General features: G+C 48.0%; 99 protein-coding genes, 1 pseudogene and 1 riboswitch (2 of these 101 cut by a window edge). Of the genes and pseudogenes, 21 read left to right on the top strand and 79 right to left on the bottom strand.

Annotated features, from left to right (window positions below; all coding sequences use genetic code 11):
• From FE296_RS17995 to FE296_RS17795, 41 genes are all read right to left on the bottom strand, one after another.
• On the bottom strand, positions 1–2,452 hold the 5' portion of the coding sequence (locus tag FE296_RS17995; RefSeq protein ID WP_150365859.1) for an S-layer homology domain-containing protein. 1,442 nt of this gene lie to the left of the window's left edge; 2,452 of the gene's 3,894 nt are visible here — the first part of the coding sequence; the start codon lies at positions 2,450–2,452; the stop codon falls past the left edge of the window.
• A 165-nt stretch (positions 2,453–2,617) separates the two neighbouring features.
• Positions 2,618–3,745 carry a glycosyltransferase family 4 protein gene (locus FE296_RS17990; protein ID WP_036612523.1) on the bottom strand — a complete coding sequence of 376 codons (1,128 nt, stop codon included), beginning with the start codon at positions 3,743–3,745 and terminating at the stop codon, positions 2,618–2,620.
• A gap of 374 nt (positions 3,746–4,119) precedes the next feature.
• A complete protein-coding gene (locus tag FE296_RS17985; RefSeq protein WP_076319213.1) occupies positions 4,120–4,881 on the bottom strand; it encodes a WecB/TagA/CpsF family glycosyltransferase in 762 nt (253 codons plus the stop codon).
• A 7-nt stretch (positions 4,882–4,888) separates the two neighbouring features.
• Positions 4,889–6,061 carry a polysaccharide pyruvyl transferase CsaB gene (gene csaB / locus FE296_RS17980; RefSeq protein ID WP_150365858.1) on the bottom strand — a complete coding sequence of 391 codons (1,173 nt, stop codon included), beginning with the start codon at positions 6,059–6,061 and terminating at the stop codon, positions 4,889–4,891.
• Entirely contained in the window at positions 6,037–8,058 is a 2,022-nt protein-coding gene (locus FE296_RS17975; protein ID WP_150365857.1) for a DUF5693 family protein, read from the bottom strand. The genes csaB and FE296_RS17975 overlap by 25 nt, the downstream gene beginning before the upstream one ends.
• A 217-nt stretch (positions 8,059–8,275) precedes the next feature.
• Positions 8,276–9,997, bottom strand: coding sequence for a phospho-sugar mutase (locus FE296_RS17970; RefSeq protein ID WP_150365856.1), 1,722 nt, complete (start codon positions 9,995–9,997; stop codon positions 8,276–8,278).
• A gap of 113 nt (positions 9,998–10,110) precedes the next feature.
• Positions 10,111–10,542, bottom strand: coding sequence for a 3-hydroxyacyl-ACP dehydratase FabZ (gene fabZ / locus FE296_RS17965; protein WP_036613058.1), 432 nt, complete (start codon positions 10,540–10,542; stop codon positions 10,111–10,113).
• Positions 10,543–11,028: 486 nt separating this feature from the next.
• Positions 11,029–11,256, bottom strand: a complete 228-nt coding sequence (locus tag FE296_RS17960) for a DNA-directed RNA polymerase subunit beta (RefSeq protein WP_150365855.1) — start codon at positions 11,254–11,256, stop codon at positions 11,029–11,031.
• A 12-nt stretch (positions 11,257–11,268) separates the two neighbouring features.
• Positions 11,269–12,108 (bottom strand): flagellar hook-basal body protein, encoded by an 840-nt coding sequence (locus tag FE296_RS17955; protein WP_150365854.1) that lies wholly within the window; start codon positions 12,106–12,108, stop codon positions 11,269–11,271.
• 45 nt (positions 12,109–12,153) lie between these two features.
• Complete coding sequence (locus FE296_RS17950) at positions 12,154–13,038, bottom strand: flagellar hook-basal body protein (RefSeq protein WP_150365853.1); 885 nt, start codon at positions 13,036–13,038, stop codon at positions 12,154–12,156.
• Between the two features lie 102 nt (positions 13,039–13,140).
• Entirely contained in the window at positions 13,141–14,139 is a 999-nt protein-coding gene (gene mreB / locus FE296_RS17945; RefSeq protein WP_076209800.1) for a rod shape-determining protein, read from the bottom strand.
• A gap of 219 nt (positions 14,140–14,358) precedes the next feature.
• On the bottom strand, positions 14,359–14,646 hold the full coding sequence (gene spoIIID / locus FE296_RS17940) for a sporulation transcriptional regulator SpoIIID (RefSeq protein ID WP_024632710.1): 288 nt from the start codon (positions 14,644–14,646) through the stop codon (positions 14,359–14,361).
• Between the two features lie 170 nt (positions 14,647–14,816).
• On the bottom strand, positions 14,817–15,557 hold the full coding sequence (locus tag FE296_RS17935) for a M23 family metallopeptidase (RefSeq protein ID WP_100528404.1): 741 nt from the start codon (positions 15,555–15,557) through the stop codon (positions 14,817–14,819).
• A gap of 475 nt (positions 15,558–16,032) precedes the next feature.
• Positions 16,033–17,373 carry a stage II sporulation protein D gene (spoIID, locus tag FE296_RS17930; RefSeq protein ID WP_150365852.1) on the bottom strand — a complete coding sequence of 447 codons (1,341 nt, stop codon included), beginning with the start codon at positions 17,371–17,373 and terminating at the stop codon, positions 16,033–16,035.
• 467 nt (positions 17,374–17,840) lie between these two features.
• Positions 17,841–19,187 carry a UDP-N-acetylglucosamine 1-carboxyvinyltransferase gene (murA, locus tag FE296_RS17925; protein WP_082762960.1) on the bottom strand — a complete coding sequence of 449 codons (1,347 nt, stop codon included), beginning with the start codon at positions 19,185–19,187 and terminating at the stop codon, positions 17,841–17,843.
• A 521-nt stretch (positions 19,188–19,708) separates the two neighbouring features.
• A complete protein-coding gene (locus FE296_RS17920; protein WP_124116534.1) occupies positions 19,709–19,966 on the bottom strand; it encodes a DUF1146 family protein in 258 nt (85 codons plus the stop codon).
• A 603-nt stretch (positions 19,967–20,569) separates the two neighbouring features.
• Positions 20,570–20,974: a F0F1 ATP synthase subunit epsilon gene (locus tag FE296_RS17915; RefSeq protein WP_150365851.1), complete on the bottom strand. Its 405-nt coding sequence runs from the start codon at positions 20,972–20,974 to the stop codon at positions 20,570–20,572.
• A 62-nt stretch (positions 20,975–21,036) separates the two neighbouring features.
• The gene (atpD, locus tag FE296_RS17910; protein WP_047840699.1) at positions 21,037–22,440 is read right to left on the bottom strand and encodes a F0F1 ATP synthase subunit beta; all 1,404 of its coding nucleotides are present in this window, start codon (positions 22,438–22,440) and stop codon (positions 21,037–21,039) included.
• Between the two features lie 94 nt (positions 22,441–22,534).
• On the bottom strand, positions 22,535–23,407 hold the full coding sequence (gene atpG, locus FE296_RS17905) for an ATP synthase F1 subunit gamma (protein ID WP_036612560.1): 873 nt from the start codon (positions 23,405–23,407) through the stop codon (positions 22,535–22,537).
• Positions 23,408–23,616: 209 nt separating this feature from the next.
• Positions 23,617–25,131 (bottom strand): F0F1 ATP synthase subunit alpha, encoded by a 1,515-nt coding sequence (gene atpA / locus FE296_RS17900; RefSeq protein ID WP_047840700.1) that lies wholly within the window; start codon positions 25,129–25,131, stop codon positions 23,617–23,619.
• 16 nt (positions 25,132–25,147) lie between these two features.
• Positions 25,148–25,696 (bottom strand): F0F1 ATP synthase subunit delta, encoded by a 549-nt coding sequence (locus FE296_RS17895; protein WP_036612565.1) that lies wholly within the window; start codon positions 25,694–25,696, stop codon positions 25,148–25,150.
• Positions 25,693–26,181 carry a F0F1 ATP synthase subunit B gene (gene atpF, locus FE296_RS17890; protein WP_036612568.1) on the bottom strand — a complete coding sequence of 163 codons (489 nt, stop codon included), beginning with the start codon at positions 26,179–26,181 and terminating at the stop codon, positions 25,693–25,695. Before atpF ends, FE296_RS17895 begins: the two co-directional genes overlap by 4 nt.
• Positions 26,182–26,294: 113 nt before the next feature.
• Positions 26,295–26,519 carry a F0F1 ATP synthase subunit C gene (gene atpE, locus FE296_RS17885; RefSeq protein ID WP_150365850.1) on the bottom strand — a complete coding sequence of 75 codons (225 nt, stop codon included), beginning with the start codon at positions 26,517–26,519 and terminating at the stop codon, positions 26,295–26,297.
• Between the two features lie 78 nt (positions 26,520–26,597).
• Positions 26,598–27,416 carry a F0F1 ATP synthase subunit A gene (atpB, locus tag FE296_RS17880; RefSeq protein ID WP_150365849.1) on the bottom strand — a complete coding sequence of 273 codons (819 nt, stop codon included), beginning with the start codon at positions 27,414–27,416 and terminating at the stop codon, positions 26,598–26,600.
• Positions 27,417–27,462: 46 nt separating this feature from the next.
• Positions 27,463–27,840, bottom strand: coding sequence for an ATP synthase subunit I (locus tag FE296_RS17875; RefSeq protein WP_150365848.1), 378 nt, complete (start codon positions 27,838–27,840; stop codon positions 27,463–27,465).
• A complete protein-coding gene (locus FE296_RS17870; RefSeq protein ID WP_024632723.1) occupies positions 27,833–28,087 on the bottom strand; it encodes an AtpZ/AtpI family protein in 255 nt (84 codons plus the stop codon). Before FE296_RS17870 ends, FE296_RS17875 begins: the two co-directional genes overlap by 8 nt.
• A gap of 186 nt (positions 28,088–28,273) precedes the next feature.
• Complete coding sequence (gene wecB, locus FE296_RS17865; RefSeq protein WP_145324431.1) at positions 28,274–29,431, bottom strand: non-hydrolyzing UDP-N-acetylglucosamine 2-epimerase; 1,158 nt, start codon at positions 29,429–29,431, stop codon at positions 28,274–28,276.
• 56 nt (positions 29,432–29,487) lie between these two features.
• Positions 29,488–30,117, bottom strand: coding sequence for a uracil phosphoribosyltransferase (gene upp / locus FE296_RS17860; protein ID WP_017691929.1), 630 nt, complete (start codon positions 30,115–30,117; stop codon positions 29,488–29,490).
• 424 nt (positions 30,118–30,541) lie between these two features.
• A complete protein-coding gene (locus FE296_RS17855; RefSeq protein ID WP_165980299.1) occupies positions 30,542–31,789 on the bottom strand; it encodes a serine hydroxymethyltransferase in 1,248 nt (415 codons plus the stop codon).
• Positions 31,790–32,060: 271 nt separating this feature from the next.
• On the bottom strand, positions 32,061–32,654 hold the full coding sequence (locus tag FE296_RS17850; RefSeq protein ID WP_145324433.1) for a TIGR01440 family protein: 594 nt from the start codon (positions 32,652–32,654) through the stop codon (positions 32,061–32,063).
• Between the two features lie 140 nt (positions 32,655–32,794).
• Positions 32,795–32,876: riboswitch (ZMP/ZTP riboswitch) on the bottom strand.
• Between the two features lie 96 nt (positions 32,877–32,972).
• Positions 32,973–33,545 carry a low molecular weight protein arginine phosphatase gene (locus FE296_RS17845; protein WP_150365847.1) on the bottom strand — a complete coding sequence of 191 codons (573 nt, stop codon included), beginning with the start codon at positions 33,543–33,545 and terminating at the stop codon, positions 32,973–32,975.
• A 58-nt stretch (positions 33,546–33,603) separates the two neighbouring features.
• Entirely contained in the window at positions 33,604–34,164 is a 561-nt protein-coding gene (locus FE296_RS17840; protein ID WP_150365846.1) for a manganese efflux pump MntP, read from the bottom strand.
• Between the two features lie 203 nt (positions 34,165–34,367).
• Positions 34,368–35,567 carry an L-threonylcarbamoyladenylate synthase gene (locus FE296_RS17835; protein ID WP_411860587.1) on the bottom strand — a complete coding sequence of 400 codons (1,200 nt, stop codon included), beginning with the start codon at positions 35,565–35,567 and terminating at the stop codon, positions 34,368–34,370.
• A gap of 294 nt (positions 35,568–35,861) precedes the next feature.
• Entirely contained in the window at positions 35,862–36,521 is a 660-nt protein-coding gene (spoIIR, locus tag FE296_RS17830) for a stage II sporulation protein R (RefSeq protein WP_124116539.1), read from the bottom strand.
• Between the two features lie 256 nt (positions 36,522–36,777).
• A complete protein-coding gene (locus tag FE296_RS17825) occupies positions 36,778–37,998 on the bottom strand; it encodes an FtsW/RodA/SpoVE family cell cycle protein (RefSeq protein WP_150365844.1) in 1,221 nt (406 codons plus the stop codon).
• Positions 37,999–38,267: 269 nt separating this feature from the next.
• Entirely contained in the window at positions 38,268–39,488 is a 1,221-nt protein-coding gene (locus tag FE296_RS17820) for an FtsW/RodA/SpoVE family cell cycle protein (RefSeq protein WP_124116541.1), read from the bottom strand.
• An 85-nt stretch (positions 39,489–39,573) separates the two neighbouring features.
• On the bottom strand, positions 39,574–40,458 hold the full coding sequence (gene prmC / locus FE296_RS17815; protein ID WP_150365879.1) for a peptide chain release factor N(5)-glutamine methyltransferase: 885 nt from the start codon (positions 40,456–40,458) through the stop codon (positions 39,574–39,576).
• A gap of 24 nt (positions 40,459–40,482) precedes the next feature.
• A complete protein-coding gene (prfA, locus tag FE296_RS17810) occupies positions 40,483–41,550 on the bottom strand; it encodes a peptide chain release factor 1 (RefSeq protein ID WP_124116542.1) in 1,068 nt (355 codons plus the stop codon).
• Positions 41,551–42,022: 472 nt separating this feature from the next.
• Positions 42,023–42,622 carry an SUKH-4 family immunity protein gene (locus FE296_RS17805; RefSeq protein ID WP_150365843.1) on the bottom strand — a complete coding sequence of 200 codons (600 nt, stop codon included), beginning with the start codon at positions 42,620–42,622 and terminating at the stop codon, positions 42,023–42,025.
• 210 nt (positions 42,623–42,832) lie between these two features.
• A complete protein-coding gene (ychF, locus tag FE296_RS17800; RefSeq protein ID WP_124116543.1) occupies positions 42,833–43,933 on the bottom strand; it encodes a redox-regulated ATPase YchF in 1,101 nt (366 codons plus the stop codon).
• A gap of 193 nt (positions 43,934–44,126) precedes the next feature.
• Complete coding sequence (locus FE296_RS17795) at positions 44,127–44,597, bottom strand: GNAT family N-acetyltransferase (RefSeq protein WP_223868926.1); 471 nt, start codon at positions 44,595–44,597, stop codon at positions 44,127–44,129.
• Between the two features lie 214 nt (positions 44,598–44,811).
• Here FE296_RS17795 and FE296_RS17790 point away from each other — a divergent pair, with 214 nt between their 5' ends.
• Complete coding sequence (locus FE296_RS17790) at positions 44,812–45,261, top strand: hypothetical protein (RefSeq protein ID WP_150365842.1); 450 nt, start codon at positions 44,812–44,814, stop codon at positions 45,259–45,261.
• Between the two features lie 82 nt (positions 45,262–45,343).
• Here the strand turns inward: FE296_RS17790 and FE296_RS17785 are convergent, their stop codons facing one another.
• The 4 genes from FE296_RS17785 to FE296_RS17770 form a co-directional block, all read right to left on the bottom strand.
• On the bottom strand, positions 45,344–45,514 hold the full coding sequence (locus FE296_RS17785; RefSeq protein WP_101313549.1) for an aspartyl-phosphate phosphatase Spo0E family protein: 171 nt from the start codon (positions 45,512–45,514) through the stop codon (positions 45,344–45,346).
• A gap of 301 nt (positions 45,515–45,815) precedes the next feature.
• Positions 45,816–47,159 carry a transcriptional regulator gene (locus FE296_RS17780; protein WP_223868925.1) on the bottom strand — a complete coding sequence of 448 codons (1,344 nt, stop codon included), beginning with the start codon at positions 47,157–47,159 and terminating at the stop codon, positions 45,816–45,818.
• Positions 47,160–47,335: 176 nt separating this feature from the next.
• Complete coding sequence (locus tag FE296_RS17775) at positions 47,336–48,133, bottom strand: hypothetical protein (RefSeq protein ID WP_124116545.1); 798 nt, start codon at positions 48,131–48,133, stop codon at positions 47,336–47,338.
• Between the two features lie 88 nt (positions 48,134–48,221).
• Positions 48,222–48,869: a hypothetical protein gene (locus tag FE296_RS17770; protein ID WP_124116546.1), complete on the bottom strand. Its 648-nt coding sequence runs from the start codon at positions 48,867–48,869 to the stop codon at positions 48,222–48,224.
• 173 nt (positions 48,870–49,042) lie between these two features.
• On the opposite strand from FE296_RS17770, the gene FE296_RS17765 reads away from it, so the two are divergent.
• Positions 49,043–49,261, top strand: a complete 219-nt coding sequence (locus FE296_RS17765) for a helix-turn-helix domain-containing protein (RefSeq protein WP_223868924.1) — start codon at positions 49,043–49,045, stop codon at positions 49,259–49,261.
• Positions 49,262–49,492: 231 nt separating this feature from the next.
• Here the strand turns inward: FE296_RS17765 and FE296_RS34080 are convergent, their stop codons facing one another.
• From FE296_RS34080 to FE296_RS17720, 10 genes are all read right to left on the bottom strand, one after another.
• Complete coding sequence (locus FE296_RS34080; RefSeq protein ID WP_411860586.1) at positions 49,493–49,684, bottom strand: hypothetical protein; 192 nt, start codon at positions 49,682–49,684, stop codon at positions 49,493–49,495.
• Positions 49,685–49,878: 194 nt separating this feature from the next.
• Positions 49,879–50,946 (bottom strand): type 2 isopentenyl-diphosphate Delta-isomerase, encoded by a 1,068-nt coding sequence (gene fni, locus FE296_RS17760; RefSeq protein ID WP_124116548.1) that lies wholly within the window; start codon positions 50,944–50,946, stop codon positions 49,879–49,881.
• Positions 50,947–51,273: 327 nt separating this feature from the next.
• Positions 51,274–52,755, bottom strand: a complete 1,482-nt coding sequence (locus FE296_RS17755; protein WP_124116549.1) for a phytoene desaturase family protein — start codon at positions 52,753–52,755, stop codon at positions 51,274–51,276.
• Entirely contained in the window at positions 52,752–53,900 is a 1,149-nt protein-coding gene (locus FE296_RS17750; RefSeq protein WP_150365841.1) for a glycosyltransferase family 2 protein, read from the bottom strand. The genes FE296_RS17755 and FE296_RS17750 overlap by 4 nt, the downstream gene beginning before the upstream one ends.
• 1 nt (position 53,901) lies before the next feature.
• Entirely contained in the window at positions 53,902–54,663 is a 762-nt protein-coding gene (locus tag FE296_RS17745) for a lysophospholipid acyltransferase family protein (RefSeq protein WP_124116551.1), read from the bottom strand.
• Positions 54,632–55,399: a carotenoid biosynthesis protein gene (locus tag FE296_RS17740; RefSeq protein ID WP_150365840.1), complete on the bottom strand. Its 768-nt coding sequence runs from the start codon at positions 55,397–55,399 to the stop codon at positions 54,632–54,634. The genes FE296_RS17745 and FE296_RS17740 overlap by 32 nt, the downstream gene beginning before the upstream one ends.
• Entirely contained in the window at positions 55,399–56,271 is an 873-nt protein-coding gene (locus FE296_RS17735) for a phytoene/squalene synthase family protein (protein WP_150365839.1), read from the bottom strand. The genes FE296_RS17740 and FE296_RS17735 overlap by 1 nt, the downstream gene beginning before the upstream one ends.
• Positions 56,268–57,731, bottom strand: a complete 1,464-nt coding sequence (locus FE296_RS17730) for a phytoene desaturase family protein (protein ID WP_150365838.1) — start codon at positions 57,729–57,731, stop codon at positions 56,268–56,270. Before FE296_RS17730 ends, FE296_RS17735 begins: the two co-directional genes overlap by 4 nt.
• A complete protein-coding gene (locus FE296_RS17725) occupies positions 57,728–59,278 on the bottom strand; it encodes a phytoene desaturase family protein (protein ID WP_124116555.1) in 1,551 nt (516 codons plus the stop codon). Before FE296_RS17725 ends, FE296_RS17730 begins: the two co-directional genes overlap by 4 nt.
• 265 nt (positions 59,279–59,543) lie before the next feature.
• Positions 59,544–60,488, bottom strand: a complete 945-nt coding sequence (locus tag FE296_RS17720) for a MerR family transcriptional regulator (protein ID WP_124116556.1) — start codon at positions 60,486–60,488, stop codon at positions 59,544–59,546.
• Between the two features lie 267 nt (positions 60,489–60,755).
• On the opposite strand from FE296_RS17720, the gene FE296_RS17715 reads away from it, so the two are divergent.
• The 8 genes from FE296_RS17715 (at position 60,756) to FE296_RS17685 (ending at position 70,555) form a co-directional block, all read left to right on the top strand.
• Positions 60,756–62,231, top strand: a complete 1,476-nt coding sequence (locus tag FE296_RS17715; protein ID WP_124116557.1) for a phospholipase D family protein — start codon at positions 60,756–60,758, stop codon at positions 62,229–62,231.
• 126 nt (positions 62,232–62,357) lie between these two features.
• Positions 62,358–62,981, top strand: coding sequence for a TetR/AcrR family transcriptional regulator (locus tag FE296_RS17710; RefSeq protein WP_150365837.1), 624 nt, complete (start codon positions 62,358–62,360; stop codon positions 62,979–62,981).
• Positions 62,978–63,319 (top strand): DMT family transporter, encoded by a 342-nt coding sequence (locus FE296_RS17705; protein ID WP_017691902.1) that lies wholly within the window; start codon positions 62,978–62,980, stop codon positions 63,317–63,319. Before FE296_RS17710 ends, FE296_RS17705 begins: the two co-directional genes overlap by 4 nt.
• Positions 63,319–63,633, top strand: a complete 315-nt coding sequence (locus FE296_RS17700; RefSeq protein WP_017691901.1) for a DMT family transporter — start codon at positions 63,319–63,321, stop codon at positions 63,631–63,633. Before FE296_RS17705 ends, FE296_RS17700 begins: the two co-directional genes overlap by 1 nt.
• 342 nt (positions 63,634–63,975) lie before the next feature.
• Positions 63,976–64,107, top strand: a complete 132-nt coding sequence (locus FE296_RS33790) for a hypothetical protein (protein WP_256974927.1) — start codon at positions 63,976–63,978, stop codon at positions 64,105–64,107.
• A 230-nt stretch (positions 64,108–64,337) separates the two neighbouring features.
• Complete coding sequence (locus FE296_RS17695) at positions 64,338–65,267, top strand: TetR/AcrR family transcriptional regulator (RefSeq protein ID WP_190945319.1); 930 nt, start codon at positions 64,338–64,340, stop codon at positions 65,265–65,267.
• Positions 65,268–65,300: 33 nt separating this feature from the next.
• The gene (locus FE296_RS17690) at positions 65,301–68,537 is read left to right on the top strand and encodes an efflux RND transporter permease subunit (protein ID WP_150365835.1); all 3,237 of its coding nucleotides are present in this window, start codon (positions 65,301–65,303) and stop codon (positions 68,535–68,537) included.
• 314 nt (positions 68,538–68,851) lie between these two features.
• Positions 68,852–70,555: a PucR family transcriptional regulator gene (locus tag FE296_RS17685; protein ID WP_223868923.1), complete on the top strand. Its 1,704-nt coding sequence runs from the start codon at positions 68,852–68,854 to the stop codon at positions 70,553–70,555.
• A 16-nt stretch (positions 70,556–70,571) separates the two neighbouring features.
• On the opposite strand, the gene FE296_RS17680 is transcribed toward FE296_RS17685, so the two are convergent.
• The 11 genes and pseudogenes from FE296_RS17680 to FE296_RS17630 all read right to left on the bottom strand — a co-directional run bounded on the left by FE296_RS17680 (position 70,572) and on the right by FE296_RS17630 (position 82,863).
• The gene (locus FE296_RS17680) at positions 70,572–70,799 is read right to left on the bottom strand and encodes a hypothetical protein (RefSeq protein WP_062836929.1); all 228 of its coding nucleotides are present in this window, start codon (positions 70,797–70,799) and stop codon (positions 70,572–70,574) included.
• The gene (hydA, locus tag FE296_RS17675) at positions 70,799–72,244 is read right to left on the bottom strand and encodes a dihydropyrimidinase (RefSeq protein ID WP_150365833.1); all 1,446 of its coding nucleotides are present in this window, start codon (positions 72,242–72,244) and stop codon (positions 70,799–70,801) included. The genes FE296_RS17680 and hydA overlap by 1 nt, the downstream gene beginning before the upstream one ends.
• Positions 72,241–73,536, bottom strand: coding sequence for an NAD-dependent dihydropyrimidine dehydrogenase subunit PreA (gene preA, locus FE296_RS17670; RefSeq protein WP_150365832.1), 1,296 nt, complete (start codon positions 73,534–73,536; stop codon positions 72,241–72,243). Before preA ends, hydA begins: the two co-directional genes overlap by 4 nt.
• 312 nt (positions 73,537–73,848) lie before the next feature.
• Positions 73,849–75,216, bottom strand: a complete 1,368-nt coding sequence (locus tag FE296_RS17665; RefSeq protein ID WP_150365878.1) for an NAD(P)-dependent oxidoreductase — start codon at positions 75,214–75,216, stop codon at positions 73,849–73,851.
• A gap of 108 nt (positions 75,217–75,324) precedes the next feature.
• Positions 75,325–76,206 (bottom strand): nitrilase-related carbon-nitrogen hydrolase, encoded by an 882-nt coding sequence (locus tag FE296_RS17660; RefSeq protein ID WP_150365831.1) that lies wholly within the window; start codon positions 76,204–76,206, stop codon positions 75,325–75,327.
• 4 nt (positions 76,207–76,210) lie between these two features.
• Entirely contained in the window at positions 76,211–77,500 is a 1,290-nt protein-coding gene (locus FE296_RS17655) for a M20 family metallo-hydrolase (RefSeq protein WP_150365830.1), read from the bottom strand.
• Between the two features lie 36 nt (positions 77,501–77,536).
• Entirely contained in the window at positions 77,537–78,910 is a 1,374-nt protein-coding gene (locus FE296_RS17650) for an aspartate aminotransferase family protein (protein ID WP_150365829.1), read from the bottom strand.
• A gap of 245 nt (positions 78,911–79,155) precedes the next feature.
• Positions 79,156–80,232: an ABC transporter substrate-binding protein gene (locus tag FE296_RS17645; protein WP_150365828.1), complete on the bottom strand. Its 1,077-nt coding sequence runs from the start codon at positions 80,230–80,232 to the stop codon at positions 79,156–79,158.
• Between the two features lie 79 nt (positions 80,233–80,311).
• Positions 80,312–80,886: pseudogene (locus tag FE296_RS34075) on the bottom strand (ABC transporter permease).
• Positions 80,887–81,245: 359 nt separating this feature from the next.
• Positions 81,246–82,058, bottom strand: a complete 813-nt coding sequence (locus tag FE296_RS17635; protein WP_150365827.1) for an ABC transporter permease — start codon at positions 82,056–82,058, stop codon at positions 81,246–81,248.
• Positions 82,039–82,863 carry an ABC transporter ATP-binding protein gene (locus FE296_RS17630; RefSeq protein ID WP_150365826.1) on the bottom strand — a complete coding sequence of 275 codons (825 nt, stop codon included), beginning with the start codon at positions 82,861–82,863 and terminating at the stop codon, positions 82,039–82,041. Before FE296_RS17630 ends, FE296_RS17635 begins: the two co-directional genes overlap by 20 nt.
• Positions 82,864–83,312: 449 nt before the next feature.
• Here FE296_RS17630 and FE296_RS17625 point away from each other — a divergent pair, with 449 nt between their 5' ends.
• The 3 genes from FE296_RS17625 (at position 83,313) to FE296_RS33950 (ending at position 87,700) form a co-directional block, all read left to right on the top strand.
• Positions 83,313–85,535, top strand: coding sequence for a methyl-accepting chemotaxis protein (locus tag FE296_RS17625; protein ID WP_150365877.1), 2,223 nt, complete (start codon positions 83,313–83,315; stop codon positions 85,533–85,535).
• Between the two features lie 119 nt (positions 85,536–85,654).
• On the top strand, positions 85,655–86,656 hold the full coding sequence (gene moaA / locus FE296_RS17620) for a GTP 3',8-cyclase MoaA (protein WP_124116568.1): 1,002 nt from the start codon (positions 85,655–85,657) through the stop codon (positions 86,654–86,656).
• A 207-nt stretch (positions 86,657–86,863) separates the two neighbouring features.
• On the top strand, positions 86,864–87,700 hold the full coding sequence (locus FE296_RS33950) for a methyl-accepting chemotaxis protein (protein ID WP_124116569.1): 837 nt from the start codon (positions 86,864–86,866) through the stop codon (positions 87,698–87,700).
• A gap of 204 nt (positions 87,701–87,904) precedes the next feature.
• Here the strand turns inward: FE296_RS33950 and FE296_RS17610 are convergent, their stop codons facing one another.
• A complete protein-coding gene (locus FE296_RS17610) occupies positions 87,905–88,513 on the bottom strand; it encodes a LysE/ArgO family amino acid transporter (RefSeq protein ID WP_150365825.1) in 609 nt (202 codons plus the stop codon).
• Between the two features lie 323 nt (positions 88,514–88,836).
• Between FE296_RS17610 and FE296_RS17605 the strand changes: the two genes are divergently transcribed.
• Positions 88,837–90,330, top strand: coding sequence for an aminotransferase-like domain-containing protein (locus FE296_RS17605; RefSeq protein ID WP_150365824.1), 1,494 nt, complete (start codon positions 88,837–88,839; stop codon positions 90,328–90,330).
• A gap of 167 nt (positions 90,331–90,497) precedes the next feature.
• Here the strand turns inward: FE296_RS17605 and FE296_RS17600 are convergent, their stop codons facing one another.
• The 6 genes from FE296_RS17600 to FE296_RS17575 all read right to left on the bottom strand — a co-directional run bounded on the left by FE296_RS17600 (position 90,498) and on the right by FE296_RS17575 (position 98,819).
• Entirely contained in the window at positions 90,498–91,325 is an 828-nt protein-coding gene (locus FE296_RS17600; RefSeq protein WP_150365823.1) for a carbohydrate ABC transporter permease, read from the bottom strand.
• The gene (locus tag FE296_RS17595) at positions 91,322–92,206 is read right to left on the bottom strand and encodes a carbohydrate ABC transporter permease (protein ID WP_124116573.1); all 885 of its coding nucleotides are present in this window, start codon (positions 92,204–92,206) and stop codon (positions 91,322–91,324) included. The genes FE296_RS17600 and FE296_RS17595 overlap by 4 nt, the downstream gene beginning before the upstream one ends.
• A gap of 187 nt (positions 92,207–92,393) precedes the next feature.
• Positions 92,394–93,674, bottom strand: coding sequence for an ABC transporter substrate-binding protein (locus FE296_RS17590; protein WP_124116574.1), 1,281 nt, complete (start codon positions 93,672–93,674; stop codon positions 92,394–92,396).
• Between the two features lie 147 nt (positions 93,675–93,821).
• On the bottom strand, positions 93,822–94,931 hold the full coding sequence (locus FE296_RS17585) for a response regulator (protein ID WP_223868921.1): 1,110 nt from the start codon (positions 94,929–94,931) through the stop codon (positions 93,822–93,824).
• On the bottom strand, positions 94,928–96,718 hold the full coding sequence (locus FE296_RS17580; RefSeq protein ID WP_150365822.1) for a sensor histidine kinase: 1,791 nt from the start codon (positions 96,716–96,718) through the stop codon (positions 94,928–94,930). The genes FE296_RS17585 and FE296_RS17580 overlap by 4 nt, the downstream gene beginning before the upstream one ends.
• A gap of 97 nt (positions 96,719–96,815) precedes the next feature.
• A complete protein-coding gene (locus FE296_RS17575) occupies positions 96,816–98,819 on the bottom strand; it encodes a beta-galactosidase (RefSeq protein ID WP_150365821.1) in 2,004 nt (667 codons plus the stop codon).
• Positions 98,820–99,094: 275 nt separating this feature from the next.
• Between FE296_RS17575 and FE296_RS17570 the strand changes: the two genes are divergently transcribed.
• A complete protein-coding gene (locus FE296_RS17570) occupies positions 99,095–100,039 on the top strand; it encodes an AraC family transcriptional regulator (RefSeq protein WP_223868920.1) in 945 nt (314 codons plus the stop codon).
• Here the strand turns inward: FE296_RS17570 and mobA are convergent.
• Positions 100,009–100,638 carry a molybdenum cofactor guanylyltransferase gene (mobA, locus tag FE296_RS17565; RefSeq protein ID WP_190945317.1) on the bottom strand — a complete coding sequence of 210 codons (630 nt, stop codon included), beginning with the start codon at positions 100,636–100,638 and terminating at the stop codon, positions 100,009–100,011. The genes FE296_RS17570 and mobA overlap by 31 nt on opposite strands.
• Before the next feature lie 162 nt (positions 100,639–100,800).
• On the opposite strand from mobA, the gene FE296_RS17560 reads away from it, so the two are divergent.
• The gene (locus tag FE296_RS17560) at positions 100,801–101,994 is read left to right on the top strand and encodes an MFS transporter (RefSeq protein ID WP_124116579.1); all 1,194 of its coding nucleotides are present in this window, start codon (positions 100,801–100,803) and stop codon (positions 101,992–101,994) included.
• A 346-nt stretch (positions 101,995–102,340) separates the two neighbouring features.
• Here FE296_RS17560 and FE296_RS17555 read toward each other — a convergent pair whose 3' ends face one another.
• Entirely contained in the window at positions 102,341–104,074 is a 1,734-nt protein-coding gene (locus tag FE296_RS17555; RefSeq protein ID WP_167483734.1) for a glutamine--tRNA ligase/YqeY domain fusion protein, read from the bottom strand.
• Positions 104,075–104,267: 193 nt separating this feature from the next.
• On the opposite strand from FE296_RS17555, the gene FE296_RS17550 reads away from it, so the two are divergent.
• Positions 104,268–104,525, top strand: a complete 258-nt coding sequence (locus FE296_RS17550) for a DUF2164 domain-containing protein (protein WP_150365819.1) — start codon at positions 104,268–104,270, stop codon at positions 104,523–104,525.
• A 48-nt stretch (positions 104,526–104,573) separates the two neighbouring features.
• Positions 104,574–105,122 carry a GNAT family N-acetyltransferase gene (locus tag FE296_RS17545; protein WP_124116580.1) on the top strand — a complete coding sequence of 183 codons (549 nt, stop codon included), beginning with the start codon at positions 104,574–104,576 and terminating at the stop codon, positions 105,120–105,122.
• Positions 105,123–105,235: 113 nt separating this feature from the next.
• On the opposite strand, the gene FE296_RS17540 is transcribed toward FE296_RS17545, so the two are convergent.
• On the bottom strand, positions 105,236–106,024 hold the full coding sequence (locus FE296_RS17540) for an SDR family oxidoreductase (RefSeq protein ID WP_150365818.1): 789 nt from the start codon (positions 106,022–106,024) through the stop codon (positions 105,236–105,238).
• A 26-nt stretch (positions 106,025–106,050) separates the two neighbouring features.
• On the bottom strand, positions 106,051–106,551 hold the full coding sequence (locus FE296_RS17535; protein WP_150365817.1) for a GNAT family N-acetyltransferase: 501 nt from the start codon (positions 106,549–106,551) through the stop codon (positions 106,051–106,053).
• Between the two features lie 269 nt (positions 106,552–106,820).
• On the opposite strand from FE296_RS17535, the gene FE296_RS17530 reads away from it, so the two are divergent.
• The gene (locus FE296_RS17530; protein ID WP_190945315.1) at positions 106,821–108,017 is read left to right on the top strand and encodes a methyltransferase domain-containing protein; all 1,197 of its coding nucleotides are present in this window, start codon (positions 106,821–106,823) and stop codon (positions 108,015–108,017) included.
• A gap of 79 nt (positions 108,018–108,096) precedes the next feature.
• Here the strand turns inward: FE296_RS17530 and FE296_RS17525 are convergent, their stop codons facing one another.
• Together FE296_RS17525 and FE296_RS17520 are read right to left on the bottom strand one after the other, a co-directional pair.
• On the bottom strand, positions 108,097–111,489 hold the full coding sequence (locus tag FE296_RS17525; RefSeq protein WP_150365816.1) for a GH36-type glycosyl hydrolase domain-containing protein: 3,393 nt from the start codon (positions 111,487–111,489) through the stop codon (positions 108,097–108,099).
• Positions 111,490–111,650: 161 nt separating this feature from the next.
• Entirely contained in the window at positions 111,651–112,640 is a 990-nt protein-coding gene (locus FE296_RS17520; protein WP_124116584.1) for a LacI family DNA-binding transcriptional regulator, read from the bottom strand.
• 527 nt (positions 112,641–113,167) lie between these two features.
• Here FE296_RS17520 and FE296_RS17515 point away from each other — a divergent pair.
• Positions 113,168–114,814 (top strand): AraC family transcriptional regulator, encoded by a 1,647-nt coding sequence (locus FE296_RS17515; RefSeq protein WP_150365815.1) that lies wholly within the window; start codon positions 113,168–113,170, stop codon positions 114,812–114,814.
• 110 nt (positions 114,815–114,924) lie between these two features.
• Positions 114,925–115,343, top strand: the 5' end (the start) of a protein-coding gene (locus FE296_RS17510) for an ABC transporter substrate-binding protein (RefSeq protein WP_150365814.1). It continues 610 nt past the right edge of the window; only the first 419 of its 1,029 coding nucleotides appear in the window; the start codon lies at positions 114,925–114,927; its stop codon lies off the right edge, out of view.

Raw genomic sequence — 115,343 nt, 5'->3', positions numbered from 1 at the left:
CTTTATCAATAACAACCCCTGTTGCACCTTCTGCTTCGATGTCAAATTTCACAAAGTTCTTATTTACAACGATACGATCACCTGAAGTCGGTTTAGGCGATAAAATCCGGTATCCAGTTACTTCTTTAACAATTTCAAGTTTCTGACTGGTCTTCGCTCCCGTCCGATTGAAGAGGTCTAGTGTATAGATATACGTTCCTGGTGTATCCATTTTGAGATTACGCAAACGAATAACAAAGTCCTGTTGGCGACCTGCTCTGTCAACTGTAACAGTACCATTATCCAGTGCATACTGAGGATCAATCTTTGCATTGTCCCAAGTTGCCGTGTTTCCATCTGGAATGTCCTGATCGAATATCTTCTGAGTCCCCATGCTCAAACTCATCCGTGTCGCACCTGCTCCGCGAATGACAATATCAAAGTTCTTCAAGCTGGTGGTGATTTTATTATCAGCATACACGAACTCTGGTGACATATTGAACGCATCTTTGACCCACTGTGCATCCGGATCTAATGGATCAATAAATTCTGGACGACCTTTCGTAATCGCAGGTTGGAAGTTTCGAATGTTCGAAATATTATTATCATTAATATAGATTCGAAGTTCCTTAGATACCTCTTTAAGTTGTCCGTTCTCATCCTTAGTTGTTCCTGTCAGGACAATTCGGTTCTCACCAAAAAACAGCAAGCCATTCGGTTCTCCTATAGGAATGATCACGTTATTAATCGTTCCATCTGTCCCCAGGTCCAATTTGCGTGGGAAATCCGTATTTCCGCTACCCTCTGTAGAGTATGCTTTAGTACCGTTCGCAAAAATTTCAGCTACAAAGTATGGACTGCTCAACGTATCGAATCCAATGTATTGACCTTGAATTGGAACGCCTGTAGCATTGTCTTTCAAATCATGAGTCTGACCATCAGTAAGATTTTCTACAGAGATAAAGCTTTTTGAAGCGAAGGAAATCGTTGCATTCCGACCTGTGCTCGATCCGGAATACTTAAATTGAACAACTTGATTTCCCGTTTTAAACCCTTTAATCTCGTAAATATTTTTTGTAGTATCCGTTGCACTAAGCGAACCCCTATGGGTTATATCAATTGGACTTGTTCCTCTTGGCAGATAATCTGCTACTAGGGTGGTTGGGTCGCTTGGAGCTCTGCTAGTCTCAACTAAAATGAAGAAGTTGGATCCACTTACGCTGGCACCATCAAGTGGTATTCCATCTGGAACAGTACCAGACCCATTGTAGTCTCTAAGATACTTCAATCCTGTAATTACAACTGCATCTTGTACATATTCAAAATTCATACTTGTTGTAACTTTTTTGTCCCCATAGTCTACCGATAGACTATGATTCTGTAATCGGTCAGGAGCTCCGTTGAATGTGATTGGGTTAATATCAAAGGAAATTAGGACATAAGCCGGTGTGTTTTGTCCCACGCTAGGGATATGTTCCACATTTACATTACTTACACCCGTGTTCCCATTTCCATCGACATCAATGACCGGAACTTCAGTAACATCAGCTCCCGGAAGCAGTAACTGTGCTTTTACATTGGCACTAGCAGGAGTACCTCCATAAGTCGGTCTAGCTGATGAAAGCATACTTTGCGGCAAACCGTTTGTACCTTCAATCAAATCCAACTGAGTGAATGGTTTTGTCTCATCATAATATAACAAAGAATAATTAAATACTTTCTTATCTACGCCACTCTCAATCGTCATTCTCAGATCATTCTGACCTGGCTTCAGTGTGAGTACCGGGGAGAAGAACGTACCATCCTGTAACAGTGACGTAGGGAGTTCCGAGCCACCATTCAATGATATCGTTACTTTGGATGAGTTCTGCGCGACACCCTGAATTGTAACCTCGCCGGTGTTAACCACGACCTGAGATCCTTCATTCAAATTGAGGTTATCTGCTCCACCAAGGACTTGCAGTTTCTCAATGTATGGGACGGAATCGTATAAAATATAAAAACTCTCAGAGCGTTCACTTGGTCCTTGGGATCCTGTAAACGTAATTTTGTTCATCCCTGGGAATAGTGTAATGGTTGATCTAAAACGATTATCCGGACGATTAGGATCAACAGTTACTACACCTGGTGCAACGCGTGTACTATCTGGAGTCCATGTGTCCCCTTTAAGATTCATCAGTTGAACATTCACACCAAGTGTAGAACCCGTAACGTTAGTGAATGTTCCAGTTAAAACCTGCTCCTTACCTGTAACAACATAAGCAGATGTACGAGACAACACATCCGCATTGGCACTGTTTCCGCTCAACTTCAGTCCTACTGTATCTTTCAATTGAACATTCCCAGCATTATCAGGAGTAAAGTAACTTGTCTGTCCCGCCGCCGATGCAATTGGTGCATAGCCAGCAGGAATCAGAGTTACCACCAGCGCTATCAGCATTAGCCAAACAATTGGCTTTTTCATACGCAGCATTAAATATCATCTCTCCTCTTTTTAAGTCAGTTACCTTTATATATCGGCAAAAGGTTCCAATTATTTAGTAAAAATCTCAAAATAAACAAAAAACCTTATCCACAAGGAATAAGGTTGGGTCTGGAATAATATTCAAGAATAGCTATAACCATTACATTTATATATTTATGATTTCGAACGTGTCTCCGGATTCAACTTGACGCGCATGCGCATCAGGAAGTTAATAACCGGTCTTCTCGTTTTGCTAACAAGCCCGATGACTTCTGCTCCAACTTGGAGGAAGAACATCATGATACAGATGACCACAAATGTTACCCAGTTGGCTTCGAACATGGCAGCGGACGATTGGATAATCGCCAGAACTCCGAAGAACGCAGCAATTCCATAGATGATCAGTACCGTCTGACGGTGACTGAATCCAAGTTCACGCAAGCAGTGATGTAGGTGACCTTTATCCGGTGCGAAAATCGGTTTCCGTTGTACCGCACGACGAATAATCGCGAAGAAGGTATCCGAGAGCGGCACACCGATAATGATCAGCGGTGTAATAAAGGACACGATAGCAATTTGTTTGAATCCCAGCATGGACAGCATTGCCAGAGAGAAACCAAGGAATAGTGATCCGGTATCCCCCATGAAGATCTTGGCCGGGTGGAAGTTGAAGAACAGGAATCCGATAATACTACCCAGCAATACAAGACACATCAAGGCAATCATCATGTTACCCATCAGGAAGGACATCACGGCAATGGTACCAATTGCAATACCAGATACACCGGCTGCCAGACCATCCAGACCATCAATCAGGTTAATCGCATTGGTTACACCAACGATCCATAAGATCGTCAGCGGAATGGATACCCAAGCTTCGAGTGAAGAATAGGAATCCTGAAAAGGAATGTTAACGAAATCTACCCGGATATTAAATCCAAATACAACGACAGAAGCAGCAACGATCTGACCAAGCAACTTCACTTTGGCTGATAGTTCAAATCGATCATCGAGTGCTCCGATCAGCACAATAATTGTTCCACCAATCAGGAACGCGCTGACAAAACTCATATCCCGAGTTGTGAACCATGCCGATACAAACGGAAGCAATGCAGCAACTGTAATAATAAAGGCCAGGAATATCCCCAGACCACCAAGACGTGGCATGATCCGTGTGTGTACTTTACGTGCATTCGGCGTATCCATTGCGCCAATGCGGACCGCGAACTTTTTGACAAGTGGTGTCAGGGCAAGAGCCAGTCCCATTGACACGATAAATCCAATGATAAAGATCGCTACCATTTGAACATTCGACCCCCAATTATAATACCTGTACGAAATTATAAATCCCCTGATCTCTTTTTATATATAAAAAATATTGTTAGTCACTTTTGATGAAAAATGCCATTTGCACCAGAACGGAGAGGGCAGAAATAACCTGTAGAAGCGAAGCGTTCGCCTTTATCGCGGGATTTCAACCTTAGAAAGGTAGATAAAAGAAATCCAGAGATAACAGCGATCAAAAGGTTATTCTGACATCGAAGTGGCCATGTGCAACTAAAAGTTTCATGTGAGTGGCACACATGTAATCCGGAATGAATTATACGCTCATCACACCCGAAAAGCTATCCTCAATTTCTAGCATAAACAAGCAATTATCTCTTAATTACCTGTTTTTAACGGACTTTCGTCACGTTTTCTTTGTCACGCATCACCTTAACAGCGAATTTCGGAAGCGCCAGCATCCGGCCAGCCCGGCTTGGTTCACGCAACAAGCGATAGAACCACTCCAGTCTTAACTTTTGGAACAGCATAGGCGCACGTTTCGTTTTGCCCGAAATCACATCAAAGCTGCCGCCAACGCCCATGGTTACGGGAACCTGTAGTGCATCTTTGTGCTTATGAATCCACGGTTCTTGGGTGTCGGCCCCACGTGCTACAAACAACAGATCAGGTGCTGCTTCCCGAATGGAAGCGATGACCTGTTCATCCTCAGCCGGACCAAAATAACCGTCGCGATAACCCACAATTCGAATCGCCGGATATTGCTGTTGTAACCGAACTGCCGTTTCTTGAATCACCTCAGGAGTGGAACCAAGCAAATATACGCCCCATCGATAGTTTTCTCCAACACGCAGCAATTCATGTAAAAGCTCAAATCCCGGCACTCGCTCAGCTACAGGATCTCCACAATAGTTTGCAGCCCATACAACACCTGTTCCATCAGGAACAATCAATTCCGCAGCTTGCATGACTTCCATGATTGCGGGATTTTCCAATGCGGCCATAACCATAATGGGATTGGCTGTAATGACCTGATGTGGTGTCTGCTTGGAAAGCACAGCTTCCTGAAGAACCTTTACCGTTTCTTTCATCGTCAGTTTGGAAAAAGGAATGCCGTAGATCGAAACGGTAGGTATTGATCCGGTCTGACTCATCTTTATCTCATCCTTTGCGGCCTAAATAGTTAATAATCTGCTGTGCAGGTACTCTGGCTTCCTGCTTCAGTTGGGTGATACCTTCTTCATGTTCCTTCAGCCACTGTGAACGTTGATCCAGCAATCCAACGACAGTCTTGGCGAGTTTGTCGCCATCGAGTGAGCTCGTATCCCCTGCTGGTTCACTATTCAGACGAAGCAGGAATTGATCGATTTTCGGATCATACGAAATACCCACCGGAGGCACATATTGCGAAGCTGCATAGATCAGACTGTGCAGACGCATCCCGATGACGAGATCACAGTTGCTGACTTCCCCCAGCATAAGCTGAGGGTCGGTCAGGTCCTGTGTGATGCTAATCTCGCTGCCTTTGCTGGTCACATCACCGAGCATTTCCATAAGGAATCGTGATGCCTGTTCATCAACCGGCAAATGAAATGGCAGAAAACGCAAGTGCACCGCTCTTTTGGAGCACAGCTTTTTCAATCCTGCTGCAATAGCCGTAAGTTCCTTCCGGTCTGACTCCCAAAAACGTACTGATACGCCGATCACAGGAAGCTTGGTATGTCCTCCAGTTGAAGGTTCCACTCGACTAGCAGCATTTGCTGAGACAGCACCTGCGCCCCTCTCAACTTTTGTTTCAGGTAATGGCAAACCCATTACGGGGTCGGGTACAACATGGATCTGATTCCACTGTAACCCGAGCCCACGCAGGTAGTCTGCAGATTGTTCATCCCGTACGGATACATAGGTGCAGGCCTTAAAGACCGATTTGATCATCGGATTGAAAATTTTACGATTCACAGGGCCAATCCCCTGTGCATAGATAAACGTTGGTTTTTTCAGCCACTGGGCCAGCTTGATTACACCCAGATAATAAGGAATGGATTTCAGTCCAGTTGCATCCTGCAATAGACTTCCTCCGCCACTAATTAACCCGTCGCTCTCCTTAAGTGCTTCACGGACTTCCTTCAATTTCATACGATGCACGGAACGCACACCGTACATGGCGGTTGTCGACTCGGGATCACCCGAGAGAACAATAGGTTCAATCGTTATGTTCGATCTTTGGCTTTCCTCTTCCAGCGCTGTCAAAATCGACTTTAGCACCGCTTCGTCTCCGCTATTGCGGAATCCATAATACCCCGAGATGACTAACTTTTGAGAAGTGGTGACCATTTTTTCCAACATCCTTCCGCTACTTGCCACACACCCACAGCAATGATACCGAAGATTAAGCCAAGTCCCAATCCCATCACTCCACGAATGAGTGACAATACAGCCGGCGTATGGATATGCGCGAACGTATCCACCATGGACAACTGTCCAATCGCTGCAATAATGAGCACAAAGATGACTTTACGATATTTTAAAGCGGCGAACACGCCAACGATAAACAGCGGGTGTCCCAGCATAAATTCTTTGAATCTCGGACGTACACCGAACGTATCTTCCAACGTGGTACGAAGGAACATCTCGAATGGTGTTACTGAACCCGAGTTGCCTGTACGGCTCAAGTAATAGTACCCAACAACGGCAGCAACAAGCGCCAAAACAACCATTAACACATTAATTGGCATACGAAGCATTTCTTTGATTTTCTTGATAGAGAACGAACCCGAACCCCGGTAAAACACAATGTAGATCGCTACCAACGCCATAGGCGCAAAGTGCAACAGACTTACGCCGCGGAACTGGTTAATCACCAGACTGTACGTAATGCTGTTAAGCAACGCGATAACAAAAGGTACGGCCAGGAACGAAATAATTGACGTTCTTACATATAAAACTACAGTCTGTTTCAAGCGGCGACCTGCAGATGCGTCAGGTTGACGCTGTTGCTGATAGTTCACGGTACGAACAGCCAGCACCATCGCTATGGTCGGCGCCGCTATGGCCACAAGCAAGGCAATTCCTTGCTCCAGCAACGTTGGTTTCAAGAGGAATAATCCTGCACTGCCCACCAAAGCAACCACAAATGCGATCAAGGTCAGTAGTGGGATAAAATAAGAAACCATAAGTGCAATCATGGCAATTGCACCAACGAGAGCAACCAGTTTGGCATAACGTTGAATCGACGAATCCTTAACTGTGAATGCTTCAGCTTGTCCAAGTTCGAAGCCATGCTTCGCCATACGTTCTATCGCATGACCCGGCTCACCCAGGCTGTTGATCAGATTCTCAATTGGATCTGTAATCATGGCCTTGGCTGTATTGCGGCTTGGCGATGCATTCATATAGAGCATACGAATGTTGCGATCCTTAGTTGCGAGAACAAAACGGTCAGCGATCGTGTCTACGTCCAGATTGGCATCTCCATCACTAAGCGAGTACAGACGGGTAACGTTGTAATCCGTTTTATAAGCAAGGGTCTGGAACCCAGACTGCGGTTTCTTCAAGTTTTCAATGGCTGCAAGACCAATATTGTGCTTGTTCAGCAACTGTGCGAATTGGTCGAGACTTTTCATGTCTGCATTATCATTGTACCCTTTCACAGCATCACCATCAAACAAGATGCGCTTTACGCCATTCTCTTCGAAGAAGGTAAGCAAGCGTTCCATTGATTCCTGGCTGTATGGCACACTGTCCGAGATCCGCGGCAAAATGTAGAAACCTTTATCACGCAGCATCTTCACGGCAACCGGATCAGGCTGCAAAGGCTGCATGTTGGCATTCTCCGGAGGAGTCTGCAATATTAAGCCGCTACGACCTTCATATTCCCATGGCACTACCGGAATCTGCCGATCAGCGAACGTTTGTTCAATAATAGGGGTATACGTCTGTGCGTTTTCCTCCGATGTAAATAACACATACGTGTAATTTGCATTAGAAGGGATCACATCTTTGGTCAGGTTTGCAAGATCCTGGCCGTTATATACCATTAGTCGGCGTGTCTTTCTCAGCTCGTCCAATGTACTTTCGAACACAGCCATCGTAGTTACGCCTGCGTCTTTTAGACGAGTCAATTGTTCATTCATGAAATCTTGCGGATGTGCCTGATACGCGGAGATATCCAGCAGACCCCGATAGTTGAAAACAAGCTCCACCTTTTTGGCAGAAGATTCTGTCTGCACCCGATCACTGATTACAGGGATGGACGCAACCAGACCGATAATAACGACGAGCCACAACCACTTCCGAGAAGCGTTATTCCAATAAAGCCATTTTTGACGCACTACATGTACCTCCTCAAGTGTTGGAACCAAATGCACGTTCAGCTCAAGTAATTCGTTCATTTAACATTCATACAATAGGTTACAAACAGCTTGTGTCAACAAGCCCTCTTATATGCCAGATCCATCTGTACTATTATTTCAAAGAAAAACCCCTCCGCCAACCAACCTTACGGTGCGGAGAGGCCTTCTCATGTCCTAACTCTTTGTTGCATTCGTATTATTGTGCGTCTACACGCGACATTACGTTGGTCACCAGACGCTCGATCCGGCTTTCTGCATCTTCCAAACTCTCTCCACGAACGGCGAAGTATACTTTGATCTTCGGTTCTGTTCCTGAAGGACGCAAGCAGAACCATGAACCGTCTGCCAAAATGAACTTCAGTACGTTTTCCTTCGGAAGACCGTCCAGACCAAGGGAGTAGTCCAATACATCTTGTACAGCAATTCCCGCTACTTCTTGTGGCGGATTGGAACGCCAGTCCGTCATTTTGGCCTGAATCTGAGCTACGCCGTCTTTACCTTTCAGCGTACGGGACTCCAGCTTCTCCAGGAAATATCCGAATTGGTTGTACAGCTCTTGCAAGACATCATAGAGGGTCTTGCCTTGACTCTTATAATACGCTGCAGCTTCAGCAATCAGCATCGAGGCAAGAACAGCATCCTTGTCACGGGCATAGTTGCCTGACAGGTAGCCATAACTCTCTTCATATCCGAACAAGAAGGTATGACTGCCTGTTGCTTCGAACTGGTTCATTTTTTCACCAATATATTTAAACCCTGTCAGTGTGTTCATCACTTCTGCACCGTAATGTTCAGCAATGACAGCACCCATCTCACTTGTTACAATCGTTTTGACAACCGCACCATTGCTTGGCAGTGTTCCTGTCTCTTGCAGGCGACTGAGCAGGTAATGTACCATAATGGCACCAGACTGGTTACCAGACAAGACGAAATATTTGCCATCGTTGTCTTTCACGACAGCACCCATACGGTCTGCATCCGGATCTGTTCCGATCAGAATATCAGCACCAACAGATTCGCCCAACTTCATTGCTAGCGTAAACGCTTCGCGTTCTTCCGGGTTAGGGGATTTCACGGTAGAGAACTCAGTATCCGGCTGTTCCTGTTCAGCCACAATGTGCACTTGCTCGAATCCGATCTGCTCCAGTACGCGACGCACAGGGATGTTTCCTGTTCCGTGCAGCGGTGTGTAAACAATTTTGAAATCACGACCTATGCCAGATTGGATCAGTTCGCGACTCAAACTGCGGCTTGCCACGGTATCCACAAACGCCTGGTCTTGGTCTTCACCCAACCAGATCAGTAGCCCCTGAGCTTCTGCTTCTTCTTGCGTCAGCTTCTTCACGTCAGCAAGGGAAGGCACTTCCTGGATGTACTGAATGACTTTTTCCGCTTCAGCCGGTACCAATTGTCCGCCCTCATGATTGTAGACTTTGTATCCGTTGTATTCCGGTGGGTTATGGCTCGCTGTTACAACGATTCCGCCAGTAGCCTTCTGATTACGCACTGCAAATGACAACTCTGGAGTTGAACGCAGGGATGGGAACAGCTTGGCTACAATGCCGTTTCCAGCCAGTACAAGCGCAGCATCCAGTGTGAATTCAGGTGAGAAATGACGGGAATCATGAGCAATGACAACAGAAGGTTTACCTTCTTGGTCACCATGCTGCTCAAGCAAATAACGCGCAAATCCTTGCGTTGCCCGACCTACAGTGTAGCGGTTCATCCGGTTGCTTCCGGCACCAATGACTCCGCGCAATCCACCTGTACCAAACTCCAGGTTTCTGTAAAAACGTTCCTCCAGCTCTTTCGGCTGATCCTGCAAGTCACGAAGCTCCTGTTTCGTTGCTTCATCAATCGAAGCATCCTCCAACCATTGCTGCAACGTCTCTGCTGCTGCTGTGCTTAACTGTTCCATTCCGATAAACCCCTTCCGTCTATATAAATTCAGGTGTGCTGAGTTACTTCAGCATCTTGTATCATTCGGTCCGTCTACGTTCCTGCATGATGTAGATGCTCACGTATGTGTAATCAGCTTGGGTCAGACAGTGCAAACATAATCTCGCCTTCAGCGACCACTTTGTCGTTCACTCGGGCAGTTGCTTTACCTTTACCAATCGAACCCTTGAGACGTGTAATCTCCACTTCCAGAATCAACGTATCTCCGGGCACAACTTGTCCACGGAATCGGAAGTTGTCCAGTCCCGCCAAAAAGCCGATTTTGCCTTTGTTGCCTTCCAAATTCAGAATGGCTACCGCACCAACTTGAGCCAGTGCTTCTGTAATCAGTACACCCGGCATTACCGGATACTCTGGGAAATGACCAATGAAGAAAGGTTCGTTAATGGTTACGTTTTTCAGACCAACGGCACGTTTGCCATCCTCAATCTCTAGAATCTTGTCCACCAGCAGAAACGGGGGACGGTGCGGGATGATTTCTTGAATCTGTTTGATATCGAGCACAATGTAATCTCCTCTCGGGATGTTTATATGAGCGTTCTTCATCATGGATTGACTCTTAGCGCTACGGTGGTCGTTACGGTTACGGATCGTCCCTCTGATCGCTGTTGTCTCCGAATTTTTTTGATCAACCTCAGAGAGGTCAAAATTCGGTGACAAAGGCGAGCGCTTCGCTTCTTCTGAACGATTCCGTTCCCTCCACTTACTTCGGTGCTGCAAGGTCAACCCCCACATGACAAAGTCGAAGCTCATATAAAAGGTTTTTAATTTTAAAATTTTGTATGGAAAGCATATTTTCGGTTAACACTAGTTATATCCTTCATGACTGCAGTAGTGAAGGTTAAGATAAGGGGTCTCTCTTCGCGATGACGAATGTCTTTCGCAGGGGAGGCCTCTTTTGTGACGTCAAACGTCATCCATCATTATACTGTTTTCAACGTCAAAAAGAAAACTCCTGCCTGCGCAGGAGTTTTCGCTTAACTCGTTACATTATGGAGCGAATACCAGATTATATACATGTTCCCATGTACTCCATTGCCATACGGAACCGATATCCTGTTTGCCCAGTACCACATATCCAGCTACCATTCCGCCAGCAAGGGCAAGAACAAGCAGGGCCGGGACCAGGAACCATCTAGCGATGCGCCATCCACTCTTCTTCTTCTTCTTGACTTCCTTTTTCTCCGGCTTACTGTTCTGCTGCTGTGTTTCTGTCATCACATTCACCTTTTACGCTCTCATATTGTTGGCAAGACCCAACATGGAATCACTTGAAGTTAGCGCCTTTGCCGCCAGTTGATATGTCCGCTGTCCTTGCATAAGCAAAGACATCTCCTGTGCCATATCCACATTGGATTGCTCCAGATATCCTGGACGGATCAATGCAGCTGCTTGACGTGTAGCTGCATTCGCGCCAAATACATCATCCTCGGTTAATCCCGCATCCAGGCCAAAGAGGTTATCCGCATATTGTACCAGACCTTCAGGACGTTCAATGTCTACCACTTGCAGTTGTGCCCCAATGGTTGCGTTCGCCTCATTACCGCGTCGGATTAACAGGTTGCCATTTTCATCAAAAGCAACTTTGCTATTGTTCGGTGCCGTAATACGGTTTCCTAGACGATCCAGGGCAAAGTGACCTTCGCCGTTAACCATGACCATCATATCTGGTGAATTCGGAGTAGGCTTCGGTCTTGTATCGGGCACAAAATGAAATGCACCCTGACGTGTCCACATTTTTTCCCCATTCGCTTCAACCGCAAACATGGCATTTCCCTCAATGGCCAAATCGGTCGGAAGGCCAGTCTCGTTCAAGGTGCCTTGAGACATATCCTTCGTCACATCCGCCAAACGAGCACCAAACCCAAGATTATACCCCATTGGAGTGGAACGTCCGTCGAGTTTGTACTTGTCGTGTTGTTGTTGCACCCGTGTGAGCACATCCTCGAAAGCCGCTTGCTTACTCTTATAGCCTGCCGTATTCACGTTGGCAATATTATCGGCAATGACATCCAGACGTTGCTGTATGGCAGTCATGGAAACTTTGGCACTAATCATGGAATTATTCATCGGTGGTTTACCCTCCCGCTACGCGGTTATATTTAAACGTCGGCGTTATACACGCCCGACTTCATTGACGGCTTTATCCAGACTGCGGTCGTAGAATTGTACGACCTTCTGGTTTGCTTCATACGCACGGAATGCGGCGTTCATATCAACCGTTGCCTGTGAGGCATCGACATTAGAGCCTTCCAGGTAACCCTGACGGATCTGCACATTATCACCGGCAGCCATCATCCGTGACGTTGCCCCGTTTGCATCACTAAGACTGAAATTGCCATTACCTTGACGAACCAGTTGATTCGGCTGGTCAATGACACTAATGCCAAGAGTAACCCCTGTTGGTGCACCTGTTGCTGCATCCACGAGACGACCTTGCTCATCCACTTTAAATTGCTCTACGGAACCTGTCAACACTATAGGTTGTCCATTATTATCCAACACTTGTGAACCTGTTGAACTCAGCAATTGTCCGGTTCCTGTAATCTCGAAGTGACCATCGCGTGTATATCCGGTGTTACCTTCTGCATCCTGAACTGTAAAATACGCCTGAGGCTGGTAAGTCACCGTGCCGTCGGCCCGTACAAATTTGCCTGATGCGTCAAACGGGACAGGTTGTCCAGTCTGCGGATCATTTACCGTCATATTGGATGAAATGGAAAAATCATTTTTCTGCCCAGTCTCCATAATGGTCCCCTGCAAATTCATGGACAAACTCTCTTCCGCGAACACCCCCGTGTTCAGCTTGCCCAACCGCTTTGTCGGGAGATTTGCATCTCCGCCTACCAAGGTAATGAGCATTTCCGGGAAGGAACGGCTTACGCTGTTGACCTGTTTGTATCCCGTGGTGTTCATATTTACGATATTCTGTGTTGCTGTGTCATGGCGGCGTTGTTGCGTAATCATTCCCGCAGTAGCGGTGTACAGACCTCTTAACATGAATTAACCCCTCTCCTCAAGCGCTTGACCTGCATCACAGGTTGGCTGCTTGTCCGTTCTGCTTTCCGAGCATGGCGAACCTTTGCTATTTATATCGGCAGATTAAAACTTTTTCTTAACCACCTGATCCAAATTATTAAGCATAATGCCTGTCCCCTTCACGACACAGTGCATTGGATCTTCCGCAACCCATACCGGTACATGCAATTCATTGGACAAAAGCTCGTCCAGTCCGTTCAGCAATGCACCTCCGCCAGTCAATACAACACCACGGTCGATAATGTCCGCTGACAATTCAGGCGGTGTACGTTCCAATACCGATTTGGCTGCCACGATGATGGATTGCACGGAATCCCACAGTGCTTCCTGTACTTCTTTTCCCGATACCGTTACGGTAACTGGCAGACCGGATACCATATCGCGTCCGCGAATATCCATCTCCGTTTGGCCTCCATCCGGATGCACGGAACCAATCGCAATTTTGAGATCTTCAGCGGTCCTTTCACCGATCATGAGCTTGTACTTGGCTTTGATAAACTTGATAATGGCTTCGTCGAACTTGTCCCCTGCGACTTTAATAGAAGAGGCGGTGACCACGTCGCCCATAGAAAGGACTGCAACGTCAGTCGTACCGCCGCCGATATCCACGACCATATTGCCGCTCGGCTGAAAAATATCCATTCCCGCACCGATCGCTGCCGCTTTCGGCTCTTCTTCCAGAAACACTTCTTTGGCACCGCTGCGTTCTGCCGCCTCACGGATGGCCTTCTGCTCCACGGAAGTAATGTTCGTTGGTGCACAGATCAAAATTCGAGGGTGGCTGTACCAGCTTCTTGCACCCACACGATTAATGAAATGTCTGAGCATCGCTTCTGTAATCTCGAAGTCCGCAATTACGCCGTCACGCAGCGGTCTAATGGCAACAATGTTACCTGGAGTACGCCCCACCATACGACGCGCTTCTTCCCCAACAGCAAGGACACGCTTCGTATCTCTTTCAATGGTCACGACGGAAGGTTCATCGAGGACAACCCCACTTCCTTTCACGTGAATAAGCACGTTGGCCGTGCCAAGATCAATACCGATATCCTTGCTAAACATAAAAGAGCCCCCAAAGTGATATTATTTGGTCAGCGTATCCTGTGAAAAAGAGTCCCTTATCACGTCACCGCTCGTTCGACAAAGTGCAACATATATATGTAAAAATCGGGCTGATAAGATGTCATAATTCGATCCTGTACCAGCTTTTAACATATCATACTTCAGGGGAGGGATTCAATGCATGTGTGAGCTTTTTGGCCTACGTCTTTGTGAAGATGCTTACGATTTGGCGGAAGCCAACACCTCACGTTTCTTGCCACTCGTTTTTTTGTATTTAATTTTGGTCGCTTCACCGCCCCGCAAATGGCGGATCGACTTGTGATACTCCAAAATGTGTTTCACCTGGTCAGCAAGATCAGGGTTGATTTCCGGCAGACGCTCCGTCAGATCCTTATGCACAGTACTCTTTGACACGCCGAATTCTTTGGCTATGGTACGGACCGTATTCCTCGTCTCAACAATGCAGCGACCAATTTTGATGGTCCGTTCCTTGATGTAATCGTGCACGCTCCCGCCTCCCTACTGTGTGGATAGTTTGGTACATTATATGAGGAGCATGCCTATATATTCGCGGTTTAGAGGTGTGACAAGCTTCGAAGGTCCCATTATTTTCTGAAAAGCACAAAAAGAGCAGAGGTTCAACCCTCTGCCCATCATGTTGCTGCGGTAAAATTCATTTATTTTTCCGGAAGATATCCTTGCGGGTTAACCGGCTGTCCGTCTTCGTACACTTCAAAGTGAAGGTGGTTGCCAAGCGTTTTGCCCAATTCATTGACGCCAGCGGATGCAATCGCATCTCCCTGTTTTACTTCGTCGTCCTGTTTCACTTTGACGTCTGCCAAGCTTTGGTATACCGTCTTCAGGTTATCGCTGTGTGTGATTTCCACAACCTGACCTGTGAGCGGATTTTGCTCAACCCGGGTAACCTTACCGGCAAGCGCTGCTTTGACTTCAAACGTTTTATTATCCCCACGTGCCAGATCCACACCCGTGTTCGGGATGAATGTATCATTGTACTGCACCATTGCCGCTTCATGTTCCTCGGTTGAAGCTTCGCTATCATAGAAAGGCTTTACTACCGAAATTTCGGACGGTACCGCTACCGGCCATACAAAATTCTCCGACTTTGCAACAACTTCCACACTTTCTTCTTCTCCGCCTACTGCTGTTCCTTCTGTACCCGCCGATGCGCCTGTTTCTACTACCCCGCTAGCAGGGTCCGAGTTCAGCGTTTTGTCGCCTGTGCCCTGATAGACCCACACTAAGGTTAGTATAATGCCTGCTGCTGCGATGTAGGCTGCCGGGAAGACCCAGCGTTTGGACATTGCTCTTTTCCATGAAGAGGGCTGACTAGCCGGTACTCCTTGAGTTGTTTTAGGAGTTTCTTCTTGGATTGTTTTTTTGTTTTGTTCATTCATGTTAATCACCTCAGTAACAAGTGTTACCGGGTGCAACTCTTTTATACACGCGCGACTCTAATTATTTTCACGGAGGTTTCAGAGAATGCTATATATATTGGAGATGAGTGTTAGTTCGTGCACCGCTTCGGGGCCAGAAAACCTTTCGACCGCTGGTTACTACCAGATTTCTTCTATCACCTTCTTCAAAGGTGAAATCCGGTAGTAAAGGCGGACGCTTTGCTTCTACAGGTCTTTTCTGCCCCCTGCGCTCTGCATACGCTAGCACTCTCCGCATATATAGCCAAGTCTTAAAACCTCCGGAAAAGGCGGTTGGTAAAAAGCACGAATTGGCTTGATGACCAATCCTTCTCAGAAGTGAGTTTACTAGCAGAAAGCGAAATGATATAGGATGTGACTGGATACCGGCCGACTAAGGCTATCCTGACGTCCTCATGCGTCAAAGCATTTATCTATCCATCGGTGTTCATCTCGCCTACTTCGATGCAAGCATCTTGGATGCCTGTCCGAATGAGATGCCGGTATAGTAGTGTTTGAGAATCTGGGTGGCGGTGTGTCCCTCCTGCGCCATGCCGTTTGCTCCCCATTGGCTCATACCCACACCATGCCCATATCCGTACGTTGTAATCTGGACCTCATCTCCCACGGCCTTCCAACTGAACTGGCTGGACCTTAACCCAAGCAGCTTGCGAACCTCAGGACCATTGAACGTTTCACCTGCGATCTGCATTTCCTTAATTCGATGCCCTTTGGTTGTAGATAATACTTCCATCCACGATCCATCCTTCTGAGCAGTAACCGGAATGGCATCCAGATTCAATTTCTGCAGAATCTCGCTACGTTTCATCGTAACGGTCTGTTTGAAGCCCGGAGCCAGACTTTCATCCCATGGACTGTCCACACTTTGCAGATACGGCACAGCGTTGCCCCACACATCTTCTGCATTTTCCGTATATCCATTGCTTGTAGAGAAAAAGGAAGCTGTGATCGCTTTGCCTTGATATGTCATGACCGCATCTCGACTTTCGCGTACAGCCTGTTGCAGCTTTTCCCATTCCTTCGCCTTCCCCAGACGAGTCCATTCCGATTTCACCTGATCTGGCGGAATAAACACCTGGTGACTGACCGTATCCGTCACATCTGCCGCACCCGATGGAACACCGCTTGTATCACTCGCAGCGAGTCTTCGTACGATAAAAGTGCGCGCTGCGATCGCCTGAGCTTTTAACGCCTCCAGTCTGAATTCCGCCGGCATCTCTGCTGCCACTACCCCTGTAACATAGTCTTCCAATGGCAGATTCATCGTTGTCCCTGTTGCAGACAGGTATACGCGTACTTTGGGTTCAGGGTAGGTAACAGGGACTGCTGGCGTAGGAGCTGGGGGTCGTGTAATGTTGGCATCTGCTCGAACAGGGGTTGACTTAACCGATTCGCTCTCCCGCGGCCATACCAGAATTACCGGAATCAACAACGCCATTGCCAATAAGGCAGATACAGCGGCAGCAGGTTGCCATCGTGTCGAGTTGCGTCCCCATCGGGACTTTCGTCCAAATGTCCGCATTCGGCGACGCTTCACTCGGCGGAACTGGTCCAGCTCAATAACAGGTATATGAATATGCTCGGTTGTCTTCCGGTTCAGTTCATCTGTCGACACCCGTCCTGGATTGAATAATCTTGCAGGCTGTGATGGAACAGTCCTCAGGTTCGATGGGGCAGGCTTGTCTTTTTCCACTCCAGAAACGGTATTTCCCTCCGACTCTTGCATACCTGGACGAGGGACAAGGGGTACCTTTACCTGTACACGAGCTTCTTTCATTCGAATATAACCCTCCGTTAATGGCCGGTCATGTGCCGGTCGTGTTGTTCAAATCCATAGTTTAGGTTATGAGCTGGCTTGATCTGATAGAACCTGATTTAAGAGAAACGAGACCCTTTTCGTTCTGTTCAATTTCCTGTTTTCTTTTGCTATGTACATCTTAGAAACGTTGATCTGTCGCTGAATACCGGTGTTTAGCTGGACCCGACGCCCTATATAAAGTACGCTCTTTCATTTGGTTCAGGATGGATACAGAATACGATGTTATGCTATACAAGTTAGGACCAGCTATTAATAGAATCAGGTATCAAATATCTCGTTGTCTTCTGAAAAGTAAACACAAAAAAAGCCAAGCCAGATGGCTTAGCTTTATCATTTTTTTACAATATACGTTCCATCGCATTCATAATCCACACAACTGTGTGACTCATAATAGGGGGACCATATTTTTTCTATTCAATCCAGTGTTAAGCCAAAGTTGGTTGTACCTTAAACATCGGTACTTCTTTCTCCACTTTTTCACTAGGTGCTTTGGTTGCTTCCAGCTTAGGCTCATCAACCGAGATCCGATAGATGTCAGCGCCAAGTCCATTAAGCTTCTCAGCGAGATGTACATAGCCACGGTCGATGTGATGAACACCGCCCACTTCCGTTGTACCTTCAGCAACAAGACCTGCAATAATGAGTGCGGCACCCGCACGCAAATCGGTAGCTGTTACTTTGGCACCCTTCAGTTTGGCATTACCTGTGATGATGGACGAACGTCCTTCAACTTTGATCTCCGCATTCATCAATTGGAACTCATCCACATGCATGAATCGGTTTTCAAAAACAGTCTCTGTCACGACACTTGTTCCTTCAGATGCGAGCAAGAGTGCCATCATCTGGGATTGCATATCTGTCGGGAATCCTGGGTATGGTAATGTTTTCACATCCACAGCCTTAAGAGGACGATCTGCGATTACACGCACGCCATTCTCATCCGGTTGGATTGTTACACCCATTTCTTCAAGCTTCGCAATAACGGAGCCTAAATGATCAGAGATTGCACCTTCAATGTACACGTCACCACCAGAAATTGCAGCAGCAGCCATATACGTACCAGCTTCTACCCGATCCGGAATAACGGTGTGTGTAACACCTGTCAGTTTCTCCACACCTTCAATGCGGATCACTCCAGTACCAGCACCACGTACGATGGCACCCATTCCATTCAGGAAGTTGGCAAGATCCACAATTTCAGGTTCTTTCGCCGCGTTCTCCAGAACAGTTACACCTTCGGCTAATGTTGCAGCCATCATAATATTTTGAGTGGCACCTACGGAAGCCACATCCAGATAAATTTTCGCGCCACGCAACCGTCCTTGGCTACGAGCTTCGATATAACCTTGGCCCAAGCTGATCTCTGCGCCCATGGCTTCAAAACCTTTCAAATGCTGATCAATAGGCCGTGTACCGATGGCACATCCACCAGGAAGTGAGATTCTTGTATGACCCATTCGAGTCAACAAAGGCCCCATGACCAGGAAAGACGCCCGCATTTTACTTACCCATTCATACGGGGCTTCACAGGAAGTGAGTTTCTCCGCATTTACGGTAATCACTTCGTCCCGGTATGTAACTCCCGCTCCCAGCGATTCCAACACCTTGTTAATCGTCATCACATCGTCTAGAGGAGGCGCGTCAATAATAACGCTTTGTCCTTCTTCCCCTAAGAGAGAGGCAGCGATGATCGGAAGAACAGAATTTTTAGCGCCGCTAACTTTGACACTTCCGGTCAACCTTTTGCCACCGCGGACGATAAATTTGCTCATCATGGTTCCCTCCGCGCTTTTATTCCCTTTTCTTCATTCCGGAATACGTAAGCCCCACTATGCTAGAAAGGACTGTTGCTGTGTGTGGAATTTCGACATATTCTGGCATGTTGCCACAGATGTCTGTTCAGAAAAGAATTGGTTTTTATAATCCATATCAATGATACCATGTGCCGTGCTTCTTGCTATTCAGCATGTAAAATGAGTGTCTTACAAGCCAGCAGAGCATCAGAACAGACAGAGTGGGATGGTTATTAGCCGGCATGAACCGGATATCCCGTTTATAACTACAAAATAAGTGAACAATTGTGAATTCCCTAACTTACATCATAACATTGTTGAATTGTACGATACAAGCATTTTTACATAAAACATCTCAAATTCATCCAATTTCACGTCACATTTTTTTCTTAATTTCTTTACCGACAACTCATACTCTAATTGTTAACACAATTAATCGATGTTATTCGACAATGAGCTCCTTCAAGGGCCTAACAGATGATTAACCAACCATCTCAACATTAAAACAAATTACGCAACATTTGAGTCCATGACAAGTAGTCAATGACAAAGCCAGCAACGGCATGCCCCAGAATGATGGCGAGCAACAAATGTAACAGTCTTCCCTGAGCACCTCGTGGTTGTCTGATGATTAAATCCAGTTTGAGATTCTGCAAAGCCCACCAAGACAACGCAATACATAAAAGGGAGACGATGATTGAGACCAAGCCGTTGGTGCTTAGTGCTTGGTTCACCTGATTCGTCAGATCAGTATCCATATATTCATTACCTCCACATTTGTTGCAGCGATCAGCATATCATATGCCCAACACCCATAACTTGTTAGCATAGAATGTATTGAGGATAACATGCTGAGCGTACTGTCAGATTTACTCCTGCCATGCAGGAATCTCCTGATGCCCAAAGGGCGAGCAGCAACAATCCGGCTGTGCATGACTATGGAATCTACTACGCAGCTTCCTGCTTCTGCTGACTCTATGGAATATAGGCTCTTTCATCATACATTGTCAATTACATTGATTTCCACTTCTAAAATATTTTAATTTTAAAACGCCGGGATTTTGTGACTAAAACGACATAAAAGAGCGTTATTTCGATATCGATTCTGTCATTTCCTCGGAAATAATTTATAATCCTTCATGTAAAAAATGGTTCTCATAGTGGTAAATACGCCCACTACTTTAGTCCTACATCCTATTCAAATTCTCATAAACGGTGATTAATTTGCTTAAGAAACTTCTCTATAATGAAGAATCTTCTGGATGTTCAAACAAATAATTTTGCTATATTTGATAAAACAATTCTATCAAAAAAACTCAAAAAAGCCCGGCAGACTAGGCCGCCGGGCCTTTAAGAATCGTTTATTTGCCGAATACATTAATCCGGTTAACCGCTTTTTGCAGTGCGATCTCTGCACGTCGGTGATCAAAGTGGTCCTGGTTGCTTTGGCTTGCAAGCCGACGTTCTGCCCGCTCTTTCGCCGCACGCGCACGATCCACATCAATGTTTTCCGGGAATTCAGCACTCTCTGCGAGTACAACTACCTTATCTTTACGAACTTCGATAAACCCGCCACCGATAGCAACTTGTTTATTTTCTTTTCCGTTATGGATATGGATTGGTGCGATCTGCAAAGGTGTAACCATAGGAATATGACCTGGCAGAATGCCCAGTTCCCCTTCAATACCACGAGCCGTAATGCTATTCACCTGTTCTGAATATACCAAACGCTCGGGTGTTACGATTTCCAACAAAAAGGTGTTCAATTCCATCCCTCCTGAAATATCCGAAGGATAGCCCGCTTCATAAGGACAATCCTGGATTCAGACTAAACCAGTGTTTTGGCTTTCTCCACTGCCTCTTCAATTGTACCAACAAAGAGGAAAGCTGCTTCCGGAAGATCATCATACTTACCTTCGAGAATCTCTTTAAAGCTGCGCACCGTTTCTTTAACCGGAACGTATTTACCCGGAATACCGTTAAATGCTTCAGCAACGTGGAATGGCTGGGACAAGAAACGTTGGATTTTACGAGCACGGTATACAAGCGCTCTGTCTTCTTCACTCAACTCGTCCATACCCAGGATTGCAATGATATCTTGCAATTCATTGTAACGTGCCAAGATACGTTTAACGCCTTGAGCAACGCTGTAGTGTTCTTCACCTACAACTTCAGGGGACAAGATCCGGGAGCTGGAAGCCAGTGGATCTACCGCAGGGTAGATACCCATCTCGGAAATTTTACGCTCCAGGTTCGTCGTTGCATCCAAGTGGGCAAACGTCGTTGCAGGAGCCGGGTCAGTGTAGTCATCCGCAGGCACGTAGATGGCCTGAATGGATGTTACAGAACCTTTTTTCGTTGATGTGATACGCTCTTGCAGTTGACCCATTTCTGTTGCCAACGTAGGTTGGTAACCTACCGCGGAAGGCATACGTCCAAGCAAGGCAGATACTTCTGAACCCGCTTGGGTGAAACGGAAGATGTTATCGATAAAGAGCAACACGTCACGGCCTTCTTCATCACGGAAATATTCCGCCATTGTCAGACCTGTGAGGGCTACACGAAGACGTGCACCTGGAGGCTCGTTCATTTGTCCGAAGACCATTGCTGTTTTGTTGATAACGCCGGAATCACTCATCTCGTGATACAAGTCATTACCTTCACGTGTACGCTCACCAACACCCGCGAATACGGAAATACCGCCGTGCTCTTGTGCGATGTTGTTGATCAATTCCTGAATGGTTACCGTCTTACCTACACCCGCACCACCGAAGAGACCGATTTTACCACCTTTGGCGTAAGGAGCGAGCAAGTCGATAACTTTGATTCCTGTCTCCAGCATCTCTGCTTGGGTAGTCAGTTCATCAAATGCAGGTGCTGAACGGTGAATCGGGTTCTTGTGCTCAGCAGCTACGGCACCGCCAGTATCAATTGCTTCGCCGAGTACGTTAAATACACGACCCAGTGTTGCTTCTCCGACAGGTACAGAGATTGGAGCTCCTGTATCTAATGCTTCCATACCACGAACAAGTCCATCCGTGGAGGACATCGCAATACAACGTACACGGTTGTCACCCAGATGTTTCGAAGCTTCGAGTGTAAGGTTTACACTAACGCCGCTCTCACTTACTGTAGTGATCGTAATGGCATTGAGGATTTCCGGCAGACCGCCGCGATCAAACTCGACGTCAACAACCGGACCCATGATGCTCACAACGCGTCCTTTGTTCATCTTAACGTTCCCCTCCTACAAGCCTGCTACTTTTGCAAAAATAATGTACCGTTCGTTTATCTTTGCTCTGCAAGCCTTCATTAATAAAAAACGGTTAGCCTTGTGCTGCGTTGGCACCTGCCACAATTTCCGTAATCTCCTGCGTAATCGCCGCTTGACGGGCACGGTTATAGGTCAATGACAAGTCGTTAATGAGTTTGGATGCATTTTTGGTTGCATTACCCATTGCCGTCATTTTCGCGCCCAGCTCACTTGCCTTACCGTTCAGAAGCGCACCATAGATCAGCGTTTCCGCGTAACGCGGAAGCAGAACCTCCAGTACAGCCTCAGCAGACGGCTCGTATTCGTAGCTTGCCGTTGGTCCTTCCGCAGCAGTTACCTCAGGTGTTTCCATCGGAAGAAGTTTTTCTACCGTAGGAATCTGGGTCAACGCATTCACAAAGCGGTTATAACAAATGTACAATTCATCAAATTCAGCCAGTTCAAACCCATGAACAGCTTCGTGTGCGATGGATTTGATATCTGCAAATGAAGGCGAATCCGACAGATCCGTTGTTGTGGATGCCATCGCAATTTCACGACGTCTGAAGTAATCGCGTCCTTTACGTCCAATGACGAACAATTCGTAGTCATCCTGGGAGTTGTGGCGCTCTTTGAGCGTCTGATTAACCTGACGCAAAACGTTCGCATTGTATCCACCTGCAAGACCACGGTCCGATGTAATGATCAGGTAAGCAGTCTTTTTGACCGGACGGCTCTCCAGCATCGGGTGCTGTATGCCTTGGGTGCTTGATGCAATACTCGCTACAACTTCTTTCAGTTTCTCCGAATAAGGACGGGCTGCTTCCGCTTTTTCCTGCGCTTTACGCAGTTTTGCAGCAGCTACCATCTCCATTGCTTTGGTGATCTGCTTGGTGCTTTGTACGCTTTTAATTTGCCGCTTAATTTCGCGCATGCCTTTTGCCATGATTTCACCACCTTAAAGTTTTGACAAAGTCAAAACTACATCGTAAGCACAACCCTACTTTGACGGAGTCAAAGTTACTTCGTAAGCATCCCCACTAGTTTTGACAGAGTCAAAACTACATCGTAAGCATCATCTTTTTTGACAGAGTCAAAGTATTACATGCAGACATGCGGAATCGGTTAGACAACTCCGCACCTGCAATCATTTATTTAGACAGAGACAGCAAAGCTCTTTCTGAACTTCTCAATTGCACCTTTCAGTGCATTTTCGTTGTCTGCAGTCAATTCTTTAGTATCACGGATGGATGCAAGAATCTCCGGATGGCTGCTCTCCATGAACGCGAGGAACTCACGCTCAAAACGAGTAACATCACCTGTTGGAATTTCATCCAGGAATCCTTTAACTGCAGTGTACAAGCTGACTACCTGTTGTTCTACAGGCAGAGGCTGGTTAACACCTTGCTTCAGGATTTCCATCATGCGTGCACCACGATTCAGGCGGGCCTGAGTCGCTTTATCCAGATCGGAACCGAACTGGGAGAACGCTTGAAGCTCACGATATTGAGCGAGGTCGAGACGCAGGGAACCTGCAACCTTTTTCATCGCTTTGATCTGAGCAGAACCACCGACACGGGATACGGAAATACCTACGTTGATCGCCGGGCGTTGTCCAGCATTGAACAAGTCAGCTTCCAAGAAGATTTGTCCGTCCGTGATGGAGATTACGTTCGTTGGGATGTATGCAGATACGTCGGAAGCTTGTGTTTCAATAAACGGCAGTGCGGTTAAAGAACCACCACCAAGTTCATCATTCAGCTTCGCAGCGCGCTCCAGCAAACGGGAGTGCAGGTAGAAGACGTCACCCGGATAAGCCTCACGGCCCGGTGGACGACGAAGCAACAAGGAAAGCTCACGATATGCAGAGGCTTGTTTGGTCAAGTCATCATAGATAACCAGAACGTGCTCGCCTTTGTACATGAAGTACTCACCCATCGAACAACCGGAATACGGTGCGATGTACAAGAGTGGTGATGGATCGGAAGCTGCTGCTGTTACAACAATGGTGTACTCCATTGCGCCTTTACGACGAAGAGTTTCCACAACTTGAGCAACCGTAGACTGTTTCTGACCAATAGCCACGTAGATACACTTCATGCCACTGCCTTTTTGGTTCAGGATCGCATCAATTGCGATGGATGTTTTACCTGTTTGACGGTCACCGATGATCAACTCACGTTGTCCGCGACCGATTGGAACCATTGCATCAATGGCTTTGATCCCTGTTTGCATCGGCTCATGAACCGATTTACGATCCATTACGCCTGGTGCTTTACCTTCAACCGGACGGAATTCCGTTGTAGCGATTGGCCCTTTGCCATCTACAGGAATACCGAGCGGGTTCACAACGCGTCCAATCAATGCTTCGCCTACAGGCACTTGCATGATTTGACCAGTACGTTTCACTTGGTCACCTTCACGAATATCGTAGTAAGGTCCCAGGATAACGACACCGACATTGCTTTCTTCGACGTTCATGGCGAGTCCCATAACACCGCTTGGGAATTCAACCAACTCGTTGGACATGACGTTCTCAAGTCCGTAAACACGAGCGATACCATCACCAACCTCGATTACCGTTCCGACTTCGACTACATCGATATCGGTCTTGTATTGTTCGATTTGGCTCTTAATTAATGTACTGATTTCTTCTGGTTTGATACTCAAGTGTCCTCACCCCAATCTACTGTACTCGTCTGTTAAAAGACTGCTCAAGACGTTCGAGCTTGCCAGCCAAGCTGCCGTCATAGATCGTATCGCCAATGGCGACTTTCAATCCGCCCAGCAGAGTCGGATCAACAATGTTCTCGATACGAATCTTTTTATTCACACGGCCACCGAATTCACGGGCTACCGCTTCTTTTTCTTCATCATTCAACGCATAAGTCGAATAGACACGCGCATCAGCGATGCCCAGCGACTCACCTTGGATCTTCCGATAATCATTCAGCAAGTCTCCCAGCAATTCAACGCGTCCGCGCTCAATCAACAACAAGACTGTACGAAGGACTGAATCGGATACCTTGCCATCAAGACTTGAGTGAATTACGTTCTGCTTGGCTTCATCAGAAATATTAGGGGATACGATAAATTTCTCGATATCTGCATCTCCGGTCAATGCACTGACTACTGCAACCAGTTCCTGTTCAACCTCAAGCACCTGCTGTTGCTGAAGAGCAACTTCGAACAATGCTTTCGCATAACGCTTGGCAACTATCGTATCGCGGCTCATTGTCGGCCTCCTACCTCATTGAGGTATTGGTTCACAAGCTCTTCTTGTGCAGGACCGTTCTCAACTTCTTTTTTGATCAACTTGGATGCAATCTGAACGGAAGCTGTACCCAGTTCGCTGCGAAGTGCTGCGACTGCTTTGTTCTTCTCGCTCTCGATTTCGCGTACTGCATCGTCTTTCAGACGATTAGCTTCAGCTTTTGCATCAGCCAAAATCGATTCAGCTTGTTTGCCACCTGTTTGTTTGGACTGTTCAATGATGTCGTAAGCATCTTGACGTGCTTGCTCAAGAGCTTGTTTTTGTTCCTCCACATAGGCAATGGCCTGTTCCCGAGTCTGTGCAGCCTCATTCATCTGCGTCATCACGAGTTCACGACGTTTTTCCATAATGGAGAACAAAGGCCCGAAGGCATAACGGCTAAGCAGCCAATATAAAATTGCAAATGCAACAATCGCAAGAAGCGTATTTTCCCATATGAAACTCAATCTGTTCACTCCTTCCTGGAGGTATCCTTGAAACGTCATCCGTTATAACGGACATTACCTAAAAAGAAGGCGCGGATGGCTATGGCCTTCCCCGCCAAACCTTTAAAATTTAATTAAGCCATACCGTAGAACATGAACGCGAGTACCACACCGATGATCGGCATTACCTCGATCAAACCTACACCGATAAACATTGTTGTTTGAAGAGTGGATTTTGCTTCCGGTTGACGGGCAATACCTTCCACCGTTTTACTGATTACCATACCGTTACCAATACCTGCGCCAAACGCGCCCAGTCCTGCAACAATTGCTGCTGCGATTAATGCCATTGCTCCCATTTGTATATCCTCCTTAAAATGTTAAATCGTATTTTTTATTGTTCAGCCTGATGAAGAAATCTTCGTAGGGCTTGAAACTTAATGCTCGTCATGCGTCTCGATGCTCTGTGAAATGTATACCATCATCAAGATAACAAACACAAATGCCTGGATCGCGCCGATAAAGATACTAAACCCCTGCCAAGCTACTAGCAACGGAATCGCTGCGATGGCACCAAACAATTTGAATGTGGTCAGCTTCAGAATCGTTGAGATCAGTACCTCACCCGCGAAGATATTCGCGAATAGACGCATACCGTGTGTCAACAGCTTCGATGCCGTCTCAATCAAATTGATTGGCAAGAACAAGGCGAATGGCTTGATGTAATGCTTGAGATACCCTCTGGTGTTGCGGAATAATCCGAGTCCATGAGATACAAGGAACGCTACGAGAGCAAGCCCCATCGTTACAGACAAATCAGCTGTCGGTGATTTCCACCAGGCGAGTTCAACGTGTGGATGCGCTTCCGGGTTCTTGGCATGCGCTTCTTCAAACGCCTCCACCGCTGTAACAATCGGCTGACCGAACACCTTCGCTTGTTCTGCGCTGTCCACTGCAGTTACCGCTTGGAACGGAAGCCCGAGCATATTCCCTACAAAAATGAACATGATCATGGAAAGAGCGAGAGAGATAAAATGTTTACCTTTCTTCATATCCATCGTACTGGAAATCAGATTACGGACGAATTCTACGGCCCACTCCATAAAATTTTGCAGCTTACCGGGGTTTTCAACGGATAATCTTCTTGTTGACAGTACGGCAAAAATAAAAACAATTGCACCTGTAACAACCAGCATCAACACAACCGATAGATCCAGTCGAAATCCGCCAAGCATAATAATTGGAGCTTCATGCATATTTTTCTCACCCCTTTCTCGACTTGAAAGCTGCAGCACCTGAAAATCAAATTTCTTTGCGGGACTTAATAATCCCTATAATGAGTAAGGAAAATTGTGCAATGACGAGACCGCCTGCAACCGCATATGTATTGAAGTACTGCGGAAAGCGCATCGATATGAATATACCGAGCACAGCAAGTGCCGCTCTTGTCAAAAATCCCAGGTTCACACGCTTCAAGTTACCTTCTGCCGCATCATCAGTCATTTTCCTTACCTTGTAGCCCAAGTAAAATGCATTGATCCAGCTAACTCCTGTACCCAGGGCCAGTCCCAAAGCAATTGTCTCCACACGTGGCATAAAGGCCGCTGCGAGAAAACAAATCATAAGAAAGTACATGATGAAAACAGTCATCGATCTGCGGTATCTGGTTAGTTCACTCATCACTTTCCCCCATGAATTTTTTCGCGATAAAGTAGATGCTTACACCGCCTGCCGCAAGAAAAAAGAGAACGCTTACGGCGATCCATATTCCGTTACCCCCGATGGTCTTGTCCAACCAGGAGCCAGCGTAATATCCGGCAACAGCGAGAATGGCAATCTCGATCCCAAATGCTGTCACGAGTCCCATTGCTTTCCACACGTTATCGTCATGGTTACGGGATGAATTTGGTTTGTTCGAATCGGCCATTTTCCACGCCACCCTTGCAATCCCAGTTAATTTTACTGAATGATGAGAGCCTTTGTCAATTGAATGATTTTAGCGTTTTAAAGGGTAAAACGACGGGAATATAGACCCTCAAAGCCCATAAACCCGCGTAAACCGTACAGTTTAACTGTATGCTATGCCCTTTATAAATCCGTCAGAAAAAAAGTATTATTTTTTGAATTTTCTGTGAAATGATTCCGGACGCTCACTATTTACACCAAAATGGTGCAAAATCGCATTGACAATTCTTTCCGAAGCATGTCCATCACCGTATGGATTGGCAGCCTGACTCATGCTTGCATACAGTGTTTCGTCTGTAAGCAGAGCTTTGGTCCGTTCATATACACGTTCCTCTTCGGTACCTACCAATTCCAGCGTTCCAGCTTCAATACCTTCCGGGCGTTCTGTTGTATCGCGCAATACGAGCACAGGCACACCAAACGAAGGCGCTTCTTCCTGCAAACCGCCTGAATCGGTCAAAATCAAGTGAGTATGCGGGTAAAAGTTATGCAAATCCACCACGTCTAGTGGATCAATTAATTGAATACGGGGATGATTCCCCAAAATCGCGTGAGCCGGCTCCTTCACAGCAGGACTTGGATGCACCGGGTACACGATGGCAATATCTTCGAATTCGTCGGCAATCCGTTTGACGGCCTGGAAAATGTTGCGGTGAGGCTCGCCTTGAGATTCACGGCGATGAGCTGTCATCAGCACAAGGCGTTTGCCTTGGGCCCAATCAAGTACCGGGTGTGTGTAGTCCTCCCGTACTGTATATTGAAACACATCGGTTACCGTGTTGCCTGTGACATACGTACTAGACTCTGATTTATTTTCTTTGGCAAGATTGGAAGAAGACCAATCCGTAGGCGCAAAGTGTAGATCAGCCAGCACTCCCGTCAACTGACGGTTCATCTCTTCCGGATATGGAGATAGCTTGTTCCACGTCCGAAGCCCCGCTTCCACATGCCCTACCTGAATCTGTTGCAGGAATGCTGCGTAGCTCGCTACAAAGGTAGTCAATGTATCCCCGTGAACCAGTACAATATCCGGCTTAGCTTCAGCTAATACCGGCTCCAGACCACCAAGTACACGAATCGTAATTTCGTTCAATGTCTGGCGGTCTTTCATTACATCCAGATCATAATCGGGATGAATGTCGAAAACTTCAAGTACCTGATCCAACATTTGGCGATGCTGCGCAGTTACGCAAACAATGGATTCAATAGACTCGGGATGTTTTTGCAATTCCAAAATAAGCGGAGCCATCTTGATGGCTTCCGGACGCACCCCGAAGATCGTCATGACTTTAATTTTGTTGGACATTCGAGCAAAGCCCCTTTTCTATAAGTTCCGAACCTCTTACAAGCATGAAAATATGCTTATTTAGTGCCGTATAGACGGTCTCCTGCATCTCCAAGTCCTGGAACGATATAACCATGATCATCCAGACGGTCGTCCAGTGCTGCTACATAGATATCCACATCGGGATGTGCATCCTGTACAGCTTTGACGCCTTCCGGTGCTGCTACCAGGTTCATCATCTTGATTTGGGTACAGCCGCGTTTTTTGAGCACGTCAATGGCTGCAATTGCCGAACCGCCAGTTGCGAGCATCGGATCAATTACGATCAATTGACGCTCTGTCACGTCTGTAGGCAGTTTGGTGTAGTATTCTACCGGTTGCAGTGTTTCCGGGTCACGGAACAAACCAACATGTCCAACTTTTGCCGCTGGCAACAATTTCACAACGCCATCCAGCATTCCGAGTCCTGCACGCAGAATCGGCACCAGTCCGAGCATACGTCCAGAGATGACTTTACCTTGTGTTGCAGCTACAGGTGTCTGTACATCAATCGTTTCCAGTTCAACATCTCTTGTAATCTCATAAGCCATCAACGTTGCTACTTCATCCACCAATTCACGAAAATCTTTCGTATTCGTACGCATGTCGCGTATAAACGTCAGTTTGTGTTGAATCAAAGGGTGATCACATATTACTAATTTTCCCATCTAATTTGTCCCTCCGGTAAGTTCTTCATGTTCAGCATTTCCAAATATACCTAGCCACCATTCATGGGCTCGATAAATCCTGTATATTATATCATCACCAACAACGAATTACACCATCAAAGGGCACCCAATCATTACAGAATACCGAATCCTATAAAAAACAGGACCGGAAAATGATCCATCCGGTCCTGTTTTGCTCATGCTGTTATGTCATTGAGTGGGAAAAATATGAATACAAGTGATGCTCCGCAAACAGATTGCACCTTCGATCACTGTTATCCCCTGATTTTTTTAATCCTCCTATTAAAGGAGAAAATCAGGGCATAAAGGCGAGCGCTTCGCTTCTCCGGTTGCATTCTGCCAGCTTCGTCTTTTGTATTCCAATTTATCAAAACTCAAAAGAAAGCAGCATGAGCAACGTTTTTTAGTATTTAAGGTCGGTATAGAGCGGGAATTGGTCTGTCAATGCAGTCACTTCTGCACGAGCTTCATCCAGCTTCGCCGTATCTTTTGGATTTTTCAGTGTTTTGGCAATGATCTTACCGATCGCTACCATCGCTTCTTCGTTCATGCCACGGGAAGTTGCCGCAGGTGTACCAATTCGAATACCGCTCGTTACAAACGGGCTAGTAGGATCGAATGGTATTGCATTTTTGTTCACGGTAATACCGATGGAATCAAGCACATGCTCAGCTTCCTTACCTGTGATGTTCACACTGCGTGTGTCGATCAGCATCAAGTGGTTATCTGTACCACCGGATACGATGTTCAATCCTTCAGCGATCAGTGTTTCAGCCAAAACCTGTGCGTTTTTTACGACATTCTGTGCATATGTTTTGAACGAAGGTTGAAGTGCTTCACCAAATGCTACGGCTTTGGAAGCAATCACGTGCATCAGAGGTCCACCTTGGGAACCTGGGAATACAGCTTTATCAATCGCTGCTGCCCATGCTTTGCGGCACAGAATCATACCACCACGAGGTCCGCGCAGCGTTTTGTGTGTTGTTGTTGTTACGAAATGCGCATGTGGAACCGGGTTTGGATGCAAACCAGCAGCAACCAGTCCGGCGATGTGAGCCATATCTACCATGAACAAAGCACCTACATCATTGGCGATGGAAGCCAGCTTTTCAAAATCAATGGTACGCGGATATGCACTTGCACCTGCAACGATCAGACGAGGGCGGTGTTTGAAAGCCGCTTTGCGTACTTCATCATAATCAATCAGGAATGTATCTTCCTGTACGCCGTATGCTACGAAGTTGTACAGCAAACCGGATGCGTTAACCGGGCTACCGTGTGTGAGGTGTCCACCATGGGCAAGGTTCATACCAAGTACAGTATCACCAGGTTTCAACGCTGCAAGATATACTGCCATGTTTGCTTGTGCGCCGGAGTGAGGCTGAACATTCACGTGTTCTGCTCCGAACAATTCTTTTGCACGATCACGTGCGATGTCTTCAACGATGTCCACATGCTCACAACCGCCATAGTAACGTTTGCCTGGATATCCTTCAGCGTATTTGTTAGTCAGAACAGATCCCAATGCTTCAATTACTGCTTCACTTACGATGTTCTCGGATGCAATCAGCTCAATGTTGTTCTGTTGACGTTTTAGTTCAAGATTCATCGCTTCCAGTACTGCCGGGTCATTCTTGCGCAATTGTTCCATGATTAAATTCCTCCCAGTTTATAAGTAAAGTTATAAAGCGAAACTAAGTGGTTACACTCCTGACTTCGATTGCATCACCATCTTCTGATCGCTGTTATCCCCGGATTTTTCTGAACTCCCTTATAATAAGGGGATAATCCGGGAATAGCGTATGCTTCCGATGTAGCTTTCCTTCGGAAAGCTTTCAGGCGAACGCTTTGCTTCTTCAGATTGGTGTTGCACTCTCCGTTTTCGTGTAAAGTCTAATTTAGCTTTATATTGGTTGAAGATATCAGTCACAAAATGTCGAATCTGGTTGTTCTTCCATACGATACACCGCGCGTTCGCCGCCAATTAACTTCGGACGGGTTAACGCTGTGGTTACACGGGCATCTCCAACATAACGGAGCGCTGTACGATAGGGTACGGCTACATGCCGGAGATGCATGCCAATCATCGTCTCCCCAATGTCCAGTCCCGCATGGGCCTGCACATGTTCAGCCAGGCATGGATCGGTCAGCGAACGATATGCTGCGGATGCCATGGAACCTCCGGCCTTGGGCACGGGTACTGCACCAACCTCGGTCAATCCAAGACGAGTAAGCACAGAACGTTCCATTACCAGCGCACGGTTCAGATGCTCACAACATTGGAATACCGTGTCAAAACCGAACTCCTCCTGCACCTCGCGTATACCCGCAAGAAGCTGCTGCGCCACTTCAATGGCACCACTTGTACCAATTCGCTCGCCTGCGACTTCACTTGTGCTTGTACCGATCACAACGATCTGTCCAGGTCCAAGCTGTCCGGCTAGCGCCAGTTCATGCAGAATGGATGCGGTCTGTTCTTGCAATCCGGGTTGTTCCGAATCTAACTCTATAGTCATCCTATCATCGCCTCCCGATAAAATCATGCCCGCTTTCTCTTGGCTGTCTTCGTATTCTTGCACGGCATCTCAGGTACTATTATAGCGAATAATCAGATGAAAGACGAAAAAAAGAGCAGTCTGCGGGTAACGCAGAATTGCTCTTTTGCCCAGGCGACCGGCCGTTTGTTCCGGTGCTCCATCGTGGTTATGCCCACTTCGTCGCCAGTTACACCGGATCCCTGTTTTCCCCTTCATCATAAATCAACCCGCGTCTAAAATCAACGGTTAATTTACATCACGTGTCCTGTTTCTATAACCTGCCCCGCAGGATCAGAATTATCCCAGCTTATCCAAAAGCCGATCCAATGCAGTCCGAATCTCAGCCGCAGCTATATTGTAATCATCACGACTTCCCCCAAACGGATCGGAGATGTCGAAACTCGGAATTCGTTGTCTGATCTCAATGGCTCGCTCACGCTCCGATGCCAGGATCTCTTGCCCAAGGGCACGTTTCATCTCCAGCGTAGCAAACAGGCTGTCCAACTCCTGGACATCATTTAATACCTGTTCATCATCCTCCACATACTCTTTTAATGTATAGGTTTTGTGGACGGACTCGGGAAAAACCTGCATGACATGTTGCTTGTGACTCCGTGTTAACGTAAGAACCAAGTCAGCCCAACCTACTAGATTGGAGCTAAGTTGTGTGGAATGAGGTGGTCCTTCCACGTTATGATCTCTCAACACCGCTTCCGCATGACGGGAGATCGGCATACCCGATGTTGCTGCCACACCTGCGGAACGAACCTCTACCTGAATGCCGCGCTCCGATGCCAATTTTCGCAAAAGCCCCTCTGCCATGGGGCTGCGGCACGTATTTCCTGTACATACGAATAAAATATGTTTCATTGTGTTAGCCTCCCCATTTTACATATGATGCGAATGATATGATTACTCACGTTTTATTCTAGAATATAAACAAAAGTCCGAACGCAAGCAAGATTGCGCCACCAATAGCTTCGCCGTAATCACCGAGATTCTGACTCACCCGGCGGCCTAATAGCAGCCCCATTACCGACATCACCCCGCCACATACACCAAAGGCAAGGACCGTCAAAATCAGATTACTACTAAACATTCCCAGTGAAACGCCAACGGAAAATGAATCCACACTTACACTGAGTGAAAACAAAACAACGCCGAGCAGGGAACGGTGGTTCACCAGCTTGGTATCACCTTCGCGGAATGCATTCAGAATCATATGACCACCCAGTAGAACAAGCAATCCCCCCGCAGCATAAGTCGTAATGTCACCGAGCAGCGAGCTGACGTATTTGCCCATATACATGCCGATGAGCGGCATGATGATATGAAACAGCGCTGTTACTGTACTGATCCGCAATACATCCCTCAGTCGAATGCCCTTCATGCCAATTCCGATTCCGAGCGAGAACGCATCAAGGCCCAGCGCAACAGCCATGATCAAAATGGTTACCAACTGCCCTACATGGGCAGACACATCCCACATCCCCATACCCCCAAGTCACGTAAAGGTTCTTGTACACGATATGCGGACAAGGACCTAAACATGACCGATGAAAGGCAAACGGCGATGGATTACTCCATCTCCATGACGCATAAGGCTGGATTGTGTGCAGGTGGATAAGATGTTTTAATTGATTTGTTTTGGAAAAGAGTACGTAGCTCTCCTGACTGTATGATCAGGAGAGCTTAGGAGGGCTGCGGGTCGCCAACTTGGATGAGTTGGTTACCCGCAGCCTTGAGCAGCCGATTCATGACGGCTGCTCCCAGCCCTTCGCGTGAGCAGGCTTCAGCCACAATATATGTGGCGCCTTGCTCATCGCAGCTGCGCAGCGCGGCGTATAGCCGGCGCGCTGCTTCTTCCAGCTCGCTGGCGTCTCCCAGCGAGAACACGGCATCGGCGCGGTACTGCTCCGCGTGCTCGGCGAACGCCAGCACGGCGGTGCGCTCTCCGCGCTGCGCCGCCTCTGCGAGGGCGGCGCTGGTCCAGGCCGCCACCGCTGCGGGCGGCCCCTCCACCACGCACAGCGCCCCTGCGGGTGCGTAGTGCGTGTACTTCATGCCCGGCGAGCGCGGCGCCGGGCTGCCCACGCCATCGGACCCCTCCGCGAGTAGCGCGGGGTCCGTGGCGACACGGGCGGCAACGGCGGACAGTTGTTCCGCCGTAATGCCGCCAGGGCGCAGGATGGTGACGATACCGTCGTCACCGACCTGTACCACCGTGGACTCGACGCCCACCCCGGTGGGGCCGCCGTCCACAATGCCGCCGATGCGGCCATCCAGATCCTCGCGCACATGGGCTGCGAGTGTCGGGCTTGGCCGCCCGGAGCGGTTGGCGCTTGGCGCAGCCACAGGGCATGCCGCCGCCGCGATCAACTGCAAGGCCACCGGATGGTCCGGCATGCGCACGGCCACCGTGTCCAGACCGGCGGTGACACGCGGGGACACCGCCCCCGGCCTAACCGGCAGCACCAGCGTCAGTGGTCCCGGCCAGAAGGCCGCCATCAGCGCTTCCGCCGTTTCATTCACTTCCGTGACCAGTGCTTCCAACTGGTCACGGTGCGCGATATGCACGATCAGTGGATTGTCAGAAGGTCGCCCTTTGGCGACAAATACAGCCTCCACGGCTGCCGTGCTACGCGCATCAGCACCCAGGCCATAGACCGTCTCGGTCGGAAAGGCTACCGTCTGACCTTGACGAATGCAGGCTGCGGCAGCCTGCAAGTCGACGAGCGCCTGTTGATCGGCGCTCCCCTTTTTCACATCCAACAATTCAATATTACCCAACTCATGATCATTCTCATTGCTCAATAAAACGCGCACATCCCAATTGACTGTGACCATCTCTGCTGGAGTTCCCTTGTCTTGAACCTCCATGTCATTTCCCATTTCTGAGGTGGATTGCACTTGCTCATTCTCTCTATTCATATATCCATCATTCCTAAACATCATAATAGGTTACTTGTGCACGTGAGAAATACACCTTACACTCCATACACATCCTTGTTCACTTCGCTTCATACTCCATATTCAATATAAGTAATTATAACATACCTGTCCCGCCTCGGATGCCCTTCACACTTCACTCCACGCATGAGTCTCACTATAACCTCGCCACCAATTCATATCAAAAGGGCAGCTCCCTGAATCGAAGTCACCCTTATGTATAGTATAAATTCGTTGTTATACGAACAATCCAGTTACCCAACTCCATAGTTTTACAGCCATATCCCACAGAAAGAATCTCGCCTCCGGTGTCTCTCCCTGCACAGATGCCTCGGCATCTCCTGGTTCAGCAGCTGCGGCCGATACCGTTGAAGGTTTCGCCAGTGCATCCCCAGTCCCTGCATCAATGAAGCACAGCGGCGGGAACAACACACACCACCAGTTCTGACCCTTGCCTTCCCCCAGCGTGATCCGAACCGCTTCATAATCTCCGGCAGGATACACAGTGCCACCATATAGTTTGGTCGGGAACGGAACAGAACCCAGCTCCACCTGATACTCATAATTTAGACCGCGACTGGCCAACTCTTCTCCTACTCTATTCTCAATCTCGGACAAATGCTCACGAATAACCTTGCGCGCTTCATCCAGACTTTGCGGATTCTCCAGTTCGGCTACCCACTCGCCCATCTGAGCAACGACAGCATCCCGAATCTCACGTTTTACCAATTGATCTCCCGGTGCATCCGAGTTTGCTAGAATACGCAAGCGAATCGATTGTTCAGGAATCGCTGTGGCCGCCACAGCTGCATCCGTTTTCTGACCTTCCCACATCATGATAATCATCATAAGACATACAATAATAAGTCCAATTTGCTTTACAGTTCTTCTGCTCATTCCGTTCTCCCCCTCGGCTCTCTGATCACGCTACCTGCAACTCTCTCATGTCTATCAGTATGCCCGGTAGAGACGGAAGTAAACCTAGCATTTGCAATAAATCTGCTAAATCGATTCTATTATTTACACTCGCTCACCAGTCATATCAAAAAGGCTGATCTGCGCCTGGTTACAGGGCAAATCAACCTCTTTATTCCTACGAACGCTCACGTTATACGTCTCACTACTTTACTTTTCACCTACACCGACTCAACAGTTACACAGCACTTTTCTCTTTCTTGAGCATATTCCATAAACGTTCCGACAACCGAGGTTGCTGCTCCCCCATCAGAAGTTCATCCTCCTCTTCTTGCCCGTACAACTTAATGCTCATGACTACACCGATACAAGCCATATTAATAAGCAAAGAGGTGCCGCCGTAACTGATGAACGGTAACGTAATGCCTGTGAGCGGCATCAGTCCGAGGAATGCCCCCACATTCTCAAAAACCTGATACAACAACATTCCGATAATACCTACAATGATGACGGGTCCAGCGCGATCTCTGCAAGTCAGAGCAATCAGCACCATACGTTGAATCAGAATAAAGTACAACAGAATCAGTACGGATGCACCAACAAAGCCAAACTCCTCTGCGATCACAACAAAAATGGAATCAGAATACGTGTAGGGGACTCGTCCACTCTGAACGGATGTTCCTTGCAAGTAACCTTTGCCGATGATGCCCCCTGAACCAATGGCTAAACCTGCATTTTTCGTATGCCAGGAAGCTTTGGAGGTAGCCTTTTCCGGTACAAGCCAGGGATCAATACGCTCTGCCCAATGCTCACGTTTTATCTTTTCAAGAAAAGTAAATACTTCATCATGGTAGAAGGTATAGGCTTTAACAAAACCAAAGAACGCCACTCCCACAATCGCCAGTGCAATCAATGCGTGCTTCAGCCTCATATTTCCGATCCAGAATACCGCAGCCAGAATCACCACATACCCCAGTGCATTTCCCAGATCATTCTGAGCCATAACAAGGGCAAACGGAATAAACGCCCAACAGCCAATCGGCACAATATCTCTCCAAAATTTCAGCGTGCCTCGTTGTCTCTTCACGATCAAATGGGCGAGAAACAGAATCAGAATCATCTTGAACAGCTCTGCCGGTTGAAAAGAAAAGTTCTCGCCCAGCTTCAGCCAGCCGTTAGCATTATTGATCGAACTGCCCAGGACATTCGCAAGGATCAATAGTATGATCCCCAAGCCATACAAATAAAACGCATATTTCACGTATAACTTGTAATTCACTAGCCCGATCATAAGCACCGCAATGAACCCGGCCACATAGAAATAAATCGTTTTGACATGATGATTTGCCAGTTTGGCATCTGTCTGCGTTCCGCTGTAAATCGCAAATACACTAATAATCATGAGTAACAGCATTACAAAAAGAATCAAACCGTCCATCTTTTTCAACATTCTCAACATGACGCCGTCCATCCCCCTGAAATATAGCATTCTATGATTTCCAATTAAACTCAATATTACCATTGTATATAATTGGATAATAAAATGGAAATCTGGATGCTTCAGGGTGACAATCAAACCATTCAATGGCCTGACTCACACTCTAAAAACAATAAAAACCCCAAAACATCCACCCCAATGTGACTTGGGCTGATCTGTTCCAGGGTTCTATAGTTATCTAGCTTATATACATAAATCTGACGTGCTAGTTCACGGTTTGATTCGAGAACTTATTGCTCCTGCTGGGATGGCTTGCGTCTTAACAATTTCATCACCAAATCGGTAATACTTGGTTGTTCCGCAGAGCCAAGAATATCCTCGTTCTCTTCCGTGTGGACCTTAATACTCATCACAAGACCCATGCTGATCATGTTGATCATAATGGAGGTACCACCCGAACTGATAAACGGCAGCGTAATCCCTGTCAACGGCATCAGACCAATGAATGGACCAATATTAACAAAGATCTGGTAGAGCAGCATCGCTATAATCCCAACAATGAGATAAGGCCCCGCTCGATCCTTACACTCCAGTGCAATCAGCACCAGCCTGTGAATCAGGATAAAGTACAGGAGAAGCAGTACCGAGGCACCGATGAAGCCAAATTCTTCCCCAATCTGCACAAAGATCGAGTCAGCATAGGCCAGCGGCACCCGATTCGACTGAATCGTTGTGCCCTCCATATAACCTTTGCCCGTAATCCCGCCAGAACCAATCGCAAGCTTTGCATTATACGTCTGCCAGAGTACATCTCTTGAGGTCAGCTCTGGTACAAGCCAGGGGTCAAAACGATCCGCCCAGTGCGAACGTCCAATGTCATTCAGGAATTTAACAATCTCATCATGATAATGAATATATGCCTGTGTACCACCGATAAAGGTAGCCACAGCAATAATAAAACCAATGAGGGCGTGCGTAAATTTAATGTTGCCGATCCATAATAGACCCACAAGAATGACAACATAACTCAACGCATTTCCCAAGTCATTTTGAAGCAATACGAGTAGTAACGGCGGCAGAACACAGAGTGAAATCGGAATAACATCACGTCCAAAATAGAGCGGACGATTCTTCTTTCGGGCCAAAAAGGCTGATAAAAACACAATCAGGCATAGCTTGAACAACTCAGCAGGCTGCAAGCTGACCCCGAAGATGGACAGCCAACCTTTTGCCCCGTAGTACTCTTTACCAAAGAACATTACGAAAATGAGCAGCAGCATACCCACGCCATAGATATATAAATAATTTTTGATTATGAATTTATAGTTGATCATCGACATCCCAAAAAAGACTACGAATCCCAAAATATAAAATATTACTGCACTTTTCGGGAGTCCCTCCAGCTTTGGACGACCAAACGTTGTACTGTAAATCGACAAAATACTGATACCCATCAGAATAACGAGTATAAAGACAATAGAATAGTCTATCTTTTTAAATTTGTGCAGCATGTAATTATGTTCCCCCAAGCATTCAGAAATCTTCGGTATATCTCATTGTAGAGGATTTCACGGCAAAAAGAAAACCCGCGGAACCTTACATTTTCGTCACCTGTTCCGAAGTACGAACACCCAGGACATGCCGCTCGATTCCGGCAAGGTCCGGTACAATGATAATTTCCGGCCAATGTCCCGCCGATTCAAGCAGAGCTGCGATGTCGCGAGCCTGCCCCTGGCCCAGCTCAAAACCAATGATCTGCGGCGGCGCAGGCAGCAGCGCCAACTGCTCCAGCATGACACGGTACGGTGCAAGCCCGTCCGGACCGCCGTCCAGTGCCATGCGCGGCTCATGATCGCGCACCTCCTGCTGTAACCCGGCGATATCCGCCGCCGGGATGTATGGCGGGTTGGACACCAGGATGTCCACCCGGGCCCCGGCGAACGGGGCCAGCAGATCGCCTTCACGGAAGTCGATCTGTACCCCGTTCGCGGCCGCGTTCCGCGCGGCCACTTGCAGGGCAGCCGCCGAGAGATCCCCGGCGCCGACCTGCCAGCGCGGGCGCAGTGAAGCCATCGTCACCGCGATGGCACCACTGCCCGTGCCGATATCGACGGCGAGCGGAGCGCCGTCAGGAAACACGCGGTCGGCTTCGCGCAGCACAGCCTCGACGAGCAGCTCGGTCTCCGGCCGCGGAATCAGCACGGCCGGCGTGACCTCGAACGGCAGCCCATAGAATTCCTGGCTGCCGATAATGTATTGCGCCGGCTCACCCGCAGCCTTTCGCGTGACGGCGTCCTCCCAGCCGCTGCGATGCTCGCTGGGAAAAGGCTCCGGCTGCATCATGTAATACGCGGCGCCATAAACGCCGAGTATATGTTCCAGCAGCAGCCGAGCATTGTTTTGCGGCTCGTACACGCCGCACTTCTCCAAAAAAGAGGAAGCCTCCACGAAGGCTTCCCGACAGCTCTGTTCCGGCGTCATGACAAACTGCGCGCGGGTCACAGATTATTCTCCTCTATCCATCAACTCGGTCTGCTGAGCAATCGTCAGTGCAGACAAGATATCTTCAATCTCCCCGTTCATGATCTGATCCAGCTTGTGCATCGTCAGACCGATACGGTGATCCGTCACACGGCTTTGCGGGAAGTTGTACGTACGAATACGCTCACTGCGGTCGCCCGTTCCCACTTTACTTTTCCGCTCAACAGAGATCTTCGCTTCCTCTTCCATACGTTTCATATCGAAGATACGTGTACGCAGAACCTGCAACGCTTTTTCCTTGTTGGAGTTCTGTGATTTTCCATCCTGACATGTCGCCACAATTCCCGTTGGAACGTGCGTTACCCGTACTGCAGATTTCGTGGTATTAACCGATTGTCCACCAGCACCACTGGAACAGAACGTATCAACACGGATGTCTTTATCATGAATTTCGATATCGAAATCTTCGGCTTCAGGCATAACCGCAACCGTTGAAGTTGACGTATGGATACGTCCGCCGGATTCAGTTGTTGGAATACGCTGCACTCGGTGTGCGCCGCTTTCGTATTTCATTTTGCTGTATGCGCCACGTCCGTTGATCAGGAAAACAACCTCTTTGAATCCACCGAGATCATTTGTGTTAACGTCCATCAGCTCTACACGCCAGCCTTGTGCATCTGCATAACGTGTGTACATCCGATACAGATCTGCTGCAAACAACGCTGCCTCATCTCCACCAGCTGCTCCGCGAATCTCAACAATAACGTTTTTGTCGTCATTCGGATCTTTTGGCAGCATGAGTACACGAATCAATTCGTCCAGTTCCTTCTGGCGAGTGCTCAGTTCGTCAATTTCCATTTTGACCATTTCGCGCATCTCGTCATCCAGTTTCTCACCCTGCATTTCCTTTGCAGCTTCGAGATCCTGACTTACCTGTTTGTATTCAGTGTACGCTTCATAAGTCGGTTGCAGATCGGATTGTTCTTTGGAGTATTCACGCAACTTTTTGTTGTCACTCGCCACATCCGGGTCACACAAAAGCTCGCTCAATTTATCATAACGGTCGGCTAACGCCTGTAATTTATCCAACATGTATAGTCACCTCACGTTTTATTTGGTCCATGCATATGTTCATTTCCATACAGATTCCACATGCACTATTCGTCTACATTCATACCTGCTACATATCTATAATTCAAAATATCTATCATTCAAAATTCCACAAACCACAGGATTCATCGGAATCCCCTGACCGCAGCATCTCATTCGAATTCCGTGTTATATGATCGACGTATAACCTCGCTACAACGTCATCAAATCCTTTACTTTTAAAGTGATATAAAGAAATCGCCTACCTCCTGAAAACCCCGCCTCATCTTATCGATTAGAACGATTAGTTCATCATGGGTATACGACTCTTAATTATAGCATATGCTTAAGCTTATGAACAGCAACAGTTCACGGTGCGAACAATATATTTTTATGCAAACCAGGCAACTCACCAAGAATAATCTACACCTTAGCCTCCACGATCCTGGGAAACCCCCTTCACTGATCAGCGTTGCTAGAGCAATTCATCCTCTAACTGTTCAAGCACAACACTCCACCATGTTTCCTCATCAAGCATACTTACAGGGTCTTTCTCTATATAAAATAAACGAAGCTGCTTCACCGCTTCTACTCTTCCAGATTGATCTTTCTTCTGCAAATGAGGTTTAATCTCTCCACGGCGAAACGCCTCCAGCTTCGCCTGCACTTGTTCTAGTGTCATGACAGTTGGCTCATTAGCTCGGGAATGCTCCTGCACGATTTCCTTGTACCTGCTGAGATACGCCAGAAACAGGTGGATACTACTGTTCATTACAGCATATTCTCCGGTCGGCACATCCACTCTATACATTATGCCTGTTCTCGATTCCAGTCCGAGTATAGCCGTCTGCTCATCCCACTCATACCCAATAGGTAGCAACGTTTTGAGATCGTCCGATATGCTCATCAACCCCATATCTGGCAGCGGATCGAACCTGATCCCAAGTACATCTTCATCATTCAAGGTGAGCTGTGGCAAGCCAGAATAAAGCAGCAATTCCTGCGTTTCTCCGGACAAATTTGTTTTTTCTATAAGCAGAGGATCATATCGAATTAACCGGGATGTTTTATCCATTCTTGCCACCTCCTCAATGGTTACTTCTTTCCTTTTATTATATCCATCACGGGTAAACAATCCAGCGAAAACGTAATCAAACTGCAAGTTCCACTGCGTAAAAATGGTACACAAAAACAGCACTATTCTCCACGAAAGAGAGTAGTGCTGTTCTTTATTTTAACCGGTAAGCCCATGAAGGCTGACCCGTCTTTAATCTCGATTTTTAGATTATACGTTGAAACGGAAGTGCATAACGTCGCCGTCATTTACAACGTACTCTTTACCTTCAAGACGAAGTTGTCCGCGCTCTTTGGCACCGTTCATGGAACCCGCTGCAACCAGATCATCGTAGGAAACAACCTCTGCCCGGATGAATCCACGCTCGAAGTCGGTGTGAATGACACCCGCTGCGCCTGGTGCTTTCGTTCCTTTACGGATTGTCCATGCACGAACTTCCTGTACGCCTGCTGTGAAGTATGTGTACAGACCGAGCAATTTGTAAGCCGCTTTGATCAACAGGTTCAGACCGGAATCCTCGATACCGAGTTCTTCCAGGAACATTTGTTTATCTTCGCCTTCCAGCTCAGAGATCTCTTCTTCAACCTTTGCACTGATTGGCACCACTTCTGCATTCTCAGCAGCTGCGAATTCTCTTACTTTTTGCACGTAAGCATTGTTCGCCACGTCGCCGATTTCGTCCTCAGCTACATTGGCTGCGTACAGAACAGGCTTCAGGGTAAGCAAGTGCAGATCGCGTATGATCAGAAGCTCGTCATCCGTAAGTTCCATGCTGCGTGCCGGCTTGTCATCGTACAGAACAGCCTTCACTTTCTCCAACACTTCTACTTCTTGAGAGGCAGACTTGTTGCCGCCCTTCATGTTTTTCTTGGAGCGATCGATTTTCTTCTCAACACTCTCGATATCGGCCAGGATCAGCTCCAGATTGATTGTCTGGATGTCGCTTACCGGGTCAATTTTGCCATCGACGTGTGTAATGTTCTCATCTACAAAGCAACGTACCACGTGTACAATTGCATCTACTTCACGAATATGGGCAAGGAACTTGTTACCAAGACCTTCACCTTTGCTCGCGCCGCGAACAAGACCTGCGATATCTACAAACTCAAACGCCGTTGGTACTGTTTTCTTAGGCACAACGAGTTCTGTCAGTTTGTCCAAACGCTCATCGGGTACTTCAACGATCCCCACGTTAGGGTCAATTGTACAGAACGGATAGTTTGCCGATTCGGCACCTGCTTGTGTAATTGCGTTAAACAACGTAGATTTTCCGACGTTCGGAAGCCCTACAATTCCTGCTTTCAAAGCCATGTATATGACAACTCCTCATTGATTACTTGTTCGGTATGGATAATCCTATACATTATATATGACAAACCTCAAGGCATCAAGGAACTTCGCCAATTCGACCAGAGCCCCATTCACTTCCCGAAATCCCCGGTTACTGCGGATGATTTGTTTTGCGTAGATGATAACTTTCAGCCTAGATTATCCGCTTTTAGGTTTACCCTTTGATTTCCTTGTACATGGTAAGATCCGTTACCTCATATCCCATCTTGCGATAAAGGCTGCTCGCACGCACATTATGTCCAAACACATGCAGGCCAATGCGATCCACGCCAAGATTCAAGGCCGTCTGTTCAAGCGCCTCCATCGTCTCTGTTCCATACCCTTTACCGCGATGTGCTTCTTCAACCACAATGTCTAGTAAAAATGCATCTTTGCCACGACGATTATCCGTGATATTAAACCAGATATACCCTACATTTCCGTCCACAGGATGCATCAGATTGTAGAGATACGCTCCGGGTGTGTTCAAGCCTTCTGGCAGATAACGTTCATAAGATTCCTCGGCAAGTTGCTGCGCCTCTTCCTCTGCCCAAGTGCCGGCCTCTACTTTTTCCTGTGCAAAATCCTTAATCGATCGAATGCGAAAACTCGCATAATCTTCCTGATTCATTGGAGAAAGTTCCAACTTAATTCCCCTCCTTATTTCGAGTGATCTTCATTATGTAGGATCTCTGTTCAGTCCTATATGTACTGCTAATATCTTATTCTATCCTGTTCTCCCGCTTGGCGCATGAAGTAATTCTGACGATTTGAACTCCAATTTTCATATGTATCCATTCTATCTATAACTTTTGATCTCTTCCCATCGTTTATACCTCATAGGAAAGGAGTGCATTATATTGTACACACGTCGCCGATTCTCCAAAAGGAAAATCATTATCTTGTCCGCCATCTTAATCGTCATAGGCATCATCGCCTTTAAGAGTTTTCTAAATGCAGTCGATCCCTTTCGTCACTTAAGGATCACGATCCACAACCAGTCCGACTATGATCTCACCAATATTCAGGCTAACCTGGCCCAAGGTGACAACTCGTTTAACAACAACAACAACAACAACAATGCGAGTGGCTCCACCTACGTATTCGACAAAGATATTCCCAGCGGAGCAAACGTGAAATTCGCCCCGCAGCTGAAACTTTCCGGGGAGGGCGCCGTCTCCTTAACGTTTACGGACAGCCGCGGTAAAACCTATAACAAAACAGTTTGCGGTTATACGGAGTACTTGTCCGGCAATTCCTACGTCACTGTAACCAATGAGAATGTCACTGTGAAAGATGAATGTATGTAATAACGATACTTCGCTCTGTGGACTTATGTTAAAATATAGGGGCGAGCGACCCACCAAAGTTTCTCGCCCAAAGTCGATTGTATTATTCAATCGGCTTTTTTATTTTAACCTGATTATATTGATTAATTAAATCATCCAAGACCATAGATTGCTGTATAACATGAGGATGAAGCAGATTTCCATAGTCCATCTTGAGTTGATAGAGCTTTTGTCTCGCTGCTTCGATCTGCAACTTGAGCTCACCACAATCCATATTCACCCCTCCCTGTTGTAACATTCTAGTCCATTCTGCTAATTAGTAGGAAATCAAGTGAACTCCAACACGAAAAAGCTCCCTTCAACGTAGACAATTACCCATTCTACTTGAGGGAGCAGCTCATATTCAAAAAGCGTATTTTCAGAAATGCTGTTTAACTCCCTGTGCCGTGGCCATTAGTTGTCACGATTACTGGACGGTCTTTTTCAACGGGGATGGGTTGAGTAGTAGGAAAAACAACGCCTACTGTGATACTGCATGTAACTATCAATATTGCCAATTTCATCTTCATTCGTCATCAAACCTCCCGAATCATTTTTTTGTATCGTAGTTTAGCTTCTTCGACTGCATAATACCGAAATTCTTCAAATATTTTTATACACTCTAGAATACTATCTTTATTCTTAATTTTATTTGCAAAATCCAAACCGTTAAGAATCAACTCAAATCCTCTGTTATAATCTTGATGTTTTAAATAGTATGTACCTAGGCCCACAAGCAAAGTGCCATATTGATCATTCGTATATTGCTCGCTGATTTTTCCAATACGACTGCTTTGGTCCTGATACATGAAATAAGATTGATACTTTTCAAGAATTGAAGAAATGTTCATATCATACCGATTCGCTGCATTTACAATCGCACATAAAGCAGGAAAGATCTCATTTTCTCTCTCCGAGATATAGTTCATATAACTTTGGATAACCTCTGTTTTACCTGACATTAGTTCATATAGATATCGATTGCCTTCTGCCCATTCCTCGAACTGACGAATAACAACGGTTTCCTCTTCGCTCGGATCATTTATCCAACTATAATCGGTGTACAACGAAACATACTGAAGTGCTTCTCCATATTCTTCATAATAAAAACAAGCCTCTCCAAGCATCAAATAAGCGTATAAAACATAGAATATAATTTGCTTTTTAGGGTTATCTTCCGCTACATTTACTTTTTTCTTCAATTCATAATGGATCATTGCTTTTAACTTTAACTGATCAGCAAGGCTCCTCACCTTATCCCATCGACGCAATGAAGCATACACATTCATCAGATCGTTCAGTCCATCCAGCTGGTAAGGCTCGTCTAGCCGATCTACAAAAAACTCGAACTGGGTAGCAAGTGCAAGATTACTCATCTGATCCTTGGAAAGCCCGATTGTGAACAAACGATACTGACTTAGAGCCAACCGTTCAGAATGTTGCATTTTCTCACCCTCGGCTACACATACATACAAGGGCTTGGCCGCTTCTAACTTCCCTTCACGATATAACTGTTCAGCCAATTCGAACAAAAGCGGTGCATAGGAAAGATTATCCATAATTAGATTAACGGCTTCTTCCATATAATCGACCTTACCGAGTTCGGCACAACGGTATAAAAAAGGCCCCAGTCTTCGCCAATCCGGGCTTGTATGTACAAAACACTCATGTATGTATAATTCATAGAAGTAACCCTCTGTTAAACCCATCCCGGCAGTTAGTCGATCCAACTGCTGCATGCCAATGGTACGCAGCCCGTTCAGCGTACCACTCAACGTCCCTGAGTTGATTCCCGATATCTCAGAGAATTGATTGAGTGTCATATGGTTCGTTTTTAAGTAGTCTGCTAAATGATCACGTATTGTGGCTACTGATTTCAAAGGTACACCACCTTTCCAAGCAAAATTAAGCAATGGTCAATTAAATAATACTATATTTTTGAATTTAATATCAATATTTTACTTGTAAATAATTTACTTTTATTTAAATTCAACATATCTATTATCACATTAAAAAAGCCGAACGATATTACGCTCGGCTAGTTAGCATTCTATTATTATTTGCTGATTAGAAGCATCTGAGACAGAAAGACATCTGTTGTTGAAAGAAAAAAGACATTTGGAAAATACTTAGCCAGCTTCTTCATCTCTGTACTATCCATAACCTCTTCTTCCCTCCAACCCACACAATAACATATAAAATAAGGAGCTAAGGCTAGTTGTAGCTGAACAAATTCAATAAATTTCATTTCTTGTTGAGTAACTTCTAAATCACAGATTTCTGATGTATTCGGCCTATACTGGTAAGTGACATAAGGAGTGTGAATCAATGCTTGCCCTCTTACCCTACTTAAAAAGAACAAAATAAATGGATTTAAGAGCCCCTCCGTATACAACGTATGATAGCCATCGTATACTTTCTTCATCGAATCTGGATTTGATAAAGTAATCTGAATATGAACCTTCCCGTTTTTGTATGCAACTCGTAGAGAGTCGAAAAGCGTAAGTAGCTTCATGACCAGTTTTTCATTTAATTGACCTTCTAACTCTGGATAGTATAGTTCTCCTACATACTTAGGTTGGTTGGTCCCCGCTTGAAGTTCACCCTGATAGATCATATAGAATTGGAACAAGGCAAACTGTATATCCACATTAGACAAAATAACTTCTTTTAAATCCTGCTTTTCGAATACAATTTCGTTAAATGCCACTCCACTATCTAAAATTTTTCTAACTACTATCATGTTTTCTTGAATAAAATAAACCTCTTGTTTCAATACTTCTTCATGCTCTGGATCACTATACAATGTATTGAGACCACCGCTATCTATTTTAAAAAGAGTTTTTTCAATCATATCAATTGACTCCTTACAGAAATATAGTTTTTAAGCAAAAGGCGTGTAGCTGTCGCCACACGCCGAATATATAATACTTGTACTAGAATTAGAAATAATGTTCCCAATCAAAGAATACATCAGCATTCGACCAACCGCCAGTTAATTTCACAGTCGCGTATCCCTCAACCATAATCATGCTAGTGTCAAAATTAATTTTGATATCACTTTCCTCAGTAATATTCACAGTTTTAAGAGGCAAGAAATTGATATAATTAATATTCATTCTTACTCCTTCTGCATTAGTAGCTGCTGCAGCATATCCTTTTACACTACTGATCCATGTGGCAATATCGCCGCCTTCAACCCATATCTTTAAGTATACTTCAATATGACCAGTAACTCCATTTTTTTGATAATATGTGTATGTAGGCTGGGTTCTAACTTTAGCTACCTGGACAGCTTGAGGAGAAACATTATCTGTCGAGATATTATCTGATTGTCTATACACTTCCACGTCTATCGGCTCAATAGATTCAATTTTTTTTATGATTCTATCGGCCTCTTCTTGACTGCTTACTTCAATAGAGGCAATAGGCTGTTGAGAAGAGCCTTCAGTTATTGCTCGCTGTAGGTTTTCTTCCGTAATTACTTTGACCGAATCTGCATTAACACTATCTGCTGATACAAATGCAGTTCCAAACAAGCTTGCTACAAGCAATAAAGCTGATAACATGACCATAAATCTTTTCACCATTTCAATTCCTCCAATTCCTATTTTGAGATATATTTACATTTCAAATATAGCTTATTTGCATTCATTTGGTTAGTTTTCGACAAACCTTCCTATAAGGCGACATAATATATTTTGGACGATCAGCTTTTGAATACAGCGAAAGGCAGGATTGGCTATTTGTATGAAAAATAAGATTGGGCGACACTTTAGATGCAGCCAGCGTCACTAAAAATGCACTGGCTAGAGAAGCAAAAGTTAGACCGAACCTTATCTATGATCTGTGCGAAGGAAAAACGAAAAGGCTTGATTTAGATACGTTGAATAATATCGTGAACACTCTACGGGCAATGACAGGAAATGATTACACTCTTACAGATGTTTTGGAGTACATACCGGATGATGACAAGGGGTAAAAAAACAAACTGGGCTGAGCATTGTCAATGGAGCCCTCACCTTCTCAATTTCAAAGAGAAACACAAACAAACCGTCCATGTTTACTTTGGACGGTTTGTTTGGCTTACTACTGAATTCTGGTTATGTTAAAACAAGCACAAAATAGATAAGGAGCTTTAAGGATTTGATAAGTTGAGCTCCATACGGAGTGCGACGGACAAGTCAATGCCGCCGCCAGACACTGGTTTATTTCAATCCACGCTCTCCATACGGAGTGCGACGTTGGAATAGCACCAAGGCTGTATACGAATGATCAATTTCAATCCACGCACTCCATACGGAGTGCGACGACTACCGCCCTGGCTGAAATCAAGCGGGATCCCTATTTCAATCCACGCACTCCATACGGAGTGCGACAGCAAAACCACACGTAATAACGTCATCAATTTCAAACATTATCACGCATTCTCAATCATTATACCAAATCATAGAAACATTTGTGATAAAAAGCATCCTTCAACGAACACATGTGTTGCCAAAAGGTCACGAAAACGATGTTTTCGACAAAATTCGAGGTGCGAATCCCCCAGGGAAATCATGTGAGCTTGGGGTTCGCACCTGTATTTCCACCCTCACTCTACCGCCGTTCCACCAGACGTGTTGTCTGCTTCAGATCTTCAATCTGACCTGCACCAATGCCAAACATGACAGTACGAAGTTCAAACTCAACCTGTTCCAACCGCTCATTCAGCGCATCATCCGAAGCGACTGCGGATTCGAGCAGAGATCGACCGAAACCAGCGAGATCTGCCCCGAGCGCGAGGGCTTTGGCCGCATCCACGCCAGTGTGCAGTCCACCACTACCAATCAGGGCACCGGTAGGGTTCAGCGCCCGCACTTCCTGAATACACTCCGCTGTGGGAATGCCCCAGTCGGCAAAAGCTTCCGCAGCTGCCCGGCGTACCGGGTTATTGTTGCGGTACTTCTCTACCTGCACCCAGCTTGTACCTCCAGCCCCGGCTACATCGATAAACGCGACACCCGCTTCATATAGGCGTTGAGCCGTCACGCCATCGATGCCAAACCCTACTTCTTTTACGCCAACAGGCACGTCTAGCTCACGACACAAGTTTTCAATCCGTTGAAATAATCCACTGAAGTTGGTGTTACCTTCCGGCTGGAAGACTTCCTGCAACGTGTTCAGATGAAGCACGAGCATATCCGCACCCGCAATATCTACTGCACGTTGGAAGTCAGCTGTTGTGAACCCATAGTTCAACTGCACCGCACCCAGGTTGGCAATGACCGGGATATCCGGTGCCCAGCGCCGCACATCGAAGGTACTCGCCAGTTCCGGCTGTTCCACGGCAGCCCGGATCGAACCTACGCCGAGCGCCCAGCCTCTGGCGTTTGCTACTCGGGCGAGGCGCTCATTGATGGCGCCCGTTGTTTTGCTTCCCCCCGTCATCGAACTGATGAGCAAGGGTGTGCGTACTTTTTTGCCAATAAACGAAGTCTCCAGATGCACCTCTTCAAAATCCAGTTCCGGCAGTGGATGATGACGAAAAGCATACCGCTCCATGCCGCTGGTTACCCCTTCTCCTGCCACATTCTCCTCAAGACAGAGGCGCACGTGCTCTAGCTTCCGTTCTCCCGTAGCCACTTCGGGAAGCAGCCGTTCGCCGGCTCGCTCTTGTTCATTCATGATGAGACCTCCTATGTGAGAATCGTGCGGATCGACAGGATAACCTGCCCGTTCCTTGCTTCTATGTATATACGTCTTTTTGCAAAAGACAAAAACATCAATCCTATAAGCATTACAAATTAACTCTATCCAGTATAACGTTCCAATCGACCTATTGAAAGGATGCCCTGTTACCAAATGTCTCACTTGATCCTCAGGGCACCGCTATTACATGCCTACTCAAAAACACGGATCTTCCGTCGCACCTTCAAAGCTGGTTAGCAGAGACGATGCACACGCACATGGATCAACAGAACACATTTCACTCCATCATCCTGCACAACAAACTTATCTCAATATTTCCGATGCCAACTGCTCACCAACAAGCTGTCCGGACAACGTTACAATTGGGGTTCCACCGCCTGGATGCGTTGTTCCGCCCACATACCAGAGTCCTTGTACATCTTTGCTTCGGTTGCCCGGTCGCATGAAGGTCTGCTTCACCGAGTTGGACGATATGCCGTAGATCGACCCTTGATGCGCCAAAGTATCTCGTTCGATATCTCGCGGCGTATATCGGATCAGCACATCGGATTGGTTCAACCCCGTTATTCCCCGTCCTGCCAACTGTTCCAGCACAAACGCTCCGTAACGTTCCGTCTGCTGATCCCAATTCCATGAATCCGACAAGTAGGGGGCATTGACCAGAATGAACAGGTTACTGGCTCCCGCCGGAGCCATGCCCGCTTCCGAATAACCGGAATAACAGATGTAGATTGTGGGATCGTCTGGCATTTTACGGTCGCGGAAAATATGGTCGAACTCCGGTTCATACCGTTCCGGGAAGAAAACCGTATGATGCAACAGTGCATCATATTGCCTTCGAACACCTGCCAGCGTCACAAATCCCGAAATGGAGGGCTCATATTTCCGTATGCGGGCATCGCTCATCTCTTTCCGATGTTCCGGTGCGAGCAGCAGTCGATTCACGCTAAGCACATCTCCATTGGCAACCACCTGATCGGCTTCCCGGAAGCCTTGGTCCGTATCCACACCTGCCACTTTGCCATTCCGAACAACAATCTGCCGGACCTCTGTACCGGTAATGATCTGCACACCTTTTTCCCGTGCCAGACGAGTCATTCCTTCGATCAGTTGATAAGTTCCACCTTTAACTCCGTAGATGCCCACCTCTGCTTCCACATGCCCCATCATGGCAAAGATCGAAGGTGACTGATACGGCGATGATCCTACATAGGTCGCGTACCGTCCAAACATAGCGAGTGTATGCGGATGCTGGAAAAACGAACGCAGCAGCTTATCCAGCTTCACCGTTGGCCTCACGCGGAGCAGGCTGCGCAGCATTTGGAGATTGTATTTGTCAGAAGGAGACAGCAGCAATTTACCGAGAAAATGGCGATTGGCTTCCGCATATAGCGCAGCAGACTCATCCATAAATGCATCATAACAAGCCGCATCCTCCGGACTGTACGCTGCGATCTGCTCCTTCATCCACCCGCGATTACCTGACAAATCTACCACTGTGCCATCTGCGAATATATTACGCGTGCGCGGCTCTAACTCATATAGCTGTACGTAATCTTCCATCGCAACACCTGCATGGTCGAAGACGGAACGAAAAGTGGATGGCATCGTGATCGTGCTCGGTCCTCGGTCAAAATGATACCCGTCCCGCTCAATCTGCTGCAGCTTGCCACCTACATGTTCCTGCCGTTCCAGAATGGTCACCTGCACACCTTGTGAAGCCAGTCGTATCGCACACGACAGACCTCCGAATCCTGCACCGATTATAATGACGTTACCTCTCAACTGTACCGCCTACCTTTCCATACATACCCCTTGCCGGAGCGTCCTGCCTGCCAGGAAGCGAGTCCGATGGCAATGACACAGGCCATGCTGACCGGTTGCAGAAGGGCAAGCCACCACGGTTGTCCGCCAGCATGATCTGCAACTCTTTTCACAGCCATACCTAATAATGTTCCTAACAGTCCATACAGAATGGACATCGAACTACCCATAAGGAGTCCAATAATCAAGCCCAACGGAGGCACAATGTACATCAGTGTATACATCAACATCGTACCCAGCAGCAGTACGTCTTTGCGGCCCATACCTTCGTACATGTTTTTCTTGTATCCATTCCATACTTCTACACCGTTTTGATACATGCGGGTATTTGTTACGTCATGCACATCGGTCAGCATCACCGGATGACCTGCACGCTTGACTGCTTTGGCAAGACTCATGTCATCCACCAAATGCGCTTGAATGGCAGCATGACCACCGGATGCTTCGTAACTGGAGCGATGAATCAGCAAAAAAGCCCCCGTAGCGGCTACAAACATCGGACTGGATGATCTGCGTATCATGAAAATGGGCAGATGACTAATGATGGTGAAAACCATCATCGGTACGACAAGTTTTTCCATCCAAGTCTTCGTTACCTGATAAGGAAAACCGGTTACCAGACCCCCGCTCTGCTCACACCCTGCCGCAAGAGTCTGTCGAATCGCACTTGGTTCCAGACGCACATCCGCATCTACGAACATATACCATTCTCCCTCGGCCTCCTGAACCAGCCTGTGACACGCATGGGATTTCCCCATCCAGCCCTCGGGAAGTTCGACACCATGCAGCAGTCGTACACGTGTATCACGCTCCGCGATTGCCTGGACCATGGCCGCTGTCTCATCTTCGGAGCGATCATCCAGCACCAACACTTCCATCCGGAATCCCGATGTCTCGCTCGCGAGTACACTTTCCAGACATCCTTCGATATGTAGTCTTTCATTTCTGGCTGGAATCAGTACCGAGACCAGCAGGTCTGGTGGTTGTATCTTGTCTGCCCGGAATAAACGTACTTTGGGCAGACAGGAGACGTTCCATAGAGCGAACAGCAACTGTATGCCTAATATGCAGGTAAGCACAATCCAGAAGATTTCAGATGCATTCATCCTAACGGTTCACCCGCTTTCGCGTGGCATCGTATTTTTCACTTGTCGAACGTACATGACGAATCAGCGGAAGCGCATCTGGCAAACTTCCCTGTCCCAACCGTACAAGCTCTGATCTGTGATCGTCTAACTGCTCTTCCAACAAAAGGCCGAGTCTGGAGGCAATCTCTTCACTCTTGAGCGTCTTCCAGTCTTCCATCACAGGCGGGCCCGCCTGCATCGATATTTCCGGTAGATCATGCTGGACCATCCCATGGCATAAGGTTACGGGTACGGCGATGGCATTTGGGGAGCGGCGAAGCAGCAATCCGATGCCTGGACGGAACCGAATTGGTCTCGCCTCCTGATGCAATATTTCTCCTTGCGGAAATATCCAGACTCTTTTGCCCGAATCCAGCAGTTCACTGGTGTACTGCAGGGAGGTACGAATACCGGACGCACTCTCCTTATTGATTGAATACGCACCCAATTTACGAAAAAAAGCATATTGTTGCAGCTGTTGCTCCTCCATCATCACATAATGATCTCCTTGCGATGTCTTCCTGGCCGCATGATAGAGCAGCAGACCATCCCACCAGGAACTGTGGTTCATGAAGTAGATCACCGGACGAGTCGGATCAATCGGGGAGTTGTCCCTGATGTCCACCTGCGGGTCCAGTGACCCCGTGAGCGTGAAGGAGCGGAAGCGCCGACGCAGCAGATAATAGTGATTGTATAAGGCAAAAATATGATTAAACGGTTTTGATTTTACGGCGCGAATCATAGAGCCAGCTCCCTTCGGCAAGAAGCACACCAGCAATGGCGATGATAAAGCTGCCCGTAATTCCTTCCTTTAGGGCAAGCAGGCCGAACAGAAGAATAAACAGCTGATACAGCCATTTTGCACGCAGCAAAGAGCTACGGTCACCAGGCATGGCCGGAAGGAAGAGGGATAGGAATGCACCCATGATAAACCAGCTTATGTAATTGGTCCACGGAACACCGTAGAATCCACCTGGAGCTTGCCACTCCCAGAATCCTCTTGCATGCGCAACAGGGTCGAGCACCAGATCAAGAACAATCGCCCAGAACCCGGTCTTCACTGCTCGAAGCAATTTGCCAGGCCAGGTTGAACCCCCGCCACTTAACAGCGCCGAGTTACCAACCACTGCAATCCAGGCGAAACCGAGTGTAACTGGCACACTGAACAGATGAATCCCGAAGAAGTCCGAGTATGCATATTCGCCAAAGGGCCAGTGAGTATGAACCCCTACCCACTCCACGCCCATGCCTCCCAGCCAGATGATTACAGAAGAAATCCAAAGTCCGGGTTTCAGCCAAATGACTGACTGGTCGGACAGGCCTGTCCGATTACGCCCTTGATAGATCAGATCCAGCACATACAATGCGTAGAAGATTAGAAATAATCCATTTGAAAAAGATAATACGTCAGGCACACCGATCGTTAGCATCAAGGTTGCTCCAATGACATACCACGCCCAGTAAAGCCACTGGATCATCAGGATACCGCCGTTCGGGAAGCTTGATAGGCCAGCATCGGGTAACGTTTCACAATCGCACCCAGCATCTCCAGTTTCAATTCATCGCTAACATATGCCCGTTTGGTATATACGTCATAGTCGTTGCGTTCAACCGCGTGTAGAATGGTGGAGTAAAAGGCTGCTGCCAGCTCGATGGAAAATGCACTTTCTGTTGGGTACGTATCCAGACGATCCATGCCAATACGGAACCAGTTCAATGCTGCAGCTTTTAATTCATGAACAATGGCAATAAAACGTTCGTCCACGACCCCGTCTTCAAAGTCCTGCTCGGTGTAACCATGCTTCTCCATGATCTCCAGCGGAACATACCGGCGCACTCTGGCCCGATCTTCACCAACATCCCGAATAATATTAACGATCTGCATCCCTTTACCTAAAGCAATCCCGTTCATGGCTACTTCCGCGCCGTTATCATCCCGCAATACAGGCAACAACATCTCGCCTACAGTTCCAGCTACCAGATAACAATAATGCTCCAGTTCCTGCATCGTTGCATAATGCGTTATTTTAAGATCTGTGAGCTGCCCTTCCATCTGACGGAAAAATGGGCCCTTATCCAGATGAGGAAAACTGCTGAACAACCATCTCAGTGCTGGCCAGATAAAGTGTCCTTCCGCGTCGTCTAGTCGATCAAACAAATCATGGATCTCGTGAATCGTATATGGCGAATATTCCGGCTCGTCTACACTGTCATCAATCATGCGGCAGAAGGCATAAATGACATATACCGCTTCCCGACGTGGACTTGGCAGCCCTCTAAAGGCCTGATAAAAAGAGGAAGAACCCTTTTGCATCAACTCTTCACACCTGCTCAAAATCGCTTCATTCATGTTCCCATCTCCTTCATGAGTTGATTGACGGCCATACGTGCACTCTGCATTACAATCGGCACTCCGCCACCTGGATGTACAGATGCTCCTGCGGCATATAATCCCTTTATATTAGGGAATGGTTTGGGTTGCGGTCGGTAAACACCGGACTGGAACAATACAGGTGCTATACCGAAGCTTCCGCCACCATAGAGACCGTCTCGCTCTGCATCAGCGGGTGTACGCACCTTTTTCCACTTGATCGCTGCACGAAGTCCCGGGAATCCACGTTGCTCCGCTTCTTCCAGTACACGTTCTGCCAAAGCTTCGCTCTCCTGATCCCAGTCGACACCTTCGGCATCAGGCACCGGAATGAGGAAGTATAATACACTCTGTCCTTGAGGTGCTGCAGTTTCATCCAATGCGACCGGATTAAATACGTAAAATGAGGACTTTGCCGGAATGCGTCGCTGATTGAACACTTCCTGCAAACTGCCTTCAAGACTCGGTGGCAGGAAGAACTGGTGCGTCATTGTATCTTCCCAGGTTTTGTCCACGCCAACGTAGAGCAATACACATCCGGAAGATGGGCGATACGGTTTTCTTTTCCGCGGAGCCTTAGGCAACTGACCAAGCAATCCCGAGAGATGGGGAAAATCACCATTATAGATAACTGCATCCACATGTTCTGCGCCTGCTGCCGTTTCTATACCTTCACATACACCATTTTCAATCGTGAGGCCTGTAACTTCCGCATTCAGCACAACACGTCCACCACGTGAGATCAGTTCCTGTTCCAGAATGGCCGGCAATGCTGCATACCCGCCCTTCACCATCCAGATACCATATTCATGCTCTGCATAGGGAAGCAGGGAGTAGATGCCTGGCGTCCCAAATGGTGATCCACCGATGTATAGACTTTGTAGCGAGTAAGCGTCTAGCAATTCCTCATGCTGAAAATAATCCCCTACCGCTTTCCGGACACTTTTGTGTGCACGCAATCTGCCCATGAGTGACATGAGAGAAGGTGTGAAGAAATCCCTTTTGCGCGGAAAAGCCCGTTCCAGAAACGCTGCCCGTCCTGCAGGAAATAACGTGTCCATGTCTTTCATGAATCGTGTGAATCCCCGGCTCTCTCCCGGGAACAAACGTTCAATCTCAGCCGTCTGCTCCTCACGTGACGTCATCTTGGTCATGACACGACCACTGTGATAGTGCACTCTGTATAGCGGATCACAGCGAAGCAACTCAATCTTCGAACGATCTACGCCCGCTTCCTCCAGTATGCCAAGTAACATCTCCGGCAGAAGCACGATGGTCGGCCCCTGATCGATCCGGTATTCGCCTTCCTGCTCATATCCAATGCGTCCGCCAACGCGGGTACCCCGTTCATACACGGTGACATCCCATCCCTGACGGTTCAACAACAACGCAGAAGTAAGTCCGCCAATCCCTGCCCCTACAATGGCGGCCCGCTTCATGAATGCCCTCCGGCTTCTGCCGTCTTCACATAAGAGGATGGTTTCAAGCGCGTGCGAGCGTCCTCTTCCTGAATCAGCCTCACGCTGATTCGAGCCGATTCAAAGATCGTTGGCAATCCGCTGCCCGGATGTGTTCCGCCGCCTACCAGCCATACACTTTTCAACTCTTCAAACTGGTTATGGGGACGCAGGTACATCATCTGACCCAAATTATGTGCCATGTTAAACGTTGCTCCGCGGTACACATCCAGTTCAGTCTCCCAATCGAGTGGAGTGAACAGCATACATTCTTCAATACGGCTGCGTATGTCTGCCAGCTCAGGAATGCCTTCCATGCGTTTCATCATGGCCTCTTGCACATTCTCCCGTTCTGCCTCCCAATCAATGTCTGCGGTAAGGTTAGGCGTAGGCATAAGAACATATAAAGCAGATTTCCCTTCCGGTGCCAGCGTCGAATCAAGTCTGGAAGGGTTATGAATATATAGAGATGGATCGGCTGATAACATTTTGTGCTTTGTAATCTCATCAACGTTCAACCGGTAGTCCTCGGGAAAATAGATCGAGTGATGCGGCAGGTCCACCTCACCATCCACACCCAGATACAGCATTGCTGTAGAGCAGGAATACTTTTTGCGTTTCATTTTCTCCGGGGTATATTTCTTAAGCACGCCTGGTTCGAAAAGATGATTCACCGCATGTGCGAAGTCAGCGTTCACCACCACATGGTCCGCATCGATGCGCTCACCGTTCTCAAGCAACACACCTTCTGCACGACCATTGCGAACGATGACCTGTTTCACCGGGGTGGAAGTATGTATTCGTCCTCCGTATTCTTCCACGACATCAGCCATGGCTTGGAAGATCCGATTCACGCCGCCAATGGGGTGGAATAATCCGTAGTGATGCTCAATAAACGATAATATGGTAAAGGTGCCCGGACAATCCCAGGCAGACATGCCAAGGTATTTGGATTGGAATGTAAATGCCCAGCGTAGACGCTCATCTGTAAAATAGCGGGACAAGATTCCATAGACTGTATTGTGAACATCAAGCTTGGGTAGAGCTGTTACCGCATCCTTGCGTAAATAGTCAGTCAGCTTGCCAAAAGGACGACGGAGCAAAGGCATGACTTTGCCAAACTTCACTTCTTCTTCTTGCATGAACCGAAGGTAATTGTCTTCATTGCCCGGAAACAATTCCTTAATCTGTGCAGCTGTATCTTCCCGATTACGAGAAGGCGTGAACACCTTATCACCAAAGTTCAGTGCGTACAGTGGGGTTAACTCTTTCATATGCACATAATCGGATAACTTGCGTCCCACCACGTCGAACATCTCTTCAATCAGCTGAGGCATCATCAAAAATGTAGCACCCCGGTCGAATCGATATCCACCCAGTTCCAATCTGGCAGAACGCCCCCCGATGACTGGCTGTTTCTCATACACATCTACCTCGTACCCCTGACCGGACAATAACATCGCTGCTGCAAGTCCACCCGGACCTGCGCCAATAACAGCTGCACGTTTGCGTTGTTGATTCGGTATCATGCCACTCACCTTTCTATGTAGGGAGTTCCTATAGTTCTCTAGCCCCTAACCTATTATTAAACCGCCCAAGAACACTTTAAGCGGTAACTAGCAAAAACATTATACAAATATAATACAAATATTATACGAACTTGTAAACCAAAAAATGACCCATCGGTCAAAATACGTGGATACTCCATTTATAAACACAAAAAACACCCCTTGATCACTTTCGTCAAAGGATGTCCTGTATTCCCTAACCTATTCATATCATTTGAGATTATGTTTAGTTATTTGCCTGTCCAAACCTCGCACCAGGTGGTCGATTTGCGAGATATTCACGTTCTATCCATGACTGCCAATTCGCTGAATCCTCTGGCATAATCCATTGCGGGTAACGAGCATGTTCCGCACGCTCATAGCCCTTTCCACCAAGTACGAAGCGAATATGCGGAAACTCGTTTTTGATTCGCTCTATAAGCTGATCACACCGTTCAAGAAGCCCCGGACTTGTGATCGAAAGGCAGACCAACTTGATCTTTTGCTCCCGAATAATCGGGAAGACACCTTCCTCTGGCGTGTTCGCACCGAGATATAGTACTTCCGCTCCATTTTTACGCATAAAGAGAGAGAACAGCAGCAAACCAACCTGATGGTGCTCCCCTTCCGGACACAACGCCAGAACTTTGGGCAGATGCGGATAGATCGGGAACAGATGGAAAAACTGATAAAACCGCTGTGAAATCAGCTGTGTCATAAAGTGTTCCTGAGCTACCGAAGCCCTGCCTTGCTCCCATGCATCTCCAACCCGAACCAGAATGGGCACCAACACATGATAGAACATCGAGTCATACCCATACATGGTGAACCCAAAATCAATCAAACCATTGGCACGTTCACCCTGAAAGTTGTAGAGCGAGTCATAGATCTGATCTGCCATGCGTGCGTAGGCTTCTTCCATCGTAGGCACCGGAGCCATGATCGGCGTGGGCACAGCCTCGGGCGGATTTAATTTGTTTACTTTCAACATCCTTACCGCTTCCGAAATATTGGTCTGATGTAGCTCAACCTGTTCTTTCAACCAGCGCAGATCCGCAACATTCTCTTCGGTATACATTCGATAACCCGATTCCGTCCGCTCAGGGGTGACCGCACTATACCGATTCTCCCAAGCCCGAAGCGTCACCGTCGGGATACCGAGCATGGCAGCGACTTGTTTGATGGAATACACCTTATTACCCACTTTCTTTCCTAAATGTCCAGATTTCAAAGGTTATATCATTGGTTCCCCGTCCTTGTCAGGCATATGAAAACCCTAACATTCTACAAAAATAATACACTCATTATACACAACGCTCAGACACCTGTCGATTGCATAATGCCAATTTTGCCATATGCATTTTACCGCTACATTCGTTATGCTGGCGGGTTCTCCTGCGTCAACGTTATCATCCGTGTGGTAATAGAAAGTCAGCAAGTACAGAAGGGGGAGTCCACCGTGGTCTCATTACGCCGCCATACATCAGACCGCAAGTCTTCACGCGGCAAATTTCCATACATACGAACAGGACTCGTCCTATTGGTCCTATGGCTCATCGCCGTCATGCTCTATCAGACCTACAAACCATTACCAACGGGCATTTCCTACGAAAGTCCGGAGTATCGTGTGGATCAAGTCGAGTTCCTGCATGACCTCACTTATCCTTCCTCCGACGGACAGATGGAGCACGAACAGCAGATTTTCCAGCGCATGATGCAAATTGTGGAGGAAGCAGAGCAATTTGTCCTGGTGGATATGTTCCTGTTCAATAATTATCAGCACAAGGGACAGAACTTTCCTCCCGTGAGTACTGAATTCACCGAAGCGCTGGTCGCCAAAAAAAATCAGCATCCTGATATGGACATCTGGTTTATTACAGATGAAGTAAATACCAACTATAACTCAGCACCCAATCCGTTGCTGGAACAAATGAAACAAGCAGGCATTCATGTGGTCATCACGGATGTGGACCCTTTGCGTGATTCAACTCCGGTATACTCTGCGGTCTGGCGTACCTTCTTCCAATGGTTCGGCCAATCCGGAGATGGCTGGATCAAAAACCTGATGGCCACGGATGGTCCGGATGTAACGGTACGGTCCTATCTCAAGCTGCTCAATGTGAAAGCAAATCATCGCAAAGTTGTTGTTAGTGAGAAGACGGCGATTGTCTCTTCTGGCAATATTCATGATGCGAGTGCCTACCACTCAAACATTGCATTTGAAGTAACAGGTCCAATCATTGGCGATATTCTTCAGTCAGAGCAAGCTGTTCTCGACATCTCAGGCGGAGGCCAGGTTCCTGCCTACACAGCTTCTTCCCCGGATTCGAACACGGGAGATTTGCGAATACGCTATTTAACTGAAGGCAAAGTGAATGACGCTGTACTTCAGGAGATCAATCAGGCTGGCAAAGGTGACACCTTATGGATGGGCATGTTCTATGTGGCCTCTCCGAAAGTATTGGAAGCCCTGCTGGAAGCCGCAAAACGAGGAACCGAGATCCGACTTGTACTGGATCCAAATGAAAATGCCTTTGGTCAGGAAAAGATCGGTATTCCAAACCGCCCTGTCGCTGCTGAATTGCATGATAAATCCGACGGTAAAATTCAGATCCGCTGGTATAACACCACCAAGGAGCAATACCACACCAAGATGATCTATCTTGCCAAAGCAACCGGTGATCATATTGTCCTCGGGGGTTCAACCAACTTCACACCTCGAAACCTGAATGACTACAATCTGGAGAATGATCTATGGATTGCTGCTCCTCCAGACAATAAGTTCACGCTTGATATCGCGAATTATTTCGAGCGTATTTGGAATAATAATGATGCCGAATTCACTTTAGACCTGGATGAGTTCCAGGAGAAGACTACGTTTTTGAAAGGTATCCTATATAAGCTGCAACTGATTCTGGGTTTTACAACCTTTTGATCAAAAACCACATTCATACCTGTTATGTCCGTCTGTACTCTACTGTGCAGACGGACATTTTCATCTTGACAGGCGATGTGAAGTGTGAAAATATAATTACCTAACGACCGTTAGGAAGGTGATTGAATGACTGCACAATCCATTCGGGATGCAGCCCTGTTCCATTTTGCCAGAGATGGCTATGAGGGAGCTTCTCTGAGAGCTATTGCTGATGAAGTCGGGATTAAAAAACCGTCCATATATGCGCATTTTAGCTGCAAGGATGACTTGTTTTTACACACACTGGCCTTTGCTTTTCACGAGGTAAAACGGCACACACTGGAATATTTCCGCGATCATGCGGATCTGCCATTGGAGCAGAGGCTGAAAGGCTTGCTGATCTGGTTCGAACAAGAATACAACGCCCATGCTTCGGCTCGTTTGATGCTGCGTAATTGTTTTTACCCACCCCTTTCTCTGTATGGCGAAGTGATGGATCAGGTGTATCCGTTTATCGATGGCATGGAACGCGCACTGACTCGTCTGCTGCAAAGGGCAATGCGTAATGGAGATATTCCGCCCCTTCCCGCGGAACAAGCCGCCATTGCATTTATGACGTTCCTCGACGGTATTACCGTGGAGATTATCTATGGAAGTTCCCGTCGGTACAAGAGACGGTTGGAAGCATCCTGGCCTGTCTTTTGGCATGGCATTCATCATTTGAACGAAGAGGCACAAAGCGTTATGCCGGAAGGAGATTTAACAACATGAACCGCAACTGGTTATATGTATTTATCGGTGGAATTATTGAGATTGTCTGGGTAAGCGGGCTGAAACATGCCTCGAATGCCTGGGAGTGGACTTTGACGGGGATTGCCATCGTGATCAGTTTTGGACTGATCATTGCCGCTTCCAAAAGACTGCCTGTGGGTACGGTGTATGCCGTCTTTACGGGAATTGGTACGGCGGGCACGGTCCTTACGGAGATGGTACTGTTCGGTGAGCCGTTCCGCTTGGCCAAAGTATTGCTCATCGGGCTGCTGCTCTGCGGCGTAATCGGACTGAAGCTGGTTACGGATCAGCAAGAAGCCAAAGGAGGTGCAGTATAATGGCTTGGATGGCAATTGTAGGTGCAGGGATATGTGAAATTTTCGGCGTAATCGGTATTAATGGTGCTTCCACCAAGAAAGGATGGCCATACATTGTACTTATGCTGGTGTCGTTTGTGTTCAGCTTCTCGTTGTTGTCCTACGCCATGACGTCCATTCCCATGGGCACAGCGTATGCCGTGTGGACGGGGATCGGGACGGTCGGCAGTACGTTAACAGGCATGTTCCTGTTCGGTGAACGGAAAGAAGCGAAGCGTATCCTGTTTATCGCGATGATTTTGGTTGCAGCCGTTGGTCTTAAACTGATCACATAATGGAATAACTGAATTACACTTTATAACTCCGATTGCAGTACCACTTTCTGATCGCTGTTATCCCCAGATTTCTTTGATTCCCTTTGAAGAGGGATAAATCCGGTGATAGCATATGCTTCCGAAGAAGCTTTCTTACAAAAAGCTTTAAGGCGAACACTTCGTTTCTTCAAGTCGGTTCTGCAATCTCCGTTATCGTGTAATTCTTAGCTTCCATTATGATATCTATTAAATTCTGTAATATAAAAAAGACGACTTCGATCAGGAAGTCGTCTTTTTTTGGGATATGATATATAAATAGGGAACCTCTTTATACTCTGCCACGTAAGAAAGGATGTCGTAATCATGAGAAAATTATTGGCACGCATGGGCTCTTATACAGGGTATACCCTTCTGATCGGCATGGCGATCTTCTATCTCATCGCTCTAGTCGCCATTATTATACTCGCCTTGTACGCCTTCACTGGAGGAGCCTAACTTAAACGTTCTTGATAGCAACACCCAATCGTACATACAGGCTACACTTTGTTACATGTTGTTCTTTTTCCCTTTGATCATCCTCTTTCCTCCATATTAATTTTCCAATTTACTCCCATTTGAATTCCTTCAACCAGATCGTTTATACTTGGTTTGACCTTAAAGTCAATTCAAGAACTCACAAGTTCCCTGATGAGGTGAATGCATCGTTAATGAACCCTATACATGAGATGAATGAGAAGAAAAAACTCATCATTACTACAGCACTCAAGTTATTCTCATCCAAAGGCAGTGCTGCAACATCCATGCAAGAGATTGCCGAACTATGCGGGATGTCCAAAGGCAGCCTTTATATCATGTTCAAATCCAAAGAGGAATTGGAAGCCAGTACGCTGGAGTACTGCATGTACACGCTAATGGACGAGATGACGCAGATTGAGCATGAAACCAGCCTCTCCTCGCGAGAACGCCTGCACAAGCAGATCGAAACACTGCTCATTCATGTAGCCGAATTCAAGGAATTTTTGCGGGTACAATTGCGAAGCATGATGATGGATGATGAACAGCAACGCAAGGAACAGTGCCATCCACAGCAAAGAGATCTGGAGATCCGTACCTTACATTGGTTTAAGGATAAGCTGGAAGAGCAGTATGGACGGGAGATTGAACCATATACGATTGATCTTATTTTGTTGACACACGGACTGTTCCTCTCCTATGTAAAAATCTGGTTTACAGAGATGCCATCTCTCACCGTTACCAAAATGGCAACAAACTTGCTGCAAATGATGGACTATGCCGCACATGGATTTCTTAACCAGCGACCTGAGCCTTTGATTCCTCTGGAGGAATGGCCTGCCTGGATTACCGAGGCCCAACCCGATTCCACGGTGATGCGACATCCTATCCATATCATCAAACAAATGCAGGATATTGCCTCCTCCGATTTGCCCGCAGGGCAACCGAAGAATGATGCACTTGAAACCATTGCCATTCTCAGACAGGAGATGATGGAATTCACGCCGCGGCGTGCCATTATTCTGGGCATGATGCACAATCTGGAGAACGTAACTGCCATTCAACCCTTGCATTCCGAGCTTCAGCATATTTTGGATGCCATGTATAGCCGGTTCATCCCTGCTGACTCGTCACACACATAAACAGGAGAAACAGAGAGGAGAAGAAACCATCGTATGAAAGGTATTATTAATTTTTCACTGAACAACAAGTTTGCGATCTGGATTCTGACAATCATCATCTCTTTCGCAGGTTTGTACAGCGGATTGACGATGAAGCAAGAGACCATTCCGAACATCAACGTACCGTTTCTGAATGTCACTGCCATTGATCCGGGGGCTGCTCCGGAGGGAATTGTTGAAGATGTCACGAAGCCGCTGGAAGTAAAACTACGTAATGTAGATGGCGTGAAGACGGTGACCTCCACTTCCATGGAGAATGCAGCATCGATCACACTCGAATTTGATTATGGAACTGATCTAACCAACGCAACGGCAACCGTTCGTGAGGCACTGAATGAAGTTCAATTGCCTGACAGCGTGCAGAAGCCGACCATTTCCAAGTTCAGCATTAACTCTTTCCCGGTTGTATCTCTGAGCCTGTCTGACAAGGACGGCGGTGACCTGGAACAATTGACACGACTGGTTGAATCAGATATTCAGCCTGCACTCGAAGATATTGACGGTGTAGCTCAGGTTCAGGTTTCCGGTCAATATGTGAAAGAAGTTCAATTGAAGTTTGACCAAGCCAAAATGGCCGAGCTGGGCCTAACGGAAGATACGGTAAACGGCATCGTTCAAGGTTCATCCATTCGTGTGCCCCTTGGACTGTTTGAACTGGATAAATCCCAGAAAGCCGTTGTCGTAGATGGCAACATCATCGACATCGATGATCTAAAAAACCTTGCCATTCCAATCGTACCTGGCGGTGCTGGGGCTTCCACAGGCAATGGTGCAAGCACAGCCCCACAAGGCTCTGGTGCACCAACTGGTGAAGCTAGCCAAGGTACCGCTCCTGGCTCTGCACAAGGAACGGACCAGGCTGCAGGGCAAGCTGCTGGCGGTAATGCTAGTGTAGGTAGCCCATCAGGCGCTGCCAACGCGCCTGGCATTCCAACTGTAAAACTAAGTGAAATAGCCAAGATCGACGTCATCGGTCAAGCGGAATCCATTTCCCGGACAGATGGCAAGGAATCGATCGGTATTTCCGTTGTAAAATCCAATGACGCCAACACGGTTGATGTCGTGAATGCAGTCAAGGACAAAGCTGAAGAGTTGCAGAAGCAGTTCAAAAACGCTGATCTGACTGTACTGCTTGACCAAGGTAAACCGATCCAGGACTCGGTGAACACGATGCTGGGCAAAGCCGTTTTTGGTGCTTTGTTTGCTATCCTGATCATTTTACTTTTCCTGCGTAATATTCGTTCAACCATTATCTCCATTATCTCGATCCCGCTCTCCTTGCTCATGGCATTGACTGCTCTCAATATAATGGATATTACCTTGAACATGATGACACTGGGTGCCATGACGGTTGCCATCGGACGGGTTGTCGATGACTCCATCGTTGTTATCGAGAACATCTACCGCAGATTAACACTCAAAGGTGAGAAACTGAAAGGCCGTGAACTGGTTCGCGAAGCAACGCGCGAGATGTTTGTGCCAATCCTTTCTTCCACGATCGTAACGATTGCAGTATTCCTGCCACTGGCACTGGTAAGCGGTATGGTGGGCGAGCTGTTCCTGCCATTTGCATTGACCATGGTATTTGCCTTGCTGGCATCCCTGATCGTTGCCATTACCATCGTGCCGATGCTTGCACATTCCCTGTTCCGTAAAGGACTCAAGAACAAGCAGAATCACGAAGAAAAACCAGGCAAGATGGCGGAAGGTTACAAACGCCTGCTGAACTGGACACTATCACACAAACTCATCACTGTCAGTATTGCAGTGATCCTGCTGGTCGGCAGTTTGTTCCTGTACCCATTCATCGGTGCAAGCTTCTTGCCAGAACAACAGGATAAATATGTGACCATTACGTACAGTCCACAAACAGGAGCTTTGCGTGAAGATGTAGAAAAAGAAGCACTCGTTGCAGAGAAGTGGTTGCTGAAACAACCGGGTCTGGAGAAAATGCAATATTCCATCGGCGGAAGCAATCCACTGAGCAGCATGGGTGGCGGTGGTTCCAACTCGGCCCTCTTCTATATTGAATATAACGAAGATACAAAAGACTTTACAAAAGTGAAGGAACAACTAGTAGAAGGTCTGAAAAAAGAAGTTACCGTAGGAACCTGGAATGAGCTCGACATGTCCGGCGGTCTGGGTGGCAGTGGCCTGAGCCTATCCATCTATGGCGATAATGTAGAGCAACTCAAACCTGTATCGGACGAAATTCTGAAACTGGTTGAAGCGGATACGGATAATTTTGAAAAAGCAGATACGACTCTCGCTGACACCTACGAGCAGTATACGCTCGTGGCAGATCAGGAGAAATTAAGTTCCCTGGGCTTGACTGCAGGCCAACTGGCTATGGCACTGAGTCCGGCACGCGAACGTCCTGTGCTCACGGAAGTCGATATTGATAACAAAACGTATAAAGTATATGTAGAGACCGACGATAAAACATTCAGCAGCATTAATGAGATTGAGGATGAAACCGTCACTTCACCGCTTGGCATCGAAGTACCGATTAAAGATGTTGCCAAAGTGGAAGAAGGCACATCCCCGAACTCCATCATGCAAATTGATGGTAAAGTGGTTGTACAAGTGACAGCCAACATCCTGGCTTCGGATGTAACGAAGGCTTCAAGTAGCTTACAGGCTGAGATCGACAAGTTGGATCTGCCTGACGGCGTTGAAGTGAAGTTCGGCGGTACAACCGAACAGATTAATGATACCTTTACTCAACTGGGTCTCGCCATGCTGGCAGCCATTGCCATTGTATACTTCGTGCTCGTTGTTACATTCGGCGGCGGATTGGCACCATTCGCAATCCTGTTCTCCCTGCCATTTACGGTGATTGGTATTATGGTAGGTCTGTTCATCGCTGGTGGTACGCTTGACGTATCCGCCATGATGGGTGGACTGATGCTCATCGGGATCGTGGTCACCAACGCCATCGTGTTGATCGACCGTGTTATTCACAAGGAAAAAGAGGGTATGCCTACCCGTGAAGCCTTGCTGGAAGCCGGTGCAACTCGTCTGCGTCCAATTCTGATGACCGCTCTCGCGACCATTGGTGCCCTGTTGCCACTGGTAACGGGTCTCGAAGAGAGTGCGGGTATCATCTCCAAAGGACTCGGAATTACCGTAATCGGCGGTCTGATCAGCTCCACGCTGCTCACACTGGTTATCGTACCGATTGTGTATGAGTTCCTGATGAAATTTAAAAAGAAAAGAATCGAAGATTAAGAAGTAGAGAGTCGTTCTCATGTAACGGTTCGAGTCCAACTTAAATACAGACTATAATATTTAGCTTCTCGCCCCTTAGCGCATATTGGAATGGTTATAAATTCCGATATAAAGCTAAGGGGCTTTTTTATGTAAATTCACACGAGACATTGACTGACATAGAAATGCTTCATTTTAATCAACATCACAAAAAATACATACCCATTTGTCATTTGAAACAAATAAACGTTAGATTTCAGCCCATCGGCTGTAAATGGAATTATAATATGGATTAATTATGTAAGTTGACGGATTCCAGACTCCAGATAGATCACATGTTATTGGGGAAGGATGGTGGTTGTGTGGGGGAGACCATGCTTCATATTCAAGTCAGAGACATGTTAAAACGACCCGTGTTTCGCAAGGCGGAAGTTCTGGCCAGTGATCGTGCGCTGGAGCGGTATGTTCGCTGGGTTCATATCATGGAAGTTCCTGAGGTAGGGGACTTGCTCAATGGCGGGGAATTGGTGCTGACGACAGGCATTGGCTGGCAGGAAGGTGAGCAGCATGGCCTGTCTTTTTTGCGTCAGTTAATTGCACGTGGAGCTGCAGGACTCTGTATGGAACTGGGGGATCACACCAAATCGCAACTCGGTGCGATGAAAGAAATTGCAGTGGCAGCCGATTTCCCGTTGATATGGTTTCACGAACAAGTCCGTTATATTGATATTACGCAAGACTTGCATTTCACCTTGATTCGTAGTCATCAGAGGATGATTGCCGAACTCGATAGTCTCACCACCTCCTTTAACCAACTTCTTCTGAATGGAGATGGCGTACAACCTCTGCTTCGATTATTATCACGAACAACCGGATGTGCCGTGGCATTATATCCACTCGAAGGGGAAGCGAGTAGCGTTCCCTATTGCTCTCCAGAGCAGCTGGAGACTCGTCGGCAGGATTGGTTTTTGCAGCGGGAACATTTGGCGGGAGAAGATATTCCGAATATAATGCGGCTGTCAGATAACACATTGCATACACTCAGCATGCCTGTTCAGGCGTTAAACTACACCTTTGCCGACCTTGTGCTGATGCATCAAAAACTGCCGGATCAAGATTCAAGCATACCGATCAAACCATCGGATGAATTCGTCATTCAGGCACTGGAACGATGCGCGGCTGCGATTGCCCAGGACTGGATGCGAACCAAATACATGGAAGAGAAACGCCGCTACAAAGAAGATATGTGGGTCATTGACTGGCTTAACGGACATCACTCCACGAAGGAAATCCATGAATATGTATCCACCGTTAATCCCCTTCTCGCAACGAGCAAAGCCACGATTATCTTATTTGACAGCAACCCCGCATACACAGATAGCCTCAAACTTCAGAAATTATTGATCCAACGCAACATCGTTGCCCGTTCCGTGTTCGCTCGGGAGAATTTCACCCTCTACAGCACCGTTCTGAATCACCAGATCATTCTTATCATTCTCGACCCACTACCTGGATCTCAGCGCAAAAGCAGTCTCTGGCGCTGCATCGAACAGCTGCAGCAGCACGAGCAGGAACAAACCCACTGCCTCTTCTCAGGCCTGATCGGTATTGGTTATAACTGCACAGACCTCTCCCGTCTCAAAGATAGTCTGGAATCCGCAAAGGAGACACTGCGAATTCAGAAGGACATCGGTGTGATGCAACAGCCCTTTTACAGTAATCTTCATTGTTACCGCATCATCGCCAGTATGAAGCAAAGCGGCAATCTGGATGATTTTATTGAAGAATATCTGGGGCCGCTCATCCGTTACGATGTAGAGAAAGGAGGTCAGTTGCTGCGCACGCTCAAACAATATTTGGTCCTGTGCTGCTCCAAGCAAGAGACGGCCACCGCTCTATATATCGTCAGACAGACGCTGTATCACCGTTTGGACAAAATCGAAGCTCTTCTGGGAGAAGACTACATCCTCCCCGAGAAAAGGGTCGCGATCGAACTTGCCATCTACGCCTATGAGTACGTACACGGCCCGATCGCATGAAGAGTTCCAGCATGGTCTACGCTCCCCGTTGTTCCTGAAGCTGGCGAATCAAAATGTGACTGAACCACTTCCGTCCAGACGCCGTGCCCACGTATTGCTCTTGTTTCTCTTCGGGAAGATCCGGGTGCCCCCATATGACGTGAGCACCCTCCAGATGTTCCCGTACCGCATAGATCCGATAACCCTGTGCAACCATTCGCTCTATGGCGATCCTCTCGGCCTCAAACACATCATGATCCGACATCAGCTTCTCCCTCCGTTCACTGCCGTCACAGGCTGTTTCATCGGTATAGGTGCGCTTGCATCATACTTGTTGCGCTTCACATATTGGCCTGCCCCTGCTGTTCCGGCATACTGCCGATCTCGAATGACATACTCCCCGCGGCACAACACTGTCACCGGACAACCCTGTACCTGCATACCTTCAAATGCACTGTAATCCACATTCATATGATGCGTATCTGCCGAGATCACCCTGTTTACAGATGGGTCAAAAATAACGATATCCGCATCTGTCCCTACAGCCAGAGTCCCTTTCTGCGGAAATAACCCAAATAACTTGCTCGCTCTTGTTGAACATAGATCGACCCACTGATTGAGCGTAATCCGCCCCTTGACTACACCTTCCGAATACAGAATACTGAGGCGATCTTCGATGACAGGCCCGCCGTTCGGAATTTTGCTAAAATCATCCTTGCCCAGGTCCTTCTGCCCTTTGAAATTAAACGAACAATGATCAGAGCCAATCGTCTGTAGCTGACCACTTTTCAATGCGTTCCACAGTACTTCCTGATGAGCCGCTTCCCGCAACGGTGGTGACCAGACGTACTTTGCACCTTCAAAGTCCGGCTGATCCATGATCGACTGATCCAACGTCAAATACTGAGGACAGGTCTCCCCCCAGATCCGATAGCCCATTTCACGCATACGCGCGATCTGCTCTACAGCCTCCGCACAGGTTACATGCACCACATACAACTGTGAATCCGCAAGTGCTGCCAAACGAGCCGCACGGCCTGTCGCTTCTCCCTCCAGCATGGATGGACGAGTCAGCGCATGATGAATTGGCTCCGTGCGCCCATCGGCGAGCGCCTGTCGAACCAGCAGGTCAATAACATCCCCGTTCTCGGCATGAACCATGACGAGTGCGCCGTACTCTTTTGCCTTTTGCAGCGTCTGGAGGAGAATCCCGTCATCGGCCTGAAACTGGTTTTTATATGCCATGAACACCTTAAAGGATGACACACCCTCTTCTTCAATGATCTGCGGCAACTCTTCCAGCACCTGATCATTCATCTCCCCGATCATGAGATGGAAACCGTAGTCGATGGCGGCTTTACCCTCGGCTTTGGCGTGCCATTCTTGGAGGGATTCGATTAATGGACGGCCTTTCTGTGTCAGACAGAAATCAATGATCGTCGTTGTACCACCAAAGGCTGCCGCTGTCGTTCCCGTCGCAAAATCATCCGCCGTTACCGTTCCACCGAAGGGCATATCCAGATGCGTATGCGGGTCGATCCCGCCCGGAATGACGTAACAGCCCACTGCATCCACAACCTCCGTTCGTTCGTCTGGCACCAGTCCGATGCCAATCTGTGTGATTTTACCCTTTTCGATCAAAATATCTGCTTCAAAGGTATCTGACGCTGTGACCAACACACCATTACGAATCAATTTGCGGGTACTCATGATATCGCCTCCTTGGTTGATTGATCTCTAACGGATTGCAGCATGGCAATCGCAGACTGACGTTCATTCCAGGTTACTGGTTCCTGCTCTGGCACAAGTTCAATCATCTCAATCGCCCCATCCACCGGGCACACGATCGAACACAGATTACAGCCTACACAATCCTCCTCCACCACTTCCAGATAGGAACCGGACGGATCGGTCAACATGTCAATACACTGGTGCGAAGTGTCCTCACAAGCAATATGGCATTTGTTGCAATTGATGCAGACATCGCGGTTAATGCGGGCGACCACTTTGTAGTTCAGATCGAGATTGCCCCAATCCGAGTATCGCGGAACCGTCTGGCCTACCAACTCTGCTACACTGCTCAGACCCTTCTCATCCAGATAGTCGTTCAGCCCATCAATCATGTCCTCCACAATGCGGAATCCATGATGCATCGCTGCGGTACATACCTGGACCCCTGTAGCGCCCATGAGCAAAAACTCTGCCGTATCCCGCCAGTCGGATATGCCACCAATACCCGAAATCGGCACACCCACCTCCGGATTACGTGCGCACTCGGCAACCATGTTCAGTGCAATGGGCTTCACGGCTGGGCCACAATACCCGCCATGTGCTCCTTTGCCGCCCACATGCGGTACGGTATTCCACGAATCCAGATCCACACCTGCCAGGGAGTTAATCGTATTGATCAGGGAGATCGCATCTGCGCCGCCGCGGACAGCTGCCCGGGCGGTTGCCGTAATATCCGTGATATTCGGCGTGAGCTTCACAATCACCGGTGTGGTTGCCACTTCCTTCACCCACATCGTCTGTAGTTCGACCAGGTCAGGTTGCTGACCAGAGGCGGCTCCCATACCACGTTCAGCCATGCCATGCGGGCAGCCAAAGTTCAGTTCCAGGCCGTCGACACCGGCGGCTTCCACCTTTTTCACAATCTCATGCCACTTCTCCCGCATAGGTTCCACCATCAGTGAAGCGACAACCGCACGATCCGGGAAGCGCTTCTTGGTCTCGGCAATCTCCCGCAGATTCACTTCCAGCGGACGATCGGATATCAATTCAATATTGTTAAACCCCGCCACCCGCTGTCCACCAAAATGGACCGCCGCAAAACGCGAGGATGTATTGATAATCGGCTCGCCCAGCGTCTTCCACACCGCGCCGCCCCAGCCCGCTTCGAACGCACGCTGAACCTGATACCCCGTATTGGTCGGTGGTGCAGAAGCCAACCAGAATGGATTGGGTGATCGAATACCTGCCAGATTAATGGATAAGTCAGCCATAACGATCCCTCCTTGGTGTTGTTTGAACTTTTTAGTTACACTGGACACTCCGTTTCTTCAGGTTCTTTCTGTCCTCTCCGTTTCGTGTAAATGTTTAGTTCAATTTTTATCGTTGTACTGGATATTGGGTCGTGCTCAGGATATCTGCGTAGTAATGGTGTTTCTGGATAGTACGCACCTAAATTCTAACGAACCGCACACCTCTTATTCGACTCATATGAGGTAAATGCAAAATCTAACGAATCGTAGAAAGCTTATATTACTGTAGTAGCTCATTTCGTCTTCATTTCAACAGAGGGTTTGATGAACTGCTCACGCCGTCTCTTCCACCTGTCCAGGCAACGCCTTCATGACTGCCACGGCAGCCAGCTTACCCTGTTGTGCAGCCGAGACAACCATCGCCTCACCCTGTCCCTGACCAAAAACAACATCTCCTGCCGCATAGATCTGAGGGTGTGAGGTACGATACGTGTGCGGATCAATCTCGACAACGCCCCAGTGGTGACGCAGCCCAAACGCTTCGATTAATGGTAGTAGCCGATGCTGCCCAATCGCCCGGATGACCGTATCACATTCGATCATGAACTCCGATCCTTCCACAGGCACAGGCAATGCACGCCCACCGCCAGGCGGGGTAATTAGCTCCATTTTCACGCATTCTACAGCCTGAACCCGACCGTTCTCGTCTCCGATAATACGCTGCGGCATCGTAAACCAGCGGAACTCCACACCCTCCTGCTTGGCAAACGTATATTCAAACGCATAAGCCGTCATCTGGCTTTCCCCACGCCGATATAACATCTGCACCCGCTCGGCACCAAGACGTACCGAACAGGTCGCTGCATCTACCGCCGTATTGCCCGCCCCAATCACGGCGACCTTCAGACCATTCAGCGCGGGCGGAACACCCTGCTTGGTAGACTCCACCAGTTCAATGGCATCATAGACACCTTCCAATGTCTCCCCTTCAATGCCCAGCATAGGTACTGAACCCATGCCACAGGCCAGAATGACCGCTTCATGCTGCTCCAGCAACTGTGAAGCAGGAATATCTACTCCAATGCGCACTCCATAACGGATCTGTACACCAAGCGCTTCTACCTGCTCCACTTCCCATAGCGCTACCGATTCGGGCAGACGGAAGGATACGATGCCATACGTATTCAGCCCACCGCCTTTGGATTTGGCTTCATAGATCGTCACCTCATACCCTGCACGCCCCAGTTCACGTGCCGCCGACAGTCCCGCTGGCCCAGCTCCCACAACAGCGACGGTTCTCCCATTGGCAGGTGCCGCCTGGAATAACGGCTCATTCTTCGCCCGTGCCCAGTCGGTGGCATAACGTTGCAAGTCACCGATCCGAATCGGCTTCGACGATTCGTTCAGGACACATGCGCCTTCGCACAGTTCCTCTGTGGGACAGACACGTGCGCAGCTGGCTCCAACCGGATTCGCATCCATGATGGTGCGGGCCGATCCTTTCAGGTGCCCTGTTGATATTTTGCTAATAAAAGAAGGGATATTAATGTCGGTTGGACAAGCCTTGATACAAGGTGCATCGTAACAGTACAGACAGCGGTTTGACTCCTCCATCGCTTCCTTGCCTGTCATGGCGGGTTTCATCTCGGCAAAACGACTCTCCCACCCATAATCGGATAACGTTGTTCCTGAGCTGTTCATCAAGGTCATGCACCTCCTGGAGAATGATCTACGCTATCTCAAACAATCTTACGTGCATCACACGTGCCACCCCGCTGACAGAATCACTCGATCACTTGTTGCCACTTCCTACAGACTAACCAGATGTTCGTACGTTTCCGGTCTGCGATCCCGGTAGAACTGCCATACATTACGCACCTCACGAATCATCTCCGTATCCATCTCGCCAATGACGACCTCATCCTGATCCCTGCAGCCGATGGCAACCATTCTGCCTCGTGGATCGACCAAGTACGACTGCCCATAAAATTCACCCATATTCCACGGCGCTTCCACGCCGACCCGGTTGATGGCTGCCACATAATAGCCGTTAGCTACTGCGTGAGCGGGTTGTTCCAGTCTCCACAGATATTCCGATGTACCTGCAACCGTAGCCGACGGGTTAAACACAATCTCCGCCCCTGCCAGCCCGAGCAATCGTGCCCCTTCCGGAAAATGTCGGTCATAACAAATGTACACGCCAACTCTGGCGTAAGCTGTATCAAATACCGGATACCCGAGGTTGCCTGGTTTGAAATAATACTTTTCCCAGAACCCATTCGTACCCTCACCTGCTTCCACATGCGGGATATGATGTTTACGATATTTGCCCAGATATGAACCATCTGCATCAATGACAGCTGCCGTATTGTAATATGAAGCAATGCCCTCCACCTCGTACACAGGTAAAATAATCACCACCGCAAGCTCCTTCGCCAGTTCCTGAAAACGTCTGGTCGTTGGCCCTTCCGGCACCGGTTCAGCGGATGCATACCATTTTGGATTCTGCTCTGTGCAAAAGTACGGCCCATAAAATACTTCCTGCAATCCGATGATCTTGGCCCCTCTTGCAGCAGCTTCACGGACCAGCGTGATGTGCTTCTGAACCGCAGCCTCTTTGTGAACTTCAACGGGAGCCGAACCTTCAATCTCATGTGAAGCCTGGATTAATCCGATGCTGATTTTGCCCATATCGTCACAACGCCTCCTCAGGTAAAATGGTTGATTGGTTCACTCCACCGCACATCCTTCGAATGGTTCGATACAACACTTCCGTGCCTAGTCCAATATCCTCCGGGGAGGAATATTCGCTGGGATGATGACTGATGCCATCCTTGCTGCGGACAAATATCATGCCATAATCACACACACGCGAAAGGGCCAACGCATCATGGAACGGACCACTCATCAGTTCTGGCAAAGTAACCCTGATCTCTTCCGCGGATGAACGAATAACCGATTGGATTGGCTCTGCACAATACCGCGGCTCACTATTCGTATCCTCTGTCAGCGAATAAGTTAGACCATATCGGAAACTCACGTCATCCAAAATGTTCATTAATCGGGCTTCAAGCCGGTTCCTGCGCTCCATCTCCATGTCTCGTAAATCAACCGTGAAGCTGACTTCCTCCGGGATGATGTTACGCGAGTCTGGAAACACCCTCAGACTACCCACGGTACCTACGGTTGGAGCTTCCGGGTCTTCTCTCACCATATCGTCAAAAGCCGCAATGACTTTGGCGCTGCCTGCCAAAGCATCATGCCGCATCCCCATCGGAACAGAACCAGCATGACCCGCCATTCCTTTCATCGTCACCGTAAGCCACAGCGGGCCCGAGATGCCCGTCACCAGACCTACTGGTGCATTCAGCGCTTCCAGCACCGGCCCCTGCTCAATGTGCAGCTCCAGATAACTGCCTATGGAACCTGGTGGGTAGATCGCTTCTTCAAAATCCGAAGGAGAACAGCCGAAGGCTTCCAACGCCTCCCGGCGGGTCACTCCGTTTTTATCCTGCCGCTCCAGTTCGCCTTCTTCCAACTGACCAGTTATACCACGTGAGCCGAACAGGCCTTTGTTAAAACGGGAACCCTCTTCATCGCAAAAAGCAATCACCTCAATCGGCATACGGGGCTGAATGCCATTTTCGATCAGGCATTGCACGGCTTCGAGTGCGCCGAGCACACCAATCGCACCATCATATCGACCGCCGTAAGGCTGAGAGTCGATATGGGAACCAATCATGAGGATCGGCAGCGTCCGATCCGCACCTTCCAGACGACCAATCAGATTGCCGAAGGGATCAAGTCGCGTCGTCAAACCGGCATTTTCCATCCAGAGACGAACCTGTATGATGCCATCCATATCTTCCGGGGTCAGGGCAAGTCGGCAGACACCCGTCTCCGCGATTCGGCCAATCTGTGACAACTGCTCAATTCGCTCATTCAACCGAAGCTGATTAATGACTTTGCCTGTTGTGGTCTGCATCCTACCTCGCCTCCTTGTGTTATCCATCTATGGCAACTAACCTGCGTCCAGACTACGCAGCGCAACGAGCAAACTTCCAGCGATCAGATCCAGTTCTTCCTCGGTGGTGACAAACGGCGGGGAGATCGTCAAAATATTTGCAAACCCTGGCACGGTATCTCCGTTCTTGCCAATCAGAATGCCGTCCCGCTTACAACTGGCGAGCACCTTCATCACTTTATCCGCTTCCGCAGGAGATCCGTCTGCTTCAATCAATTCAATGCCACAGGCGAATCCGAATGAACGGATATCCCCCACAATGGACAGCTCCAGCAGTGGCTCCAGCTTCTCACGAAGCAGGTATCCCAGTTCTTCCGCCCGGCTGACCAGATTCTCTCGTTCCAGAATCTCCAGATTCGCCAGTGCAACCCGGCAGGATACCGGATTCCCGCCAAAGGTATTTACATGGCGAAAATGGGCATCCGGTCCGGGTTCCCGGAACGTCTCATACAGATCGGCTCGCACCGCCGTTGCCGATAGCGGCGAATAGGCACTGGTCATGCCTTTTGCCATCGTCACAATATCAGGCTGTACACCATAGTTCTGATGACCAAACTTCTGCCCGGAGCGGCCAAAACCACAGATGACCTCATCGACAATGAGCAGCACGCCATAGCGCTGACAGATCTCTTGCACAGTGCGCATATAATCCGGCGGCGGGACAATCATGCCGCCCCCTGTGATTACCGGCTCCATAATTACTGCCGCAACCGTCTCTGGACCTTCCCAACGAATCACCTCTTCATAGATGGTTGCACATTCGAGTCCGCATCCATCCTTGTTTCGTCCAAACGGACATCGGTAACAATATGGTGGTGGAACATGAGAGAAACCTACGCCGAGCGGCTCGTATTTGATCTTGCGGGCAGCTTGGCCGGTGGCGCCCAGTGCCCCCATAGAGTTACCGTGATAGGCACGGTGACGGGAGATGAATTTGTGCCGAGTAGGCTCACCATTCTGATGGTGATACTGACGGGCTATTTTGAAAGCCACCTCATTTGCATCTGAACCCGAGTTGGAGAAGAATATTCGATACTCCCCCTCCAACCAGTCATTCAGCTTCTCCGCCAGCAAAATCGCTGGTTCGTGACTCTGCGTCATCGGTACATAAGCAAGTGCTTTCATCTGTTCGTAGGCACTTCTCGCAATCTCCTCACGGCCATGCCCTACATTCACACACCACAGTCCCGACATCGCATCCAGATAACGCGTACCATCCTGATCGGTAATCCAACTGCCCTCCCCGCTTACTGCAATCATCGGATGATCGTTATGAGGTGAGATGTGATGCCATACGTATTTGCGATCTTTCTCCAGCCATTCTTCCTTCGTACCGCCAAGCGGCTGCGGCTGCTGATCCACAGAACTCATTCGTCATCCTCCTCTCTTTAAGCTGGACCTACAGACTTTACACTCGCCACTCCGATTGCAGTACCATCTTCCGATCGCTGTTATCCCCAGATTTTCTAGATTTATTTTTCCTTAAGGAAAAAATCTGGGGATAAGCATATGCTTCCGATGCAGCTTTCTTTCAGAAAGCTTTTAGGCGCACGCTTCGCTTCTTCAGATTGGTTCTGCACTCTTCGTTTTCGTGTAAATGCTTGTTCCCAGCCTAATTACTTCGTCATATCAATCACTGCTTCTTCATAGATGCTTTTCTCCAGCGCTTCATCCAGATTTGCGGCTTTTTTGATCAGGCCATAGTTCAGTGCAATATCCGCAGTTCGGGTAAATGACTCATCTACAAAACTGCCAACTTGCTGCTCCGTAAATCCTTCCGGGCGAATCAGCTTTGCGATCTCTTCCAGCATCGTGACCTGATGTTCACGGGTGGTGCTGCCCTCCGTCACATTACTCATCACGATATCCACTGTCTCATCCTGATTGTCGATGGCGTAATTCCAGCCTTTCAGAATGGCACGGGTCACTTTAACCGCTAGCTCACGATTGCTGTCTACCCAATCCTTCTTGGCAATCAGCGTATCCTCTAGCATCCCAACACCGGCATCTTCAATATTAAATACATCCAGATCGGATTCTTTCGCTCCACTTTCCAGTACTACGTGGTATTCGTTATAGATCGTCGCCGTAGCTACATCTACCTGATCGTTGAAAAACTGATCCATAGTGAACCCCTGCTTCACCAGTTCAATATCTTTCTTCGGATCTAGGCCATTCTTCTCCATGAACGCGAGTACCTGAAACTGTTGACTGCCAAACCAGGTACTGACCTTTTTGCCTTTCATCTGAGCCGGATCAGTAATGCCCAGGGACTTCTTGGCAATCAAGCGATAACTACTCTTCTGCGAGATCTGGGCGAGTGAGACGAGAGGCAGACCGTTATCCCGGCTGACCAGCAGACTGTCTACTCCCGTGATGCCCACATCGGCTGCGCCATTGACCACCTGCTGCTCAATCACGATATCCGGGCCACCCGGAATAATCTCGGCATCAATGCCTTCATCTGCAAAAAAACCTTTTTCCTTCGCTGCATAGATCCCGGCAAACTGCGCCTGCGGCACCCATTTCAATTGAATTTTCACTTTGGTTAACGGTTGATCTGCTTCTCCCGCCCCTCCTGAACTCGCGGCAATAGGTTCAGCCGTCGGCTCGGACTTCGTAGAACAAGCGCCCAGCATCGTAACAACCAACAGGACCAATACCAGCAAACCCGGCTTCATCGTTTTGTACATGTACAGAACAACCCCCTGTTTATATACGATTTTTCTATCAGGTATTACGATCTATGGATGGTTGGTACCCTGATGCACGTTATTGATCTGTGCGTGCACGGTTCCACGGAATGAGTCGCTTTTCTGCCAAGACAACCGCTTCATACAACACAATGCCGAGCGCGGCAGCGATGACAATGCATGACCAGGCCAAAGGCATGTTCGCCAATCGAATCTGATCCGAGAGCAAGTATCCGAGCCCTTGTGAGGCAATGAAAAACTCACCCACAATGGCTCCGATAATACTGGTCGACATGTTGATCTTCAGACCGGCGAAGAGGGAAGGCAGCGCATGAGGCAATCTCAGCTTCCAAAAAACTGCATCCTGCTTGCAGCAAGGCCACTCAGCAGATCACTGTACTGCAGCTGAATGGAAGTCAGCCCTTTGAACAGGCTGACGGCCATGGCGGCCATTGTAATCACCGTGACAACAGCAATACGGGACCAGATCCCATCACCGAACCAATTATTCATAATCGGGGCAAGGGCCACAATCGGAACAGCGTTCAGTGCTGACAAAACCGTAACCGCGGCCCTGCCGCTTGTTGGAAAGAACGATGCACACGCTGCCGCTAGAGCGCCCAACAATGAACCGAGCAAAAAGCCTCCCAGCATTTCGGTTCCGCTGTACATCGCATATCGAAAGAGCATATTGGCATTTTCCTGAATGGATGCCGCAATCGCCGAAGGGACAGGCAGTTGGTAGCTTTCCAGCGAGAATATCCAATGAAACAACCTGAGCTGCCAGAGGGCGAGAAATAACATACCCGCACCCCAAGGAAGCATGCTCAGTGCAATCGAGCGCCCGCGAAAGCCGGCGACCGATCTGGCCTTTTCGGCTTGTCCCTGTTGTCCATGAATTTCCGAACCTGGAACAGTCGTCATCTGTGAACCAGTGAGGTTCGTAGCCACGCCAGTTACAGCAGCAATGGCTACACCTTCATCCCGCTTCCGTTGCAAAACTCTACCTTCACTCATATGGCATCACCTCCTTTGACCCTGAATTCAGGCTGCCAAGGGGTTAGCCAACGTTCAGCCAGACTGATGGCCAGATATGAGATCAGGCCGATTCCAATGCTAAGCATGATGGTGGCCCAGAACATGCCAACTTGGGCATGGCCGTAATATAACGAACTGACCATCAGCACGCCGAGTCCATCGGGAGCTCCCATCAATTCCACAACGATGGAGGAGGTCACCGCGAGCGGAGCAGCTATTTTCAACCCAGAAAATAGTCCTGGCAGTGCTGAGGGCAGCAGGCATTTGATATATCGTGCAGTCACTGACGCTCCACAGGAACGCATCAGTTCCAGGTGCTCTGGTGCTGCACTTTTCAATCCTTTTAGCGTATGGATGATGATCGGGAAGAAAGTGACATACGCCGCCATAACCATTCGCGCCCATTCTGCGTTGTGGATGATGCCGTACACAATTGGTGCGAGACCAATAACCGGAACCATCTGTGAGGAGACGACATATGGCGATAACGTGCGCTCCAGCCAGACAGCCGCGCTCATGAGCAGTGCCAAACCCAGACCCAGCAACGTTCCCCCTGCAAAACCAATGGCTGCATTGCCAAACGTGACAGCCCCCTGCTCTGCGAGCGTACCCGAATACCGAAACAAGGCTGCAAGGACTTCGTGCAGATAAGGAAGGCGAGACGCCGCCTGCTGGGGTGACAAGAACAGTTGGAGTATCCAGGCGATTCCTTCCCACAGCACCAATATGGCCATAATCCAGATGACGACCCAGGATCGATATCCCGGTTTAAAGAACCGCAGAGACATGAGATTCATCACGCTCCTCGTAGAAGCAGTTGCGAATGGTCGTGATCATGTGGTAGAAGGCTTCCGTTTCTCTCAGTTCACTATGACGTTCGGAAGTCAGATTGACGGAATGAATGGAATGTACTTGCCCCGGATGTGCCGAGAGCACGATAATCCGGTCGGACAGAAATACCGCTTCTGGGATGCTGTGTGTGACAAAGAGGAAGGTCTTGCCTGTTGAGCGCTTGATCTCAAGCAGCTCCAATTGAAGTTTTTCTTTCGTGAATTCGTCCAAGGCGGAAAAGGGTTCATCCATGAGCAGCAATGGTGGATCAAGTGCAAGTGCACGTGCAATGGACACCCGTTGCTGCATCCCGCCACTGAGCTGCCATGGATAATGGTCTGCGAAGCGGGTTAACCCTACCATTTCAAGCAGTTCACCGCTAATGCGGCGGCGCTCCTTCCGGCGCGTACCGAGCAGCTCCAAGGGCAATTCCACATTGTGACGAACGGTGCGCCAATCGAACAGGGCTGGTGTCTGGAAAACGATGCCGAACTGTCGCTGTAGACGAGCACGTTCAGGTTCCTGACCTGCAATGCGTACGGTGCCTGACGTGGGCTGAAGCAGATCACCTACCAGCCGGAGCAAGGTCGACTTGCCACAGCCGGAAGGGCCCAGCAGAGAGACAAACTCATTGGAATGGATCTGGAATGTAACATCCGACAAGGCAGTCACTTGTTGTGTACCTGTACCAAAAACAACGGACACATGATCTACATCAATATGGCAGGCTTCGGGGACTGTCGCTGAGGATATGGAGGACATGGGCATTCTCCTTTGTGGGAAGTTGTTTTCATTGCACACCAAGGCTGAATGGGAGGTTTATATACACAAACGTAACAGGTTTTGCTTGTTAGATAATACTATATCGCTTTGGGCGGGGATTACATTATACAGTGTGTTTTGAGTATGGGCCTGTTCATGTTACACAATGTAAAATGAGACGGATTCTCAGATACATACATGTGAGTTTTCTTCGTAGATAGCTAACATTCATTTCACCTAACAACAAGCGCACGATCATTTGTATTTATTGATTAAATATTCGGAAAATATGACATATCCCCTCGTATTCTTGTTCGTTTTCTTGTATAAAGATTGAATAGACAGGTTGGATTCCTTTGTCACATATCACTTTGAAAACCACATATATATAGGTCTATCCAAAGATCAGTAGAACGAAGCTTTCAAATCCAGAAATCGGGGTGGTCATGATGTTTGATTGGCTGGGATGGAGAAAAGGATTGCCGCTCTGGCGATCGTATCGGTTGAACGCACATATGAAGGAAGATGTAGAACAGATTTTTGAGGGGATTGCCGAAACGAGACGACAGCTTATGATGGACTGGGCAGATGAACAATGGAATCACCTGGACCGTTTGCTCCAACAGATACAGTCGGTCCAATTACAGGATGTATTACAAGGTTCACAGCAACGAAGCAAACTAGATACATGGTTTCAATCCAGTTATATTCGAGCCGTAGACAGTACGGAGCTATTCATGCTGAACGAACAGAATCAGGTGGTATTTTCTACATATAAGAAACATATTGGACAGATCTATGAAGATTACGAAGCTTTAATTGGACCAGGATTGAAATACTCCAGAGCAGATCGTCATGGCAAAAAATGCTTGTATGGTCCATATTCTGATCCACTGACGTTGGATATTGGTCCACGCTCGTCCGCCTTTCACGATGATGTCACCTTGCTGTTTATCTCCCCAATCCTGCAGGAAGGTCGCTATGTCGGTTCATTATGCAGCCGTGTACCCGGGGATGTACTGGGTGACCTGATCCAACGAGAATCAGGTCATATCTATCCTGATTCCGGTGACAATTACCTCTTTATGGCCGAGTCGATATTACGGCCTCATCTGCAACCCGGCACCGCCTTATCCCGAAGCCGCTTTGAAGACCGTACCTTTACGCATGGGGAAAACCTCAAAGATGGCGTCACCACCGAGTGGGGCATCGTTTCCGTTAAAGAGCATACCGAGCTGGAACTCATGTTCACCGATCCATCGACCGGAGAACTACACCCCGGAGTAGCAAACACCATTCAGAATGGTTCCAATCTGTTCGTAGCCTTTCCCGGATACTCGGATTACCGACATATTTCTGTGATCGGCAAAGGCATCACCTTCCAGCTGCCACACTGTCCTGATCGCTGGGGCATGATGTGTGAAGGGGATCTGGAGGAAGTGTATCGGATACGAAGCATCGGCTGGCGCCAGTTCAAGCAGCACAGTCTCTTCACGCTTTTGTCAGGCATTGCAGGAGCAGCTCTTGTCTATGCCTTCACTGGTAGTGGTTGGAGCGCGGCAGCAATGGCAGCCTTTAATGTGTTATTTGGATTCTTCACTGCATTACAGCTGCATCGTAGCCAATATCGGCGGGTTCATGAGGACTTGCGCCGCATCAGCCGATTTATTCGAATTAACGCGGAAGGCAGGGGTGATCTGACCCAGCGTCTGGACACGTCTGCTTTTGCCCAAGATGAATCAGGTGAGCTGGCGAAGTGGATCAACAACATGATTGATTCTCTGGAAGGCATTATGCTGAAGGTACAACTTGCTACGGTAGACGTTATGGACAACCAGTATCAGATGCGAACTTCAACAGAGACAACCCAAGGTACGACTGAGCGTGTGAACTACAAGCTTGGTTCGATGATTCAGGCCATTCGCACCCAACTGGAAGATCTCGACCAGGCCAAGATTGCTGCCGATCACATGCGCTTAACGCTGCAACAACTGGAGACTTCTGCAACTAAACAGATCGGCGTAGCCCAGCAGGAAGTGGAACGAATCGGCGATAAAATGACCCAAATCTCGGGAGCGGTATCCGATACCAACCGTACCATCCTGTCCTTCATGGATACGATGAAAGAGATTTACCGCGCACTGGCTGTTATTGATGAAATTTCAGCTCAGACCAACCTGCTGGCTCTGAATGCTACCATTGAAGCTGCACGTGTGGGCGAACATGGCCAAGGCTTCTCGGTTGTGGCAGGGGAAATCCGCAAGCTGGCCGAATTATCCCGTTCTTCTACGGAAAATATCCATCAGATTCTGGACCGAATCTCAACGGCAGCAGGAGCGGCATCTCAATTAATCACAGAGGGAGATCAGGTGCTGGCTGAGGGAACAACACTGGTTCAGGCCGCTTCGCAACTTCTGCAAAATGCTACCGCTGAAGAACCTGAGCGCACACAAGTCGTGGATCAAGTGGTCATGCTGATGGAGAATATTGCTGCGATCAGCCATCAAAATCGGGCGACTTCTGCTGAGGTAGAAGCAGAGATGATGGAGCTGATCCGTGATATGTTGCAGGTTCAGCATTCTTCGCATAACGTGGAAGCCATTACGGTCTTTCTGCAACAACTCGTGGGACAATTCCATCTGAACCACCCCGCCAAAAATGCTATCATCTGACGTCATCGTTGACGCGGATTGGAGAAATAGCTAAAATTTGATGCAACTGTTCCTTTTGAAATTGTCGTATCATTTTTAATAGAAGATTTCCAATCTGAACCGATGAAAGGGTGGTCTGCATGGAACTGCTTCAGGATTCATTTGGCCGGATACATGACTACATCCGTATTTCTGTTACGGACCGCTGTAATTTACGCTGTGTGTACTGCATGCCCGCAGAGGGTATGGAGTTTGCTCCACATGATGAGATTATGAGCTACGAAGAAATAGCACAGGTGCTGAAGGTACTTGCGCCGATGGGCATGCGCAAAGTCCGCCTAACCGGGGGCGAACCGTTGGTACGCAAGGATCTGCACAAGCTCGTCAGCATGATCTCGGCAATTGACGGGATTGACGATATTGCCCTGACTACCAACGCTCTTCTGCTGGACAAACAAGCTCAGGCGTTGAAAGATGCTGGGTTGAACCGGATTAACATCAGTCTGGATTCACTGCGCGCTGATCGCTTCTCCATGATTACCCGCGGCGGAGATGTGAACAAGGTACTGAAAGGCATTGAAGCTGCAACAGCCGCTGGCCTTGCTCCGATCAAGCTGAATGTTGTGCTGATGAAGGGTATCAACGATGATGAGATCAAAGATTTTATTGCAATGACGATTGATCAACCTCTTCATGTGCGTTTCATTGAATATATGCCGATTGGACAGGCTTCAGATTCATGGCGCAAATCTTATTTGCCGCTGGAAGCCGTGACAGATGTATGCGCTGAAGCAGGCTGGACGGTAGAAAATACAACAGGCCCTGCGGGTAATGGCCCATCACGCAATATGAAAATTGTGGGCTCCGAAGGCACATTCGGATTGATTCATCCCGTGAGCGATCATTTCTGTGACAATTGCAACCGACTTCGGTTGACCGCTGACGGACATATCAAAGCCTGCCTCTACTGGTCAGATGAGTATAATGTTCGCCGCTTCGTGGATGATCCGAATGCCATGGCGGCGCTTTTCCTTAAAGCGCTGGGTACGAAACCGAAGAATCATGAGATGGCTCTGGCTTTGGAACAAAAAATGCAATCTCATACACCGACGGTACGCCGCATGTCCCAGATTGGCGGATAACAAAGCAGACGAGAACTTGATTGTTCTCGCCTGCTTTTTTGTCATGTTTTCATAAATTTCTGAAAAAAATCAATCCCCCTGTTTCATTTGTTAAAAATTTAATTAATATATCTTATTGCCCTTATCAGGCCTTCAAGATTAACCTCATTCTGACGATGTATACAATACATCTAGATGATACACATACATTATAGGAGCTGAACCTTATTGAACATCGTTGAAGCACTCGTTGCGGCAAGTCCATATTTTAAAATTATGCTGAAAGAACACGATATCATGATTGCAGTAACCGACACGGAGAAGTTCTGGTATTATGTTCCTAGCAATGAACTCGATCTGGGCATCAAGGCAGGAGACCCCGTTTCCCTCGATGACCCTACACTCCGCCGGGCACTTATACATGGGGAAACTTCAGCGAACCGTATTGATGCAAAATTCTATGGTACATCAATCAACTCGGCGGCCACCCCACTTCGGGATGAACAAGGAAATATCGTAGGCACACTTGCCATTGGTTTCTCTCTTCAGAATGAGGAAAAACTGGAGTACTTCACTGAATTGATCGGCGGTATCAGCGGAAAATTAACAGATATGGTGCAGACGGTAGCTGCTCAATCCGAGCAATTAACGGCCTCTTCCACGCAGATTTTGGATAATACCCGCATGGCTGTGCAGAATTCAGGCGAAGTTAACAAGGTCGCTGCATTCATCCGCGAAATCTCAGAACAGACTAATCTGCTGGGCCTGAATGCGGCTATCGAAGCCGCCCGAGCAGGCGAAGCAGGTGCCGGATTCAGCGTTGTTGCATCTGAAGTGCGTAAACTTTCTACAGGTACCAAAGAAGCTACGGTGAATATCGAACGTTCCTTGAAGGATGTTCAGCATTCCATTCAGCAGATGGAGCAGGAGATCACATCCATCTCGCAGTCTAGCAGTCAACAGGCTGTGATGGTAACCGAGTTCAGCGAGGTCATTGATCAGTTGAACAGCGTAAGCCGTGATCTGAAAGTGTTTATTGAATCCATGCTGCTGAAGGCAGAATAAATTCGATACGATGACCTTCACTCAAATGATTAACCATGTATAAAAGACGCTACACCGAAGCGGTATCGAGCACTACAGTTTCATCTCAATAACTAGATCACCAGGCTATGCTGATCAACAAATTCAGCATCCACATTGAACTCCCCGTGCGATTAACATCACGGGGAGTTTCTTTATTTTAAGATGAGCCACATCACGGTCCATCTATGCATAGATGAGCTTCCACAGCATCATAACCGCCAGCCCAACCATGACTACAGCGGACAACCGATTAAACACCAGACTGATGCGTCCAGTTCGATCCGTTCTGCCAATCACCCTGCCTGCGCCTGCAAGTCCCAAGAACCATACCCAAGATACTGCCGCGGCTGTCAGGGCAAAATACATGCGCTCCACCCCTTCATACTGAAGTGAACTGGTGCCAATCACGGCAACCGTGTCCAGCAAAGCATGGGGATTGAGTAAAGATACTGATGCGGCGAACGCAATCTGTCGCCCTGCTGACAATACCGTCTGCGAACCTTCCGCAGATTCGGACGACCTCCAGATACTCCAAGCCATATACAGCAAAAACAAACTTCCTGCGCCATACAACACATTCGCCAGTACTGGCCATTGCAGCAAAATGAGCGACACCCCTCCAACAGCTGCCCCGATCAACAACGTATCACTGACCCCTGCCGTTATTACAGCAGGCAGGGCATGTACATAACGCCTCTGGCTCATGCCTTGGTTGAAAATAAATACATTCTGCACACCCAGTGGCAAAATCAGCCCAAATGCCAGAATCACCGCATGAATAAAAACCTCCATCGTTCTTCCCCCTTATCTCTGTCCTCCATATTAGGGCAGATGATAACTGACGTAACCAACCACTTGGATGGCATCAAACCCAACCAAATGTTATAGTTAAAAATAAAAATTTACACGTTAACGGAGAGGGCAGAAATAACCTGAAGAAGCGAAGCTAAAAGCTTTCTGAAAGAAAGCTGCATCGGAAGCATACGCCTCGCCTTTATCCCCAGATTTTCACCTTTATAAGAGCAATTTTAAAATCTGGGGATAACAGCGATCGGAAGGTCGTTCTGCCATCGAAGTACCAAGTGTAAATTTAAACAGAGGTGATTCTGCCAGTTATGGAACGTTCTGATTCTCGGCTAAGCATGGGGTGGAAGCCGAACCCTTCTCTCGACTTGCCCTTGTATCGCCAGATTGAAGCCTATGTCCGGCAGAAAATCACAACGGGCGAATGGTCAGCAGGCTACCGTCTCCCCTCACAGCGAATATGGGCTGAGTCCATGGGGGTGAACCGCAGTACATTGGTCACTGCCCTTGATAATCTGGGCGCCGCTGGTCTGATTGAGGGCAGACATGGCGGAGGAACCTATATTTCCGGCTCCGGTTGGCATGGTATGGCTCATGGAACCATGCCCAACTGGAACGAAGCCATCGAGGAGGGTTGGTATTATCCCAACCTGCCCGAGATCCAACAGATTAATCAGGCTGAATTCTGGCCTAGCATCATACGTCTTGGTACAGGGGAGCTTGCCCCGGAACTGATGCCTCAGGATGCTTTTAACGACATTCTGTACTCCCTGTCCCAGCGTTCTCGTACACTCAACTACCTGGAACCTCAGGGAAGCCTGGAGCTTCGTGTGGCTTTATCCGCCCATTTGCAGACGACTGGCATTCAGGCCTCTCCAGATTCCATACTGATCGTATCCGGCTCACTTCAGGCGCTACACTTGATTTCGGTCGGACTGCTCCCTCGCGGCTCAGCAGTTCTGCTGGAAAAACCATCGTACCTGTATTCCATTCACGCCTTTCAATCGGCAGGGTTGAAAATGAGTGGTATCCCAATGGATGACGAAGGATTGCATATTGCACGTCTGGAGGACGCGGCGCAGCATGTCAAAGATCATGACCACATCTCGCTTCTCTATACGATCCCGAGCTTTCACAATCCCACTGGCTCTGTGATGAGTGATCACCGCCGGGAAGAACTGATGACCACCGCTCGAACACTAGGCATCTCCATACTGGAGGATGCCGCCTATAGTGATCTTTGGCTGGAAACTCCTCCTCCGCCATCGCTGAAGGCGCGTGACCAGGAAGGACGGGTGCTGCATATGGGCACCTTGTCGAAGGCAGTCAGTCCCGGCTTGCGCCTCGGATGGCTAGTCGGGCCAGAGCCGGTCATACGCCGGCTCGCAGATATCAAGATGCAGACTGATTATGGTACCAGTTCGCTTGCCCAAGAAGCCGCTGCCCTGTGGTTCGCCGAAGGGCATCATGCAGAACATATGGAGTGCCTTCGCCCTGAGCTACGCAGACGCAGAGACTTCATGCTGAATCTGTTGCAACGTCACTTTCACGGCATGGCGAAATGGAAAATACCCGCTGGCGGCTTTTACATCTGGCTGCAATTCACTGTATCCCCTCTCTCTATCCGCCAATTGTTCCATACCTGTCTGGAACAGGATGTGCTTATCCACCCGGGCTATCTGTATGACCGACTGGACGCGAGTCACATTCGGCTGTCTTACGCTTATGCTTCCCCCGATGAGATGGAACATGGGTTAAAATGCCTCGCAAAGGCCGTCCACAGACTTATAGACTCTGGCTCCTGACTTCAAATGCTGGTTCCTGATTCACAACCAAAAAAAGCCTTGACCGAAAAGGACGATGTCCTTCAGATCAAGGCTTTTTACGTTAGTTTTTGTAAGTCTGGTCGAATACCCAAAGCAGATCGATACCAGCAGCGCTTCGGGATTTCATCGTATCATCCTGCTATTCGCTACCCTTTGACAGCACCCTCCGCAATGCCCTCCATGATGAACTTCTGGAAGAACGCATAGATCAGGATAACCGGGATCGCAGTCAGTACCAGGGAGGACAGAATCAACGGCCATTCCTTGTTATATTCACCAAACAACATGTTTGTGGACAGAATCAGTGTATACCGATTCACATCGGTCAGCATGAGCAGCGGCAACAAGAAGTCATTCCAGATCCACAGGAAGTCCAGAATCGCGATGGTGACTGTGATCGGAAGCAAGAGCGGAAAGATAATCTGGAAAAAAGTCTGGAACTCATTACATCCGTCAATCTGAGCCGATTCCTCCAATTCACGCGGAATGGACTTCACAAACCCGTGATAGAGGAAGATTGCCATGTTCACACCAAGCCCGATATAGATCAGGGCCAATCCGTACGTGCTTCCCTGTACACCCATGCCTTTGGCTACCCGTGTCAGCGGAATCATGATCGAGTGGAACGGTACCAGCATGGAAGCAACAAACAGGAAGAAGATCAGGTTGCTCAAACGGCCTGAGGTACGTGACAGCTTGTATCCCGCAAGTGAGGCACAGAAGACAATTCCCCCGATTCCCAGAAAGGATACAATGGCCGAGTTCATCGAACTGCCCAACAGATTGATTTTGTTAAACGCGTCCGTATAATTCTCCCAGTGAAGCGTTGTCGGCAGCGCGATAAAAGATTGGAACATCTCACCTTGCGTTTTGAAAGAGTTCACCACCGCCATGTAGATCGGCAGCATGGCGACGAGAGAGCCCAGAATCAGCAGCAGTCGAATCAGATAACTGTTCAGTCGTTGCATCCTCATGCTTCCACCTCTTTCTTCTTCATGACGGTGATCTGGATGAGTGTAAAGATGAGTACGATGATGAACAGCACAACCGATTTGGCACTTGCATAGCCGTATCTGAAGTTATTGGAGAACGCTTCTTCATAGATGTTCATCGTGATAACCTGCGTGGCCCGGCCCGGTCCACCACCAGTCAGTCCATACACCACTTCAAACACTTTAAATGCTCCGTTCAGCGTCAGGAAGAAACAGATGGTCACGGCATGAGTAATCATCGGCAACACCACATTGCGCAGCACCTGGAATGCGTTGGCCCCATCAATAACAGCCGCTTCCTTGAGACTTTTCGGCACACCCTGGAGAGCGGCCAAATAGATGATCATCATATACCCCACACCGTTCCAGAGCGATACGATCAGAATGGAGTAAAATGAAAACTTCGGATCTCCCAGCCATTGCTGGTCCAGGAACGAAATGGCCAGTTTCTGTGCGAGCTGTGGCAGCACCTGAGAGAAGATGAAGGTCCACATGAAGGCACTAATGATCGTACTGATCATGTTAGGCATGAAGAACAGGGTCCGGAATAGCCCTTTGCTGCGCGTCCGTGATTCAATCAACACGGCGAGCAGCAAGGCAATTCCATTTTGCAGAATCAGCATAAATATTACATATTTCATCGTGAACCACAGGGAGTTCAGGAAGTCGGGATCTTCTTTGAACAATTCCACAAAGTTGCCCAGACCGATAAAGCTGTAATCCCGGTTAAGCCCGTTCCAATCCGTCAGACTATAGAACATGCCACTAAACGTGGGATACAGCAGGAAAATCGCATAGATGACAAAGGCAGGCGCAGTGAACGCGAGCAGTGACAGATACTTCTTGAACACATTCGTAGCCATAGGTTCTCCCCCTTTTCACTCGAAGCGGATAATCGATTGTAAACGGGGGAACGAAGAACGTTCTGCCAGCCGTTTCATCTGCTTGGAGATTGCGACGAAATAAAGTACCACTAATTTGTTGGCAAACCCCCTCCCAAAACCGTGGAGATTTGCCAACAAAAGCGGGTACTACATGCCTCGCAGCTCCTTACTTGTTGACTTTGTTGTAGGATTTCCACGCTTTGTCGAGCGCATCGATAACCTGCTGTTGATTTAATTGCCCGGAGTAGTAGCCTTGTAACGCTTTGCCTGATTCATCTTTAACTGCTTGAGGGATGGAAGGGTCCTGATAGGCTTTACCTTCGTTCACATATTTAAGGGCATCGTCTACCCAAGGAAAGCTCTTGAAGTCATGGATCTTGGCAACCGGATTGAATTTGAGTGCTTCATAGAATGCACTTGAATCCTTGTCATCGAGAATGTAGTTCACGAAGTCGAGTGCAACCTCCTTGTTCTTGCTGGATGACGATACCGCCAGCGAAGTGGATGTGCTCAGATTGATTTTGGTATCATCCGGATTATCATTGATCGGCATCGGTGCCACACCGAAATTCAAGTCCGGATTCGATTTCAGAATCGTCTCGGCAAACCATGGCCCCTGAATCCACATCGCTGCGCTTCCTGAAGCAAAGGCAGCTGAACCATCATCTCCGCCGACTTCCAGCGCTTTATCTGTACCATTCGCATTGACCAGATCGAAGATATCGAACAAGGCTTTCATATCCGAGAAGGAGCCTTGATCCTGATTCATCTTATCCAAGAAGTCTTTGTGTTCCGATTGGGTCAAAGCTCCCACGGTGAGTGGCAGGAATAATTGCGGAATCCAGGATTCTTTGTAGGACAGTTCAAACGGTGTGATGTTGGCTGCTTTCAGTTTCTCCACGACTGCCTTCATTTCCGTTAACGTCGTTGGTACTTCCAGCCCTTGCTCTTTGAATATATCTTTATTGTACAGATAGCCCCATGATAACGTTTCCAATGGAACAGCTACGACTTTGCCCTCCGCATTCGTTACGGAAGGTTTCACCGAATCCAGTAATTTATCGACAAAAGGTTGATCCGACAGATCCTCCAGATAACCAGCTTTGCTAAACGGTGGAATCTCATTGACTGCATGCAGAGCGAACACATCCGGTGCATCATTGGAGGCGAGTCTTGTCTTCAGAATCTGAGGTGCATTGTCCGCTGGCGGCATCTCCAGTTGCACGTTCACCTCAATGTTTTTCTCTGCTTTCTCCTTGGCTTTGAACTGTTCTATATATTTATCGTAGTGTTCTTTCAGCCGAGGTTGTGCAACGAATACTTTGAGGGACACCGTGCTGCCTGATGCCGATTCTTCCTGCCCATTGTCCGTTCCTGCATTGGAACCGCAACCTGCGAGCAGAACACTGACCAGTACCGCACTTGCTACGCTTTTCCATACTTTCATCTCTTATGACCTCCCGGTGTGTGACTGGTTTGTCTTTCATAGGCTCATTATATATCAGAAAATGAAAGCGCTTCATTGGACAAAATTAGACTTGTGTATTGGATTATTTTAAACCTTAATCCTGCCGCAAATGCTCTCTCGAACAGCTCATTCCGTGCTACTGCCTGAATTGCCTGATGTACGAGTTTGTCCCTTCCGCATCTCCCCCGGTGAAACTCCGAAATGTTTCTTGAATACCCGATAGAAGTAGGACACATCCTCATACCCCGCCATCTCGGCAACATGTTTGAACGGAATCTGATCATCCATCACCCATTCCTTCGCTCGTGTCATGCGTAACTGGACGACATAATCGGTCACATTCACCTCATACTCTTTCTTGAAGACTTTGCTGAGATATTCCTTGCTGACAAAAAAGATCTGGGCGAGCTGCTCCAGCGTAATCATCTCCATACAGTGCTGCTCCATGTATTGCTTCACTTCCTCTAGGTTCAGCTTGTTCTTGAATTTGCGCTGCGCAATGAGTTGCTCCAGAGCCTGGTAGTATGGGGCGGATATCCAGGCAATTGTGGATTCTATGGAAGCCAGCGCTGTTGAAGGGGGTAACACCGTTGCTTCGCCCCGCTCGTACAATCCATTGGAGACACAGAGTTCATCCAGCAAAGCCTGTAGTTCATAGGCCACTCGTCCAAGCTGCCGGGGTCTGTTAATCTCGCTGCGTTCCAGCTTCTGCTGCAGTTGCTGGAACCATTCCCGCAGACTTTGAATGTTCAGGTCGTTAAACCGCAAACGAGCCTGCTGTTGAAACAAAGAAAAATCACCAGCAAAGGAAGGCGGATACGCTTCCCATGATTCCGGCGCAGATTGAACCTTTTCCAATTCTTTGGCACATTTGGCTAGTACACCATTCAGTTCATCCGGATTCACCGGTTTGAGCAGATAATCCGCAGCACGATGGCGGATCGCATGTTTGGCATAATTGAAGTCATCATACCCGCTCACCACGATCACCTTGATCTGTGGGTATTGCCCGCTTAGCGTCTGTAGCAGCTCCACACCGTCTGTGCCGGGCATGCGCATGTCCGTAATGATAATGTGAGGCTGATGCTGCTTGACCAGTTGTATGGCCTGTTCACCATCCTCTGCTTCACCTGCAACCGTCATTCCGAGTTCACTCCAATTCCCCAGGTTGCGCAAAATATCCCGGTTCCACGGTTCATCATCCACCAGCAGTACTCTGTACAGTTCCTTGTTCACAAGGCTTCGCCTCCTGTATTGCAGGGAATTCGTACTGTAACACTCGTCCCCTGTCCGTATTCACTTTCCATGCTCATCCCGTATTCAGGTCCAAAATGCATTACCATTCGTGAGGCTGCATTAACCAGTCCAATACTCGTTCCTGAACTCCATACCCGATCAGCCTCCCAGGTAAGTCGCTCCAGCCTGGACTGCATCTCCGCTAGTTTCTCAGCATCCATACCCACACCGTTATCACGAATTCGAATCGTTACCTCTTTAGGTTCACAGACGACTTCAATGCCCAGCTTCCACTCACCCGGTTTCTTCTCCAGACCATGCAAAAATGCATTCTCCACAATGGGTTGCAAAGACAACTTGGGAATATAACACTCCCGAAGTTCTCCGGTAATCTCCAGTGTATATTCAAGCTTGCCGCCAAAACGCTGCTTCTGAATGAGCATATAATGTTCCAACTGATCGAGTTCAGACTGTAAAGGGACAAGTCCATCCGGCGCTCGCACAATATAACGAAACATCTCACTCAAGGCTCGAATGACCTTGTAACTGTCAGCAGGTTTTTGCGAATAGACCATACCGCCAATCATCTGCAACGTATTTTGCAGGAAATGCGGATGGATCTGGGATTGCAGTGCTTTGAGCTCCGCCGTCTGTTTCTCCAGATTCATCAGGTAGTTGTCCCGAATGTGTTCACGGATACGGTTTGACATGCCATGCAGATTTTTCTCCAACAGACCAATTTCATCTACACGGCCGCTTCGTACCACTTCTCTGTCCTTAATCAACTGAATACCCTTCATGGAATTGGCCAGTCGGACGATGGGCTTTGATGTGCGCCAGGCCACGAGCGCAGCTATTCCCACAGAAATGACGGTTGCCAGGCCACCTACAACCAGTCCGTATTTCATCGTTTCCAAGGCACTCTCGTTAATCACATGGGCAGGTACAATCTTGATCACACGCAGTCCTGACGGTTCGATGGAATGATAGAATACGTATTCCTTGGCTGTACGGATGAAACCGGAACTTTCTTTGGTGCCTGCCAATCTCTCCAATGCTTCAGCGGACGGCTGGATGTCTTGATTCGGCTGATAGACCGGGCTGCCCGCACTGTCGGCGATGTATACTGCATAATCCCCCCTGCTATCCAACAGCTCCAAGGTCTGATTGAACTCAGCCCACTTGACCTCCAGACTGATGGCGCCGATCTGTGCCTGATCCTCGAAGCGATTCATGCTGCGGGTCATGTGAAACTTTTGCGGATCGTCCGGATCATTGATAATTGTAAAATCTTTATGTTGTGCAAAAAGCTCATGATATCCTTCCGGTATTTCCGATACCGCTTTGATGCGGGAATCCATGGAGTTGAAGGTGAACAGGGTGTCCAGTTCCTTCAGATACAGTTCAACGCCAAATACATAATTGCCAGCGGAATAATATACACTGTTCAGCATATTGAACATGGCCTTCTGTTCGTCAAATCGGCTGGCTGCCGGCGCTTCCTGGTTTAACGCCAGATACTGATGCAATTCGTCACTGATCTGAATCGAATAGATAATATTGTTCATGCGAGCGAACTGTTCACCCAGATAGATGGAGGCCCAGTTCATATTGGCGCGGTTGGTCTCCATAATCTCCTCTTCCATGGAAGAGCGGGTATTCTCGGCAGCCATAGCGGTCATGGCAATGACGGGCAGAACAGCCAGCAGCGTCATGGTAAGAATCAATTTATTGCGAATGCTGCGTTTGAAAGGATCTATCAGCTTCCGATAACATTCGGTAAACACAGCGCATCCACTCCTGAGCTAAAATAGACAAACGCCCCAGCATGGAAGCCGAGGGCGCTTTGGTCTTTATATTCGTTTTGGTAATTATTATTTCCTATTATTGTTCGATAATCCGTACGCCCCATGGCTCCAGTTCGATCTTCTCTCCCGCAGCAATCGGGGTTCCTGCCAGAAGTTCAGTCCCTTCTCCATAAGCATTCACGAAGGATGCTGCCTCATCCGCATAATTCAAATAGTAGCGAATCGTGTTCCCCTGATCGTTCACACCTGTCTTCACAATGATAGGAAAAGCCAGTTCCTGATCCGCTCCCCAAACTCCTGCTTCTTTCATAACACGCTCCAACACCTTACGGATCACCGCAGAACTGGTATAACATCCGACATAGGTTGCTTTGCCTTTTCCATAGGCATTCTGGGTAATTGCCGCATATTCACCCCAATGTGGATGATCATACCAAGCGAGTACTTCAGCCGTTGTTGGTGTAATTAGTTCCATCCAGGTGTGAACCTGGTTTTGCTCCTCACCAACTCCATATGGATCATCCCGCAGCGAAACATGTTTTGGCTCTACAAAAAGGTTATAGCTGATCCCGCATGCCTCACTGATCAGGCCGGGCTGGCGGGTAGAGCGTACCTTGATATGCTCATTTGCAAATCCGCTTTTGAACGAGTAGACGATATGTCCGCCATCCTGTACGAATTGATTTAATTTTTCCAGCAATGCATCCGAAGCAGCATACAGAGCAGGTACAACGAGCACGTCATACTCCGCATAACTCTCAACCGATGGGTTGATGAGGTCACAGCCAACGTTCATTTTATACAATTCATCGTACATCCAGCGCACCACGTCATTGTAGTTCTTGTCGCTGGTGAAGTTAAAACCAAACCACTTGATTGATGTCAGGGCCTCATTGCTGAACAGCACCGCCACCCGATTTTTTTTCTTCAGATTAACGAGTTTAGGACTCAGTCTTGCAAAATCCCTGCCGATGCTTTTCGCTTCGTTGTACACCGGATTCGGTTCGAAATCATGACTGAGCAATCCTTTCCAATACGTCTCAAACGAATTGTGCAACGAATGCCAGTGCCAGTAAGCGACCATGTTCGCCCCTGATGCCAGATGACTGAATGCCTGCAAACGCAGCTGTCCTGGATAGGGAACCCAATGCCAGAACGCCTGCGCTTCGGTCTCCAGCACCAGATAGTTCGATTGTTTGGTGGAACGCGCCACATCCCCGCCGAATGAAATTTCAATGCCGGTCAGATCATCCTGGGAAGGATGGTAGATGTCCACACTGGTGATGTCAAAAGGTTTCGATGCGGCAAAATGGTCCACATCCCCTTGAATACCGTACGAATACCCACGCCAGTCAAAGTCAAAATTCTGGGTAACAAACTGTCCTTCCTGTTTGTATTCATTCACGATCCCCACTTGCCAAGCCAAAAAGTTGGTTACCAGCTGCCGCTGGAACTTGGCAAATTCAGCACCAAGACTGCCGTTAATCGTTCCTACCACAGACGGGAAGTCCTCCCAGCTATTGATCCGATTGCTCCAGTAGTCGAGGCCAAATTCCTTATTAAGCTCATCCAGGGAGCTGAACTTGTTCCGCATATATTTGACGAATTGCAGTTGTACGTTATCTCCTGCCGTATTGTAATGCTTCGTCTCGTTATCTGTCTGATAACCGATGACCGCCGGATGTGTGCTTACCCGAGAGATCAGCTTGCGGATGATCCGCTCGGCATAGAATAGATAGGTTGGATGGGTAATGTCCATAATCTGTCTTGCACCATATTTGCCAGGTCCCTGTGAGGTGGTAGCCAGCACGTCCGGATGTTCCTTAACCATCCACGTTGGAACAGCATACGTTGGTGTTCCTACGATAACCTGAATCCCCGCCTCATGCATGGCATCCAGCACACGATCTACGGAAGAGAAGTCAAATACGCCATTCTGCGGTTCATGGGTACTCCAGGTTGATTCTGCAATGCGGACCACGTTGATCCCTGCATCCTTCATCATCTGAATGTCCTTGTCCAATCTTTCGTAAGGCATATATTCATCATAGTAAGCTACGCCATATAATAATTTCTCCATGATTTAATCTCCTTTTTAGGTGGAAAATATAATGATCTTGACGTGTGCAAGAGTTGACATATTCCAATCCATAATGGTAGCGTTTACATTATTACCGGTTGAAGAACTTGGGTTGTTCAGCAACCACTTGAAACGCTGATGCGTTCCTTGGATTATCCATGCTTGCGTTAAACTGATTATAATGAAGTATACTACGGGTGCCGATTGTATAAGGCAAGTTGTTTTTACCCTTTTCCGAGGTGAATATGATGGATATGCGATCACAGCTCCGAGAAATGCCTCACCATACGCTGGCCCACTGGCTGCCTATTATCGACTGTAACATCAAATTCTATGGTGCGCACAGCCAACAAGTACCCTATGGATGGGCGATGCCGGAGGAATCACATCCGGGCTTTGAGATTATGTTGATCATCGAAGGTACGCAGGAGAGTGTGATTCATGGTTATACCTATACCGTGGAGGAAGGTTCCATTCTTCTCATTCCTCCCGGGTTCAAACATACGAATCAATGTGTATCCACAGAAGGCATGACTTATTTTAGCGCTCACTTTAATATGGATGATCCAGTCTTCACCCTGAAGCTGATGTCACAGCATAGCCAAATCTACGCAGCAGGTACGGCTGATAATAAGAAGATGCGCGTTGTGCTGGAGAGTTGGATGGGGATGATTAACGTATCTGAGGCCTATACGTCCACTGATAAAATGATCATGCAGGCCCGCATGTTTGAACTGTTCGCCCTGTTGTCCCAAGCCGCTGACAATGAGCCGGAGGCCACCACTTCCGTTGCTGTTTCACATGCACCAGCTCCAACAGCCATGCATTATGCGGGAGCTATAGCGGAGGCAATCAAGCAGGCATTCCATGCCCAGCTTCGAACCAAGGAAAGCAGTGTATCCACGGTCAAAGTAGAGCAGATTATATCCTCGTTTGGCATCAGCCCGGGATATGGTCTACAGGTCTTTCGCAAGGTGTACGGGCGATCGCCCAGGGCTTACCTGTCCAGCTTGAAGTTGCAGGAGGCCAAAGTGCTGATTGAACAGCCAGAGCTGTCGCTCGGGGAAATTGCGTGGAAGCTCGGCTACACCCATCTGTCCCATTTCAGCAGACAATTCAAACGTTGGACAGGCCAAAGCCCGCTTCAATATCGCAATCATCATGCAGATGCATCAGGTGATCCTGTATCCTACAGATCGGAATCGAGTCCAGAATCTTGATTACGGATACGCTCGTACTCTTCCGGCGTGTTCATATTACTCATTTGCATTGCTACTTGATGAACGCCCACTCTCTCAAGCTCTTCCGTTTCGACATAGAGGCAACCGATCTCTTCAAGCCATCCCATAACTCGAAGATGATCTTGGTTCAGACGCTGCTCCAGGTCAGGGAGCACTCGTTTGTGATAAGCCCCTGCAAGAGGGTGGACATGTCCATCCACGCGTGGAACGATAGCAGCATAAGAGTTATGTGATTCGACTAGTTTTTTTATTCCATCAAAGAAAGACGTTTGCAGGAGCGGCATATCGCAGGCGCATACCAGATTCCAGTCTGTATCGGAAGCTTCCAGCGCCACGTGAAGACCGGCGAGTGGCCCCTTCCCCGGATAGTGATCCTGAACGCAGTAGAAGCCCATTGCACCGTAGGTTGTCACATTGGGTCCGGCAGCCACGATGATACGGGATACGGCGGGTCTCATGGCCTTCGTGATATGTTGCAGTACAAGGGAACCATTTAGTTCCAGCATGGCCTTGTTGGTCCCCATGCGGCTGGATAAACCTCCTGCCAATATGATGCCTGTCCATTCCCTCGTGTTCATGTTGTTATCCTCCTTCAGATCACGATATGTGTTTGACTGCATCAATTTCAAAACGTTCACTATGCATTGAATCCCCTTTCAACAAATGATACATTGAACAATATGCATTTGAAAGGAATGGCTTAATTGGACAGACCTGCACCCTCAAGAGGCAATCCCTCATTGGTTTCTCTGAAACTATATAACTTTTTCATATATGGAGCCATCTCGGTCTTCGCCGGATTCCTGCAGCTTTACCTGCAAGAGATTGGTATGACCAAACTGGAGATTGGTAGTCTCATGGCGATTGGACCCTTTGTATCCTTGTTTGCCAACCCGTTCTGGGGTTTCTGGAGCGATAAATCTCGCAACATTCGCATCATTCTGATGATTATGATGGGAGGCACATTTGTGCTCGCCCAGGGTGTGTTCTATGCGCCCACTTATACATGGATCTATGTAGCCATGATTTTCTTTTATTTTTTTCAAAGTCCATTATTTGCTCAAACCAATAGCCTGATTCTCGGATATATCGATGGTACAAACCAAAAATTTGGGTCATTCCGGCTCTGGGGTTCACTCGGTTGGGCGCTGACTGCTGTCGCTGCCGGACCGCTCATTGACCGTTTTGGCATCGGCAGTGTATCCATTATATTTGCATGCATGATTGCCACAGCCTTTGTATTATCCGTATTTCTACCCAGACAACCAATCGCTTCGGATACACCCGTGGTTACTTTTCGGCGGTTTGGCAAAGTCATGTTCAATCCGTATTTTATGGCATTTATCGGCCTGGGTGTACTCGTATCAGTGCCTAATGCGATGAACAGTACTTTTATGTCACTATATATTGTAGAAATGGGTGGCGACAAACAAATGGTTGGCTGGGCCATCTTCACCTCATCCATTCTCGAAGTCGGCGTATTCCTGCTGCTCGACCGCTTGCTCAAACGCAAAATGAGCATGCTCCTGGCATCTCTCATTCTGATCAGTGTGCTGTTTGCACTTCGCTGGCAGCTCATGGCACTGGCTAACAACCCGCTGGAGATTGTATTCATTCAGTTGATGCACTCCATTACGTTTGGTGGGTACTTCTATGTGGGTACGCAACTGACTATGCTGTTTATCCCGAGACCTTATCGTTCTTCCGGTCAAGCGGTCTACACGATGGCCTGGGGCGGTCTCTCGGGCGTGATTGCCGGTCTGTTCGGTGGCTGGTTGTTCCAGAGCTTCGGTGCGGAAATCATGTATAGCATTGGTGTATTCTTCTCGCTCATTGGCGCTGTTGGATTCAGCATCATGTGGTTGTCGAACCGACGTAACGGCTATCAGCCGGTTGTATTGACGGAGATGGGTAATATGGATGAAGACAGATAATCTTTTGTTAGAAAGAGTTGAGAGATCGATTTACACAAGAGCACTACGATGACAGAATACCCTTCCGATCGCTGTTATCCCCGGATTTTTTTGATTCCCTTTTCAAAGGGTAAAATCCGGTGATAAAGGCTAACGCTCCGCTTCTTCAGGTTATTTCTGTCCTCTCCGTTATCGTGTAAATTAAGGTTCAAACATTCAAACAAAAGATTAAGCATAGGTGGAGTAAAGAGAAAGGCGTCTCCAGGGCAACAACCCCTGGAGACGCCTTTTACATTTATAAATTTAAGTCTACAAGTTAGGCTTATATCTCTAACTTGTAGCATTGATCCTACGCCTTGACTTTACCTTACGCCTTCGGCAGTTGGAACGAGCTTTTCAGGGATACGACCCGGTTAAATACCGGACGTCCTGGTTCGGAATGTTTCGGATCTACACTGAAGTAACCGTGACGGAAGAATTGGAATTTATCCTGAGCGTTCGCTTCCTTCATCTCTTGCTCCACATACCCATTGACAATCTCAAGAGAGTTCGGGTTCAGTTGATCCAGGAACGTTTTCTCCGGTTGCTCTTCCACAACCTCAGTTTCAGCTCCAGCTACTGCCACTTCGATCTCTGCTTCCGGTGCTTCATCCAGGATCAACGGCTCGTACAGACGGAATTCAGCAGGTACCGCTTGAGTCGCTTCTACCCAGTGGATGGTGCCTTTAACTTTACGGCCTGTGAAGCCACTGCCGCTCTTTGTCTCCACATCATAGGTACAATGAATCTCGGTTACATTGCCTTCTGCATCTTTGATCACATCGTTACATTTGATGAAGTATGCATGTTTCAGACGAACTTCGTTGCCAGGGAACAAACGGAAATATTTGTTTGGCGGATTCTCCATGAAATCGTCTTGTTCAATATAAATCTCACGGGAGAACGGAATTTGGCGATTACCCATCTCTGGGTTCTCCACATTGTTCTCTGCTTCAAGCCATTCCACTTGCCCTTCAGGGTAGTTGGTAATAACCACTTTGAGCGGGTGCAGGACAGCCATCGTGCGTGGAGCTTTCAGTTTCAGGTCTTCACGGACAAAATGCTCCAGCGTTTGCAGGTCGATAACTCCATAGTTTTTGGAAATGCCTGTCTCATATACAAAATCACGAATAGCTTCCGGTGTATAACCCCGGCGGCGCAGACCCGAAATTGTTGGCATACGTGGATCATCCCATCCATCCACATGTCCTTCATCTACGAGCAGTTTCAGCTTCCGCTTGCTTGTTACCATCTGCGACAGATTCAGGCGACCAAATTCATATTGATGCGGTTTGTTCTCCATCTCACACTCGGCAATAACCCAATCGTAGAATGGACGTTGATCCTCAAACTCCAAGGAACAGAGGGAATGCGTTACACCTTCAATCGCATCTTCAAGCGGGTGAGCAAAGGCGTACATCGGATAGATACACCATTTGTCGCCCGTGTTATGATGGTGTGCATGTGAAATCCGGTAGATCACCGGATCGCGCAGATTGATATTCGGTGCAGACATATCGATCTTGGCACGCAGCACTTTCTCTCCGTTCTTGAATTCACCTGCACGCATACGTGTGAACAGGTCGAGATTTTCTTCCACCGAACGATCACGGTACGGGCTGTTCTTACCCGGCTCCGTCAGCGTTCCGCGCATTGCACGGATTTCGTCGGCGCTTTGGTCGTCGATGTAAGCTTTACCTTTTTTAATTAACAAGACCGCACGGTTGTACATCTCGTCAAAATAATCCGAGGCAAAACGTTTCTCGTTCCACTCGTATCCGAGCCATTTCACGTCTTCCTGAATGGATTGAACGTACTCTACATCTTCCTTGACCGGATTCGTGTCATCAAAGCGCAGATTCGTTTTGCCGCCAAATTCGCCGCCCAGCGTAAAGTTAATCCAGATCGCCTTGGCATGGCCGATATGCAGATAACCGTTCGGTTCCGGAGGAAAACGGGTAATAACTTCCTGGACTTTCCCAGACCGGAGATCTTCGGTAATAATATTTTTGATAAAGTTAGGTGGGGTTGTACGATTGTCCACAGGTATCAAACCTTTCATGAATTGATTGGAACTTTCAGTAATTGCAACGCGTTTCATTTAAATATACCTTTAACGGGGGAGGAGTTCAATAAAGAAGGCACCAAAGTCAGGTACAGCCGTGCATAAATAGGCCCAAAACCATTTTGACGGGTTCGCTCGAATCATGTAGCATGATAGTAAAATCAAATTAAAGGGAGGGTTTCCCATTCCATTGAACTCGCTTAAACTGACCAAAGAACAGCAGGATGAAGCCATTCGCACCATTCAGTCGTATTTCGAAGAGGAACGTGGCGAAGAACTCGGCGATCTGGCCGCTTGGGGTGTCCTCGACCTGTTCATGACACAGCTGGCTCCCTACATATATAATCAGGCACTCCGTGACGCGCGCACAACGGTTAATCAACGCATGGCCTCAATGGAAGAAGACCTGTTTGCACTGGATCAAAAGTTACCCAAGACTTCCCGTTAATCCACTACAAAATAAACCCATACTATACAAAGAAAGAAGGTTGCATTCATGTTTACCTATTCATTGGATGAATATACCGAACTTCGGCCACTGGCCATGGAACATACCAAACCGCTGTTTGAACTGACGGATCGCTCGCGGGATCAACTGAGACATTGGTTGCCGTGGGTGGATCATGTGACAGAAGTGGAACACACCTCAAACTTCATTACTAACGCATTGAAACAAGGTGCTGAAAATGGCGGCTTCACCGCAGGCGTGTGGTTAAAAGGCGATCTCGCAGGCGTCATCGGATTCCACGAAATTAACTGGACTAACCGCTCGGTAAGCATAGGATATTGGCTTGGCAAAGGTTTTGAGGGTCAGGGCTTGATGACAAGTGCTTGTCGCGTTCTGGTTGATTATGCACTAGTCACACTGGATCTAAATCGCGTCGAGATTCGCTCGGCAACAAACAACAAACGGAGTCGCGCCATCCCTGAAAGACTCGGATTTGTTCTTGAAGGTGTCATTCGTCAGGCAGAAAAGCTGCCTAAAGGTTACGTGAATCATGCAGTATACGGCATGCTTCAGCATGAATGGGAACTTTTGCGCTAATTCGCCTACATAATGAATCGGGAGTGTTTTCTCCCAACATATCGGAATAACAGGAATACCCTCTATCTCCACGGCATGTGGTGACAGAGGGTATTTTATTGCATCCATGACTTTTATAGGGCTCGGACCATGCCACCATCCACGATCAATGAGGTTCCGGTAATGTACGTATTGGCCCCGGATAACAGGAATACCACCGCTTTGGCAAACTCCTCTGGTTGACCATAACGGCCCAGTGGAATCTCTTTACGGAATTGATCAGATACCTCTTCCTCACTGATACCGTTCTGCTCAGCCCGTGCTGCATCCAGTTCACGAATGCGGTCTGTTGCAATACGTCCCGGCGCCACCGTGTTGATCAAAATTCCGTATGGAGCCAGCTCCTGGGATAACGTCTTCGCCAATCCAAACACGCCGGTACGGAACGTGTTGGACAGCACCAGACCCGGAATGGGCTGCTTCACTGAAGTTGAAGCGATATTCACAATGTGTCCTCCGCTTTCTTTCATATAAGGAAGAGCACCGCGAATCAGCCTTACATAACTGAGCACATTTAATTCAAATGCACGTTCCCAATCCTCATCCGTCAGAGACTCAAATGAACCCGATGGCGGACCACCCGAATTGTTTACCAGAATATCAATCTGCCCGAACAGCTCTGCTGTCTTGTGAATCAGCGCCTCAATATCTTCCTTGCGTGTCACATCGGTTGCACAATACTCCACACGTCCGCCACCATCAAGCGCCAGAAGCTCCTGCTTCACTGCTGCGAGCTTTTCTTCGCTCCGGCTGGCGAGCATGACATCAGCTCCTTCTGCTGCCAATTGAGCGGCTACCGCTTTGCCCAGCCCTCGACTGGAAGCCAGCACCAGTGCTTTTTTACCTTGAAGTCCCATGTCCATCGTTGTTCCTCCTCCTCAGCTAGTTTCTATTTGGTCTGGATAAAATAACCCATAAGAATATCGTCCACATACTTGCCGCCGATATAAAACTCGGACACCAATCTGCCTTCCGTCACAAATCCACACTGTGTATAAAACGTGATGGCTCCCGGATTGCTGGAGAGCACACGCAGCCTGAGCTTACGAACGCCTTGTTGGGCCGCATGCTGCTTGATGGCATCCATCAATGATGTAGCAATGCCACAACGCCGATCATGAGGGTGAACTGCAATATGAATTTCGTAGACATGACGGTTGACCGGCATACCTGTGGCTGGCTGAAAGCCAACATAACCACATACCCGCTCTCCCTGCACCGCAATCAATTGACTGCCTGGCGGGCAATGCTGCAGATATTGCTGTCTGGAACGCCAATGCATCGGTGCAGGAGAGGTGTATTTGTCCCATACCAGGGCATCCAACTCCATTAGCTGGGCTGCATCTTTAATCTCGGATGGACGAATCGTAAATGTATGGCTGGTAAGCATAATGATTCAACCTTTCGTGCTATAGTCGACAACGCTGTGCATTACAACGTCGGGAAAGTTAAGAGAGTTAAGAACGTTGAGAAATTTAGGAATAGGAAGACATTGTTCGTTTACTTCACTATTTAAGTTTTTTGTTCTATATATTGTAGCATAGCCTCAGCTTTGACTAAAATTCCGCTCGATATTGAACCTTTTCGCAAAATGAAATAATCACTTAACCTTGCCCTAACGTCATAGTTTATACTGGTTCGATAAGGAGGGGATGCATGATGAATATCAAAGAGGCAGCAAGCAGGCTTGGTATATCGGCGAGAGCCATTCGTTTTTATGAAGAAAAAGGATTAATTCTACCTGCCAAACAGTCCAGTAACGGTTATCGCACATACACTGAGAATGATATCTGGCGGCTTCAGACCATTGCTGCGCTGCGTGAGATTGGCATGTCGCTACAGGATATTACACATGCGCTCGGAGAGATCGATCAAGGAAACCAGCAGCGGCTGGAAGAATATCTGGAACTGCAACAGGCCGTCATGTATGCCCAGTGGATTGAGCTCAAACGTATGATGGATACAACCCAGCGCATGATTGACCTGAATCGTCAGGACGGACCGCTGGATGTCAGCCATCTGCACGATCTCGCGGACAGTGCACGGCGTCTGCGTGAAGCCCGGCAGAACTGGCATGATCGGTGGAATTATGACACCCAGGCAGCCATCCATGATCAGCGAGTGCAGGCAGAAGGCAGACTCAGTACTGAACATCCCAATTCAGAGGGCAGGCATCATTCGGCCAATGCCTCGCCTATAAGCGATGAGAATGAAGTTTCACATCCACACCAGGATAAAGATCATTACACGCCGAGCGACTCCAATGATACGGTACAGTCTTCCTTTTATCTGTATCACAACTATGATGAAGCGCTCGAACAGACAACTTATTGGATCTCTCCCGCTCTTGGTGAGAGAGGACTCGATATTGGTACAGGCACAGGTAATCTGGCTGGGAAACTGCTACAGCAGGGCGCAGACATGACCGCAATTGATCAGTCCCGGGAGATGCTGCGCAGATGCCGTACCAAATATCCCGAGATGCATGTGAAGCTTGGTAATTTCCTGGCGCTGCCTTTTACCGATCATTCCTTCGACTTTGTCGTATCCAGCTTCGCCTTCCATCATCTGAGTCCAGATCAGCAACTACTGGCCTTACAGGAGATGCAGCGAGTTCTAACCTCGCGCGGACGTATTGGTCTAACCGATCTGATGTTTGTCGATGCTGCTCACCGTGATTCCTATATTCGGCAGGCAGAGACCACAGGACACGAGGAACAGCTGCGCGCCTTACGCGAGCGTCACTTCCCTCTGCTGGGTGAGCTATGCAACTGGCTGGAGCAACAGGGCTACGTAACCAAGCATGTGCGGCATAATGAGCTGTTGCATACGTTGCTGGCGATTCCTCTGCGGTGAGCAATCATGAGAATATGCCAAAAAGGCCATCCCGCCTTGAATAAAGGAGGATGACCTTGTTGTACATCATGTTATAAAATTACATATAAATATCAACAACCGTACGCTCAGTTGCACTGCGTGCCTGTCTGAACTCATCAAGCGAGATTGACACCCCGCCCTGACGGTAACGGTTCGCTGTACGCTCGGTACGAATGTCCTTGCCGTTCACCGCTACACGGCTCACAGCACCTTCGTTCAAGTGATAGATAAACGTCACCGGCTCACCTGCATACTCGAATTCGAATTGCATACCGTTCAGCTCAGCTGGCAATACCGGGTCAATGACCAGATCGCCGCCCTCTTGACGAATACCAAGCGCGTTGGAGATCAGCTGGTTCATGTAGATTCCAGGGCCGCTGGAGTAGATTCTCCATCCGCCTTTCACTTGTACAGTCCCTTTACGAAGCTGGTCAAAATTTTCCTGTGCCTCGTAACGCGTATTAAACTTACCGTCCGAACTACTGAAGTATGAGTTCGCTTGGCGAATCTCCGCGTTAGGTACAACCTCGCCGATACCAACCGGGTTGATCATCGCGAGACCATTCCACACCTGATCTGTCTTACCCAGCTTCGCCATCGCTTCCACATAACGGATATGAGCATGAACATATTGCAAACCAATCTCACGCCCGAAGTTGGATGCTTGCTCTGCACGCTTGAAGTGTGTGCTAACTCCGCCAGCATATTGAGCTGGACGATTCATCAGACGCACGCCATCCGGGCACAGGAACTGTTCACGGATCAATGCGTAATGCGATTCTGCTTGCTCCGCATTCAGCAATTCACCGATCATGCTGCGCGTCATTGGCAGCAGCCGATATTGAATGCCTGTCTCTGTGTCCGTTGGATGAAGCATCAGCTTCGCTTGGTCGGCTTCTTCCATGTACACAAAGCCTGGAATCACGTCTGTGCCCAGCATGTAACGGTTAAAGTCCTCACGAATGCCTTGTGCGAGTACGTCAAGCTCCTTCGCAAAGTCCGCATCCTTGAATTTCAGCGCTTGCGAGAGCACATTCACGGACTGATACGTCAATGCCACCGTCCAACTGCTCACCATGTATTGCTTCAGCTGTGCATTGGCTGGTTGGAGCGTATCATCCCAGTCGCCATCGCCGTAAGAAGACAGGAACGTATCGTGCAGGAAGTGCGAACGAATATACTCGATCTCTTTTTTTGCGTGATCCAGTACCGTTGCTGTCTCTTCCGTGAACCCGAAGCTATGCTTGACAGTATAAGGTACTTTCTCATCCAGAATCGCATAATCGCGAGTCGCTGTCAGGTAATCCGCCAGCACTTTCAGCGGCCATACAATGATGTCACCATGACTCTCTTCCTGTTGAATCGCAAAGTATTTATCAAACATGAACCATTGCGGCCAGTTGCCATCATCTTCGTATTGGTGGGTATAGACCATTTTGATAATATCGCGAACTTGCTCATATTTTTGCGTTGCCATAAAGTATTCCACCGGACCTTGACACACATCCCGTGTACCCCAAGCTGCGCCGCCATACTGCTCCAAACCGTGAGGCACGGAGTAGTGAACCAGCATGTTGTGGGTGTACCACCAAGCCAGCGCATTTACTTTGAACAGATCCTCTGCACTTTGACCTTCTCCACGGGACAAACGGAACCCGTTCATCACACCTGCGAAGAACTCGCGATATGCCTGCACTTCCTCTTCAAACGTCAGACTTGAAACTGCTGCCGCGCCGCTATCCGCTTGACCTTCCAATACCCCTTGTACCTTCAGCGTCCATTCAGTACTCGCTTCCAGACTAAGTGTAACCAGCGATGCGGAACCACTGCGGATACCACTTGCCAGCAGCGTTTCGTCCCCTACATTCACAGCTGCGCCGTCCACCGACATGCGGTATTGCAGATCTGGGTACGTTCCTGCACTAATCGCTTGAGGATCAGCCTTGAAGATCAAAGTATCGCCATCCTGCGTCATATGCAGCGGATACTCGTACTCATTGACATTCATCGTAATTTGGTTCGTTACCAGGTAACGGTATGCCGTACCACTTGTGGAGCGTACGTTCATGCTTACTTCCGTCGTATGTGCACCTGTGTAATTGGTCACGATGATCGTATCGGATGCCGTTTTGTAGATCCAACGAACATAGTTGAAGCCAATTTCGAACAGGGAAGGCATCGTCAGCAGGCGATATTGTCCGTCCATTTCCACATAGATGCGTTGTCCCGCCGTTTTCGGCACGTTTAATGCATTGCGGGCATTACTGATCATTTTATTAAAATTGGTGTTACCAATAACGAGTTGTGAGTTGAAAATACCGTACATATATGATGTCGTCGTAATAACCTGTGCTCCAAGTTGCACATTGCCACCACTCATCAGAATGTGACCGTGTGGACGCTCTACGAGCAATTCTTTTGCTTTCAGAACGATATGTTCATAGCTGCCTGTGAAGAAGGATAACAGTTTCTCACCACTGTGTTCTTCCTGATGACGATCAGGAAACAGATCATGAATCTCATCTTGTGTCAGATCAAGTGTAACCAGCGGTTCACCCAGGAAGGAGGACAGTTTCACCTGTTCCAACGTATCGCCATTCTCCACAGTCAGAGCCTGTACTTCATTCCATGCTGCGGTAACTTCATCTCCGAATTCCAGTGCAGAGATTCCTTCGGCATGATTAGGCTTCGCCAGTCCATAGAAGACCACCTGAGCTTTTCCGTTCAGATTCAACATCTCCGATTGCAATGCGGTATAGGCAAATTCATACTGATATGTCTCATTCGCCAGTGTTGGGCGATTCAAGCTCTCTGGTTGATTCGTTTCCTTGTACGACAGACCGAAGAATTGGAATCCGTCTGTGGAATAACCAATTGCCTTCGTCAGGGAACCTTGTTGCATATATGGAAATGCACCGCCCTGAGGCTGGTTTTGACGGGAACAAACGACATAACCTTTCGCTTCATCTTCAAACACCGTATGGTCAATGTATTGTGACAGATAAGCTTCATTACTGCGTACCGCACCTGGATCAGCAAGACCTACATCCTGTCCGTACACCACGTCTACGTTATGTTGTTGTCCTGTGAGCTTCACATCCCAGAACCAGACACCTTGCGTTGTAGCCGTAAATACAACCTGGTAGCCAATGCCCTGTTCACTGCTTTCGAGCTGGACTGTACCCTCCCAGATCAACTGGTTGCTGGACTGTGCTTTGCTTGTAATCACCTTGCTGTTCGAACGTACACCGAGCAACGGGAACGAGCTGATTTTCTCTCCCTCATGTACACGCAGGTACAGGTTGTTCAAAGATCCATCAATCTGGTTGCTGAGCAACTGGTTCAACATCGTTGTACCGGATGTAGCTTGGTACAGGTCTCCACTGTTCAAAAAAGTAAAGGATAACTCTCCGGCACTTAACCGGATCGGTTCATTAATCATCGTTGTCATAAGGTTCACTCCTTGAATTAGTTAAATTCGAAACGTTTCGATGGATCTGAAAAAGAATAGGGGCCTCTTCAAACCGGCTTTTTACAGCCCGTCCGGACGATAACCCCATCATTAAACTTTTACTTCAGCATGCAGGCAGTTCCTTGTTGTTCAGATTCGGTCTAAACCGAACGTACAGAGCTGCGCTCGATCATATTAATCGTTAACGTATATGAAGAGTCAACCGCTTCGCCATTGAGCATCTGGAATAACAGATGTCCAGCGAGCGACCCGGCTTCATGCTTCGGCTGGCGTATCGTTGTCAGCGGTGGATGCACATATTCGGACAACTGAATATCGTCAAAACCGATCACGGAAATATCATTCGGCACCGATACACCGCGCTCTTCCAATGCCTTCAGGCCGCCAATCGCCATCTCATCGTTACCGTAAAATACCGCTGAGGGAAGCTCGCCCTGCATGATCATCATCTTGGTTGCACTGTATCCGCCCTCACGCACAAAGTTGCCGTTCAGACGCCATTTGGACTTTTCTTCAAGTCCCGCTTCCCGCATCGCTCGCAGATACCCTTGGTAACGGAGCGCGTTGTCATACGAGTTGGATGGGCCACTGATATAAGCAATCTTCTGATGTCCTGCCTGAATCAGGTGGCGGGTTGCAAGGTAACCGCCCTGCTCTCCATCCACCAGCACGTTGACCAAATGGTCACTCGACAGCTGACGATCCATCACAATGATCGGAAAGCGCTGTCCGGCAGATTCCACCAGAATATCATCATGGATGTTATGCGCCAGGATGATGGCTCCGTCTACTCTTTTTTCACGCAAAAATCTCACTGCCGTTGAATCCCGTCCACCCATGGAGCTGCACGCAATCAGGTCATACCCGTTTGCGAGGGCTACATCCTGTACACTACGGATCAACTCCGAGTAATACGGGCCCGACAGATCGGTCAGGATCAAAGCGATCGTGTTTGTCCGGCTCCGTTTCAGGTCCATGGCAAAGCCGTTCTTGCGGTAATTCAGTTCTCGTGCTGCCTCAAGCACCTTAGCCTTGGTCTTGGCACTAACCTTGCTATCCCCGCTCAGCGCATAGGAAGCAGTCGAGAGTGCTACACCTGCCAGCTTTGCCACATCCTTAATCGTTGCCATTCCACGTTCGCTCCTTCTAAACTAGAACAAATTCTAAGGTTATCTACATTTTATACGGTACATGGTCTTAACAACCACTAAATCCTTGATTATCATTTATTATCTTTGTACATATCATAGCTATGGATGTCAATCGAAACGTTTCGAGGTATTCTCAAAAAAATGCTTGTCTCGATCCTTCCGGTACCACTGTTGAAGTACCTTATTCCAATCCGTACCATTAATGATGGTTATGACGCGTCTTTCAATCTGGCACTCTATAAATAGTTCTTGCCTAATACAATGAAACTGGCAGTAAACGCCAGATTGAAACGTTTCGACATTTTCATTATAGTCGGTGTTGATAGCGATTTCAACCACTTTATCTATTTTTCACAGAAAAAGTTGAATTGTCCAATCTGTCCATCCACGTCACTCCGTTTATAGTCTATACTGCATAATAGTCGAGATCCGAGAATTACGCCAGTATACAAAGGCCATGAGGCGAATAATGCCCCTGCTGACTTATGTAAGGAGACAGTTATCTAATGAATATTTCCAAGCCCATTTACCATAAAAAACCGCTGTCCCGTCCCATTTCCTTGCAGAAGATTCAGTCCGTACCTGTTGCCCTGTTCAAGCTGTGCCATCTGGTGCAGCTTCACGACCGCGAGGCATTCTCCCGCATAGATGAGATGTGGAGCACTCTTCATGTGCTATACGTCATTACTGCTGGCCAGGCCAGGCTGATCAGTGCAGAGGGAAAACTGACATTAAATGCAGGCTCTGCAGTCGTTCGACAAGCTGGAAGCCTGCTTCAGCACGAGAACAAGCGCGGCTCCCTGTCGCCAGTACAGGGCATTGCTATTGCTTTTGATTCCACTGAAAATGAACAACTGTTCTGGCCGTTCGGGATACCAGCTCTCATTGCGAGTCGTACTCTCACCGATAGGGCAGTAGAGCTGGTTCAAGCAAGTTCGAAAGGCCATGATTCCAGCCCCTTCAAGCCACATATGCTTTTCTATGAGTTACTGGATATTTTGCGGGATCATGTGGCTCATTCTGCTCATGAAGATCACTCCTGGCTCGATGCCGTGCTCAGACATATCCATCAGATGTATACCCATCCGTTGACCCGCGAACAATTGGCACGAGATGCAAATGTAAGTCCCGAGCATTTCTCACGGGAGTTCAAGAAACATACAGGTCTTACGTTTGTTGAATATATGACTCGGCTCAGAATCAGGATGGCTCAGGAGCATCTGTTGTTCGCGAACCCTACGCTACAGGAAATTGCACAACTGACAGGCTACAGGGATACCTTTTATCTGAGCCGCAAATTCAAACAGATGGTTGGATCAGCACCAACACACTACCGGAAAATGCCCAAAAAGATTGTATCGTTGACTTACAACTATACAGCCTCACTTCTGGCACTGGGCCACACTCCCCACATGGGAGCCGTAGCAAGCTGGATGGAAGATAAACTTGGTGAACCTGGTAATGAGGGTCATGAAACATTTGAACAGCATTCCGAGTATGAGCTGGTTAAACATCCAGAGCTGATTGCAAATGCTCATCCTGATGTCATTATCGGTTATGCGCCACATCCCGCTTCTGATGAACTACGTCTGATCGCACCGACCATTCTGATGCCCTTTGAGGAACTTGATTGGCAGGAGCAGCTTCTTCATCTCGGCCGAATTACTGGGCTTGAGTCCAATGCACAAGCGTTGTTAGATCAATATCATCAACTTGAGCAAGAAGCCAATCATACGTTGAACCAACAGATAGAAGGAACACGAGGGTCCGCCGTTTGCATGTTTATGATTGGAGAAGACGGGGCTTATATCTACGGTCATGGCTGGGGCAGAGCTTCTCATGTGCTGTATCAATCGCTCGGCTTCACTCCACCTTCACGGATGGAACAGGATGGACAGTTACTTACGGGGTACGTTCATGTTCCGTTGTCCGAGATTCACTTATATGCCGCAGATCACATGTTTGTTGCCTACCCTGAGGAACCTGCCGAACGAGAAATGCTGGATAACCTGCTGAATCAGGAATCTTGGGGCACTCTCTCCGCCGTTCGTGAAGGACGTGTATACGAGATTGATGCCGACATGTTCTATGGATTCGATCCCTTGTCTGTTATGGAACAGTTGCAGCATATCATGCGTCACCTCACATCATAATTGTCCATGCAGTACTGATCATAGTTGTCCATGTACAAATATCACGTCTTCCTCTATGTTATTAATGAGAATAATAATCATTATTGATTATACATAGGGGGAACAAGAATATGTTTGCTGCAAAAAAACGCTTTTCCGGCTTGCTGCTTATGCTCGCCATCATTATGATTCTGGCTGCTTGTAGCAGCGGAACGGGCTCGACTGCCACCGAACAGACATCGGCAGCGGGAACTGAAACGACAACGGCCTCTTCAGAGACGAACAAAGACGCATCGTCCGGTTCAGATAATTCAAATGCTACGCGAATTTACAAGTCATTAAGCGGGGATGTTGAAATTCCGGCTGAACCGAAACGGATCGTGACGGATATGTACGTAAGTGATCTGCTTGCACTGGGTGTGAAACCTGTTGGTGCTGTTCAATATTATTTGGAAAACCCGTTCTATGCAGATCAGGTGGAGGGCATTGAAAGTATCGGTGATCGGGCAGCGGTATCGATGGAGAAGGTCATCGCCATGAACCCGGATCT

Source organism: Paenibacillus sp. UASWS1643 (genome assembly GCF_008693195.1).
Lineage (GTDB): Bacteria > Bacillota > Bacilli > Paenibacillales > Paenibacillaceae > Paenibacillus > Paenibacillus amylolyticus_B.
Note: the sequence above shows the minus strand (reverse complement) of the source record. Positions and strands in the feature narration are given on the sequence as shown.

What these genes read in the sequence shown, in the direction of transcription:
- csaB (WP_150365858.1), bottom strand. Translation starts at nt 6,061, where the DNA reads ATGGTCACCACTTCTCAAAAGTTAGTCATCTCGGGGTATTATGGATTC.
- FE296_RS17730 (WP_150365838.1), bottom strand. Translation starts at nt 57,731, where the DNA reads ATGAAGCGGGCCGCCATTGTAGGGGCAGGGATTGGCGGACTTACTTCT.
- FE296_RS17530 (WP_190945315.1), top strand. Translation starts at nt 106,821, where the DNA reads ATGAATATCAAAGAGGCAGCAAGCAGGCTTGGTATATCGGCGAGAGCC.
- murA (WP_082762960.1), bottom strand. Translation starts at nt 19,187, where the DNA reads ATGAGCAAATTTATCGTCCGCGGTGGCAAAAGGTTGACCGGAAGTGTC.
- FE296_RS17950 (WP_150365853.1), bottom strand. Translation starts at nt 13,038, where the DNA reads ATGTTAAGAGGTCTGTACACCGCTACTGCGGGAATGATTACGCAACAA.
- FE296_RS17710 (WP_150365837.1), top strand. Translation starts at nt 62,358, where the DNA reads ATGACTGCACAATCCATTCGGGATGCAGCCCTGTTCCATTTTGCCAGA.
- moaA (WP_124116568.1), top strand. Translation starts at nt 85,655, where the DNA reads ATGGAACTGCTTCAGGATTCATTTGGCCGGATACATGACTACATCCGT.
- FE296_RS17990 (WP_036612523.1), bottom strand. Translation starts at nt 3,745, where the DNA reads ATGGTAGCGATCTTTATCATTGGATTTATCGTGTCAATGGGACTGGCT.
- FE296_RS33790 (WP_256974927.1), top strand. Translation starts at nt 63,976, where the DNA reads ATGAGAAAATTATTGGCACGCATGGGCTCTTATACAGGGTATACCCTT.
- FE296_RS17570 (WP_223868920.1), top strand. Translation starts at nt 99,095, where the DNA reads ATGCCTCACCATACGCTGGCCCACTGGCTGCCTATTATCGACTGTAAC.
- FE296_RS17935 (WP_100528404.1), bottom strand. Translation starts at nt 15,557, where the DNA reads ATGAATGAACAAAACAAAAAAACAATCCAAGAAGAAACTCCTAAAACA.
- mobA (WP_190945317.1), bottom strand. Translation starts at nt 100,638, where the DNA reads ATGAACACGAGGGAATGGACAGGCATCATATTGGCAGGAGGTTTATCC.
- wecB (WP_145324431.1), bottom strand. Translation starts at nt 29,431, where the DNA reads ATGTCCAACAAAATTAAAGTCATGACGATCTTCGGGGTGCGTCCGGAA.
- FE296_RS17985 (WP_076319213.1), bottom strand. Translation starts at nt 4,881, where the DNA reads ATGAGTCAGACCGGATCAATACCTACCGTTTCGATCTACGGCATTCCT.
- FE296_RS17785 (WP_101313549.1), bottom strand. Translation starts at nt 45,514, where the DNA reads ATGGATTGTGGTGAGCTCAAGTTGCAGATCGAAGCAGCGAGACAAAAG.
- FE296_RS17635 (WP_150365827.1), bottom strand. Translation starts at nt 82,058, where the DNA reads ATGTCTCTGCGGTTCTTTAAACCGGGATATCGATCCTGGGTCGTCATC.
- FE296_RS17705 (WP_017691902.1), top strand. Translation starts at nt 62,978, where the DNA reads ATGAACCGCAACTGGTTATATGTATTTATCGGTGGAATTATTGAGATT.
- FE296_RS17535 (WP_150365817.1), bottom strand. Translation starts at nt 106,551, where the DNA reads ATGCTTACCAGCCATACATTTACGATTCGTCCATCCGAGATTAAAGAT.
- FE296_RS17745 (WP_124116551.1), bottom strand. Translation starts at nt 54,663, where the DNA reads ATGATTCGCGCCGTAAAATCAAAACCGTTTAATCATATTTTTGCCTTA.
- FE296_RS17725 (WP_124116555.1), bottom strand. Translation starts at nt 59,278, where the DNA reads ATGATACCGAATCAACAACGCAAACGTGCAGCTGTTATTGGCGCAGGT.
- atpD (WP_047840699.1), bottom strand. Translation starts at nt 22,440, where the DNA reads ATGAACAAAGGACGCGTTGTGAGCATCATGGGTCCGGTTGTTGACGTC.
- FE296_RS17595 (WP_124116573.1), bottom strand. Translation starts at nt 92,206, where the DNA reads ATGGCTACGAATGTGTTCAAGAAGTATCTGTCACTGCTCGCGTTCACT.
- preA (WP_150365832.1), bottom strand. Translation starts at nt 73,536, where the DNA reads ATGGCTGACTTATCCATTAATCTGGCAGGTATTCGATCACCCAATCCA.
- ychF (WP_124116543.1), bottom strand. Translation starts at nt 43,933, where the DNA reads ATGGCTTTGAAAGCAGGAATTGTAGGGCTTCCGAACGTCGGAAAATCT.
- FE296_RS17655 (WP_150365830.1), bottom strand. Translation starts at nt 77,500, where the DNA reads ATGCAGACCACAACAGGCAAAGTCATTAATCAGCTTCGGTTGAATGAG.
- upp (WP_017691929.1), bottom strand. Translation starts at nt 30,117, where the DNA reads ATGGGAAAATTAGTAATATGTGATCACCCTTTGATTCAACACAAACTG.
- FE296_RS17660 (WP_150365831.1), bottom strand. Translation starts at nt 76,206, where the DNA reads ATGGGCAAAATCAGCATCGGATTAATCCAGGCTTCACATGAGATTGAA.
- FE296_RS17770 (WP_124116546.1), bottom strand. Translation starts at nt 48,869, where the DNA reads ATGGTGAAAAGATTTATGGTCATGTTATCAGCTTTATTGCTTGTAGCA.
- FE296_RS17835 (WP_411860587.1), bottom strand. Translation starts at nt 35,567, where the DNA reads ATGGGAAATGACATGGAGGTTCAAGACAAGGGAACTCCAGCAGAGATG.
- FE296_RS17605 (WP_150365824.1), top strand. Translation starts at nt 88,837, where the DNA reads ATGGAACGTTCTGATTCTCGGCTAAGCATGGGGTGGAAGCCGAACCCT.
- FE296_RS17870 (WP_024632723.1), bottom strand. Translation starts at nt 28,087, where the DNA reads ATGGCCGATTCGAACAAACCAAATTCATCCCGTAACCATGACGATAAC.
- FE296_RS17955 (WP_150365854.1), bottom strand. Translation starts at nt 12,108, where the DNA reads ATGAATAATTCCATGATTAGTGCCAAAGTTTCCATGACTGCCATACAG.
- atpG (WP_036612560.1), bottom strand. Translation starts at nt 23,407, where the DNA reads ATGGCAAAAGGCATGCGCGAAATTAAGCGGCAAATTAAAAGCGTACAA.
- FE296_RS17525 (WP_150365816.1), bottom strand. Translation starts at nt 111,489, where the DNA reads ATGACAACGATGATTAATGAACCGATCCGGTTAAGTGCCGGAGAGTTA.
- FE296_RS17555 (WP_167483734.1), bottom strand. Translation starts at nt 104,074, where the DNA reads ATGAAAGGTTTGATACCTGTGGACAATCGTACAACCCCACCTAACTTT.
- FE296_RS17825 (WP_150365844.1), bottom strand. Translation starts at nt 37,998, where the DNA reads ATGTTGAGAATGTTGAAAAAGATGGACGGTTTGATTCTTTTTGTAATG.
- FE296_RS17840 (WP_150365846.1), bottom strand. Translation starts at nt 34,164, where the DNA reads ATGTGGGATGTGTCTGCCCATGTAGGGCAGTTGGTAACCATTTTGATC.
- FE296_RS17650 (WP_150365829.1), bottom strand. Translation starts at nt 78,910, where the DNA reads ATGAGTTCTGTGGATCAGCAGCCGCAGCCGCTTGGCGGTACGAAGGAA.
- FE296_RS17820 (WP_124116541.1), bottom strand. Translation starts at nt 39,488, where the DNA reads ATGCTGCACAAATTTAAAAAGATAGACTATTCTATTGTCTTTATACTC.
- prmC (WP_150365879.1), bottom strand. Translation starts at nt 40,458, where the DNA reads ATGACGCCGGAACAGAGCTGTCGGGAAGCCTTCGTGGAGGCTTCCTCT.
- FE296_RS17740 (WP_150365840.1), bottom strand. Translation starts at nt 55,399, where the DNA reads ATGATCCAGTGGCTTTACTGGGCGTGGTATGTCATTGGAGCAACCTTG.
- FE296_RS17775 (WP_124116545.1), bottom strand. Translation starts at nt 48,133, where the DNA reads ATGATTGAAAAAACTCTTTTTAAAATAGATAGCGGTGGTCTCAATACA.
- FE296_RS17515 (WP_150365815.1), top strand. Translation starts at nt 113,168, where the DNA reads ATGAATATTTCCAAGCCCATTTACCATAAAAAACCGCTGTCCCGTCCC.
- spoIID (WP_150365852.1), bottom strand. Translation starts at nt 17,373, where the DNA reads ATGAAAGAAGCTCGTGTACAGGTAAAGGTACCCCTTGTCCCTCGTCCA.
- fni (WP_124116548.1), bottom strand. Translation starts at nt 50,946, where the DNA reads ATGAATGAACAAGAGCGAGCCGGCGAACGGCTGCTTCCCGAAGTGGCT.
- FE296_RS17610 (WP_150365825.1), bottom strand. Translation starts at nt 88,513, where the DNA reads ATGGAGGTTTTTATTCATGCGGTGATTCTGGCATTTGGGCTGATTTTG.
- atpE (WP_150365850.1), bottom strand. Translation starts at nt 26,519, where the DNA reads ATGGGAGCAATGGCATTAATCGCAGCAGCAATTGTTGCAGGACTGGGC.
- prfA (WP_124116542.1), bottom strand. Translation starts at nt 41,550, where the DNA reads ATGTTGGATAAATTACAGGCGTTAGCCGACCGTTATGATAAATTGAGC.
- FE296_RS17545 (WP_124116580.1), top strand. Translation starts at nt 104,574, where the DNA reads ATGTTTACCTATTCATTGGATGAATATACCGAACTTCGGCCACTGGCC.
- FE296_RS17735 (WP_150365839.1), bottom strand. Translation starts at nt 56,271, where the DNA reads ATGAATGAAGCGATTTTGAGCAGGTGTGAAGAGTTGATGCAAAAGGGT.
- FE296_RS17600 (WP_150365823.1), bottom strand. Translation starts at nt 91,325, where the DNA reads ATGAGGATGCAACGACTGAACAGTTATCTGATTCGACTGCTGCTGATT.
- FE296_RS17680 (WP_062836929.1), bottom strand. Translation starts at nt 70,799, where the DNA reads ATGTCGGATCATGATGTGTTTGAGGCCGAGAGGATCGCCATAGAGCGA.
- FE296_RS17590 (WP_124116574.1), bottom strand. Translation starts at nt 93,674, where the DNA reads ATGAAAGTATGGAAAAGCGTAGCAAGTGCGGTACTGGTCAGTGTTCTG.
- FE296_RS17630 (WP_150365826.1), bottom strand. Translation starts at nt 82,863, where the DNA reads ATGTCCTCCATATCCTCAGCGACAGTCCCCGAAGCCTGCCATATTGAT.
- FE296_RS17665 (WP_150365878.1), bottom strand. Translation starts at nt 75,216, where the DNA reads ATGAACAGCTCAGGAACAACGTTATCCGATTATGGGTGGGAGAGTCGT.
- FE296_RS17520 (WP_124116584.1), bottom strand. Translation starts at nt 112,640, where the DNA reads ATGGCAACGATTAAGGATGTGGCAAAGCTGGCAGGTGTAGCACTCTCG.
- FE296_RS17895 (WP_036612565.1), bottom strand. Translation starts at nt 25,696, where the DNA reads ATGAGCCGCGATACGATAGTTGCCAAGCGTTATGCGAAAGCATTGTTC.
- FE296_RS17645 (WP_150365828.1), bottom strand. Translation starts at nt 80,232, where the DNA reads ATGTACAAAACGATGAAGCCGGGTTTGCTGGTATTGGTCCTGTTGGTT.
- spoIIR (WP_124116539.1), bottom strand. Translation starts at nt 36,521, where the DNA reads ATGAGCAGAAGAACTGTAAAGCAAATTGGACTTATTATTGTATGTCTT.
- FE296_RS17575 (WP_150365821.1), bottom strand. Translation starts at nt 98,819, where the DNA reads ATGGAGAAATTATTATATGGCGTAGCTTACTATGATGAATATATGCCT.
- FE296_RS17850 (WP_145324433.1), bottom strand. Translation starts at nt 32,654, where the DNA reads ATGACTATAGAGTTAGATTCGGAACAACCCGGATTGCAAGAACAGACC.
- FE296_RS17695 (WP_190945319.1), top strand. Translation starts at nt 64,338, where the DNA reads ATGAATGAGAAGAAAAAACTCATCATTACTACAGCACTCAAGTTATTC.
- FE296_RS17750 (WP_150365841.1), bottom strand. Translation starts at nt 53,900, where the DNA reads ATGAATGCATCTGAAATCTTCTGGATTGTGCTTACCTGCATATTAGGC.
- FE296_RS17700 (WP_017691901.1), top strand. Translation starts at nt 63,319, where the DNA reads ATGGCTTGGATGGCAATTGTAGGTGCAGGGATATGTGAAATTTTCGGC.
- hydA (WP_150365833.1), bottom strand. Translation starts at nt 72,244, where the DNA reads ATGAGTACCCGCAAATTGATTCGTAATGGTGTGTTGGTCACAGCGTCA.
- atpB (WP_150365849.1), bottom strand. Translation starts at nt 27,416, where the DNA reads ATGCATGAAGCTCCAATTATTATGCTTGGCGGATTTCGACTGGATCTA.
- FE296_RS17875 (WP_150365848.1), bottom strand. Translation starts at nt 27,840, where the DNA reads ATGAGTGAACTAACCAGATACCGCAGATCGATGACTGTTTTCATCATG.
- FE296_RS34080 (WP_411860586.1), bottom strand. Translation starts at nt 49,684, where the DNA reads ATGACGTTATTACGTGTGGTTTTGCTGTCGCACTCCGTATGGAGTGCG.
- FE296_RS17920 (WP_124116534.1), bottom strand. Translation starts at nt 19,966, where the DNA reads ATGGATACTGATCTGACGAATCAGGTGAACCAAGCACTAAGCACCAAC.
- FE296_RS17540 (WP_150365818.1), bottom strand. Translation starts at nt 106,024, where the DNA reads ATGGACATGGGACTTCAAGGTAAAAAAGCACTGGTGCTGGCTTCCAGT.
- FE296_RS17855 (WP_165980299.1), bottom strand. Translation starts at nt 31,789, where the DNA reads ATGGAACAATTGCGCAAGAATGACCCGGCAGTACTGGAAGCGATGAAT.
- FE296_RS17625 (WP_150365877.1), top strand. Translation starts at nt 83,313, where the DNA reads ATGTTTGATTGGCTGGGATGGAGAAAAGGATTGCCGCTCTGGCGATCG.
- FE296_RS17805 (WP_150365843.1), bottom strand. Translation starts at nt 42,622, where the DNA reads ATGGATAAAACATCCCGGTTAATTCGATATGATCCTCTGCTTATAGAA.
- mreB (WP_076209800.1), bottom strand. Translation starts at nt 14,139, where the DNA reads ATGTTTAGCAAGGATATCGGTATTGATCTTGGCACGGCCAACGTGCTT.
- FE296_RS17685 (WP_223868923.1), top strand. Translation starts at nt 68,852, where the DNA reads ATGTTATTGGGGAAGGATGGTGGTTGTGTGGGGGAGACCATGCTTCAT.
- FE296_RS17970 (WP_150365856.1), bottom strand. Translation starts at nt 9,997, where the DNA reads ATGGAACAGTTAAGCACAGCAGCAGCAGAGACGTTGCAGCAATGGTTG.
- FE296_RS17845 (WP_150365847.1), bottom strand. Translation starts at nt 33,545, where the DNA reads ATGAAACATATTTTATTCGTATGTACAGGAAATACGTGCCGCAGCCCC.
- FE296_RS17960 (WP_150365855.1), bottom strand. Translation starts at nt 11,256, where the DNA reads ATGACAGAAACACAGCAGCAGAACAGTAAGCCGGAGAAAAAGGAAGTC.
- FE296_RS17690 (WP_150365835.1), top strand. Translation starts at nt 65,301, where the DNA reads ATGAAAGGTATTATTAATTTTTCACTGAACAACAAGTTTGCGATCTGG.